This window comes from Pseudomonas californiensis, assembly GCF_021147775.1.
Classification (GTDB): Bacteria; Pseudomonadota; Gammaproteobacteria; order Pseudomonadales; family Pseudomonadaceae; genus Aquipseudomonas; species Aquipseudomonas californiensis.
This window is the reverse complement of record NZ_JAGTPK010000009.1, coordinates 1-115,343: the sequence shown is the minus strand read 5'-3', so window position 1 is coordinate 115,343 and position 115,343 is coordinate 1. Positions and strand designations below refer to the sequence as shown.

Annotated in this window: 104 protein-coding genes, 1 tRNA gene and 2 pseudogenes (1 of these 107 running past the window's edge); 75 read left to right on the top strand and 32 right to left on the bottom strand. The window is 58.1% G+C overall.

The annotated features are described in order from the left end of the window. The 18 genes from KDX37_RS11065 to KDX37_RS10980 form a co-directional block, all read left to right on the top strand. Positions 1–1,007, top strand: the 3' portion of a protein-coding gene (locus tag KDX37_RS11065) for a hypothetical protein (protein WP_231652740.1). Its footprint begins 829 nt before the window's first position; 1,007 of the gene's 1,836 nt are visible here — the last part of the coding sequence; its start codon lies beyond the left edge, outside the window; its stop codon occupies positions 1,005–1,007. Between the two features lie 75 nt (positions 1,008–1,082). Beyond that, complete coding sequence (locus KDX37_RS11060) at positions 1,083–2,126, top strand: hypothetical protein (protein WP_231652739.1); 1,044 nt, start codon at positions 1,083–1,085, stop codon at positions 2,124–2,126. Further along, a complete protein-coding gene (locus tag KDX37_RS11055) occupies positions 2,126–4,144 on the top strand; it encodes a hypothetical protein (protein ID WP_231652738.1) in 2,019 nt (672 codons plus the stop codon). The genes KDX37_RS11060 and KDX37_RS11055 overlap by 1 nt, the downstream gene beginning before the upstream one ends. Beyond that, on the top strand, positions 4,141–5,079 hold the full coding sequence (locus KDX37_RS11050) for a hypothetical protein (RefSeq protein WP_231652737.1): 939 nt from the start codon (positions 4,141–4,143) through the stop codon (positions 5,077–5,079). The genes KDX37_RS11055 and KDX37_RS11050 overlap by 4 nt, the downstream gene beginning before the upstream one ends. A gap of 64 nt (positions 5,080–5,143) precedes the next feature. Continuing rightward, a complete protein-coding gene (locus KDX37_RS11045; RefSeq protein WP_231652736.1) occupies positions 5,144–6,841 on the top strand; it encodes a hypothetical protein in 1,698 nt (565 codons plus the stop codon). A 398-nt stretch (positions 6,842–7,239) separates the two neighbouring features. Further along, a complete protein-coding gene (locus KDX37_RS11040) occupies positions 7,240–9,240 on the top strand; it encodes a hypothetical protein (protein ID WP_231652735.1) in 2,001 nt (666 codons plus the stop codon). A gap of 259 nt (positions 9,241–9,499) precedes the next feature. Beyond that, positions 9,500–9,922 (top strand): hypothetical protein, encoded by a 423-nt coding sequence (locus tag KDX37_RS11035; RefSeq protein ID WP_231652734.1) that lies wholly within the window; start codon positions 9,500–9,502, stop codon positions 9,920–9,922. A 68-nt stretch (positions 9,923–9,990) separates the two neighbouring features. Beyond that, positions 9,991–10,602, top strand: coding sequence for a hypothetical protein (locus KDX37_RS11030; protein ID WP_231652733.1), 612 nt, complete (start codon positions 9,991–9,993; stop codon positions 10,600–10,602). Positions 10,603–10,673: 71 nt separating this feature from the next. Then, positions 10,674–11,069, top strand: coding sequence for a hypothetical protein (locus KDX37_RS11025; protein WP_231652732.1), 396 nt, complete (start codon positions 10,674–10,676; stop codon positions 11,067–11,069). Positions 11,070–11,078: 9 nt separating this feature from the next. Further along, on the top strand, positions 11,079–11,594 hold the full coding sequence (locus KDX37_RS11020) for a hypothetical protein (RefSeq protein ID WP_231652731.1): 516 nt from the start codon (positions 11,079–11,081) through the stop codon (positions 11,592–11,594). Then, entirely contained in the window at positions 11,594–12,241 is a 648-nt protein-coding gene (locus tag KDX37_RS11015) for a hypothetical protein (protein WP_231652730.1), read from the top strand. The genes KDX37_RS11020 and KDX37_RS11015 overlap by 1 nt, the downstream gene beginning before the upstream one ends. A 10-nt stretch (positions 12,242–12,251) precedes the next feature. Then, positions 12,252–12,974 (top strand): head decoration protein, encoded by a 723-nt coding sequence (locus tag KDX37_RS11010; protein ID WP_231652729.1) that lies wholly within the window; start codon positions 12,252–12,254, stop codon positions 12,972–12,974. Next, positions 12,974–13,429 (top strand): hypothetical protein, encoded by a 456-nt coding sequence (locus tag KDX37_RS11005; RefSeq protein WP_231652728.1) that lies wholly within the window; start codon positions 12,974–12,976, stop codon positions 13,427–13,429. Before KDX37_RS11010 ends, KDX37_RS11005 begins: the two co-directional genes overlap by 1 nt. Further along, positions 13,429–14,139, top strand: a complete 711-nt coding sequence (locus KDX37_RS11000) for a hypothetical protein (protein WP_231652727.1) — start codon at positions 13,429–13,431, stop codon at positions 14,137–14,139. Before KDX37_RS11005 ends, KDX37_RS11000 begins: the two co-directional genes overlap by 1 nt. A 1,416-nt stretch (positions 14,140–15,555) precedes the next feature. After that, entirely contained in the window at positions 15,556–16,131 is a 576-nt protein-coding gene (locus KDX37_RS10995) for a tail fiber assembly protein (protein WP_231652726.1), read from the top strand. 62 nt (positions 16,132–16,193) lie between these two features. After that, a complete protein-coding gene (locus tag KDX37_RS10990; RefSeq protein WP_231652725.1) occupies positions 16,194–16,799 on the top strand; it encodes a glycoside hydrolase family 19 protein in 606 nt (201 codons plus the stop codon). Then, complete coding sequence (locus KDX37_RS10985) at positions 16,796–17,212, top strand: DUF6527 family protein (protein ID WP_231652724.1); 417 nt, start codon at positions 16,796–16,798, stop codon at positions 17,210–17,212. The genes KDX37_RS10990 and KDX37_RS10985 overlap by 4 nt, the downstream gene beginning before the upstream one ends. After that, positions 17,197–17,739, top strand: coding sequence for a DUF2514 domain-containing protein (locus tag KDX37_RS10980; protein ID WP_231652723.1), 543 nt, complete (start codon positions 17,197–17,199; stop codon positions 17,737–17,739). Before KDX37_RS10985 ends, KDX37_RS10980 begins: the two co-directional genes overlap by 16 nt. Before the next feature lie 293 nt (positions 17,740–18,032). Here KDX37_RS10980 and KDX37_RS10975 read toward each other — a convergent pair. After that, positions 18,033–18,118: transfer RNA gene (locus KDX37_RS10975), tRNA-Leu, on the bottom strand. 209 nt (positions 18,119–18,327) lie between these two features. Then, the gene (locus tag KDX37_RS10970) at positions 18,328–18,600 is read right to left on the bottom strand and encodes a hypothetical protein (RefSeq protein WP_231652722.1); all 273 of its coding nucleotides are present in this window, start codon (positions 18,598–18,600) and stop codon (positions 18,328–18,330) included. A gap of 47 nt (positions 18,601–18,647) precedes the next feature. Between KDX37_RS10970 and KDX37_RS10965 the strand changes: the two genes are divergently transcribed. Further along, positions 18,648–19,049 (top strand): helix-turn-helix domain-containing protein, encoded by a 402-nt coding sequence (locus tag KDX37_RS10965; protein WP_231652721.1) that lies wholly within the window; start codon positions 18,648–18,650, stop codon positions 19,047–19,049. 16 nt (positions 19,050–19,065) lie between these two features. On the opposite strand, the gene KDX37_RS10960 is transcribed toward KDX37_RS10965, so the two are convergent. From KDX37_RS10960 to KDX37_RS10940, 5 genes are all read right to left on the bottom strand, one after another. After that, positions 19,066–20,160: a DNA topoisomerase IB gene (locus tag KDX37_RS10960; protein WP_231652720.1), complete on the bottom strand. Its 1,095-nt coding sequence runs from the start codon at positions 20,158–20,160 to the stop codon at positions 19,066–19,068. 73 nt (positions 20,161–20,233) lie between these two features. Further along, complete coding sequence (gene modC, locus KDX37_RS10955; protein ID WP_231652719.1) at positions 20,234–21,322, bottom strand: molybdenum ABC transporter ATP-binding protein; 1,089 nt, start codon at positions 21,320–21,322, stop codon at positions 20,234–20,236. 3 nt (positions 21,323–21,325) lie between these two features. After that, entirely contained in the window at positions 21,326–22,006 is a 681-nt protein-coding gene (gene modB / locus KDX37_RS10950; RefSeq protein ID WP_231652718.1) for a molybdate ABC transporter permease subunit, read from the bottom strand. Next, the gene (gene modA / locus KDX37_RS10945) at positions 22,007–22,774 is read right to left on the bottom strand and encodes a molybdate ABC transporter substrate-binding protein (RefSeq protein ID WP_231652717.1); all 768 of its coding nucleotides are present in this window, start codon (positions 22,772–22,774) and stop codon (positions 22,007–22,009) included. Positions 22,775–22,877: 103 nt separating this feature from the next. Then, positions 22,878–23,954: an NAD(P)H-dependent flavin oxidoreductase gene (locus KDX37_RS10940; protein WP_231652716.1), complete on the bottom strand. Its 1,077-nt coding sequence runs from the start codon at positions 23,952–23,954 to the stop codon at positions 22,878–22,880. A 154-nt stretch (positions 23,955–24,108) separates the two neighbouring features. On the opposite strand from KDX37_RS10940, the gene acuR reads away from it, so the two are divergent. Next, the gene (gene acuR, locus KDX37_RS10935) at positions 24,109–24,744 is read left to right on the top strand and encodes an acrylate utilization transcriptional regulator AcuR (RefSeq protein WP_231652715.1); all 636 of its coding nucleotides are present in this window, start codon (positions 24,109–24,111) and stop codon (positions 24,742–24,744) included. 60 nt (positions 24,745–24,804) lie between these two features. Then, positions 24,805–25,788 (top strand): acrylyl-CoA reductase (NADPH), encoded by a 984-nt coding sequence (gene acuI / locus KDX37_RS10930; protein WP_231652714.1) that lies wholly within the window; start codon positions 24,805–24,807, stop codon positions 25,786–25,788. A 3-nt stretch (positions 25,789–25,791) separates the two neighbouring features. On the opposite strand, the gene KDX37_RS10925 is transcribed toward acuI, so the two are convergent. Beyond that, positions 25,792–26,265 (bottom strand): RES family NAD+ phosphorylase, encoded by a 474-nt coding sequence (locus tag KDX37_RS10925; protein WP_231652713.1) that lies wholly within the window; start codon positions 26,263–26,265, stop codon positions 25,792–25,794. 10 nt (positions 26,266–26,275) lie between these two features. Beyond that, positions 26,276–26,749 (bottom strand): antitoxin Xre/MbcA/ParS toxin-binding domain-containing protein, encoded by a 474-nt coding sequence (locus KDX37_RS10920; protein ID WP_231652859.1) that lies wholly within the window; start codon positions 26,747–26,749, stop codon positions 26,276–26,278. A gap of 184 nt (positions 26,750–26,933) precedes the next feature. On the opposite strand from KDX37_RS10920, the pseudogene KDX37_RS10915 reads away from it, so the two are divergent. Then, positions 26,934–27,899, top strand: a pseudogene (locus tag KDX37_RS10915) (site-specific integrase). 301 nt (positions 27,900–28,200) lie between these two features. Here the strand turns inward: KDX37_RS10915 and KDX37_RS10910 are convergent. Beyond that, a complete protein-coding gene (locus KDX37_RS10910; protein ID WP_231652712.1) occupies positions 28,201–28,464 on the bottom strand; it encodes a DUF2790 domain-containing protein in 264 nt (87 codons plus the stop codon). A gap of 283 nt (positions 28,465–28,747) precedes the next feature. Between KDX37_RS10910 and KDX37_RS10905 the strand changes: the two genes are divergently transcribed. The 10 genes from KDX37_RS10905 to KDX37_RS10860 are packed head-to-tail and all read left to right on the top strand — an operon-like array spanning position 28,748 to position 40,995. Then, complete coding sequence (locus tag KDX37_RS10905; RefSeq protein WP_231652711.1) at positions 28,748–29,140, top strand: cupin domain-containing protein; 393 nt, start codon at positions 28,748–28,750, stop codon at positions 29,138–29,140. Then, complete coding sequence (locus KDX37_RS10900; RefSeq protein ID WP_231652710.1) at positions 29,133–30,632, top strand: methionine--tRNA ligase; 1,500 nt, start codon at positions 29,133–29,135, stop codon at positions 30,630–30,632. The genes KDX37_RS10905 and KDX37_RS10900 overlap by 8 nt, the downstream gene beginning before the upstream one ends. 14 nt (positions 30,633–30,646) lie before the next feature. Continuing rightward, positions 30,647–31,792, top strand: coding sequence for an NAD(P)/FAD-dependent oxidoreductase (locus KDX37_RS10895; RefSeq protein WP_231652709.1), 1,146 nt, complete (start codon positions 30,647–30,649; stop codon positions 31,790–31,792). After that, on the top strand, positions 31,789–32,766 hold the full coding sequence (locus KDX37_RS10890; protein ID WP_231652708.1) for an ABC transporter substrate-binding protein: 978 nt from the start codon (positions 31,789–31,791) through the stop codon (positions 32,764–32,766). Before KDX37_RS10895 ends, KDX37_RS10890 begins: the two co-directional genes overlap by 4 nt. 53 nt (positions 32,767–32,819) lie before the next feature. Next, positions 32,820–34,136 (top strand): lysine N(6)-hydroxylase/L-ornithine N(5)-oxygenase family protein, encoded by a 1,317-nt coding sequence (locus KDX37_RS10885; protein WP_231652707.1) that lies wholly within the window; start codon positions 32,820–32,822, stop codon positions 34,134–34,136. 10 nt (positions 34,137–34,146) lie between these two features. Continuing rightward, a complete protein-coding gene (sbnB, locus tag KDX37_RS10880) occupies positions 34,147–36,156 on the top strand; it encodes a 2,3-diaminopropionate biosynthesis protein SbnB (protein ID WP_231652858.1) in 2,010 nt (669 codons plus the stop codon). A 5-nt stretch (positions 36,157–36,161) separates the two neighbouring features. Next, complete coding sequence (locus KDX37_RS10875) at positions 36,162–37,964, top strand: FAD/NAD(P)-binding protein (RefSeq protein ID WP_406642036.1); 1,803 nt, start codon at positions 36,162–36,164, stop codon at positions 37,962–37,964. Positions 37,965–38,005: 41 nt separating this feature from the next. Continuing rightward, entirely contained in the window at positions 38,006–38,650 is a 645-nt protein-coding gene (locus tag KDX37_RS10870; RefSeq protein WP_231652706.1) for a LysE family transporter, read from the top strand. A gap of 35 nt (positions 38,651–38,685) precedes the next feature. After that, a complete protein-coding gene (locus KDX37_RS10865) occupies positions 38,686–39,840 on the top strand; it encodes an iron-containing alcohol dehydrogenase (RefSeq protein ID WP_231652705.1) in 1,155 nt (384 codons plus the stop codon). Between the two features lie 3 nt (positions 39,841–39,843). Next, a complete protein-coding gene (locus KDX37_RS10860; protein ID WP_231652704.1) occupies positions 39,844–40,995 on the top strand; it encodes a serine hydrolase domain-containing protein in 1,152 nt (383 codons plus the stop codon). Here KDX37_RS10860 and ftrA read toward each other — a convergent pair. Further along, the gene (gene ftrA / locus KDX37_RS10855) at positions 40,982–41,935 is read right to left on the bottom strand and encodes a transcriptional regulator FtrA (protein WP_231652703.1); all 954 of its coding nucleotides are present in this window, start codon (positions 41,933–41,935) and stop codon (positions 40,982–40,984) included. The genes KDX37_RS10860 and ftrA overlap by 14 nt on opposite strands. Before the next feature lie 132 nt (positions 41,936–42,067). On the opposite strand from ftrA, the gene KDX37_RS10850 reads away from it, so the two are divergent. The 4 genes from KDX37_RS10850 to treS all read left to right on the top strand — a co-directional run bounded on the left by KDX37_RS10850 (position 42,068) and on the right by treS (position 46,067). Further along, positions 42,068–42,673, top strand: coding sequence for a DJ-1/PfpI family protein (locus tag KDX37_RS10850; protein WP_231652702.1), 606 nt, complete (start codon positions 42,068–42,070; stop codon positions 42,671–42,673). 295 nt (positions 42,674–42,968) lie between these two features. Beyond that, positions 42,969–43,229, top strand: coding sequence for a helix-turn-helix domain-containing protein (locus KDX37_RS10845; protein ID WP_231652701.1), 261 nt, complete (start codon positions 42,969–42,971; stop codon positions 43,227–43,229). A 35-nt stretch (positions 43,230–43,264) separates the two neighbouring features. Further along, positions 43,265–43,834, top strand: coding sequence for a LysR family transcriptional regulator substrate-binding protein (locus KDX37_RS10840; protein ID WP_231652856.1), 570 nt, complete (start codon positions 43,265–43,267; stop codon positions 43,832–43,834). Positions 43,835–44,000: 166 nt separating this feature from the next. After that, on the top strand, positions 44,001–46,067 hold the full coding sequence (treS, locus tag KDX37_RS10835) for a maltose alpha-D-glucosyltransferase (protein ID WP_231652700.1): 2,067 nt from the start codon (positions 44,001–44,003) through the stop codon (positions 46,065–46,067). Positions 46,068–46,148: 81 nt separating this feature from the next. On the opposite strand, the gene KDX37_RS10830 is transcribed toward treS, so the two are convergent. Then, positions 46,149–47,936, bottom strand: a complete 1,788-nt coding sequence (locus KDX37_RS10830; protein WP_231652699.1) for a sigma-54-dependent Fis family transcriptional regulator — start codon at positions 47,934–47,936, stop codon at positions 46,149–46,151. Positions 47,937–48,213: 277 nt separating this feature from the next. Here KDX37_RS10830 and KDX37_RS10825 point away from each other — a divergent pair. From KDX37_RS10825 to KDX37_RS10815, 3 genes and pseudogenes are all read left to right on the top strand, one after another. Further along, a pseudogene (locus tag KDX37_RS10825) lies at positions 48,214–49,695 on the top strand (benzaldehyde dehydrogenase). 56 nt (positions 49,696–49,751) lie between these two features. After that, positions 49,752–50,519, top strand: coding sequence for a coniferyl-alcohol dehydrogenase (locus KDX37_RS10820; RefSeq protein WP_231652698.1), 768 nt, complete (start codon positions 49,752–49,754; stop codon positions 50,517–50,519). An 82-nt stretch (positions 50,520–50,601) separates the two neighbouring features. Then, entirely contained in the window at positions 50,602–51,549 is a 948-nt protein-coding gene (locus KDX37_RS10815; protein ID WP_231652697.1) for a SphA family protein, read from the top strand. Between the two features lie 103 nt (positions 51,550–51,652). Here KDX37_RS10815 and mhpT read toward each other — a convergent pair whose 3' ends face one another. Then, on the bottom strand, positions 51,653–52,867 hold the full coding sequence (mhpT, locus tag KDX37_RS10810; RefSeq protein ID WP_231652696.1) for a 3-(3-hydroxy-phenyl)propionate transporter MhpT: 1,215 nt from the start codon (positions 52,865–52,867) through the stop codon (positions 51,653–51,655). A 324-nt stretch (positions 52,868–53,191) separates the two neighbouring features. Here mhpT and KDX37_RS10805 point away from each other — a divergent pair, with 324 nt between their 5' ends. Beyond that, entirely contained in the window at positions 53,192–54,514 is a 1,323-nt protein-coding gene (locus KDX37_RS10805; protein ID WP_231652695.1) for an OprD family porin, read from the top strand. Between the two features lie 45 nt (positions 54,515–54,559). Here the strand turns inward: KDX37_RS10805 and KDX37_RS10800 are convergent, their stop codons facing one another. Beyond that, entirely contained in the window at positions 54,560–55,048 is a 489-nt protein-coding gene (locus tag KDX37_RS10800; RefSeq protein ID WP_231652694.1) for a MarR family winged helix-turn-helix transcriptional regulator, read from the bottom strand. Between the two features lie 214 nt (positions 55,049–55,262). On the opposite strand from KDX37_RS10800, the gene KDX37_RS10795 reads away from it, so the two are divergent. The 6 genes from KDX37_RS10795 (at position 55,263) to KDX37_RS10770 (ending at position 63,170) form a co-directional block, all read left to right on the top strand. Beyond that, a complete protein-coding gene (locus KDX37_RS10795) occupies positions 55,263–56,093 on the top strand; it encodes a p-hydroxycinnamoyl CoA hydratase/lyase (protein WP_231652693.1) in 831 nt (276 codons plus the stop codon). A 108-nt stretch (positions 56,094–56,201) separates the two neighbouring features. Next, entirely contained in the window at positions 56,202–57,650 is a 1,449-nt protein-coding gene (locus KDX37_RS10790) for an aldehyde dehydrogenase (RefSeq protein ID WP_231652692.1), read from the top strand. A 153-nt stretch (positions 57,651–57,803) separates the two neighbouring features. Then, a complete protein-coding gene (locus KDX37_RS10785; protein WP_231652691.1) occupies positions 57,804–59,690 on the top strand; it encodes a feruloyl-CoA synthase in 1,887 nt (628 codons plus the stop codon). An 8-nt stretch (positions 59,691–59,698) separates the two neighbouring features. Next, on the top strand, positions 59,699–60,940 hold the full coding sequence (locus KDX37_RS10780; protein ID WP_231652855.1) for a thiolase family protein: 1,242 nt from the start codon (positions 59,699–59,701) through the stop codon (positions 60,938–60,940). Positions 60,941–60,987: 47 nt separating this feature from the next. Continuing rightward, positions 60,988–62,745, top strand: a complete 1,758-nt coding sequence (locus KDX37_RS10775; RefSeq protein WP_231652690.1) for an acyl-CoA dehydrogenase family protein — start codon at positions 60,988–60,990, stop codon at positions 62,743–62,745. Positions 62,746–62,825: 80 nt separating this feature from the next. Continuing rightward, positions 62,826–63,170 carry a hypothetical protein gene (locus KDX37_RS10770; protein ID WP_231652689.1) on the top strand — a complete coding sequence of 115 codons (345 nt, stop codon included), beginning with the start codon at positions 62,826–62,828 and terminating at the stop codon, positions 63,168–63,170. A 49-nt stretch (positions 63,171–63,219) separates the two neighbouring features. Here KDX37_RS10770 and KDX37_RS10765 read toward each other — a convergent pair whose 3' ends face one another. Further along, complete coding sequence (locus KDX37_RS10765) at positions 63,220–63,609, bottom strand: RidA family protein (RefSeq protein WP_231652688.1); 390 nt, start codon at positions 63,607–63,609, stop codon at positions 63,220–63,222. Between the two features lie 142 nt (positions 63,610–63,751). Here KDX37_RS10765 and KDX37_RS10760 point away from each other — a divergent pair, with 142 nt between their 5' ends. Continuing rightward, positions 63,752–64,687, top strand: a complete 936-nt coding sequence (locus KDX37_RS10760) for a LysR family transcriptional regulator (protein WP_231652687.1) — start codon at positions 63,752–63,754, stop codon at positions 64,685–64,687. Positions 64,688–64,751: 64 nt separating this feature from the next. Here the strand turns inward: KDX37_RS10760 and KDX37_RS10755 are convergent, their stop codons facing one another. Both KDX37_RS10755 and KDX37_RS10750 read right to left on the bottom strand, forming a co-directional pair. After that, positions 64,752–65,807 (bottom strand): aldo/keto reductase, encoded by a 1,056-nt coding sequence (locus tag KDX37_RS10755; protein ID WP_231652686.1) that lies wholly within the window; start codon positions 65,805–65,807, stop codon positions 64,752–64,754. 241 nt (positions 65,808–66,048) lie between these two features. Beyond that, entirely contained in the window at positions 66,049–66,729 is a 681-nt protein-coding gene (locus KDX37_RS10750; protein WP_231652685.1) for an SDR family NAD(P)-dependent oxidoreductase, read from the bottom strand. Positions 66,730–67,033: 304 nt separating this feature from the next. Between KDX37_RS10750 and KDX37_RS10745 the strand changes: the two genes are divergently transcribed. The 7 genes from KDX37_RS10745 (at position 67,034) to KDX37_RS10715 (ending at position 74,581) form a co-directional block, all read left to right on the top strand. Beyond that, a complete protein-coding gene (locus KDX37_RS10745) occupies positions 67,034–68,128 on the top strand; it encodes an NADH:flavin oxidoreductase/NADH oxidase (protein ID WP_231652684.1) in 1,095 nt (364 codons plus the stop codon). Between the two features lie 98 nt (positions 68,129–68,226). Further along, positions 68,227–68,562, top strand: a complete 336-nt coding sequence (locus tag KDX37_RS10740; RefSeq protein WP_231652683.1) for a hypothetical protein — start codon at positions 68,227–68,229, stop codon at positions 68,560–68,562. Positions 68,563–68,808: 246 nt separating this feature from the next. Further along, complete coding sequence (locus tag KDX37_RS10735) at positions 68,809–69,297, top strand: (2Fe-2S)-binding protein (RefSeq protein ID WP_231652682.1); 489 nt, start codon at positions 68,809–68,811, stop codon at positions 69,295–69,297. Then, positions 69,294–70,286: an FAD binding domain-containing protein gene (locus KDX37_RS10730; protein WP_231652681.1), complete on the top strand. Its 993-nt coding sequence runs from the start codon at positions 69,294–69,296 to the stop codon at positions 70,284–70,286. Before KDX37_RS10735 ends, KDX37_RS10730 begins: the two co-directional genes overlap by 4 nt. Further along, positions 70,283–72,673: a xanthine dehydrogenase family protein molybdopterin-binding subunit gene (locus KDX37_RS10725; protein ID WP_231652680.1), complete on the top strand. Its 2,391-nt coding sequence runs from the start codon at positions 70,283–70,285 to the stop codon at positions 72,671–72,673. The genes KDX37_RS10730 and KDX37_RS10725 overlap by 4 nt, the downstream gene beginning before the upstream one ends. A 3-nt stretch (positions 72,674–72,676) precedes the next feature. After that, complete coding sequence (locus KDX37_RS10720) at positions 72,677–73,648, top strand: XdhC family protein (RefSeq protein ID WP_231652679.1); 972 nt, start codon at positions 72,677–72,679, stop codon at positions 73,646–73,648. A gap of 21 nt (positions 73,649–73,669) precedes the next feature. Next, positions 73,670–74,581, top strand: coding sequence for an AraC family transcriptional regulator (locus KDX37_RS10715; RefSeq protein WP_231652678.1), 912 nt, complete (start codon positions 73,670–73,672; stop codon positions 74,579–74,581). Between the two features lie 135 nt (positions 74,582–74,716). Here the strand turns inward: KDX37_RS10715 and KDX37_RS10710 are convergent, their stop codons facing one another. After that, positions 74,717–75,646, bottom strand: a complete 930-nt coding sequence (locus tag KDX37_RS10710; protein ID WP_231652677.1) for a LysR family transcriptional regulator — start codon at positions 75,644–75,646, stop codon at positions 74,717–74,719. Between the two features lie 141 nt (positions 75,647–75,787). Here KDX37_RS10710 and KDX37_RS10705 point away from each other — a divergent pair, with 141 nt between their 5' ends. The 3 genes from KDX37_RS10705 (at position 75,788) to KDX37_RS10695 (ending at position 78,513) form a co-directional block, all read left to right on the top strand. After that, positions 75,788–76,546: a 5-oxoprolinase subunit PxpA gene (locus KDX37_RS10705; RefSeq protein ID WP_231652676.1), complete on the top strand. Its 759-nt coding sequence runs from the start codon at positions 75,788–75,790 to the stop codon at positions 76,544–76,546. An 87-nt stretch (positions 76,547–76,633) separates the two neighbouring features. Beyond that, a complete protein-coding gene (locus KDX37_RS10700; protein ID WP_231652675.1) occupies positions 76,634–77,542 on the top strand; it encodes a 5-oxoprolinase subunit B family protein in 909 nt (302 codons plus the stop codon). Next, positions 77,539–78,513: a 5-oxoprolinase subunit C family protein gene (locus KDX37_RS10695; RefSeq protein WP_231652674.1), complete on the top strand. Its 975-nt coding sequence runs from the start codon at positions 77,539–77,541 to the stop codon at positions 78,511–78,513. The genes KDX37_RS10700 and KDX37_RS10695 overlap by 4 nt, the downstream gene beginning before the upstream one ends. Positions 78,514–78,568: 55 nt before the next feature. Here the strand turns inward: KDX37_RS10695 and KDX37_RS10690 are convergent, their stop codons facing one another. After that, positions 78,569–79,162 (bottom strand): TetR/AcrR family transcriptional regulator, encoded by a 594-nt coding sequence (locus KDX37_RS10690; protein WP_231652673.1) that lies wholly within the window; start codon positions 79,160–79,162, stop codon positions 78,569–78,571. Positions 79,163–79,348: 186 nt separating this feature from the next. Here KDX37_RS10690 and KDX37_RS10685 point away from each other — a divergent pair, with 186 nt between their 5' ends. Continuing rightward, on the top strand, positions 79,349–80,137 hold the full coding sequence (locus tag KDX37_RS10685) for an SDR family NAD(P)-dependent oxidoreductase (RefSeq protein ID WP_231652854.1): 789 nt from the start codon (positions 79,349–79,351) through the stop codon (positions 80,135–80,137). A gap of 126 nt (positions 80,138–80,263) precedes the next feature. Further along, entirely contained in the window at positions 80,264–80,689 is a 426-nt protein-coding gene (locus KDX37_RS10680; RefSeq protein WP_231652672.1) for a hypothetical protein, read from the top strand. 104 nt (positions 80,690–80,793) lie between these two features. Here the strand turns inward: KDX37_RS10680 and KDX37_RS10675 are convergent, their stop codons facing one another. Beyond that, positions 80,794–82,068 carry a glucarate dehydratase family protein gene (locus KDX37_RS10675; RefSeq protein ID WP_231652671.1) on the bottom strand — a complete coding sequence of 425 codons (1,275 nt, stop codon included), beginning with the start codon at positions 82,066–82,068 and terminating at the stop codon, positions 80,794–80,796. A gap of 18 nt (positions 82,069–82,086) precedes the next feature. After that, positions 82,087–83,481: an MFS transporter gene (locus KDX37_RS10670; protein ID WP_231652670.1), complete on the bottom strand. Its 1,395-nt coding sequence runs from the start codon at positions 83,479–83,481 to the stop codon at positions 82,087–82,089. A gap of 88 nt (positions 83,482–83,569) precedes the next feature. Between KDX37_RS10670 and KDX37_RS10665 the strand changes: the two genes are divergently transcribed. Together KDX37_RS10665 and KDX37_RS10660 are read left to right on the top strand one after the other, a co-directional pair. Continuing rightward, the gene (locus KDX37_RS10665; RefSeq protein WP_231652669.1) at positions 83,570–84,472 is read left to right on the top strand and encodes a LysR substrate-binding domain-containing protein; all 903 of its coding nucleotides are present in this window, start codon (positions 83,570–83,572) and stop codon (positions 84,470–84,472) included. Between the two features lie 136 nt (positions 84,473–84,608). Beyond that, complete coding sequence (locus KDX37_RS10660) at positions 84,609–85,292, top strand: ATPase (protein ID WP_231652668.1); 684 nt, start codon at positions 84,609–84,611, stop codon at positions 85,290–85,292. A gap of 17 nt (positions 85,293–85,309) precedes the next feature. On the opposite strand, the gene KDX37_RS10655 is transcribed toward KDX37_RS10660, so the two are convergent. Next, entirely contained in the window at positions 85,310–87,079 is a 1,770-nt protein-coding gene (locus KDX37_RS10655) for a S8/S53 family peptidase (RefSeq protein ID WP_231652667.1), read from the bottom strand. 123 nt (positions 87,080–87,202) lie between these two features. Beyond that, positions 87,203–88,207, bottom strand: a complete 1,005-nt coding sequence (locus KDX37_RS10650) for a nucleoside hydrolase (protein WP_231652666.1) — start codon at positions 88,205–88,207, stop codon at positions 87,203–87,205. Positions 88,208–88,466: 259 nt separating this feature from the next. Between KDX37_RS10650 and KDX37_RS10645 the strand changes: the two genes are divergently transcribed. Both KDX37_RS10645 and KDX37_RS10640 read left to right on the top strand, forming a co-directional pair. Then, positions 88,467–90,437, top strand: a complete 1,971-nt coding sequence (locus tag KDX37_RS10645) for a putative bifunctional diguanylate cyclase/phosphodiesterase (RefSeq protein ID WP_231652665.1) — start codon at positions 88,467–88,469, stop codon at positions 90,435–90,437. A gap of 19 nt (positions 90,438–90,456) precedes the next feature. Then, the gene (locus KDX37_RS10640) at positions 90,457–91,167 is read left to right on the top strand and encodes a GntR family transcriptional regulator (protein WP_231652664.1); all 711 of its coding nucleotides are present in this window, start codon (positions 90,457–90,459) and stop codon (positions 91,165–91,167) included. Here KDX37_RS10640 and KDX37_RS10635 read toward each other — a convergent pair whose 3' ends face one another. The 3 genes from KDX37_RS10635 to KDX37_RS10625 all read right to left on the bottom strand — a co-directional run bounded on the left by KDX37_RS10635 (position 91,168) and on the right by KDX37_RS10625 (position 94,374). After that, entirely contained in the window at positions 91,168–92,118 is a 951-nt protein-coding gene (locus tag KDX37_RS10635; RefSeq protein ID WP_231652663.1) for a PDR/VanB family oxidoreductase, read from the bottom strand. A gap of 70 nt (positions 92,119–92,188) precedes the next feature. Then, entirely contained in the window at positions 92,189–93,253 is a 1,065-nt protein-coding gene (locus KDX37_RS10630; RefSeq protein ID WP_231652662.1) for an aromatic ring-hydroxylating oxygenase subunit alpha, read from the bottom strand. Between the two features lie 281 nt (positions 93,254–93,534). Next, complete coding sequence (locus KDX37_RS10625; RefSeq protein ID WP_231652661.1) at positions 93,535–94,374, bottom strand: LysR family transcriptional regulator; 840 nt, start codon at positions 94,372–94,374, stop codon at positions 93,535–93,537. A 138-nt stretch (positions 94,375–94,512) separates the two neighbouring features. On the opposite strand from KDX37_RS10625, the gene KDX37_RS10620 reads away from it, so the two are divergent. Beyond that, positions 94,513–95,268: a gamma-glutamyl-gamma-aminobutyrate hydrolase family protein gene (locus KDX37_RS10620; protein ID WP_231652660.1), complete on the top strand. Its 756-nt coding sequence runs from the start codon at positions 94,513–94,515 to the stop codon at positions 95,266–95,268. Between the two features lie 172 nt (positions 95,269–95,440). Beyond that, positions 95,441–95,989: a cupin domain-containing protein gene (locus KDX37_RS10615; RefSeq protein ID WP_231652659.1), complete on the top strand. Its 549-nt coding sequence runs from the start codon at positions 95,441–95,443 to the stop codon at positions 95,987–95,989. 20 nt (positions 95,990–96,009) lie between these two features. Here KDX37_RS10615 and KDX37_RS10610 read toward each other — a convergent pair whose 3' ends face one another. Beyond that, positions 96,010–98,103, bottom strand: coding sequence for a TonB-dependent receptor family protein (locus tag KDX37_RS10610; protein ID WP_231652853.1), 2,094 nt, complete (start codon positions 98,101–98,103; stop codon positions 96,010–96,012). Positions 98,104–98,393: 290 nt separating this feature from the next. Between KDX37_RS10610 and KDX37_RS10605 the strand changes: the two genes are divergently transcribed. From KDX37_RS10605 to KDX37_RS10595, 3 genes are all read left to right on the top strand, one after another. Continuing rightward, a complete protein-coding gene (locus KDX37_RS10605; RefSeq protein WP_231652852.1) occupies positions 98,394–98,618 on the top strand; it encodes a metallothionein in 225 nt (74 codons plus the stop codon). Between the two features lie 65 nt (positions 98,619–98,683). Next, positions 98,684–99,466 carry an OBAP family protein gene (locus KDX37_RS10600; protein ID WP_231652851.1) on the top strand — a complete coding sequence of 261 codons (783 nt, stop codon included), beginning with the start codon at positions 98,684–98,686 and terminating at the stop codon, positions 99,464–99,466. Positions 99,467–99,539: 73 nt separating this feature from the next. After that, on the top strand, positions 99,540–100,088 hold the full coding sequence (locus tag KDX37_RS10595) for a cupin domain-containing protein (protein ID WP_231652658.1): 549 nt from the start codon (positions 99,540–99,542) through the stop codon (positions 100,086–100,088). Between the two features lie 87 nt (positions 100,089–100,175). Here the strand turns inward: KDX37_RS10595 and KDX37_RS10590 are convergent, their stop codons facing one another. The 4 genes from KDX37_RS10590 to galE all read right to left on the bottom strand — a co-directional run bounded on the left by KDX37_RS10590 (position 100,176) and on the right by galE (position 103,950). Further along, entirely contained in the window at positions 100,176–101,345 is a 1,170-nt protein-coding gene (locus KDX37_RS10590; protein ID WP_231652657.1) for a zinc-dependent alcohol dehydrogenase, read from the bottom strand. Next, the gene (locus KDX37_RS10585; RefSeq protein ID WP_231652656.1) at positions 101,345–102,205 is read right to left on the bottom strand and encodes an SRPBCC family protein; all 861 of its coding nucleotides are present in this window, start codon (positions 102,203–102,205) and stop codon (positions 101,345–101,347) included. The genes KDX37_RS10590 and KDX37_RS10585 overlap by 1 nt, the downstream gene beginning before the upstream one ends. Before the next feature lie 89 nt (positions 102,206–102,294). After that, positions 102,295–102,804 carry a ferritin-like domain-containing protein gene (locus KDX37_RS10580; protein WP_231652655.1) on the bottom strand — a complete coding sequence of 170 codons (510 nt, stop codon included), beginning with the start codon at positions 102,802–102,804 and terminating at the stop codon, positions 102,295–102,297. A 117-nt stretch (positions 102,805–102,921) separates the two neighbouring features. Continuing rightward, complete coding sequence (galE, locus tag KDX37_RS10575; RefSeq protein ID WP_231652654.1) at positions 102,922–103,950, bottom strand: UDP-glucose 4-epimerase GalE; 1,029 nt, start codon at positions 103,948–103,950, stop codon at positions 102,922–102,924. Positions 103,951–104,372: 422 nt separating this feature from the next. Between galE and KDX37_RS10570 the strand changes: the two genes are divergently transcribed. The 6 genes from KDX37_RS10570 to KDX37_RS10545 all read left to right on the top strand — a co-directional run bounded on the left by KDX37_RS10570 (position 104,373) and on the right by KDX37_RS10545 (position 112,894). Beyond that, on the top strand, positions 104,373–105,515 hold the full coding sequence (locus KDX37_RS10570) for a glycosyltransferase family 1 protein (RefSeq protein WP_231652850.1): 1,143 nt from the start codon (positions 104,373–104,375) through the stop codon (positions 105,513–105,515). Further along, a complete protein-coding gene (gene glf, locus KDX37_RS10565; RefSeq protein ID WP_231652653.1) occupies positions 105,503–106,693 on the top strand; it encodes a UDP-galactopyranose mutase in 1,191 nt (396 codons plus the stop codon). The genes KDX37_RS10570 and glf overlap by 13 nt, the downstream gene beginning before the upstream one ends. A 2-nt stretch (positions 106,694–106,695) precedes the next feature. Next, entirely contained in the window at positions 106,696–107,841 is a 1,146-nt protein-coding gene (locus tag KDX37_RS10560) for a glycoside hydrolase family 1 protein (protein WP_231652652.1), read from the top strand. Between the two features lie 3 nt (positions 107,842–107,844). Next, the gene (locus tag KDX37_RS10555) at positions 107,845–109,599 is read left to right on the top strand and encodes an ABC transporter ATP-binding protein (RefSeq protein WP_231652651.1); all 1,755 of its coding nucleotides are present in this window, start codon (positions 107,845–107,847) and stop codon (positions 109,597–109,599) included. A gap of 123 nt (positions 109,600–109,722) precedes the next feature. Beyond that, positions 109,723–111,327: a hybrid sensor histidine kinase/response regulator gene (locus KDX37_RS10550; protein ID WP_231652650.1), complete on the top strand. Its 1,605-nt coding sequence runs from the start codon at positions 109,723–109,725 to the stop codon at positions 111,325–111,327. 547 nt (positions 111,328–111,874) lie between these two features. After that, entirely contained in the window at positions 111,875–112,894 is a 1,020-nt protein-coding gene (locus KDX37_RS10545; RefSeq protein WP_231652649.1) for a hypothetical protein, read from the top strand. A 257-nt stretch (positions 112,895–113,151) separates the two neighbouring features. Here the strand turns inward: KDX37_RS10545 and KDX37_RS10540 are convergent, their stop codons facing one another. Further along, positions 113,152–113,400, bottom strand: a complete 249-nt coding sequence (locus KDX37_RS10540) for a hypothetical protein (RefSeq protein WP_231652648.1) — start codon at positions 113,398–113,400, stop codon at positions 113,152–113,154. 202 nt (positions 113,401–113,602) lie between these two features. On the opposite strand from KDX37_RS10540, the gene KDX37_RS10535 reads away from it, so the two are divergent. Further along, complete coding sequence (locus KDX37_RS10535; RefSeq protein ID WP_231652647.1) at positions 113,603–114,082, top strand: hypothetical protein; 480 nt, start codon at positions 113,603–113,605, stop codon at positions 114,080–114,082. Positions 114,083–115,343: the final 1,261 nt, after the last annotated feature.

Below are 115,343 nucleotides of genomic sequence, written 5' to 3'. Positions count from 1 at the left end.
CAGAAGAAGACCTTTCCAGCGCAATAATGGTGATGAACGAGCCTTCCTTGACCCAGGCCGGCGGGTTTGCAGAAGCAGACCTTGCTATCGGTACCATGGTCATTCCGATGGTTGTGCAAGCGATCGGCCTCAGCATTGAGGTAGGTCGCTCTTCCACTTCCATAGATTTGACCATGCGTTCCGGCGATTACGATTACGGCGAGTCGAGCCTGCTCATTGACGAGATCGAACTGTTTTCGCTTTCGGATGAATTGCCACAGGGGTACGGAGGGGCGGACGAAGTAGCATTTCTCGGAGACTTCTACATCGTCGACCCCGTGGCGTATGCGTCACTGGTTGAAAGCATTTCGCTCAGGTCGAGCGTTGATGCGCTGCTGGCTCTCGATGCCGATTTGGCCGACCACCTCATGCTGATGGAAGAAACATCCATTGGGCTGGTCATCACGGCTCTGCTTGAGAATCGAATCGGTATTGCTGACGCCTCCGTCAGAAGCTCGCGAGATGTGTTCGAGTACGTGAACAGCATTACCGGACTATCAGGCCTCTACGATTTCAGCGGAAACACCTACTCCACGAACATTGCCACGGGCGCGGTGAGCAAATACGCGAACTTTGACTTCGACAGTTTCTGCCGGGTTGGCATGAAGACCTACGGCCAGAGGGCCGATGGTTTGTATCTGATTGGCGGGGAAACAGACGGCGGCAATTTCATCGGTACACGGGCGGATTTTGGCGCCGAGGACTTTGGCACAGCCCAAGGCAAGCGGGTCGGAAACATCTTCATGGGTCTGGCTGCAGACGGACAGGTTTACGTCAGGACGACAGAGGACGGCAATCAGGACATGACCTACCGAGCCTATCAGCGCAGGGGAGAGTTCCGTGCTGACATGCAGCGTGGCAGATCATCGCGCCTCTGGAGGCTTCGACTTGAGGTGGTAGAGAGCAATTTTGCAGAGCTGGACAACATCGAATGGGTCCTCACACAGACCGGTCGCAGATCGAATTAAGGAGGCCAGGTCATGGCATCAGATTACGGCAGCACAACCAGCCAGCTCTTCGCCCAGGGCGCACGCGCGATATCTTTGGCCAGCGGCAGTGCGGGACGTATCACTGCGTCCAGCAAACCGAATATCTCGAACGTCGAGCTGGCGTATACCTCGAACGTCCAGAATTTCAGCTACACCGGCAATACTCCTTCGCTCAACTATTCGCCCGGATCGCTTTCGGCGGGCGAGGCGCCAAAGTTCTCAGACCTTTTTGAAGGTGCGGACAACTCCAATGCTCTGATCGCAGAGCTGAACACCACAGTCGACAGTTGGCTTGCGAAGTATTTCCCGTCGATCAATGGTTCTTTCAAGAATTTGAGCGAGGACTGGTGCGCATCAGTCATCAGCGGAGCCAAGCCATTTGGTACCGACTCGACCGTTTTTGAGCTAGTTTGGCAGAAATCGCGTGATCGGGCCTATCGGACTGCGACCAGTGAGCAGCGGCAGCTCGAAGCATCGCTCTCTTCCAGGGGTTTCAGTATGCCTGCGGGCTGCCTGCCCGACCTCATTACCCAGTCCGAACAGAATGCAACCAACGCCATCCTTGACGTCAGCAGAGATCAGGCGATCAAAGATGCAGACATCAAGGTCGACTTGTTGAAGCAGGCCACGAACATCGCCGCGCAGCTCAAGCTCGGAATCCTGACAGAAAGCGCGAATTACTTCCGTGCGATCTACTCAGTGCATGGCACAGCCATTGAGAAGGCGCGAATTCAGGCCCAACTCTACAACGCGTATTACGGAGCGCTGTCGAGCTATGCCAATGTCGAGGTATCTATCGAAGAGCTTCGACTCAGGGCGGCCAGGGAGCAGGCTGACGTCGCACTGTCTGGAGAGGATTTGAAGCTGCGGGCCGCTCAGGCAGGTGCAGGTGTAAATGTCAGCTCCGAACAACTGCGCTTGCAAGCAGCAGAAGCGAAGGCGAACGTCACGATCTCAAGCGACAGAAACAAGGTCGGTCTTTACGGAAGCGATGGTCAGCCGGCAGCTCACGCGCAAGCAGCGCGCGCATTTGCGGATGCAGCAGGGTCTGCCTACACCGCAGCGGGCACCCTAAGCGCACAAGTCGAGTCATTCTAATGGCGTTGCTTATATCCAGCAGACTAATGACTCGGGTAGGAGCGATATTCATAAGGAATGCTAGAACACTTGCCAACAACGCTTACCGGTCCAAAGCATCGAGTAAGCACCAGATCATTAACGGGTTTCTCCTGCGCGCGATCGGCAAATGGTCCGAGTCAGAAGGAGCCTCGCCATTTCTTGAGCGAGGCTCCTATATCGCCAGCGTCATGGACACGCCGGGCTATATTTTGTTGGCGGGGCCCGTCAGGATCGTTCAAAACGGGGTCAGCCTGCTTGCATTGGCAACATCCGTAGGCATTCGAGACGACTTTGAATCTCCGGGTTCATCCAGTCAGTTCACTTTCCATGACAAGCAAAGCTTTTACGTTTTGAGCGCTCCCACTTTGATCAGAAACACGGGTTACCCATTCGCGATCGACTGGTTTCCAAGAATCCAGCAGCGGGACTGGTTTCTCGGATACTCAAGAATGGACATCCCCCTTAAAAACACTGAATCGAGCACAAACTATTACTCCCTGGACGACGAGAATTATTTCGATTTCTCGTGCCGCGTGGCGCTGGCCGGTTCAATTACGTCGTTTCCTACCGGATCAAGAACCGCCGTATTGAACGGGGATGCCGTCGAGTTTGGCCCGCTAAAGCTGAATTACTTTCTGAGAAATCAGTATTCAATCGATGAAGATGATTTGCCTGATCGGTGGAAGCTCTTGGTTCGCAGGCTGGTACCTCTGGAGCTGAGCGCGCCCTACGGTGACTTTCGACGGCCAATAAAGGACGTGCTATTGAACGGCTTCGCATTCATACCGGCGTCCACTTCCAGCGTTTTGGAGGGCAAAGACATCTACTGCCACGCAGCCAGGACCTATCGGCAATATCAAACGCCATGGGGGATCACCGGCCCGGAAGATTTCGACAGAAACGGAGAGCAGGGGTTGCTCGTGGCAATCGGCGAGCAGGATAGATCTGATTACGATCCTGAGGTGGGCACAAACCTTTTCGCCAGTACAACAAGCTTGAGGGTGTTCAGGCCGCAAGACATTCAGCAATCCTATCTTCATCCTTCGCCGGAAATGGTGCCCGCAGATCCGTTCCTGAACAAACCCTCGTTTCCCAACTTCGGTAGCTTCCTGACGCCGAACCCGGTCGCGCTGGCTGATGGCTTTGTCGTCTTCAGCGTCTACACCACCTACCTGGACAGGGGCGATGCCGATCATCGCGGTGACGCATGGTCGCTGATCACAACGCTACCGGACGGCAGGAACTTATCGCTCAGGGCCGACTGGGACGTTGAGTCAGAGACGATCCCGACCGGAGTGGACGGGGAGTTCATGTATCCGTGGATAGTTGGATCTGCATCGATACCGGACGAAAACGCTGTTACAGCATGCTGCCTTGTTTGGGAGCAGACATATCAACGGGGCGCGATCGGAATTCCTATCAAGGGAGAGTGGGCGCTCTATACGACCACTGGCGGAAATCCGCAGAGAAAAACCATACCCGGTTACGCGCCGCCATTTGCGGTTTTGCAGCACGCAGGGTCTACATCAATCAACAGGTTTGATAGCCCTACTTACGACCTTACTCAGCCGATAGCCTCTGCCTACCATGCGGGCGAACAAAAAATGGTGACTGCCTGCATTGATTACCCGCCTTCTGCATCCGAGCGAACCATTCGATGCGCCGTGTTCGACGTGCCCACCGGGACAATGAGCGTTGGCGGAGTTATAGCGACCTCAACAGACAGTCTCGACAAATGCTTTATTACTGTCGTTCAGCCATTCCAGGCGCCACGAGAGGGCAAGGAGGCTGTGCCGGCTGTTTTGTTGGCGAGCATAACCCGCCACGCTGCTGGGAATAACGGAGGCAATGGAAAGGTGTTTCTGTCGGTTGATGGAGGCGGGGAGTGGCGAGAGTATCTGACCGACGCCGGCGCTCAAGGCGGCGCATTTTACGTTGGCAATAAATTATGGAAGTTCGACCTGAGTGCAGGTCTTGACGGAAGGATTAGACGATGAAAGTAACCTTTGCCGTCGGCTTCAAATCCAGTGGCTCAGTGCTTGAGCTGGACACTGAGACGAATCAGAGCAGAAAGCTATTTTGGTCTGCCCCTATAGGGTCGGACGTGGTGATAAGCCTGTTCTTGAAGGGGCCCAAAGTCTGCGGAGCCTTGGCCCGCTCTGGCCCAACAATTTACAAGGCCTTCGTAGGTGAGGCGCTTCCCGATCCTGCTGCTGTGACGGTGACGGCTATCGGGCCCGCCCTTACAGCCAGTCGAGAAATGCAGGTGTCGCCTGATGGATTATTTTCGGTCGGTGTGCCTGGTTCCGGGTTCGACTGGGCTGTTATCAACTTCAGCGGCGGAACTCCCACTCTGACGAGTCACGCTGCAGGCTCGTTCCCTACAAACGTTGAAATGGGGATGATGTCATTTGACGACGGTTCGTCTCGGCTGGTGTACATCAACGGCGATCAGCAGGCAATGTATCTGTCTACAGAGCTTGGGCGTCCCGGCTCGATCGACATAGCGCTAACGCTGCCTATACCTGAAGTCGTGCCGTTTGGTCAGGATTACAACGTATTTGCTGCGAACGGGGCGGTTTCTCTTGGAAGGCTGGGGGCTGCAGCTAAATCGGCAGGCCTCGGAAGCCCTACCGTTTACGATCAATGGATTATCGCCAGTCTTGGCCCAAACGGCATTTATCCAGGGCGCGTATCTGGCGCATGCACGCACCCCGATGATTCTGGGGCGCAGGTAGTTGGCTATATTGACGGCTTTACCCTGAAAGAGCTGGTGGTTCAAAGTAACTTCAACTTTACCGTCTTGTACTCCCAGGCTCTGCCGGATGATCTGATCTCGGGTCAAGGTATATCCGGGGTCTTTTTCGATGTGGTTCCGGCCCAGAAAAAACTGTTCTGGACAAAGTTTGTGAGGTCATTCGAAGACGCTTAAGCCTCTTGAATCCCTGATGCAGTCACATAGCCTTCGGCTTATGAACTATTCAGGAGTGAGAGAAATGGCAGCTGGCGATCTTAATGGCGATTTGAGAGATGCATATCTGACGCCGGAGCAGCGTGCGGCAAAGGTTGCTGGTCAGCGAGCAGCGGGGCCTGTAGGCAGAGCCACTCAACAGCTTGCCAATCAGCCAATCGCACCGCCACCAACACCTGCGCCGGCAAGCCTTGCAGACGCAGCGCCAAAGCAAACATCGTTTGATATAACAAATACGCCTGTTAAAAGCGGCGAAAAATCATCCCTTGCGTCGTTTGGCGCGCCGCCTGCTATTGCAGCCCAGCAAGTGCAAGCTCCATTAACACTTGCCGCAGCGGCACCGCCCTCTCAGTCAAATACTCAGAACATTTCGGCCGATCAATACCGAACGCTCAGCTCCGGCGCAGGGTCTCCGACCGCGCCGATCGCGGCACGGATAGGTGCAAACGGGGTTCCTGAATTTTCCAATCAGCCGGCCGACCTGCGATCTGCGCTCAACGCCGCGCCCATCGCTAACCCAGCGGTGCGCGCCACACCATCATCCCTGTCGGATATAAACCCTTCAGCTATCTCAGGCTTAGGCCCCGGCCCAAGCAGCTACGCGACGGGATCACTCGCGAACTTGGGTGATGGAATTGGAGTATTCAGCCAAGCAAACGCCGGTGATGGTCGGCTTGCAATGGATCGTTTTGCGCGCGCGGCCAATATCCGTGACGCAGGCCGCGACAAAGACAGGTTGGACCTGGCGAGCGCTAAGCTGGTTAGGGACCAGAACTTCAATGTGGTCAGCGACAGCAGTCGGCGCCCGACCCTTGCTGATATGCGTTTTGATGAGCAGCGCCAAGCTGTCACTCAAGGCCTTAAAGATGCCGTGAAGGGAGGCCAGTTCCAAATAGATGATCGGCGACAGGGTCAGGCCGAAGATCAGCAACTGCGACAAGCATCCCGACTGGATGATCTTCTGCAGGCCGCTACCGATCCCAATGCAACGCCAGCGGCGCGCGCTGCCTACACTGCGGCAACCGATCCAACTGGTGAAAAAGCGCTGGGTAGGCAGCTGACACAAGCCAACATCGAAAAGCTCGGGGCCGAAGGTCGAGCTGCAGATGCCAAGGCAAGAAACTCAAGTACTGGCCTGGATGCCCAGCTCAAGCAGCTTGAGATAGACAAGCGTCAAACCGATGCTTCAACGAACGCCCAAGCTCTTGCATCCCAAAAGGTTGGCGCTCTGGATGTGGCGAAAGACGCTCAAAAGCTGGTTTCTGAAATCAATGGTTCGGGTCAGTTGGCCGATATCACCGGAACTCTCGACTCGAAGTTTCCAACATTCAGTAATGATTCTCAGGACCTCATCAACAAAGCAAATCGGCTTCAAACGCTACTGACTGCGGACAACCTCAAGCTGATGACCGGCGTCCTGACTGACCGGGACATCACGTTTCTCTCGCAGATCGGTGCCGGGCTTGGAATCGGTGAAAAGGGTATCAACGGATCAATCGAAGGTACGAAGCAGCGGCTCGGGGAGATCAGCACAAGGCTGGGCGAGAAGATCTCGACCTATGAGAAAAACCTTCCTGCCGGACAGCAACAAACTGCAGCGCCTGCACCTGCAAGTACCCCTGCCGCAGCGCCGGTCAGAGTGACCAGTCCTGCCGACGTGGCTAAATTGCCGTCTGGCACGGTGTTTGTTGCGCCTGATGGGTCTACCCGGAGGAAGCCGTAATGGCAGACGCAGCCAATTGGTGGGAGCAATACCCGGACGCAGGCCAGGCAGAGCCCAAGCCTGTCGCGGCTGGAGATTCAGGGGGCGCTACCCAGGTTGACGCTCAGCCCGCCGCCGTAGCGGCCCCAGCCCCTGCGCCAGATGCGGCAAAGGACTGGTGGAGCGCTTTCCCTACAATCGATCAACCAGCTGAAAATCCAGTCGAACCAGCGGCGACGGCGAAGCCTGGGCCGAAGATTGGCGCAGGCGAGGCATTCGCGCGCGGCGCAGCGGACGGCGCATCGTTTGGGTTTCAGGATGAGATCCTTGCTGGCCTTGATGCTGCAATTCGGCCGCTGATACCCATTCCTGAGAACGGCTCATCGGCCGAAACGTGGCAGCAGCGGTACGATGAAAACGTGGCCAGCCAGCGCGAGCTTCTGAAAGCCGGATCTGATCAACAACCAGTTGCCGCAATAGCGGGCGGCCTGGTGGGCGGCATTGGTCCGGCATTGGTAACCGGTGGCATCACAGCGGCGCCCACCCTTGCGGCAAATATTGGCAGAGGTGCTGTGGCCGGCGCGGCATATGGCGGACTTTATGGGGCAGGCTCTGCTGAAGGTGACCTCGTTGAACGGTTGCCTGAAACTGCAACCGGTGCGGCTCTCGGCGCCGTAGTCGGCGGAGCGCTCCCAGCAGTGATCGGTGGGGCCGGAAAGATCGTGCGAGGTTCTGCGGATGAAACGCAGGCACGACTGATTGCGCAGCAGGCTGAAACGCAAGCTGCACGCGATGCTCAAGCCGCCGCCAATGCAACTGGTCGAACGGCAGACGTTGTCTCAGATCGAGCGGCGGCAGTTCAATCTGTTGCCGACGCCGCACTCGCCCCGCGCAGCGCCCAGGCAGCCACGGTAAGCGATCTTGCTCAGGAGGTTGCGCCCAATCAGCAGATTCTGGATGCGGCGGGGCGCCTCGGGGTAAAAGACCAGCTTATCCCGTCTCAGTATTCCCGCAGCCAGGCTTATCGAGAGATCGAGCAGGCCCTTGCGTCGATACCTGGCAGCTCCCTCAACGTCCAGCAAAAAGAAGCGTCGAAGGCGCTCGCTCAGAAGGCCGACGACCTTATCACTCAGTACGGCGGGTCCATTGACAAAGCCAGTCTGTCCGACAAGTTCCGCAAGGACAGTCTCAGCGCTATAGACCAGGTAGAGAAGCGCTCAGATGAACTCTACGACAAGGTAAGCGCCGCTATACCTCCTACCACGCCCACCAAGCCTGATACAACGATTGGTTACCTGAATCAGCGCCTTGCTGAGCTCGGGGATCCGAATCTGCTCAGCTCGGTTGAACGCAGGACACTGAAGAGCATCACGCGCCTTGATGACAACGGCGACCCGCTCCCGACCACATATGCCGGGCTTGACCACATCCGCAAGCAAGTAGGCGAGGGGCTTCGAGGTCGAGGGCCGTTCAAGGACTCCGAGAGCGGTCTGCTCAAACGCCTGTACGGAACGCTGAGCGATGATCAAAGCCTGACTGCTGACGCCATGGGCGTTGGCTCGGAGTTCGCAACAGCGAAAGCGATGGTTGCGCAACGAAAGCAAATGGAAGAAAACCTTACGGATCTGATTGGGAAGGACTTTGCCGGAGCGGTGACGTCCACTATTGGCAGGGCGACCAGCCAGCTGGGCAAGGGTGATTTCAAGGCATTCGATCAAGCGTTCGCCAAAATCCCGCCGAGCGACCGCCAGCAATTCATGATCACCGCGCTGAACGATGTTTTCACGTCGGGAAGCCGTGCAGAGCAGCGATTGAGCGCGCCAGGATTTGTTGATTGGTACGACAGTCTGAGCCGGAACGCAGAAGCAAAGCGTCGACTGACCGAAAACCTACCCAAAGGAGCGGTCACGGCGCTGGACGATATCGCTACGGTTGCGAGGGGAATGCGAGAGGCCAGCAAAGAAAGGATCACCACCGGACGCCTGAACTCACTGAAGATACTGGAAGATTACGCGGACGAAGGCGGCCTGTTATCGAAAGTTTGGGATGTGAGCAAGAAGGTCGGAGCAGCGGAGGGCGTGACCAGTAGCCTGGGTCTTCCGGGTGTAGGGACTGCAGGCGTTATGGCCAAGATTCTGTCCAAGGAGAAAGAACCAATCAACCAGGCTGCCGAAAAGCTGATGGGCAGTCAGCGGTTCAAGGATGCGATCTACGCAGCGACAAACACTGATGGCGCCCAGATTGGACGAATGCAGGCCAAGGAGGCGCAGCTCATGAGGACCCTGGCGTATAAAAACTGGTACGCAGCGCTCGGAGAGAATGCCAAGGCCCAGATTGGCGCCGTCGGGCCTGCAACCTATCTGACCAGCAATGTCGCTTCATCGCCAGTTGAGCTGCCGCCTACCGTTGTCAATCCGTAGCCGCTATTATGACGCCTCTACCAGCAGGGAAGGCGTCATGAGGGATATTACCCACAAACGTTCGTACCAAATCGGCTTTCGCAGGCTGTGGCTTGTGGCATCCGTCGTTTGGCTGGTGGTCGTTGCTGGCGTCATCTATGACCGTTCTGATGTGGTAAAGATGATGTTCTTGGCAGGGCTGCTGCCGGTCGTAGGGCTATATGCGCTCGTAATGGGCATATCCTGGGTCGTTGATGGATTTCTGAGGCGCGGAAACTAGATGCTTTTACGCAGTTTAAAAGTACGGAAAGCGCGCAAAAGCCTTGAACAAGCCAATAAGAAGCTGTGCCTGTTCTCCAGTGAAACAAAGGAAAATAGGGAGCTGTGCCGTGAAGAAATATTTCTCGCAAAGGAGCGTTCAGGGAAGGCATGGATTGATTTTCTTAGCGAGAAGCCGCCTCACCCAGACGTCTACCGCCTCTACCTCCATACCCAGCATATTGCATACCTTCTGGAAGATGTTCGCCAAAAACAAGATGAGCTAGCCAGGCTCCAGGGTGGTTCGCCGCCAACGTCTTGGACGCGAGACGAAGAATTCTCATCGAGTTTGGTTTCGCAAAAAAGCGCTGAGATTTTCCAGCTTTTCATTCAAGAAAACATCGCCGCGTTCGCTGCGCTTGAAGAGTCAGTGAGCCCGCCCTAGCCGCGCACGTAGGCTATTGATCGCCGAATCCAGTCACATACGCTCGTTGGAAATCGCAGGAGATTTCCATGGGCGCCCCCGTCATCGACATCAACATCGTAAAGGGCAAGACATTCGAGTTCATGTATCGGTACGCCGATAAAGAGCTTGTCTATCTGCCCATCAGCGCGATGCCGAACACAGCGCCTGTGCGCCTTACCGTCCCAAATCACTCAATACCCGATGGTTGGCCGATTCGGATTGAAGGCGTTCGCCAGCCTATTGAGCTGAACAGTCTAGACGAGTCTTACTACATCGCCACCACCCTGGACGCCAACACAATCGAGCTCAACTCGGTTCGCGCAGATCAATGGCGCACGTTTGCGCCGAGCGGGATTGTGATCATCAACCGCCCGTTTGATCTGACAGCTTGCGGTGCGCGAATGCAGATCCGTGACCGTGTCGACGGGAAGGTACTGCTCAGGTTCAGCTCTGACGAAACTTTAATACCGGCCCCCGACGGCAGTATCACCGTCGACGTTGAGCTGGCCGCCCTCATTATCCGGCTCAGCGCAGCAAAGACCGCCGATATCGATTGGTCCCGCGCCGTGTATGACCTCGAGCTGACGACCCCAGACGGCGGGGTCTATCCCGTGACCGCCATCAGCAAGGTGACCGTTGGCGAAGAGGTTACGAAGTGAACTCTGCATTCGTTGTGCGTGGTGAGTCTTGCTGCCCAGCCCTACGGGGCGATGGCGGGTCGTTCACGATCATGGCTGGACAGCGCGGGGCGCAGGGTAGACCCGGTACCGATACTGGCGGAGGCATTCAGACAATCGTCCGGCCTGCTGGCCAAGTGGTAAGTGCGCTGCGAGTCCTTTACGAAAGCCAGGCGAAGGTATTCACCGTAAACCCGCTGACCGAGTCCGTTCAGCAGGTGATCGGCGTTTCCATTACTGGAGGCTCGCCCGATTCAGAAATCACCATTCAGACCATGGGGTTCATTGATGACCTTGCATGGTCGTGGACTGAAGGCCTCGTTTTCTGCGGGCCGGATGGTTCGCTAACCCAAATACCCCCGACTGCCGGATGGGAGCTTGTTGTTGGCTTTGCCTCAAGCGCAACCCGGTTGAATCTTGATTTTGATGAGCCAGTTTTGCTGGCGTAGGAGAGTGACGTGGTAGACAAGGTCCTTCGCCGTGTAAACGGTCAGACACAACAGTACACACCGGTGGTAGCTTCGGCAGGCGCCGCAGATGCAGGCAAGATCCCGGCGCTGGGCACTGATGGAAAGCTTGATCCATCCACCTATAACGCGGGCAGCGGTGTCAGCACCACGCCTTATCCGGCCACCGAGGCGATCGGCGCTGGCAAATTCGTGAACATCTATCCAAATGCCGGCGTGATCAGCATCCGCCTTGCTGACAACTCGAACAACCGCCCGGCGCACGGCTTTGTCATCGCGGCAGTGGCGAACGCGGCGCAAGGATCGGTATACGACCTTGATGCGACGAATACAGCTCTCAGCGGCCTGACAGTAGGGTCGAACTACTTTCTCGGCACTGCTGGCGGGGTAGTCACACCAGCCCTCGACGCAACAACCGCCACGAGCGGCGCTATCGATCAGAAGCTTGGTTTTGCAAAGTCTGCAACCGAGCTCAAAACCGATGACTTCGACTTCGTGGTGCTGTAATGGCTGATCGTCTCCTGCTGGTCCGCAAGGATGGCCAGTCCGTCCAGATCCCGGCCGGGGACGCTTTGCGGCTGCGCGGCGCACTTAATGAGGCTCCGATTGTTCGGCTCTACAGCATGAACCCTGTTGATCTGGGCGCAACGCTGTCTAATACAGTCAATTTCGTTTACTGGGATGCGACCGTTGCATCATTTGGCTCGGCCCCTATTGGGGTAAGCAGGGTTCTGATCCGAACAGGGTCAGCTCAAGACGACGGCGTCACAGGAGCTGGTGATAACGCTTCCATAACCCTAGTGCACAGCAGCAATCTCAGGCTGCCCGGCGCAGCTAACATCACAATGATCATCGGAGACAGCGCGAAATTCGTCAGCCTCGGCTCAGGCAGATGGTTTTGCGAGTGGTACACGCGCGCCGACGGAACGGCCTTGGTGTCATCAGGCGGAGGCTCTGGCGACAAGGCCTTCACCTACACCCAGTCCACCGCATCTGCCGGATGGACAGTACCCCACAACCTCGGGAAACGCCCCTCGGTCACCGTCGTCGGTACCGACGAGGCCGTTGTTCTCGCGGACGTCTCCTACACAGACGACAACATCGTTCAAATCACGTTCGGAGCCCCGTTTGCGGGCAAAGCGTACCTAAATTGAGGCTTGATAAATGAAATTAGTAGTCGCGCTTGACGCAAACGGCAACGTCGTCAACAACCTGCCTGACGCAATCCTGCCCCAGCAGCCGGTGACACTGGCCCAGCTCAACGCTGCGGTGGCCGGTTATTCGTGGAAATCGCCGGTCCGTGCCGCCACCACAGCCAACATCACACTGTCCGGCGCCCAAACGATCGACGGTGTAAGCATCGTCGCAGGCGACCGTGTTCTGGTGAAGAGCCAGACCGCAGGTTCCGGCAACGGTATCTATCTGGCGTCCGCAGGTGCCTGGACCCGGTCGACTGACTTCGACGCTGGGAATGAGGCGCTGGGCGCAGCGACATTCGTCAGTGAAGGCACCACGCTCGGCAATACCGTCTGGCTGCAGACTACCGACGCCCCGATCACCATTGGCACCACCGCACTGGTCTTTACCCAAATTGCCAGCGGCGCGACCTACACAGCGGGCAACGGCATCCTGATTGTCGGCGGCGCCATCACCGCCGATCCGGCTGTGGTCGCTCGCAAAGCCAGCGCCACAATCGGTGACGGATCAGCAACTACGATTGCAGTCACCCACAACCTGAACACTCAGGATGTGATTGTGAGCGTGCGCGAAGTATCCACGAATGCCGTCGTGCTGGCTGACGTGGTTCCCAACGGCGTCAACACTGTGCAGGTCACCTTCAGTACTGCGCCTACAACTGGCCAGTATCGCGTAACGGTCCTCGCGTAATGAAGCACGTCGGCCTCAGGTCCAATGCCAAGGACGTCGTGAGCCAGGAACAGCTGACGGCGCTCGGACAAGTGTTCCGCGTTGAATCCATTGCAGCGACAAGCGTTGGGCAGACGGCATTCACCGTGCCAAACGGTTATGTCCCCGGCGCAATCGTTGTTTTCCTAAACGGCGTTCTTCAGCAGGCGGCCGACTATACCGCCACTGCAAGCCCGACGATCACGCTGGCTGTAGGCGCAACTTCGACCCAAGACGTACTCCAGGTCGGGGTTCTCAGCGCTATTCGAGCGCAAGACGACGCGCTGCTTCAGAGCACAGTGGCCAACCTGCCGGCCGCGAACGCCAGCGCCGCGAAGATTCGGTACTGCACCAATATGTCAGGGCGGGCAGGGCCTGTTTATAGCGACGGTACCAACTGGCGCCGTTTCGTCGATGACTCAGTGGTGACCACCTAATGGCCTACAATCCAAACGATTCGCGCATAGTCGGCTTGCAGCTCAGTGTTGCGGCGGACCTGAAAACGGTGTCTGTCGGTACCGGTATGTGTTACGCGCCAAACACGGAGCGCATGCTTCTCGACAACCCTCTCAGCGTTACCGTATCCGCCAGCAGTTCGTGGCAGCATTTCTATCTCGGAAATGATTATGGCATTCTCAAGCTCGAGTATTCATCAGTAACTCCTGCTGCGCCGTATCAGGGTACCGCTCGATCCAAATCAAACGACCCAACCAGACGCTATCTGGGATCGCTGTACTTCGGATCGACTGGGACAACGATGCAGTTTGTTCATAGCCAGCCGGGCGACCGGGCCAATCGGATGGACTTTACGCCGCCGGGTGGCGCGGCTATTACTCAATCAACCCTACTCAATGCCGCGACAAGTACGAGCGCGGTCAACGTGAACGCCTCCAACATTGTTCCGGTTACATGCAGGATCATGTATGCGCTGATCGAGAACTCGTCGCCATCGGACGCTTACTTGAGCACGCCTGATTATGGTTCGGTATCAGCAACGAATTATCTTCTCTCAATAAAAGGCGGGCAGTCCGGGCAGTATGACGTTTTCCTAAACGGCAATCAGCAGCTTACGTATATGCTAAACAGCGTCCTAATCACTGTTGGCGGTTTGACTATTCGCGTTCGCGGCTACCTTTTTGACAGGTGATTTATGACACTCGCACGGGACCTTTCACGCGCCTTGAAGTTTATAGATAAGACGACGACCATTTCTGCAGCAACCGGCACTGTCGCCTTAGACGTATCCATAAGCAATATCTTCGACCTTACGCTTTCAGGAAATACGTCGATATCTTTTAATAGCGTTCCAGTACTTTCTGGTGAAACCTTTAGTATTCTTGTTAGAGTCAGGCAGGGCGCAACCGCTTATACGTTCACTCAACCATCAGGCGCTACTCCTATTACAGTAGGAGGCGTGGTTCCAGCTACTCCGGCCGCAAACAAAATTTCGGAGTTTATATACTCTACGGTCAATGGCTCGGCGTGGAATCTATATGCGGGGCCTGCAACATGAGGCTGGCTACGGCTTTACGAAGGATCTCGCCGGTATCGACGATATCCCCAATAATCGGAATCACGTTTATAGCGCCAGGTAGCGGCGGCGCAGGCGTCTGGCAAAGGGTGGATTTGTTCGGAAACGCCGTGTCTCCGAGCGCAAGTTATTTTAATGGCCACCCCATATATAGCGCGATTATTGGGGAGACTATAGACAGCCAGTCGATGATTAAAATCCCCGCATTTTTTGTCAAAGGAGACACTTTGTCATCAGGTCCATACGCAGGAAAGAGGGTGTGGTGGATATCAGACGCAGCAATTTCAGGCTTTGTTAGACATCCCGCCTTCTGGAGCGGAGGATCACCTATAGATCAGATATGGATTGGCAAATATCAAGCCGTAGCAGACGGGTCAAAACTTGGCTCTCTTCCTGGGCTATACCCTATAACCGATCTAGATTTCGCAACGATGCGTAGCAGAGCTGGCGGTCGAAACACCGGGTCCATTACAGGATTTACCATATGGAACTATCATCAGATTTCAGCCATACAGATTCTTCTGCTTATAGAATTGGGCACTCCTGATGCGCAGAATGTATTAGGCCAGGGCAACTCTACAGCCGACCTTGGGCCCCTTCAAGTAAATAACTCTACGGTCGCGCAGGCCACTTGGAGGGGGATTGTTGGGCTTTGGGCAAATGTCTGGCAGATGGCAGATGGATTGAGTTCTAGCGCTAATACGGGGTGCATGATATGGGATAACTCAGGAAATTCTAGCTATGTTGGTACATCGCTTGTGTTTCCGGCAAGCGGGTACCCTACTGCATTTTCGGCGGCGTCCGGCACAGGATACGACCTAAGGACCTCATTTATTCCCTCATCAAGTAGTGCAACTCAAACAGACGGAGCTACCGGCGACCGTTATTCGGCTGGCGGCTCGGCTGTGCTTTATTTCGGCGGCTCGTACGGTGGCGGCGCGCAATGCGGTCCATTCTATTTAAACGTTGCTACGGACGCCTCATATTCCGCTGGGAATGTGTCATCCAGGATAGCTAAAACATAGGTGAAATATGTACGTAAATTTGGCCACCTTAGAAATTATAAATGCTATTCAGTTGCAGGAGTTATTTCCTTTGACTGGATTTCCTCCTGATGTTGGAAATGAAGCTTTGCTTGAGTATGGTTTCGCCGTACTAGAAAACTATCCTCGCCCGACTGTTGCAGCTCCAGATACTTACGCCGCTGGCTCTGTTCTCGTCGTGGATGGTCATGCGTACCAATCCTGGGTCGTTATTCCAGCTACTACCGCTCAATGGCTAGAAATGAGCACCGACAAGCTAAACGCACTGAGTCGCCAAGCAAACACCCAAGTCACAGCCTTGCAAGGCCGAGTCAACACCCTCGACTACCTGATCAACCAACAAGACCCTGACGACGAGGACTACATAGCACCGACAGCGGCTGAAATCGCTGAATTCCCGGTACGCAAGGCCTCGCTCAAGTCGTGGAACAGCTACAGCGTGAAGCTGGGCCGGGTGTCCACCCAAGCCACATGGCCAAGCGCACCGGTCTGGCCGGTTCAGCCAGAGCCATACACCAGCGAAACATCGGCAGCATCCGTAACGTCCGAGCCACAACTCGCCTGAAAAGCTGTACATAATCCCCCAGTCACAGAGCCTGCAATCTCAACCAGATTGCAGGTTTTTTTATGCCTATCACTGAATCGCAAATCATCGCCATCCTTCCGAGATCGGCGGGCGTTGCAAAGTCCTTCGTTCCTGCGCTCAACGTGGCCATGGGCAAGTACCAGATCGTCACCCAGTTCCGCATCGCAGCATTCCTCGCCCAGATCGGTCACGAATCAGCGCAACTGACAGCGCTGGTCGAGAACCTGAACTACAGCGCCACCGCACTGCAAAAGACGTGGCCGAACCGCTTCACGCCGGAGCTTGCTGCCCAGTACGCACGCCAGCCTGAGCGCATAGCGAATGTGGTTTACGGCTCCCGCATGGGCAATACCGGAAACGGCGACGGTTGGAAGTATCGCGGTCGCGGCCTGATCCAGCTCACCGGCAAGACGAATTACCAGCAGTGCGGCGAGGCGCTGGGCGTTGACCTGCTTGGACAGCCTGAGCTGCTGGAAACGCCAGAATACGCGGCGCTGGCCGCTGGCTGGTTCTGGTCGGTCAACGGCCTGAACACGTTGGCCGATAACGGTGATTTCATTGCAATCACCAAGCGGATCAACGGCGGCACCAACGGCCTCGCCGACAGGCAAGCACTTTATGAGAAGGCGCTGAAGGTGCTGGCATGAGCGAAATCAAAACTATAGGCCGCTGCCTTGGCCAGGGCTCCGATGGCTCAGTCTGGTTCTTCTGCGACGGGTGCAATGCCGCGCACAGCATAAAGGTCAATTCGCCCAACACTCCCGGCCCGAACTGGGGATACAACGGCAACCCCGATGCACCTACCTTTACGCCCTCTGTGCTTGCCCGTACCACTGGCGCGCCGGGTGGGTGTAGCGTGATGACCGCCGAAGAAGAGGCCGAGTACGACGCGATTTACGCAAAAGGCGGGAGAGAGGCGGTTTTTTCGAGTCGATTCGGCAAGGTTTGCCATTCTTTTGTAACTGACGGGCGAATCCAGTATTTGGGCGATTGCTCTCATGCGTTGGCGGGGCAAACGGTCGACTTGCCAAACTGGGAAGAATCATGGGCGCGCTGGTGAGTGCTGTCACGTCCCGTTCTGCAGCTTTGCTGCTGATCTTGCTGGCCGTGGTGGGCGCACTGTATGGCGCCTACCGTCATGGTGTCACGGTTACTGATCTGGCTTGGCAAGCGAAGTGGGCCAGTCATGTCAGCGCCCAGTCGCAGGCCGTGGCCAGCACCACGACCGAATACCGAACCGAAGAGCAACGCCGCCAGTCAGCGGCCAACCAGGTGGCAAACAATGCGAGACAAGAACAGGCCTCTGCGATATCTGATGCTGCTGTCGCTGACAGTGCTGGCGACCGGCTGCGCGTCGAAGCAGGAAAGCTGGCAGCCTCAGCCAGTTGCGTGCCCGGTGATACCGGAACTGCCGAGCGAGGCAAGAACGCCACCCGCGCCGCCATGGTGCTCTCCGACTTGCTCGGCCGGGCTGATGCGCGAGCGGGAGAGCTGGCGCGTTACGCTGACCAACTCAGAATAGCGGGGCAGGCGTGCGAGGCGTCCTACCTGTCGCTGACTGCTCGTCCGGTTCCCATTGCCAAATGAGCTGACCCACGCCAAGAATACTGTATCTACATACAGTATTTGGGTTTATGGAAATGAAATACCTCATTGTGTGCAGGCGGCGGCTGGGCGTAGCCATCGACCGCAAGGAGCTTCACAAGGCAGAACCGATCCTGGGCAGCGGTGGAAATGTCTGAAGCTGAAAGGATTGGTTTGTTCGTCGGCAGGACGCCGGGGAAGGGGAGGAAAAGTTGGATTGCGGAGCGATGAATAAAATTGCGGAGCAAAAAAGACAAAGGGCTAGGCAGAAAACTGCATAACCCTTTGATTTTAAATGGTGCCCCGAGCCGGGGTCGAACCGGCACGTCCAAAGGACGAGGGATTTTAAGTCCCTTGCGTCTACCAATTTCGCCATCGGGGCGGTAGCGCCAAGAGCAGGGAATATATACACCCGGTCACCATGAAGCAAGCTCGCAAGTGCTTCAGACGGGACAGGATGTGACTTTGCGCAACTGAATAAATCTCTCGATAAATCAGAAGGCTACGAAAATTCAGGATGAGGCTGACGGAGCCGGGTTGTCGGTCGCACGGAGGCGATCTGATGTCAGATCCGGTTTTTGTCGGGCGACGTCAGCTTGATATCTCCAGATTATCCTGCGAGCGGCAGAGGCGCGCGTTGTCAGCGCGTCTTCCATGGTCATGCCCAGCAGCCGCACTCGTACATAGCGCAAAGCTCGATGCTGTCACATCGCCTTTGGCATTGATCCGATAAACGTAGGTTGAAATAAGCCGGTTGATGGGCGAAAAGTTAATAAGGGAGGAGATGACGTTTCTGAAGTCGTTGGCGATGCGGATGCGCCGAAACAGGTTTTTCCGGACATCCCGAAGCGCTCTATCAGTCATTTTTTCTGCAGGAAATTGATTTCAACGTCAGGACGGAAGGCAAGGACATGAGTGACATAGCCACCAGGTTAAGGGAAGAGCGCAAACGTCTTGGGCTTTCGCAGCGTGAAATGGGGTGCATGGGGGGGGTGGCTGCCAATGCACAGGGGAAGTATGAAAGTGGCGAGCGGGTTCCGAAGGCGGATTACTTGGCTGCGGTGGCCAACGTCGGGGTCGATATCCTTTATGTGTTGACCGATCGCCGTGCGGTGGCTGTCGAAGTGGACATTCAGAATGGCATCGCAGGTCTTCCAGCCGTGGCATCCGAGCTAATGCTCGGAGAAGTTCAGCAGGCCGTCCGTCAGCTGGTAAACACCATCGAAGAACTGTCCAACGCGTTCGAGACGCCACAATCGGCACAGGGCTCGACCGGTCAAACGGTGCCTCTGGTCAGCTCTCCGGGACGTTGAAGCCGGACCGGAAGTCTTATTGGCGCTCGGCTTTTTTTGCTGCTTTCACCGCTTTCACCACCACCTCGACCTCAACTGCCTCTTCAACGTTGTCTGCCAGCATGCGGAGGTAACTGGCCAATGCAACTTCTTCAAGACGCAGGCCTTTGCGTTCTCTGAGTCGCGGAAGTTTGGCCAGATTCCCCAGCAGGAAACCTTCCAGTACGGCCGGGTGGATATAGCATTTGCGGCAAATCGCGGGCGTGTTCCCCAACTGCTTTGACACTGCCTTGACCATGTCGACGATGTGCTTTTTCGCATCCGCCTCGGGCTCCCAGTGCAGTTTTTGCAAGGTTGCCAGCGCCAGTGCGCTGGCAGCCCAGGTGCGGTAGTTCTTGGCGGTGAAGTCCGAGCCCGTCAACTGTTGCAGGTAGGTGTTGATGTCCGACGAGCTGACCGTGTGCCGTACACCATCATCGTCCAGATACTGGAAGAGGTTTTGCCCTGGCAATTCCATACAGCGTTTTATGACGTTGGCCAAACGTCGATCCTTGACAGTGACCCGGTGCTCAATGCCACTTTTGCCACGAAATTCGAACAGGATCTGGCCACCTTTGACTTCCACATGCTTGTTGCGCAGCGTTGTCAGGCCATAAGAGCGGTTTTCCTTGGCGTACTGGCTGTTGCCGATCCGGATCAGTGTGGCGTCCAGCAGCGAAATCACGGTAGCCATGACCTTTTCACGGCCCATGCCCGGTTGCGCGAGCTGATCCTCGATCTGCTTGCGGACTTTGGGCAGCGCGTGACCGAACTCGATCAGACGCGAATATTTGTCCTGATCGCGCAGCTCTCGCCAACGCGGGTGATAGCGGTATTGTTTGCGACCTCGTGCATCACGGCCGGTGGCTTGAAGGTGCCCATCGGGATCGGCGCAGATCCAGACATTGGTGTAGGCGGGCGGCACAGCCAGTGCGTTGATCCGGGCAATCTCTGCCTTGTCCTTGATGCGCGAGCCGGCGGTATCGAAATAGGCAAATTTGCCGCGCAGGATTTTGCGGGTGAATCCGGGTTGAGTATCGTCTACGTAGTGCAAGTCATTGGCAGGCGGGCTGATCGCATTCGAGTCAGGCATGACGAAATTCCAGAGGCAGTTAACAACACTGACCTCGTCTGCCGGTGGTGGTGCCGTGTATTTGCAACTGGCCTCACGCCAGTACTGCAGCTGCCTTGATTTGCGCCCACACTGCCTGCCCGCGATGCAGTTTCAACTGGTCGTAGGAATAACGCGTGAGCCGCGCCAGCAAGGGCGTGCCGCCGGCATCAAGCCTGACCAGCACATGCGCCGAGTTGTCGGCGATGGCTTCGTCCACCACTGTCACCGGCAAGCGGTTGAGAATGCTGGTAGGGTCATCCGCCTGCAGGCTCAGGCTGACGTCCCTGGCCTGAACCTTGACACGTAATCGAGTGCCGGGCTGCATGGCCGCGTGTGCGACGCGCAGGGCAAGGCTGCTGGCAGGCAAGCCTAACGTCAGCAATTGATAAGCTGTGTCATACGCGGTCACCATGCCTTCGATCACGACGCCGGCGTCATCATCCATGGCGAGTGGCAGGTCAAGGCGCGCCAGCGTTTCCTGAATCGGTCCGCTCGCGACGACTTTTCCTGCTTCAAGCAGCACCAGATGGTCAGCCAGCCGAGCGACTTCATCCTGAGCGTGACTGACATACAGCATGGGGATGTCCAGCTCCCGTTGGAGCCGGTCAAGGTAGGGAAGAATTTCGTTTTTGCGCCTGGCATCCAGTGCGGCGAGGGGTTCATCGAGCAGCAGCAGACGCGGGCTGGTCAGCAGCGCCCGCGCGATGCCCACCCGCTGACGCTCACCGCCCGACAGCTTTTCGGGACGACGTTCCAGCAAATGATCGATGCCCAGCAGTTCGGTGGCATGGCGCAATTCAATACTGCGCTGGTTGCGGGGGATGCGCTTCAAGCCAAATTCCAGATTGGCCCTGACCGACAGATGCGCAAACAGGCTGGCCTCCTGGAAAACATAGCCAATTGCACGCTTGTGGGCGGGCACGAAGACTGCCTTGTCGGTGTCTTGCCAGATTTCGCCATGAACCCGCAAAAAGCCATTGGCGGTCTGCTCCAGGCCCGCGATGCAGCGCAGGCAGGTGGTCTTGCCAGAGCCGGAGGGGCCGTACAGCGCGGTAACCCCGGTGCCCGGCAAAACCAGGTCGACGTCAACGCTGAACTCCGGATAAGTCATCTGCAAGCGAACTTCTATGGTCGAAGCCATGGTTCAACTCCAACCCGTTCTGGATCTGCCGCTGGAATAAAGCGCCAGCAGCACCACGAACGAAAACACCAGCATTGCGCCTGCAAGCCAGTGAGCTTGCAGGTACTCCATGGATTCGACGTGATCGAATATCTGCACCGACACCACGCGTGTTTTTTCAGGGATATTGCCACCGATCATCAGTACCACGCCGAACTCACCCACGGTATGGGCAAACCCGAGGATCGCAGCGGTAATGAACCCCGGTTTTGCGAGTGGCAGGATCACACTGAAAAACGTGTCCCACGGTCCAGCTCTCAACGTGGCAGCCACTTCGAGAGGCCGCGTACCGATGGCGGTAAAGGCGTTTTGCAGCGGTTGCACGACAAAAGGCATCGAGTAAATCACCGAACCCACCACCAGGCCTGCGAAGCTGAATGTGAGCGTGCCCAGCCCCAGGCTTTGGGTCAATTGACCGATCGCACCGTTAGGGCCAAGCAGCAGCAACAGGTAAAAGCCGATAACCGTCGGCGGCAGAACCAGAGGCAACGCAACCACAGCGCCAATCGGGCCCTTGAGCCACGAGTCAGTGCGCGTCAGCCACAAGGCGATGGGCGTGCCGATCACCAGCAGGATGACGGTAGTCAGCGACGCCAGCTTCAACGTCAGCCAGATGGCAGCGATATCGGCACTGTCCAGTGGCATTTACAGCTGATACCCGTACGACTTGATGATCGCGGCCGCTTTCGGACCTTTCAGGTAGTCGACCAGCGCCTTGGCGGCAACACTGTCCTTGCCTTTGCTGAGGATGACCGCGTCCTGTTTGATCGGGTCATGCAGATTGGCCGGGACGATCCAGGCCGAACCGCTGGTGAGCTGGCCGTCCTTGTAAATCTGCGAAAGCGCCACAAACCCTAGTTGTGCATTGCCAGTGGACACAAACTGGTAGGCCTGAGTGATGCTTTGACCCTCGACGAGTTTGGCTTTGATCGCATCGCTCAGCCCCAGTTTGCTCAGTACCTGAGTAGCGGCAAGCCCGTAAGGAGCGGTTTTCGGGTTGGCGATGGACAAGTGTTCAAATTGCCCGGTCTTGAGCACGTCACCCTGGTTATCGACATAGCCTGGCTTGGCAGACCACAACGCCAGGGTGCCTGTGGCGTAGGTAAAACGCGAGCCTTTGATCGTGTCACCTTCCTGCTCCAGCCTGGCTGGCGTGGCGTCATCGGCTGACAGGAATACCTCGAACGGCGCGCCGTTCTTGATCTGGGTATAAAACTGGCCCGTGGCACCGAAAGCGGCGACCAGCTTGTGACCGGTATCCTGCTCGAAGACCTTGGCGATGGCCTGGGCCGGTGCAGTGAAGTTGGCCGCCACGGCGACTTGCACCTCGTCAGCGAGCGCAGAAGCTGTGCCCGAGACTGCCAGGGCAATCACCAGAGGTTTGATAAAGAGTCGCAGCGGTAAAGCACGCATGAAACAGCTCCAGAACGGGATAAAAAGCACGTCTTCCGGGTAGAAGGCAGTTCGCTATATAAATAAATATATAGCGATTGAGTGCTGTTCCGGTAGCAATGTTTTATTTGCGAGACAGAATCGTCAGTGCGTCTTGCGCCAGTTGCCGGGTCAGGTGAGCTGCCGACATCGTATGTTTGATGCCCACAGCCTGTCCTGCCCAAAGATTCATGAAGTCACCATTACCCTGTGGTTCAGCTTTGGCACGCAACGGCAGCAAGGCACCACCTGCGAGTGGAAAGGCGGGCGCAAGAGGGCTGATGGGGCCGATCTCACGCATGATCCGGTTGACGATGCCGCGCGCCGGGCGACCGGTAAACAGATTGGTCAGCGCAGTCTGGCTGTCTGTGGCTTGAGCAAGGGCCTGACGGTGAGGGACGCTGACCTTGGCTTCCGGGCAGAACAGGTACGCGGTTCCCACCTGAGCGGCCGAGGCGCCCAGGACCATGGATGCGGCTACCCCCCGACCGTCAGCAATGCCGCCGGCGGCAATGACAGGCACGCTGACGGCGTCGGCAATTTGCGGCACTAGAGCAAACGTGCCGACTTGTGTATGCAACTGATCACTGAGGAACAGACCTCTATGGCCGCCAGCCTCATACCCCATGGCAATCACTGCATCACAGCCATGCTGCTCCAGCCAGACTGCCTCTTGCACGGTGGTGGCCGACGCAATGATCTTCGCGCCAGTCGCTCGAACCCTGTCCAGCAAGGCCTGTTCCGGAAGACCGAAGTGAAAACTGACCACTTCGGGCTTCAGCTCTTCAACCAGTGCACAGCTGTCGACATCGAAAGGAGCACGGTTGGACACTGGGGTCGGAGCATCAAAATCAGCGCCCAGTTCGTCGTAATACGGCTTCAGCGCCTGCTTCCAGCGTTCGGCCCGCTCGGCGTCGAACGCAGGAGGCTGATGGCAAAAGAAATTGAGGTTCAGCGGTGCGCTGCTGTGCTGGCGGAAGAGTGTGACTTCGGCACGTACCTGATCAAGGGTCAGCATCGCGCAGGGCAGTGACGCCAGGCCCCCTGCGTTGGCGACGGAAATCGCCATGGTCGAGCCAGTGGCGCCTGCCATGGGGGCATGGAGGATCGGCAGTTGAATGTTGAACAGCTCCAGAATGCGGGTGTCTGGCCAGTGGCTCATGTCGATCTCCTGATCTGTCGCGCTTGAAGGCTGCCATTTGAGCGCGCAGTGCCTGGTTTTGCAACGGCCGCGTCGCACGCCTGTGTGCAGGCGCTTGCCGTATTTAATAAAGCAGCAGGTTGACATAAAAGACGATCGGTCTAATATTCGACCCATGACTTCCAGCCCTGTAAAACCTCGACGCCCCGGTCGCCCGCCCAAAGTGGACAGGGACGCCCTTGAAACCCGCGACGCATTGCTGCGCCGAGGTCTTGAAGTGTTTACGGAGCAGGGGTTCTGCGCCACTGGCATCGACTACATCCTCAAGGAAGTGGGTGTGCCCAAGGGCTCGTTCTATCATTACTTCCCTAGCAAAGAAGCGTTCGGCCATGCGGTGCTTGACGAATATGCCCGCTATTTTGCACAGCTTCTCAATCGCTGGTTGCTGGACGAGTCTCTTGCGCCACTGGAGCGGTTGGTTGGCTTTGTGCAAAGCGCCAAAGGTGGCATGGCGCGTCATGACTATCGACGCGGCTGCATGGTGGGCAATCTGGGGCAGGAAGTCAGTATGTTGCCGGAAGGGTTCCGCAGCGTTCTGGAACAGATCCTTCAGGAGTGGCAGGCAAAACTTGCTGCCTGCCTGGCGGCTGCTCAGAGCCAAGGCGAATTTGCCGCCGATGCCGATTGCGATGAATTGGCCGCATTTTTCTGGATTGGCTGGGAAGGGGCGGTCCTTCGCGCCCGGTTGGTAAAAGATGACACACCGTTGAATACATTCATTGCCGGGTTTCTTCGCGGGCTTCCGCAGTGAAGTGTTCCGGTTCTGGTTTCAGGTCTATTTCAAGACGATCGGTCTAAATTGGAGGCGCTCATGTTCAAGGGCATTTTGATAGACAAGAATGAAGCGGGTTACCACGTGAAGCTCAGCGATATCGACGAGGCGAACCTGCCTGCGGGCGATGTCACCGTGCGCGTCTCGTACAGCACGCTCAACTACAAGGATGCGCTGGCAATCACAGGCCAGAGCCCGATCGTGCGCAGCTTTCCGATGGTACCTGGCATCGATCTGGTCGGGACGGTGCAATCCAGTGAGTCTGCTGACTTCAAAGTGGGTGACACTGTTCTGCTGAACGGCTGGGGCGTGGGCGAAGGCCACTGGGGCGGTCTGGCTCAACAGGCGCGTCTCAAAAGCGATTGGCTGATCCCGCTCCCTGAAGCATTTACACCCGCGCAGGCAATGGCCATCGGGACCGCCGGCTACACGGCCATGCTCAGCGTCATTGCCTTGCAAAAGCATGGGGTGACCCCGGATTCGGGCGACGTGTTGGTGACGGGGGCGAATGGCGGCGTCGGCAGCTTTGCCGTCGCCATTCTGGCCGGCCTTGGTTATCGGGTGATCGCGTCCACCGGACGTGTCGCAGAAAGCGAATACCTGACGAAACTGGGTGCTGCGCAGATCATTGATCGGCACAGTCTGTCGGAACCGGGCCGCCCGCTCGCGAAAGAACAGTGGGCGGCAGCTGTCGATTCGGTGGGCAGCCATACGCTGGCCAATGTCTGCGCGGGGATTCGCTACCGCGGTATCGTCGCGGCATGTGGACTGGCGCAGGGGATGGAATTTCCGGGTTCGGTTGCACCTTTCATTCTGCGTGGCGTCACCCTGGCCGGCATCGACAGCGTGACCCGTCCGCGTGCCGACCGCCTTGAAGCCTGGTCCAGGCTGGCGACCGATTTTGATCCGTCATTGTTGTCCCTGATCAGCCGGGAAATTGGTTTGAGCGAAGTCATCGACGCCGCACCGCAACTGATCGCCGGTCAAATCCGTGGGCGGGTGGTAGTCGACACCTGGCGCTGAACCTCAGGGACGTTGGCGGGTAAATCGCTCACGCTGCCCGTGTGGGAAATCACTGACCGTCAGGATCTCGATGCGGCCTGCCGCCGGATGTACCGGGTTGAGAACGATCAAGCGCGCCTGCAGCATGACGGGTGAGGGCACGATAAGGCCGAGGTGTTGCCGGTTCTTGAGCCAGCGGGTGCCGAAATCCATGCTGACAATGTCGGCAGGCCGTGCATCCCAGCCCGGTGGCAGTTGTGCTTCGGTCGTCTCGTGGTAAAGCGTCGGGTCGTCCGGCAGCCGGACACAGACCAGTTTGAGTGCGAGCCGTGGTGCTTCACTGCTGTGCATCAGGGTTTCCAGCGCACAGAGTTCCGGCGTGAGTCCAAAATACAGGGCAGGGTGCGTGCGATGATTCCAGCGCGCGCCAGACAGCGCAGCGCATCTGCCTGTCAGGTCAGTTGCAACCGCTGTCCGAGCCAGTCTCCAGACCTCCATCAAGCCTCCTTCAAATCCCTGCGCCGCATTCAAGCGCAGACAGGGCTCGGCGCACCTGACGTGCGCCCAGCCCTGTCTCGCATAACTGCAACGGCACCTGATCGCCCAGCGCGCTATTGAGCGTCAGCATCCATTGAGCAGCACGCTCGGGGTTATCGAACACCTTCAGCGCCTGGATCGCGATGAACGCGACCCGGTCGAGGCGCTCTGATGCCACGGCGTCCAAAGCTTGCTCTGTACGCTGGCGTCGTTCCAGTGTGGAGGCCGAAGCATTGAGCAACCCTTCGAGCTGCGGATAACCGAGCTTGAACGCCTCGCGCACCGCGCGGACCCAACTGGCCGCAAAGCCCGTCTGAATGTTCGCCAGGCGTTCGGCTTCGGTGCGCAGGCTGAGTTGATGAGCGAGCAGCCAGAAACTCGCAGCGGCCTGCCCGGCAACCCTGTCGCCTTGGTGGTTCGATGCCTTGTCGAGGGTTGATCTCAAAATACCTGCCTGATTGATCACGTCGGAAACGATCAAAAAGGCTACTCCAGGCGGCTGGTCATTCAAGCCCGAAGTTGTTACGGAGGTTTGCCTTTGATCAGCGTGCTAAAGTCCAGTCTTTGAAATGACCGAAAAGTACCGGGCTGTTCGCCGCGTACTTGCACTACGAAAGGCTCTGCTTTAAATGCCGCAAGATCCCTACATTGACAAGGCTGCGACCCCCCGCCAGCAAGCGTCGCTGCCGGATGTCTGCAACCCGCTGCAGCTTTACCTCGCCCGACTTGCGCCTTCCAGCCGCCTGACCATGAAATATGTGCTGCAGGATGCTGCGGACCGTCTGGGGCTTGCAGATGTCGACATCCAGGACATCGCCTGGCACACCTTGCAGCCAGGTCATGTCACCGCTCTGGTGTCGACCCTGCGTGAAGACGATTACGCGCCCAACACCACGTCGCTTTACGTGAATGCCATTCGTGGTGTCATGAACGAAGCCTGGCGGCACGACCTGATCAGCCATGATCAACTGCTGAAGATCCGGTCGATCAAGCCGGTCAGCGGGACCCGGCTGGTCAAGGGGCGCAACATTCGCCGCACGCTGATTCGCGAGTTGATGGAGGTGTGCGCCGCCGACCCTCGGCCGTAGGGGCGTCGGGATGCCGCAATCATCGCCATCCTCTATGGCTCAGGGATGCGCAAGTCCGAGTCAGTCAACCTGGACCTTTCACAGGTCGACTTCAACGAACGCAGTTTGCGGGTGCTGGGCAAGGGCAACCGGCAACTGATCAAATACGCCCCGGAATGGGCGTTCAAAGCGCTGAGCGACTGGCTGGAACTGCGCCGCTCCTGCCTGCAACCGGGGCAGGGCGATGACCTTTTCCTGTTCAATCGAATCCGTCGGGGCAGTCACATCACACGCGACAGAATTACCAAGCACGCGATCTACTTCATTGCCAAGCAGCGCGGTTTACAAGTGGGCGTGAATATCATGCCCCATGATTTTCGTCGTTCGTTCATCACCCGTGTCATCGAAGAATACGATCTGTCGATCGCCCAGAAGCTGGCGCACCACACGCACATCTCGACCACTGCAAGTTATGACATGCGCAGCGAGAACGAGCGTCGCAACGTGGTGGATCGTTTCGATCTTTAGGTATACAGCCATCAAAAAAAAGCCACCGCACGTGAGTGAGGTGGCTTAAAGATCTAACCAAAGGAGTGATGAAGCAGAGCAGAAATTTCAGCCTCACGATGCGGATTCGCGAGGCAGCGAAACATGTTCGCTCATCGCCGAACACGGTAACACCGCCCGCGCGTACAGAACTATCAGCATTGTCGATAGTGACTATCAATGCTCACAACTTGTTGCTTGATGTGAGGGTTCAACAGGGGCGACAAATATCGAACTTATGAACAGCGACGCTATATTCCGAACCCCGGCGATTTGCCCTGTATCAACTAGTGGCACAGATGTCACTCAAACGCAGGTATTCCAGATTGTGGCGCACGCCTTGACTGTCCAGGTAGATCATGTGCGCCTTCACAGGCTCGCATTCATTGGAGCTTGCGCTGGTCAGGCTGATGACTTTAGCAATGTCGAGGTTCTGTGAGTAGTTATATTCCACGACCGGTGTTGTGCTGTCTGCGTTTGCAACGCTTGTTGCAGCCGACGCAAACAGACTGAACATCGACAAGGTGGCGAACATTACGTATTTCATGAGTATCTCCTCAATAACTTTATGGGCAACAACTGGATGTCTGTGTTGCCGATAACGCCATTCTAGAAGTCGGGACACGCGTATTTGAAATGGTGGCTGTCGATAAGCTTAATCATTGAAACGGATAAGGCGTCGCACACGCCGCTGTCTGGACGGCGGCACCGGTGCACAGACGACCCATCGATTTGATCGATTTACGTCGCTCGACGTATCAAGTGATCGGATAGCCAACTTGCCGCCTGAATTTCATGCTTCGCCCCACTCAAAGCACACGGGTCTGAGCATGGAAAAGTTCGATATACACCGTAAAACCCAATTCGACGCCCTGGTACATGAGTATGGGCTCGACGGCAGTCGTCTTCTGCCATGGACCGGCTACCCGATGCCGTTCGCCGGCGGCTGGTGCGTGGTACGGCCGGGTACGTCCACTGAGGCACATACGCAGATCGATCAGGAAATCTTCATCGCCATCAAGGGCAGCGCCCGGCTGGTGGTGGGCGAGAAACAGCTGGATTTCGCTGTGGGCGACATTGCCGCAATACCGAAACACACCAATCACTACGTCATCAATGATTCCGATGAGGACTTTCATTTCTACGTGGTGTGGTGGGACATGAACTACGTGAATGCCTTCGTTGCGCAGCACAACGAAACCACGGGGTGCCTCGATGACTAAGTACATCGTCACCATCACGCCGCCGACCCCCAATGGCGACCTGCACATCGGCCATATCGCCGGGCCGTTTCTGGCGGCGGACGTGTTCACCCGGGTTCAGCGCCAGCGTGGTCATGACTGCGTGCTGGTCTCCTATTCGGATGACTACCAGTCGTACATGCTGCGCAAAGGGCTGGAGCTGGACGTTGACCCGGTGGTGCTTGCCAATCGCAACTCCGACCGAATCGAAGCGTCGCTTGCCGCCATCAACATCAAGCCCGACAACTGGATGCGGCCTTACGCCAACCGCTGGTTTGCCGAAGCGGTTGGCGAAGTGTTCGACAGTCTTCGGGAGTCGGGCTTCATCGAATTTCGCGATTCCAGCGAGCCGTATTGCCCTGATTGCGATGTGTGGGGCTACGAAGCCTTTGCACGAGGCAACTGTAATTACTGCGGGGCGGAGTCCGACGCCAGCCAGTGTGAAAATTGTGCTCAGGCGCCGGATGCCGAGCTTATGACCGAGTTGCATTGCAAGCTCTGCAAGCAGCCTTCGGGCTGGAACACGACGCATCGTGCGTTCCTGAAACTGGCTGCTTTCGAACCCGCCTTGCGTGAACGCCTGATGAGCCACTCATGGCGCAAACCGCTCAACGCCTGGCTGAGCGACACACTTGAACACCTGCATGACTGGGGCGTGACCCGGCCCGGCGACGGCGGCCTGGACCTGCGCCCCGATGGCTCGTGCCGGGTTCATACCTGGTTCATGGGGCTGGCCGGTTATATGGCAGCGTTTCGCGAGTATGCCGACCGCGAGGGTCGCCCTGAGCTGTTTCGTCAGTATTGGCAGTCGGGGCAGGGCACGCTGGTGCATTTCCTCGGCTTTGACTGCGTGTTCAGTCACGCCATCGTTTACCCGGCACAGTTGTCGGTAATGACCGGCATCAAGGTGCAGCAGCGCTTCATTCCCAACCAGTTCCTCAAGCTGGATGGCCTGAACCTGTCGACCAGTCGCAACCATGCAATATGGGTCGGGGACCTGGCACGCGAGGCCTGCGCGGACAGCGCTCGCCTGTACCTGGCAAGTATTGCGCCCGAGGAATGTGAAGGCGATTTCCGTCTGCAGCACTTTCTGACATGGCGTGAGGGCGTGTTCAACGAGTTCTTTCCGGCTCTTCTGGAGGCAGGCAAACGCCCCGACGACAGTTGGTGGAGCGGGGTTTGCGGCGCAGATGCCGGGTTGCTGGAGGCCTTGCGCCTGCAATGGACGCGCGCCGCCGAACCGAGTCAGTTTTCGATGAAAGGCATGGCCCGGGTGCTGCTGGATGTCATTGCGATTACGCGCACTCGTCTCGCCGAGGGCCGATCGGTCAGCCATTTGGCGGCATTCATTGCGGTGACCGGCAAGTCGCTGATCCCGGACATGTCGGCGCGCATCTTCAGCGCCTTCGAACTGCCGCAAGCGCGTGTGACGGCCACGGTGCTGTCTGGCTCAGCCGCTGAATACTCCATCTGAACGGACGCACCTTGATGTTCATCGACTATGAAATAGCGGTCATCGGCGCCGGGATCACCGGCGCCAGTATCGCCGCGCGTTTGTGCAGCGGCGGTGTCTCGGTCGCACTGATAGACAGGGGCACTGCGGGCAGTCTGGGTGCCAGCAGCTACTCCGGCGGGCTGGTGCGTCTTTACGACACCGATCCATTGCTGATGGACCTGGCGGCCTATTCGATTGGCCTGATGGATGAAGGCATCTTTGCCACCACCTACGCCAGTGCGTTGCGCCGTACCGGCGTGATCTATCGCGCAGCGCCGGACCAACTGGAAAACCTGTGCCACGCCATCGAGCAGTATGGCAGCGCACGTTATCCGATGCGCATGGTGCCCGCTCAGGCGCTGGACGGTAGTCGCTTTCCGAAGTGTTCGTCGCAGGAGCGGATCAATCTGTTCGAGCCCAGAGCGCGCGTGGGCAATGTGCGCCAGGCGGTTGCGTCACTGAGCCATGTGGTTCGTCAGCAAGGTCTGTTGCTCGAGCATCGCGACATCCAGGCGATTGATTGCCGCGCCCGAGACCTGGTGCACATCGACCTGGGCGACACCACGTTGCGCTGTCGGGCGGTAGTGGTTGCCGCAGGCGCCTGGAGTCAGCGCTTATTGCCACAACTGGAGCTTGAGGCGCGTTCTATTCCCTTGGCGCGGGTGTTTACCGAGGGTGACTGGCCGATGCCGGTGATCGATGCGGTGACGCAGAGTTATGCGATACCGCTGACTCGAAACATCGTTCAGACCGGCTGTGGTCTGCGTGACAGCAGCGTCTGGCCGGAGCATCTGGCCCGGCCGGATGCCCGGCATGTGGACGATGCGCGCAGGCGTATCGGTCAGTTGTCAGCGTCATCAGTTGCCTCGCAGCCGCAGGTGCTGGACGTGCTGCACGGGTTTGACAGCTACAGCGCGGACGGTCGTCCGGTTCTGGGGTTTTGTGATGAGCAGAGCCCGGTGTATCTGGCGACTGGCATGTCGGGCCTGGGTTTCAAGTTTGCGCCGGGCATCGCTCAGATTGCCTTCGAACAGTTGCGCAACCATCTGGCCGGTCAGGAGGATCTGTCGGTCGGCTGGTCTGCGCTGTCGCCACGCCGGGGTATGCGCAACACGTGCCTGCAAGGGGTGCAGCCATGAGCCCGGTTGTGCAGGAACCGCCAGCACTGAGGGTCGGTATCAGCGCGCTGTTCGATCCCGATGAAACACCCCACGCACGGACGTTTTTGCGCGCCCTGGCCGTGGCGCGCAACGTCATGCCGGGATTGGGCAGGGTGCAATGGCATTTCCTTGATGATGGCGCGAATGCCGTTCGTGGGGCCGAAGTGGCACGGCAGATGATCGAATGGAAGGCCGATCTGATCGTCGGACATTTCTCCTCCGATGCGGCAGTGAGTGCCGCCGCGCTGTATCAACACGCGGGAATCGCCCTGTTGAGCCCGGCGGCAACCATTGATCGCCTCACGCTGGAGCATCCCAATGCGTTCCGTTTTTGTCCCTCGGACCGGCAACTGGCGGCGGATCTGGTCGTTTGGCTCAGCGCCCGGCATTGGCGGGCCGTGCACATCGACGCTGACGCCAGTACTCACGGGCAGGCCCTTGCGGGGGCCATTGCTGATGCCGTCGCACACGCCGGGCTGCGCCGGGCAGGTGCGCGTGAACAGGCCGATGTGGAGGTGTTCGCCGGACGCTTGCAACCCAGCCGCGAACACTGGCAGACGAGGCGCCAGGCGGGCAGTGCCCGGCCGCTGGTCTTGACCGATGACGCGGTGTCGCCACATCTGGGATGCGCGTCGGCACACGACAGCATGACTTACGTGATCGGCTTTGGCGGACCAGACGACAGTGAGCATGGCTGTCTGTCCAGCGCCCTGTACAGGACGCTGTTCAGTGCACCGCCGCATACGTATTACCGGGAAAGTCTGCTGGTGTTCTACGTGCTGGCGATTCTGGCCAACAGCGATTGGCGCCACGAGCAGTTGCTGGACGTGCTCAACCACACCTCATTCAACACGCCGCTGGGCGGTGTCAGCTTCGAACACGGGGAGTGTCGAGGCGCACGCACGCGCGTCTGGAACCTGACGCCTGCAGGGTTGATACCCGCAACACATTGATCTGACGGCTTCATGCACAACGCTTTTATGCCAACTCTAAGGATGGGAACTTCATGGGTCATTCAACACAACATTCTTCTCGATCAGACGCCGTCTGTATCGGCTTCGGGCCTGCGGGTATCGCACTGGCCTGTGCGTTCGAAGATGCGCGGGAGGCAGGCGCACCGCTTGCCAGACTTTCTGTTCGCTACCTCGAAGCCGCGCAGGACACCCAGTGGCATCCCGAATTGCTGCTGTCGGGTACTGACATCAACCATCACGTGTTTCGTGATCTGGTCACTCCGCGTAATCCGCGTAGCCGCTTTTCGTTTGCGATGTACCTGAAAAGTCACGGGCGTATGTTCGATTTCGGCCTGCTGGGCCGACCGGCCAGTCGTCACGAGTGGTCGGATTACCTCGCCTGGGTCTCGCGGCAGGTCGACAGCGACACGCACTTCAATGCCAGGGTCAGCGATATCGAACCGGTGATTCGCGACGGTCGTTTGCAGGCGGTGCGGGTCTGTACGCCGGACGCGCGTTTCATCACACGCAACATCGTGCTGTCCAGCGGCAGCGCGCCACGCATACCTACGGCATTTCAGCCGCTGCTGAGCCCGACGCTGTTTCATACCTGCGAATTCGTCACGCGTGTGCAGGCTTTCGGTGCGGTATTGCCGAAACGCTGGCTGGTGATCGGCTCGGGGCAGAGCGCCAGCGAATCGGTGCTGGAACTGGTCGGTCGCGACCCCGGCATCCAGGTGCACTCGGTGCATAGATCCGCCGGCTTCAAACTCACTCAACTGGGCCAGTTTCCCAACCGCGTCTTCGCCCCTGATCACGTGGACTACTTCCACAGCCTGAACCCGGCGGCGCGTCATCGATTTCTCGACTGGAGCCGCTCGACCAACTACGCAGGCATTGATCCTGACGAAAGCCAGAAGCTTTTCTCGCTGACGTACGAAGACGCCATCGCTGGCCGCAAGCGCCTGCAGACCTACGCCTACAGCGTCATTTCCAGCATCGAGGCTGTCGAGGGCGGCTACCGCGTGGTGCTGACCGACACTTTCAGCCAGCGCACTCAGGTGCTGGAAGTCGATGCGGTGGTGCTCGGTACTGGCTATGAGCAGTACCTGATACCACCTCTCTTGAGTGGCTTGCAGCCCTGGTTGAAAGCGGACGTGGACGGCGGTCTGCTGATTGATCGTGACTACAGGGTCGCGACCCGTGACGACTGCGACGTTGGGATCTGGGTCAACGGCTTGTCCGAACGCAGCCACGGCATCAGTGACAGTCAGTCGTTTTCGCTGATGGCTTTGCGCGCCGAGCGCATCGCCAACGCTCTGGAGCAGGCCGTTGACACTCCAGTTCATGCACCGTCTTTGGCACAGTGAAGTGACCACCATGTACGACACACTCAGCGAAATTGTTCACGACCGCACCTTTCTCAAAGTTTCCGGGCTGGGCCAGGATTTTTACCTGAAAATGGAATCCCTGAACCCGGCAGGCTCTATCAAGCTCAAGACCGCGGTGGGTCTGGTGGATGATCTGCAGGCACGCGACCTGATCGGGCCGGACACCATCCTGATCGAGTCTTCGTCAGGCAACCTGGGCGTGGCGCTGGCGATGATCTGCGCCGAGCGGGGGATCCCGTTCACCTGCGTGGTCGATCCCAACAGCTCCAACCACAACATCCGCATGATGCGCACCTACGGCGCCGAGGTGATTCAGGTCGACACCCCGGACGCCAACGGCGGTTTTCTGGGCACTCGTATCGCGTTGATTCGCGCCAAGGTCGCCAGTGATCCGCGCTACGTGTGGCTCAATCAGTATGAAAACGCCGCCAACCCCCGTGCCCACGCCCGGACCACGGCGCGCTCGATCAGCCAGCATTTCGGTCATGTGGATTACCTGTTCGTGGGCGCAGGTACGACCGGTACGCTGATGGGCTGCCTGCAGCATTTTCAGCGTCATCACCCGACCACCCGGATCATCGCAGTCGACAGCGTCGGCTCGGTAACCTTCGACACCCCGGCCAGTCGCCGTTTCATCCCCGGTCTGGGCACCAGTCAGCGTCCGCCTATTTTCAATGCCGAGGGTGTTCATGCGCTGGAAATGGTCCCGGAATCACGCACCGTCGCCATGTGCCGCATTCTGGCGCGCAGCAAAGGCTTGCTGGTCGGCGGCTCGACCGCCACGGTGATCGCTGCGGTGCATGCGTGGCGCGAGCGCATCGAGCCAGGGTCAGTGGTGGTCGCCCTGTCACCGGACTGGGGCGAGCGTTATCTGGATACGCTGTACGACGATGAATGGGTCGAGCAGCGTTTTGGCCGCGATGTGTTGAGCATGACCTTGGCTGACCTGCCGATCATGCCGCAGTGGACCACCTGGCTGGCGGCCGAGCGTCATCATCAGGCGCCGTTCCATGTGGTGGATGGCGAAGTCGTGGCGCGCTTGCTGGCGGCTGATCCCCAGGCCTGCATCAACGATGTGCAAGCGGCCTATCTGGCGCATGAGGCTGGCGATACCATCAACCCGGACAGTTACTTTCTGCGTTTTCCCGAGGCCCCGGCCAATCGCATCATTGCGCTACCGGCCAGCCTGTGCGGCGAGCAGCCGGTCAGTGGCATCAAATGGATCTCCAGCTTCCCCGGCAATACCGAGTCAGGTCTGCAGCGGGCGTCGGCGGTGCTGATTCTCAACGACCCATTGACCGGTTATGCGTTTGCCTGCCTGGAAGCCTCGCGGATCAGCGCCATGCGCACGGCAGCATCTGCGGTACTGGGCGCACGCTGGATGAACCGTCAGCAACGCCATGTCCCACGCCTGTCGATCATCGGCGCGGGGTTCATTGCCCGCACGATTCTCGACATGTTTGTCTGTGATGGCTGGACTTTCGACGCGGTGAGTGTCTTTGACCAGCACCAAGCGTCCGCACGGGCGCTGGTTAGCCATGCCGCCAGTATTCATGGTCTGGCCAGCGATGTTGCCGAGCTGCACAGCTGTCTGGGCGCCGATATCGTGGTGTTCGCCACCACGGCGCCCAGGCCCTATGTGCTGGAGCCTGTGTTCCGTCCGGGGCAACTGCTGCTGAATATTTCCCTGCGCGATCTTGGGCCAGAAGTCATTGCCCAGGCCAATAACATTCTTGACGATGTCGAGCACTGCTTGAAGGCGCAGACGTCTCCGGACCTCGCGGTCCAGCAGTACCAGGATCGAACTTTCATCACGGGCACGCTGGCGCAACTGATGACGGGCCAGGTCGAACTGTGTCCGGATCGGGCGTCAATCTTCTCGCCCTTTGGCCTGGGCGTGCTGGACCTGGCTGTCGGGCAGCGGATTTATTGCCAGGCGGTGGCCGAGGGCAGTGCGATGCCAGTGCCGCGATTCTTCTTCGAATCGAATCGGTGGTGACCGCCATGCAGACACGCGCGATTCAAACCATCGAACAGCTGTTACCGCAGGTCGAGCCTCCCGCTCATCGCGTCGCCATCGTTGGCATGGGTTCCCGAGGCTTGAGCATTCTGGAGCAACTGATCGGCATGAGCCGTCAGGCCAATGCACAAGCGCTGCGCATCGACGTGTTCGATCCACAGCCTCCGGGCGGCGGGCTGCATCACAGTGAGCAGCCGGATTACCTGATGCTCAACACCATGGCGGGTCAGTTATCAGCATTTTCATCGGCTTTCCCCGCGAGTGACCCCACAGGCTGGACCTTTCTGCAATGGTGCGATGCGCATTCTGTACGCCTTGATGAGCGCGGACATGTGAGCGCAAACGGGCAGGGCAGGCCCGTCGACTTTGGTGATTTTGTGCCGCGCAAGTTGCTGGGTCGGTATTTGCAGGACAGTTATCGCTGGCTGCTGCGCCAGTGTCCGGCGCAGGTAAAGGTCTTTCATCACGCTGAACGGGTGGTCGGTTGCCAGCCCAGGAATGACGCGCCGGGTTTTCGGCTGTGCACCGCCGGCTTCAGGTTGGACGTGGATGCGCTATTTCTCACCACCGGGCATGCGCCAGCGACGCTCGACGTGCAAAGCGTTGACGGTGCGGTAGCGATCGAAGGGCTGGGGCTGACCGCCATGGACACGCTGGCCAGTCTCACTCAGGGCCGGGGTGGACGCTACGTGCGCGACCCCGGTTTTGCGGGTTGGCGCTACGTGCCGTCCGGTCGTGAGCCCAAGTTGTTTCTGTATTCGCGTTCCGGGCTCCCATTTCACGCCCGGCCGCAATGGCAGCCGGGCGGGAACCCGCCATTGCCCCGGCAGTACTTCACCGCCGCAGCCATCAACGAACTACGTCAACACAGCACGACCGGCCAACTGGATTTTCAGCGCGACGTGCTGCCGCTGATCATCGATGAAATGCGCGCGGTGTTTTATCAGGCCAGTGTTCGGCTGCAAGCGCCACGAAGCCTTGACGCGGTTCAGCAGGCGCTTCGCGGGGCAGTCGATCAGCTAGGACGTCGGGCGCTGTTCGCAGCTCTCGCGGAACACTGGGGTGAGTTCGAGCCCGAGCAGTGGCTGATCACCGAGTGTTGGTCAGGGGCAGACGACGCCTACGGCTCATGGTTTACGCAGTGGATCGAGCGGGAGTTGGCGTTGAGTCGACTTGGCACGACACGCAGCCCGATCCGGCAGGCGTTGGAGGTCTGGCGGGACTGTCGCGACCTGTTGAGGTTGGCAGCGGATCGCAACGGGCTGACCGAGGACTCCACGCGGGAGTTTTATGGCACCTGGGCCGGGCTTTCGAACCGGCTGGTCGGCGGGCCACAGAAAGAACGCTACGAAGATCTGCTGGCGTTGATCAAGGCGGGGGTGGTGACGGTGCTGCCGCCTGCGGGCAATGCGCTTCACGGCCATTCAGCTCAAAAAGACAGGCGCTTTGACCATGTGCTCCCTGGCCGTGTAGCCCACAGCGGCCTGTCCTGCGTGGGGTCCGGTGCTATCGATGACTTGCGCCACGCAGGGGTGATTCGACCCGCGCATGCCTGGCCCGCCGACGGCATCGAGACTGACGCGGTTTGCCGTGCCGTGGACAGCCGCGGCGCAGTTCAGCAACGCCTTTGGGTGCTCGGGCCTGTCGCCGAAGGCTGCACGTTCTACAACCACTACGTGCCTACGCCAGACCCAGGCTGCCGCGCGCTGATCGAGGCGCGTCAGGCGGTTGAATCGTGCCTGAACACACTGGCAGCCAGCTCTTTATCGACTTCATGTATCGCTTGAATAAAAACTTATAAGCCGCTAATTAAAAAGGAATTGAACCTATGTACGAGATCACGCTACTGACGGCACTTGCAGGCGCATTCATTGTGCTGATCATCAGCCCCGGTCCTAACTTTCTGGTCATCACTCAGCTGTCTTTCAGTCAGTCCCGGCAACAGGGCATTTGCGCAGGTCTGGGGGTCGCATCGGGCAGCATCATCTGGGCCTTGCTGGCCGCGACCGGCCTGGGCCTGATGTTTCAGCAACTGCCGTGGCTGCAGCCCGCACTGCAATTGCTGGGCGGCGCTTACCTGACCTGGCTGGGCACCAAAAGCCTGCGCAATGCGGGCAGCCAGCCCAAGCCGCGTGACATCGGTGCGTTGGGCATCGGCAGCCTGAGCAGGGCCTACCGTTTCGGTCTGCTTACCAACCTGACCAACCCCAAGGCGCTGGCGTTTTACACCAGCGTATTTACCACTGTCACCACGCCCGGCATGCCGATATGGGTCCGTACGGCCGGGGTTTCGATCATCGCAGTGCTGGCGACCTCCTGGTTTGTGCTGCTGGCGACGCTGTTTTCCATTCCTGCCGTGCAGGTGCGTTATCAACGGATGAAAAAGGCCATCGACATCGTTACCGGGCTTTTCATGATTGCTTTTGGTCTGCGCTTGCTGATCGGTCTGCTGCCCGCTGGCTTCATCGGCTGAACCAACTTTCCAGCCATTTTTTAAAGGAATGAATCATGCAAAGTAACGACTGGCACTATCCCACTTCGATCCGTGCAGGCGTTGGCCGCGTCAATGAGTTGGCCGATGCCTGCCGAGTGACGGGCATCAAACGCCCACTGCTGATCACCGACAGTTTTCTGGGCGGTACCGACATGATCCGCAGCGCGGTCGAAGACTGTCGCCAGCAGTTGGGGCATTGCGGCCTGTTCGATCAGGTGAAGGGCAACCCGACGGGTCGCAATGTCGCCGACGGATTGCACGCCTACAAAACAGGTGACTATGACGGCGTGATCGCCTTCGGTGGCGGCTCTGCGCTGGATGCAGCCAAGGCCGTGGCGCTGATGTCCGGACAGACGCGTCCGCTGTGGGATTTCGAAGACATCGGCCAGAATCACCTGCGTGCCAATGCCTCGGGCATCGCGCCAGTCATTGCGCTGCCAACCACTGCCGGAACCGGCTCTGAAGTCGGCAGGGCGTCGGTAATCACCGATGAACAGGCGCGGGTGAAACGAACCATTCTGCACCTGCGCATGATGCCGCGTATCGCGATCCTCGACGCCAACCTGACGCGGGACTTGCCGAAGCATCTGACCGCCGCGACCGGTGCCGACGCGTTGACCCACTGTATGGAGTCGTACTGTTCGCCCGCCTGGCATCCGATGGCCGAGGCGGTCTCGGTCAAGGGCATGCAGATGATCAAGGCGTATCTGCCCCGCGTTACCGAGGATGGGGAGGATATCGACGCTCGTCAGCAAATGCTGGTGGCGTCCAGTCTGGGGGCTGCGGCCTTCCAGCGTGGCCTGGGCGGCGTGCATGCCATCGCACAGAGCCTGGGTGCGCTATACGACCAGCATCACGGGTTGTTGAACGCCATTTTGCTGCCGTACGTGCTGGAGGCGAACCGCAGCGCGCTGACCTCGCAAATGGACGACCTGGCGGCGTACCTGCGCTTGCCGTCGCCGGGTTTCAGCGGGGTAATGCAGTGGTTGCTGCAATTGCGCGAGCAGATCGGCATTCCGCACACGCTGGGCGCTATCGGTATCGATGATCGCGAAGCCGAGCGGGTCGGACAAATGGCCTTTGCAGACGGCTGTTCGCACACCAATCCAATCCGTCATTCGGCCGAGATCTACGCGCAGATCTTCAGTCGTGCTGTGGCCGGGCACTGAATCATGATCGTGGTGGATGACCGGGCTGTTCTGCGGTTGAAAGCGGTCTGGCAGCGCTATGTGGATCAGGGACGCATAGTCGGTGGCGTGCTGTTGGTTGCCCAGCATGGCGAACTGCGATTCGCCAGTGCCCGAGGCTGGGCCGATCGGGAAGCGCAGTGCCCGGTCACCCGCGACACGCGTTTTCGCCTGGCGTCGCTGAGCAAGTTGTTGACCTCGATAGCGGTTCTGCAACTGTGCGAAGAGGGCGTATTGAGGCTCGATGGGCCGGTGACCGACTGGCTGCCGGCTTTCAGACCCCGATTGGCCTGCGGCCGTGAGCCGGTGATCAACCTGCGTCATTTGCTGTCCCATACGTCGGGCCTGAGCTACGGCTTCGAACAGGCCACCGGCACTGCTTATCAGCGGGCCGGCGTATCGGACGGGCTGGACCTCGTGCCGTTTGGTCTTGAGGAAAATCTGGCCCGGCTCGCGAACGTTGCACTGCTGTTCGAACCGGGCAGTGCATGGGGATATTCGCTGGCCACCGATGTGCTGGGCGCGGTGATCGAGCGCGCCACGGGGCTGACCTTGTCTCAGGTCATTGATCAGCAGGTGACGGCCCCGCTGGGCATGAGCGCAACCGCGTTCCGTCACACTTCAAACCAGGCGCTGGCGTGTGCATACAAGGACAGTGACAGAAAACCAGAGCGGATCGGACCTCATGACGTACTGGTACTCGACAGTGGCGTGGCACGGCTGTCGCCGGACCGCTGGGTGTGGCAACAGGGTTATGAGTCTGGAGGGGCGGGTCTGCTCGGCACCGCCGATGATTATCTGCGATTGCTGGAGTGCCTGCGTCTGGGCGGGGCACCGCTACTCAGTCGTGGCAGCAGCGAGGCGATGCTGGGCAATGCGATAGGGCAAACGGTCATCAAGGGGCGAGGGACGGGCTGGAAGTTCGGTCTGGGCCCCATGGTCCTGACCGACCCATTGGCTGCCGGGCAGCGGCAGGGCACAGGCACCTGGTCATGGTGTGGCCTGTACGGCAACCATTACTGGGTGGATCCGGTGTCGGCCATCAGTCTGGTGACGGTGACCAACACGGCTGTTGCAGGCGCCTGGGGGGAGTTCGCCGATACGCTGGTCGAGGCGCTCTACGTCAGGCCCTGGTGAACTGCTTGCGGTAGCTGCTCGGGCTGATCCCCACCAGGTTACGGAAGTGCCGGCGAAACGACTCTTCGGAACCAAACCCGGTTCTGTCCACCACTTCATTGAGGCGCAACTTCGAGGATTCGAGCAACTCCTTGGCGTACGCCACGCGCTCGCCCAACAACCAGTCATACGGTGTCAGCCCGGTGCTTTCCATGAAGCTGCGGTGCAGGGTACGCGTACTGACTGCGGCCCGTGAGGCCATTTCCTTGATGGTATGGGGACGCTGCAGGTCGCCGCGAATCCAGTCCATCAGATTGGAAATAGGTCCGTCGCTGGCCGACACCAGTTGGCGTGACGCGTATTGCGACTGTCCGCCTTCGCGGTGCGGCGGGATCACCATGCGCTGCGCGACCATGTTGGCGACCCGTGAGCCATGATCATTGCGCACCAGGTGCAACATCATGTCCAGGCCAGCCGCGGAGCCGGCAGCGGTAACGATATTGCCCTGATCCACATACAGTTCGTTGGGCTGAATAGTCAGCTCCGGGTACATGGTCGCCAGCAGGTCGGTATAGCGCCAGTGCGTGGTGACTTTGTGCCCATCCAGCAGGCCTGCTGCCGCCAGCACAAACGCGCCGGTGCAGATCGAGCAGATCCTTGTACCCCGAGCGTGCGCGGCCTGAAGCTGTTCGATCAGGCGTTGCGGCACTTTGGATTCCACGCCGCGCCAGCCTGGCACGATGATGGTGTCGGCGTTTTCCAGCAGCACTTCGCCGGGCGTCGGGACAATGGTGATGCCGCCTGCTGCGGTGATCGGGCCATCGTCGACCGGGAACGTCGCGAACTCATACCAGCTCACGCCAAGCTCAGGCCTTTTCAAGGCAAAAACCTCGACGGTACAGCCGAATTCGAAGGTGCAGAGCTGGTTATAGATCAAAGCCACAACAAGATGATTTTTCATGGCGCGATGTTACCGGATATTGGCATTTCGGACAGTGGTTCGTGCTGATCCTACTGGGTAATCTGCAGGCTGTCATTCAGCTTGAAACGCAACCTTGCAAGAGGTCCGTCAAACGGACCCAGGAGCCAATTCGTGTCGCTCAATATCGGTATCTATGTGTATGACGACGTCGAAGTTCTCGACTTCGCTGGCCCCTACGAAGTATTCACCACCGCAACGCGCATGCATGCCCGTAACAGCCGTGATGACAAGCCCTTGTTCAATGTCTTCACCATTGGACGCAGCACGGCACCGATACGGGCCCGCGCTGGCTTGAAGGTCGATCCGGACTTCTCCATCAATGACCATCCGGCCGTTGATTGCCTGATCGTTCCAGGTGGCGTGGTCAACGCCGAACTGGAAAAACCGGACGTCATTCGCTGGATCAGTGATCAGTCAGAACCTGGCCGGGTGGTTGCAGCCGTCTGCACGGGTGCGTTCATGCTCGCCAAGACCGGTAAGCTTGCAGGCAAGCAGGTCACCACGCATTGGGAGGACATCGCCGATCTGAAGGAAATGTTCCCTTCCATCGACGTACTCAGCACCTTGCGCTGGGTTGACGAAGGATCGTTCGTCACTTCGGCGGGTATCTCTGCCGGGATCGACATGAGCCTGCATCTGGTGGAGCGTCTGCACAGCCGTGAACTGGCCGAACGCACGGCACTGCAACTGGATTTCGACTGGACCGAGAACGACTGAGTCATCCCGCCTGCCTGCTGCATTTCTTTTCGATGGAAATATCGGGGCTGATGTCTGTTCCGGCCGAGGCCCCTCGGCCGGAATCAGGGCGTCCCTGATCATCATGGACCTGTGACGTCGTCCATTCAGCCCTTTCCGGGAAGCTGCAGTCGTGTTACCCCCGCCCGACAGATCTTCGAGCGCTGCCGACAAGCCGGGCAGGCGGTTGCGGTTGCGGGGGCTCTTGTACTCCCGACCCTCAGCCTGTTCGCTGGCAGGCCGCGCCCACTACCGCAATTTTCAGAGTGCAAGACCCATGAAAACCCATTTTTTCAAAATCGTTCAAACCGTTGCCCAGCATGGCTCATTCTCGGAAGCAGCTGCCATTCTGGGCTGCAGTCAGTCCAACATCAGTTATGCCATCAAGGAAGTCGAAGATTTCTTCGAGAAGCGCCTGTTCATCCGCAGCCGTTCGGGCTGCACCCTGACGCCTGAAGGCACGGTGATTACCCAGACACTGGGCAATATCATGGCCACGCTTGAACAACTAAAAAAAATGGGGTCAGTGGTAGTGTAACGATTCACTATTTCACCCATATTCAGGAAACCACCCTGACCGCATCGCTGGATTTCCTGGCCCGTCATTACCCCGACATTCACCTGAATATCCTGCACAGCAGCGACCAGCACCCCTCACTGGAGCCTCTGAAACGAGACATCGCCGACATTCTGATTCTGCCAACTACCATGCTGGGCGAGCATTATCTTGATCATCATCAGTGGTCAGATCATTACGTGCTGGTCTCAGCCCGCAGCAAACAGTCGGCTACTCGCAGCTTTACCGAGCTGTCGCAGGCCTCGCGCTACGTCGCCTGGCGGCACCCAGGCATGGATCGGCTGAACCAGCAGCTGGCGTCCGCGCAATTGCGCTTGAATCATCGTGGCGAGCTGACGTGCGTCGAAACCCTGTTGGACCTGATCGGCCGTCAACACTGTATTTCAATACTCCCGACCGTTTTTCTGTCGGGGCGTCTCAGGGAGCTGGAAGCCGTGCCGCTGCCTGTGACGATCATGCGTCAGCTCAGTGTAGTGGCACGTCCCACCTCACTGTTGTCCAACGCCGCCAATGCTGTGATCCAGGCGCTCAAACGGCCTGTTTCGCTGAGCATTCAGCGTTATTGAGTTGCGAAGTCGCGGGTGCATGCCTCACTTCAGGCAGCGTATTGATCCGGGCACGGCCTATGAATGCAACGTTTTGCCTTCGCAAGGCTCATAACCCTGAGTAATACATTCAGGACGGCCCTTCGGGGCGTCCGTCGCTGCGGATTCGAGAGGAAGACTGGACGCTATGACGATACCGGACAAGCAGTACGTGGACTGGCTGGTCGAGCAATCGATGCTGAACGCTGCAAGGCAGCGCGCCAAGACCTACTCGGGGCAGGGCCGTCTCTGGCAGCGTCCCTTCGCTCAGGCCCGGCCGCGGGACGCTTCTGCCATTGCATCGGTCTGGTTCACGGCCTACCCGGCGTCGATCGTGACGCGCGAGGGTGGTTCGGTGCTCGAGGCACTGGGCGATGAGACCTTGTGGCATGCCTTGTCGGAAATCGGCATTCAGGGCATCCACAACGGCCCGCTGAAGCTGTCCGGTGGCCTGCAAGGCCGCAACCGGACGCCGAGCATCGATGGCAACTTTGACCGGATCAGTTTCAGCATCGACCCGGAACTCGGCACCGAAGCCCAGTTGCTCAGCATGACCCGCATCGCAGCAGCGCATAACGCGGTCGTCATTGATGATGTGATCCCGTCACACACCGGCAAAGGTGCCGACTTCAGGCTGGCAGAGCTGGCGTACGAGGATTACCCCGGCCTTTACCACATGGTCGAGATTCGCGAGGAAGACTGGAGCCTGCTGCCGGATGTAGCCACGGGCCGGGATGCAGTCAACCTGACGCCGGACGTGGTCGATCAGTTGCGCGACAAGCATTATATTGTCGGCCAGTTGCAGCGGGTGATCTTCTTCGAGCCTGGCGTCAAGGAAACCGACTGGAGCGCGACGGATGTCGTGCAAGGTGTCGACGGCAAGGCTCGCCGCTGGGTCTACCTGCATTACTTCAAGGAAGGCCAGCCTTCGCTGAACTGGCTGGACCCAAGCTTTGCTGCTCAACAAATGATCATTGGGGACGCGCTGCATTCCATTGATGTTTCGGGCGCGCGGGTACTGCGTCTGGACGCCAACGGCTTCCTGGGGGTCGAGCGCCGCGCGGAAGGCACGGCATGGTCCGAAGGCCATCCGCTGTCGGTGACCGGCAACCAGTTGTTGGGCGGTGCGATTCGCAAGGCCGGTGGTTTCAGCTTTCAGGAGTTGAACCTGACCATCGACGACATCGCCTCCATGAGCCATGGCGGGGCGGATCTGTCTTACGACTTCATCACCCGTCCTGCGTATCAGCATGCGCTGTTGACCGGCACCACCGAGTTCCTGCGTCTGATGCTGCGTCAGGTGCACGCGTTTGGTATTGACCCGGCTTCACTGATTCATGCGCTGCAGAATCACGATGAGCTGACTCTGGAACTGGTGCATTTCTGGACGCTGCATGCCCATGACACTTACCTGTACCAAGGGCAGACATTCCCCGGCAACATCCTGCGCGAACACATTCGCGAAGAGATGTACGAGCGCCTTTCCGGTGAGCACGCGCCTTACAACCTCAAGTTCGTCACCAACGGCGTGTCCTGCACCACGGCCAGTATCATCACGGCTGCGCTGGGTATTCGTGATCTGAGCACCATCACCGATGCCGATATTCAGCAGATTCAGCACATCCACTTGCTGCTGGTGATGTACAACGCCATGCAACCAGGCGTGTTCGCCCTGTCTGGCTGGGATTTGGTAGGCGCCCTGACATTGCCGGCCGAGCAGGTTCAGCACTTGATGCAGGATGGCGACACGCGCTGGATTCATCGCGGTGCCTATGACCTGGCCGATCTGGACCCGGAGGCCGAGTTCTCGGCAGGTGACATGCCGCGTGCCCAGACTTTGTACGGCAGCCTGGTGAGTCAGCTCAAACGGCCTGATTCCTTCGCGTCGCAACTGAAGAAGATACTGGCGGTGCGTCGTGCCTACGACATTGCTGCCAGCCGTCAGATTCTGATTCCTGACGTGCAGCATCCAGGCCTGTTGGTGATGGTGCACGAGCTGCCCGCCGGCAAAGGCACGCAGATCACCGCGCTCAATTTCAGCGCCGACACCATCGTCGAGACGCTGCATCTGCCTGACATCGCACCCGGCCCGGTGGTCGACATCATCAACGAACGCGTGGAAGGCGATCTGACCGAGCAGGGTGAATTCACCATTACGCTGGATGCTTATGAAGGGTTGGCGTTGCGCGTGGTCAGTACCTCTCCGATGGTCTGACTACGCTGTTGCACCGGTGACATGAAAACGCAGCCCTCCGGCTGCGTTTTTGTAAGCGCTTTTTCTGACGGCTTCAGGCGTCTAGGTTGTTTTGAGGCTGTGTTTTTTCAGGCGGTAAGCAAACTGCGCACGGCTGAGCCCCAACAGGCGTGAGGCCGCTGCCAGATTGCCCTCACTTTTCTCCAGCGCCTGGCGTATCAGGCGTTCTTCCAGGCCGTCTATGGAAAACCCTTCGGATCGGCTTAGCGTATCCAGCAGGTCAGCACCTTCCTCTGGTTGGTGTTCGGACTCCGCGTGCGCGGCCGCGCCCGATGGCAACGAAAGACCACCGTGCAGATTCAGTGAGTAGCTGTCCATTGGAAGCGACTCGTTGCGAAAGATGTGCATCAGGTCGATCGGCTGACCGTCATCGCTGGCGATCAGTCCCCGCTCAACGAGGTTCTGCAGCTCTCGTACATTGCCAGCGAAGTCGTAACGTAACAGCGTTTTCAGTGCTCGCATGGTCAGGCCCGCAGGCGTGCGTCCGTACTCCAGGCAGAAGCGTTTGAGAAAAGCGTTGATCAGCAGCGGGATGTCATCGCGGCGTTCGCGTAGCGGGGGCAGGGCGATGGGATAGACGTTCAGGCGATAAAACAGGTCTTCACGGAAATTGCCCTCGGCTACGGCTCTGCGCAGATCAATGTTGGTGGCGGCGACCACTCGCACGTTGACCTTGATGCTGTGCCCGCCACCCACGCGTTCAATCTCGCGCTCCTGCAAGGCGCGCAGTAACTTGCTTTGCCCGGCCAAGCTAAGGCAGGTGATCTCATCGAGAAACAGCGTGCCGTTGTTGGCGCGTTCAAAACGGCCGGGACGCGAGTGGGTAGCACCGGTGTATGCGCCGCGCTCCACACCAAACAGCTCGGCCTCGATCAGGTTGTCCGGGATTGCTGCACAGTTGAGTGCCACGAACGGCCCTTCACGGTTTCGGCTCAACTGGTGCAACTGTCGGGCAAACATCTCCTTGCCGACACCGGATTCGCCGCTTATCAGCACCGTAGCGGGCGTCATGGCAACGCGCTGCAGGGCCTGAGTTGCCACGTTGAACGCTGCGCTGGCGCCAATCAACGGCTGCTCTGCACCGGTGGGTGGGTCCACGCTGTACGCGGCAGCGCTTGTCGGTGCTGCAGCCATTGCGCTGGTGGAGGGTACGACGCGCAGGTAGCTCAGGTCATGTTCGGCATCGCCCCATTGCTCGGCGGTCTTGCCAATGACCCTGCAATGGCTGTGCCCCATGCCCCGGCATTCCACTTCCCGGAATATCACCATCTGCCCGAACAACCCGCTCACAAAGCCTATGGCGTAGCCGACTTCGGTCCAGCACACCGGGTCCTGCCCGATGCCGTAGGCCGCGACGTGTTCATCCGCTTCGCAGGAGTTGTGCCAAAGGAACTCGCCTTCATAGAAGCCCGAGTCTGCATCGAACTTGAAATGCAGCGGCTCGACTTTGGTCATGCCCTCAAGCGTATGCAAGTGAGTACCGGCGCGAAACGCCGACGTGGCGTCCGCCATGGGCCAGCGTTCGCGGATCAATCGGGCGTCTCTGGCACCGGACAGATAACCGGCCCGGGTGAACATCCCGCGGGCCTGCTCAAGGCCCTGACGTTCAATGATCTCGCGGCGCAAGGTGCCAAACGACGAACTGTGCAGCAACAGCATTCGTTGATCATTGAGCCAGATACGCCCGTCGTCAGGTGAAAAGAACAGGCAGCTGGTCAATTCCTCGGGGGTCGGTGACTGGCTGCCGCTTGTCTGGCTACTGTCGCCTCTCGGGTCGAAATGTTCGGTAGCGACGCTGTGGTCAGGGAGATGGCAGTGAGGATTATTCATTGTTGTGCCTCGGACCCGGACTGAATGAAATGATCATGTGTCAGAAAGTTATTAAACATAACTTTATCAAATGAACAAGTGGTCAGAGGTCCGCCGTCGCCAGACAACGCCGTGCCTCGTTGTCATGAACGGCTGAAACGATCGAGACAGATCGGTTGCTGATGGATGTCAACGGATGATGGCAAAACCGGCACAGCGCTTGCTGAGTCTGAACTACGGCGCTTGCGACCCACCCTTGTGGCGCAGCGATTACAACCATAAAAGCCGGAGTATCAAGATGTCTGTAACTGACGCGGTTCCTTTGCTGCAACGTGCCCTTGAAGCGGAATGCATTTTCAACGGCGACTGGATACCCTCATCCGCCTAGTTGTTGCAGGTGATCGAGCCTGCTACCGGTGACCTGCTGATGAACACCGCCATGGCAGGTCCGGCGGATATCGCCGTCGCCTGCCGTGAGGCCGCACTGGCTCAGCCTGCCTGGGCAGCACTCGGGCCACGCGAGAAAGCCGAGATATTCCTGCTCGCCGCCGATCTTGCGGTGTGCTCGTACGACGAGCTGTCGCTGTACGTTGCCCGTGAGACGGGGGGCAGTCTGCATAAGGGCCAGCACGAAGTGAACGAAGCCATCGTGTTGCTGCGTCAGGCCGCAGGCATGCTGTCGCAAGCCCACGGCCATGGGTTGATGCTGCCGAGTGCGGCGGGCCGTTTGTCCTACGCACGCCGCGTCCCACATGGAGTGATCGGGATGATTTCTCCGTTCAACTTCCCGCTGGTGCTGTCGCTGCGCACCGTGGCGCCTGCATTGGCAGCCGGTAATGCGGTGGTGCTCAAGCCTGACCCGCGAACCCCGGTCAGTGGCGGTTTTCTGATCGCTCGCCTGTTCGAAGAGGCGGGGTTGCCGAAAGGCTTGCTACACGTATTGCCGGGTGCTGCAGATGCGGGCGAAGCGCTGTGCCGCGACACAAATGTGCAAATGATCACGTTCACCGGGTCCACCGGTGCCGGGCGCAAGGTGGGTGAAGTGGCGGGGCGCAACCTCAAGAAGGTCTCGCTGGAGCTGGGTGGCAAGAATCCGTTGATCATTCTGGAGGATGCTGACCTGGACGTCGCGGCCAGCAATGCAGCTTTTGGTGCCTGGCTGCACCAGGGGCAGATCTGCATGGCTACGGGCCTGATCCTTGTGCACGAATCCATCGCCGCTGAACTGACCCGCAAGCTGGCGGACAAGGCGCGAGCCTTGACGGTGGGTAACGCGGCGCGTGGCGAAGCGGCGTTGGGCCCGTTGATCGACGCTCGGCAAGTTCAGCATGTCCACGCGCTGGTCAGCGACAGTCTGGAGAACGGCGCGCGACTGGAAACCGGCGGCGAGTACGAAGGCCTGTTCTATCGGCCCACGGTGCTCAGCGGCGTGAAACCTGGCATGCGAGCGTTTGAAGAGGAGGTGTTCGGGCCAGTGGCAATCGTGGTCAGCTTCAGTACCGACGAGGAGGCCATCGAACTGGCCAACCGTTCGGAATATGGCCTCGCGGCGGCAGTGATTTCGCCGTCGATTGGCCGGGCGATGGCCATCGGTGATCGCCTCAGATGTGGCCTGCTGCATATCAATGATCAGACCGTAGCGGATGAATGCATCAACTCGTTCGGAGGCCGTGGCGCTTCCGGTAACGGCGGCAGCGCGGGCAGCCCGTCCGACTGGGACGAATACTGCCAATGGCAATGGGTCACCGTAAAGCAACAGGCCCCGGTGTATCCGTTCTGAATGCCGCACACAGCAGTGACTGAAACGTGATCCAACAATAACAAGAGAGCACGACCATGAACCTGAACAACAAAACACTGATCGTGACAGGCGTGTCATCCGGTATCGGCGCAGAACTGGCCCGCCTGGCGCGCTTTCAAGGCGCCAGGGTCATTGGCATCGACCGGCATGAACCGCAACTCACCGTGGACGCCTTTTTCAAGGCGGATCTGGGTGATCCTGACAGCATCAATACGCTGGTCAAACAGCTGCCCAGACAGATTCACGGGTTGTGCAACATCGCCGGTGTGCCGGGTACTGCGCCCGCGCAAGTCGTGGCGCAGGTCAATTACCTGGGGCTGCGCCACCTGACCGAGCGACTGCTGCCAAACATTGTCGAGGGTGGCAGCATCGTCAATGTTTCATCCGTACTCGGCGCGCAATGGCCTGAACGTCTGGAATTGCACAAAGCGCTGGCCGCCACTGAAAACTATGCGCATGGCCAGCAATGGCTCGCGGCCAATCCCGTGCCACAGGACACCTGCTACCAATACTTCAAGGAAGCCTTGATTGTCTGGAGTTTCCAACAATCTGAAGCCTGGTTTCGCGACCATTCGGTGCGGGTCAACTGTGTGGCGCCTGGCCCGGTGTTCACCCCCATTCTGGGCGATTTCGTGGCGATGGTTGGCGAGGAGCGGGTGGCCCGTGACGGCTTGCGCATGAAGCGCCCCGCGCTTGCGGATGAAGTGGCCGAGGTGATCGCCTTTCTGTGCTCCGATGCGTCGCGTTGGGTGAACGGGGTGAACCTGCCCGTCGATGGAGGGCTGGCGGCAACCTACGTCTGACGGCATCAGCGGATATAAACCGACGACATGTTCGTGTCGTCGGCGCTTTGAAAATAACAACAAAAACCAAAGGAATCACAAGATGCAGAAGTCTATCTTGCGGACAGTTGCGACCGTTTCAATCATCACCCTGACATCGACCGCTTATGCCTACGACTTGCCCGGTCTGAATCTGGGCAACACCAGTTTCTACGACGGCTCTCCCGCACCGGACGGTCCAGGGTGGTATCTGGAAGAGTACGTCAACTTCGCAAAAGCCGATCGCTTCAACGATGTCAACGGTGACAAGCTGGCTCAACCCAAGCAGGAAGTCGATGTCATGGCTGTTACCACACAGCTCATCTACCTCGCGCCGCCGATGGCCAATGGCGCAATGCCGGGCATAACAGCGATCAACACCTCGCTGGCGCATGCTGATGTGGATGATGGTCTGAACAACAGCGTGCTCAGCTCCCGAGCCGGTTTCGGCGATCTGATTCTCGGCCCGTTTCTGCAACTGCCGACCTTGAGCCGTGCCGACGGCAGCCCGATGCTGACCCAACGGGTTGAAGCGGATATCGTGATTCCGGTCGGCGCCTACAACCGTAATCGCTCGATCAACCCCGGCAGCAACTTCTGGTCGTTCAACCCGTACTACGCAGCCACGTACTGGTTTTCGCCAAAATGGTCGGCCAGCGGGCGCTTCATGTACCTGTGGAACGGCAAGAACGATGACCCGCAGGCCGGCTTCGGCAACGTTTCCGACACCCAGGCCGGGCAGGCGTTGCACGCCAACCTGACCCTGCAATACGCGGTGAGTGAGCAACTGTCTGTGGGTTTGAATGGCTATTGGCTCAAACAGATAACCGATACCCAGGTGGACGGGCGCGACGTGAGTGGCCGCAAGGAGAAGGTCTGGGCCATTGGGCCAGGGGCCATGTACGCGTTCAACAAACAGAACATTCTGACGGTCAATACCTACTTTGAGCAGGGCGCAGAGAACCGCACGGAGGGCAACAAGCTGGTGCTGAATTTCCTCCACAAGCTTTGAGACTGGCCGGGGTTCACAAGGGCAAAAAAGACCTTGTGAACCCCTATGGCCAAACCAGCTTAAAAGATCGAAACAGAGCCCACCACCCGTTTATGACGCATAATCAATTGGCCGTTTTGAGCGTTTGCCGCGCAGGAGCAGGCGCACGCGACAGCACGGTGATTGCCGCCAGTGCGGCGATTACCAGCCCTGGAGAGGTTGCCAGCAGAACACCGGCCGTTCCTGCACCGGCTCCGAGCAATTGCCCGGCGGCCAGTGGACCCGCCACCGACCCCAGACGTCCGATGGCCACCGCTGCACCAACGCCCGTTGCCCGGACCGACGTCGGGTAGGATGGCGGAGCGAGCGCATACAGCACCAGTTGCGCGGCCATGACAAACACGCCGGCTGCAAACCCGGCGGCTGCCATGGGCACGATGCCCACTGACAGACCCACGCCGGCCAGCGCCGCGAGCAGACCGGTATAAACGAACAGCACCACTTTGATACCGTTGCAGCGGTCGAGCAGCACCCCACCCAGCAATGAACCGAGCGCACCGCCGATATTGAACAGCATCTGCACCATACCTGCCTGCGGCTTGCTGAAACCTTTGCCTATCAGCAGAGAAGGCAGCCAGTTGAGCAGCATGTACATGACCGTCAGGGTAAAGAAGTAGCCCAGCCACAGAGCAAACGTCGTCCGCGCCCGGCCTTCGCCAAACAGTGCGCCCGCCGTGGAGTGGCGTTCCTGCGAGGCGGCCGTCTGTTGGCGAAACGCGCTGGATTCAGGCAGCAACAGGATCATCAGCGGTACCACCAACAGGGGGGCCAGGCCACCAATGATGAAGGTGCTTTGCCAGTGGTCGCTGGTGAACATGGCGACTACCGCAGCCAGCGCGCCGCCCAGGGGAACGCCGGAATACATCACGCTGATCGCCGCTGCGCGGTGGCGCTCACCGACGGCTTCGGCGCAGAGTGCGATCAGGTTGGGCAGGGCGGCGCCCAGCCCCAGCCCGGTCATGAACCTGACGAGCAGCAGGCCAGAAAAGGTGCTGACGTACGCGGTGCTCAAGGAAAACACCCCGAACAGCAGGACCGCGCCCACGAGAATTTTCTTGCGTCCGATCCGGTCGGCAATCCAGCCGCCAAAAAACGCACCCGGGAGCAGGCCGATAATGCCGGCGCTGAATACCCAGCCCATCATTTTCGGGTCCAGGGCGAATGTCTGACGCAGACCGGCAGCAGCGGTGCCTGCGGCCTGCAGGTCAAACCCTTCGATAAGCGCAACGATAAAACACAAAACGATGGTCAGCGTCGAACGACGCAACGGACTGTTCATGGCGAGCCTCACTGTTGTTTTTGTTGTGGTGCGGGCTTGATGACAGCCGCACTCCTGCTGGCGACACAGGTGGTCATTAAGGTAACAAAAATAACTAAAAAATGAAGGTGCGCTTTTTTTCATCAAAATCAGGCTTTAAACCCTTTTGAAACAGCAGCTTAATGTGAAGTATTCGGGGGTTTTTATATTTGATTAATAATATTAATGTTCGATTATCGGACATGGCTGATTGACGCCACTGAAAATTCTTTCAATTCTCTGTGCACGGTTCGGCAATCAGATGCTGGGTCGACCCTAAAACAACAACAATAAATGGACACCGACATGCCAAAACTCACAGAGGGTGTTTTAAAGGCTGTATCTGCATCATTTCCCGGCGGCAAAGGCCGTAGCGTGGCTTTGGGGCTGCTGGGTATAAGTGCGTTTCCGGCGTCGTCGATGGCGGAGGGCTTGTTGGACGACAGTCACGGTACGCTGACATTACGCAACTATTACATGGACCGTGACTACAAGGATGACGGCGCCAAGACCGCAGCCCGCGAGTGGGCGCAGGGTTTCATCATGAACGTGGAATCCGGGTACACGCCCGGCAAGCTGGGGTTTGGGCTCGACGCGCGAGGTCTGGTGGGCGTCAAGCTGGACTCATCGCCGGATCGCAGCGGCACCGAGTTGCTGCCGGTCTCTGCGAGTGACGGGCGCGCTGCTGACGAGTACTCCCGTCTGGGGCTTACGGGCAAGATGCGATTCAGTCAGACCACCATCAAGACCGGCGACGTGTCGATATTCCTGCCTTTTGCGTTCGCCAGCCCCTCAAGGCTGCTACCGCAGACGTTTCGCGGCACCACGCTGACGTCAAAAGAGGTGGACGGGCTGGTCCTGAATACGGGTTACATCGACAGGGTCAACAAGCGCGATTCCACCAACTACCAGGCCATCAGCATTGCGTCACCGAACCGACGCTTCAATGGCGCGGCGACCTCGTCGCACATGGCGTATGCCGGTGGCGATTATCAAATCACCAAAGAACTGAGCATGCGTGCCTACCATGCCGAGGTGGACGATCTGTACACCCAGAACACGCTGGCGTTGCTGCACAAGTTGCCGGTTGGCAACGGCGTGATCACGACTGACCTGCGCAGTTTTTTCAGCCAGGACAGTGGCAGCGCCAAGGCAGGCGAGGTCGACAATCAGAACCTCTCGGCCTTGCTCGGGTACAAGCTCGGCGGGCACAGCGTGAGCCTGGGTTATATGCATGCCAGCGGTGATACAGCGACACCCTATGTGTCCGGCACCGAGCTGATGGGCCTCAGTGAATTGACCATGAGCTCGGACTTTCTCAACGCCAAGGAGCATACCTGGCAAGCTGTTTACGACTACGATTTCACAGCCGTGGGCGTCGTGGGTCTGCGAAGCAGGTTACGTTATGTGCGCGGCGACAATATCGAGCTGACCGCTTTCAACGCCGATGATCGCAAGGAGCGCGAGTTTCAGATGGAGCTGGGTTATGTGATCCAGAGCGGTCCGCTGAAAAACGTCAGCCTGCTGGCGCGCAAATCCATCTATCGCAACGACTTCCCGGCCGGGGCGGCGTTTCGCGATGAAAATCAGACGCGCTTTGTGGTGCAGTACACGGTGTCGCTCTGGTAGACACGTCGCGCCGGCAGCCCCACCTGGGGCATCGGCGCAACCCTGTCAGGCCTGGTAAACCTTCTTCAGCAGCCGGAGCAGTGCTTCACGCTCTTGCGTGTCGAGTGCGGAAGTCGAATCCAGATCGCTCTCTGTGGCGATCTGTTTGAGCTCCTTGAGCAGTGTTTCACCGGGTTTGCTGAGGAAAATGCCGTAAGAGCGCTTGTCCGGTTTGCAGCGCACCCGCACGGCCAGCGCGCGGCTTTCCAGTTTGTTCAGCAAAGGCACGACTTGCGGAGGCTCAATCGCGAGGGCCTTGGCCAGATCAGCCTGCATCAACCCCGGATTCTGGTCGATGATAGCCAGCGCAGAGAACTGGGCGGGGCGCAGGTCGTGGGCAGAAAGGCGACCGATCAGGTTCTGGAACAGCTTGAGCTGCGCGCGGCGCATGGCGTATCCGATCAGATCATCCAGTGCAGAGTCCATGGGCAACGGCGCCTCGGAGGTCTGTTCCTGCACAGGGCAGACGTCGGCGATGTCGGATGGCTTGGCCATTGAAAATGCAGTCCTTTATGGTTGGGGCTTCACTGAAGATCAGCAGTTTGCCGGTGTTGGGCGGCCGTGGCTATGGGGCATTCACGACTCAGACCAGCATAACGGGAAGGAGTGCTCAAAAAACATGGTTAATCAGGATAATGGTTAATTGACATAACTATATTTGCAGTTTAGTTTTGAACCATCTTCAAGCCAAGAACAAGAGAGCATCGCCATGAGCAATTACGAAGGTCGCTGGACAACCGTCAAGGTCGAGATCGAACAAGGCATTGCATGGGTCACCCTCAACCGCCCGGAAAAACGCAATGCCATGAGCCCGACCCTCAACCGCGAGATGATCGATGTGTTGGAGACCGTGGAACAGGACCCTGAAGCGGGCGTTCTGGTACTGACCGGTGCTGGCGAAGCGTGGACGGCAGGGATGGACCTCAAGGAGTATTTCCGCGAGATTGATGCAGGTCCTGAAATCCTGCAGGAAAAGATCCGTCGCGAAGCCTCTCAATGGCAGTGGAAACTGCTGCGCATGTACACCAAGCCGACCATCGCCATGGTCAATGGCTGGTGTTTCGGCGGCGGTTTCAGCCCGCTGGTGGCCTGTGATCTGGCGATCTGCGCAGACGAAGCGACTTTTGGTCTGTCCGAAATCAACTGGGGCATCCCGCCGGGTAACCTGGTGAGCAAGGCCATGGCTGATACGGTTGGCCATCGCCAGTCGCTGTACTACATCATGACCGGCAAGACCTTTGGTGGTCAGAAGGCTGCAGAAATGGGCCTGGTCAATGAAAGCGTGCCACTGGCGCAATTGCGTCAGGTGACCACGGATCTGGCACTCAATCTGCTGGAAAAAAACCCGGTCGTGTTGCGTGCTGCCAAGCACGGCTTCAAGCGTTGCCGCGAACTGACCTGGGAGCAGAACGAGGATTACCTGTACGCCAAGCTCGATCAGTCCCGCCTGCTGGACAAGGAAGGCGGTCGCGAGCAGGGCATGAAACAGTTCCTCGACGAAAAAAGCATCAAGCCAGGCCTGCAGGCCTATAAGCGCTAAGCGCTGGGCATAGGGGCGTGACCGCCTGCTATGCCTGTACGCTTCACGGCGCTAATGTGAGCAATCGCTGTACTGCATTCCCGATAAAGACAATAAAGAGGAATCACCATGCTGGACGTGCCCCTGCTGATTGGCGGCCAGTCGTGCCCCGCCCGAGACGGACGTACCTTTGAACGCCGCAACCCGGTTACCGGCGAAGTGGTATCGCGCGTTGCCGCCGCCACACTCGAAGACGCCGACGCTGCGGTCGCTGCGGCCCAGGCGGCTTTTCCTGCCTGGGCGGCAATGGCGCCGGGCGAACGTCGTGCACGTCTGCTCAAGGCTGCCGAGCAACTGCAGGCTCGCAGCGCCGAGTTCATTGCTGCTGCTGGCGAAACCGGCGCAATGGCCAACTGGTATGGCTTCAACGTGCAGTTGGCGGCCAACATGCTGCGCGAAGCAGCGTCGATGACCACTCAGATCAACGGTGAAATCATTCCCTCCAATGTGCCCGGCAGTTTTGCCATGGCGCTGCGCCAGCCCTGTGGGGTGGTGTTGGGGATTGCGCCCTGGAATGCGCCGGTGATCCTCGCTACTCGTGCCATCGCCATGCCGCTGGCCTGTGGCAATACCGTAGTACTCAAGGCCTCGGAACTGAGCCCGGCCGTGCATCGCCTGATCGGTCAGGTATTGCAGGATGCCGGACTGGGTGATGGCGTGGTCAATGTCATCAGCAACGCTCCGGCCGACGCGCCAGCGATTGTCGAGCGCCTGATCGCTAACCCGGCCGTGCGCCGTGTCAACTTCACCGGTTCTACTCATGTCGGGCGCATCGTTGGCGAGCTTTCTGCCCGTCATCTCAAACCCGCGCTGCTGGAGCTGGGCGGCAAGGCGCCATTTCTGGTGCTCGACGATGCTGATCTGGATGCCGCCGTGGAGGCCGCAGCGTTCGGCGCCTATTTCAATCAGGGCCAGATTTGCATGTCCACCGAACGGTTGATCGTCGACAAGAAGGTGGCCGATGTATTCGTCGCCAAACTCGCCGCCAAGATCGAAACGCTGCGTGCGGGCAATCCAGACGACAGTACATCGGTGCTCGGTTCGCTGGTGGACGTCAGCGCCGGTACGCGCATCAAGGCGCTGATTGACGATGCTGTCAGCCAGGGCGCGACGCTGGTTGCAGGAGGGCAGTTGCAGGGCAGCATTCTTCAGCCAACACTGCTCGACGGCGTGACCGACAGCATGCGTCTGTATCGCGAGGAGTCCTTCGGGCCTGTTGCGGTATTGATCCGTGGGGAAGGGGACGAGGCGCTGCTGCAACTGGCCAATGATTCCGAGTTTGGCCTGTCAGCCGCAATCTTCAGCCGCGATACCACTCGCGCGTTGGCATTGGCGCAACGGATCGAGTCCGGTATCTGCCACATCAACGGGCCTACCGTGCACGACGAGGCGCAAATGCCCTTCGGCGGCGTGAAGTCCAGCGGCTACGGCAGTTTTGGCGGCAAGGCTTCGATCGAGCATTTCACCCAGTTACGTTGGGTGACCCTGCAGAACGGTCCGCGGCACTATCCGATCTGAACCCACGTGTGCGGCGCGCCGACAGGCCTTCAGGCCGCTGTCGCCGCTCGCACGCCAGGCCTAACAATAACAAGGCACAGCCACGCGCTGTAACGCTCACAACGAACGGCTGTGCGTCGTCCGGTGTCTGTGCGCCTTGATGGAGAGACGCTCGTGAGTTCCGAAATCAGTTCTTCAGCGCTGCAAATCCAAGAAGATTCGCCACGTTACCGACAGGTGTCCATCGGGCATCCGGCGGTCGACGTCCGTGAAGAAAAAGGCATTCTGCACATGCGCTCGCTTGAGCCGTTGGCCGAGTTGCCCCGGCGACTGCTGGACCGACTGGTGCACTGGGCAAAGGTCCGTCCGCAACAGACCTTCATTGCGGCACGCGACAGCCGGGGCGGCTGGCGCAAGGTCAGTTATGCCGACATGCTGGATGACGTGCGCGCCATTGCACAGGGTTTGCTCGGCTATGGACTGTCCGCCGAAAAGCCTCTGGCGTTGCTGTCTGGCAATGACATCGAACATCTGCAGATTGCACTGGGAGCCATGTACGCCGGGATTCCTTATTGCCCGGTGTCACCGGCGTATTCAGTGCTGTCGCAGGACTTTGCGAAACTGCGGCATGTCTGTGAGGTGCTGCAACCGGGCCTGGTCTTCATCAGCGATGCCGCGTCGTATCAGCGGGCTATCGATGCGGTCATTTCAGCTGAAACACCGATCATCACCGTGCGCGGGCAACTCAACGGCAGGCGGCAGTTGAGCTTTGCCAGCCTGTTCGAACAACCGGGCGGGGCCGAAGCCGAGGCGGCCTTCAGTGCCACGGGCCCCGACAGCATCGCCAAGTTTCTGTTTACCTCCGGGTCGACCAAGCTGCCCAAAGCAGTGGTGACCACCCAGCGCATGCTCTGCGCCAACCAGCAGATGCTGCTGCAGACGTTCCCGGTGTTTGGTGAGGAACCGCCGGTACTGGTGGACTGGTTGCCCTGGAACCATACCTTTGGCGGCAGCCATAACGTGGGGATCGTGTTGTACAACGGTGGCACGTTCTATCTGGATAACGGCAAGCCCACCGCTCAGGGCTTTGCCGAAACCCTGCGCAACCTCAAGGAGATTTCGCCCACCGCATACCTCACTGTTCCCAAGGGTTGGGAAGAACTGGTCAACGCGCTGGAGAAAGACGCTGACCTGCGTGAACGTTTCTTCTTCCGGATGAAATTGTTCTTCTTCGCCGCTGCGGGTCTGTCGCAAAGTATCTGGGATCGTCTGGACCGGGTCGCCGAGCAGCATTGCGGTGAACGCATTCGCATGATGGCCGGGCTGGGCATGACCGAGGCTGCACCTTCCTGCACCTTTACCACCGGGCCTTTATCGATGGCTGGCTATATAGGCTTGCCTGCGCCGGGCTGCGAAGTGCGACTGGTGCCGGTGGATGGCAAACTCGAAGGGCGGTTTCGCGGCCCGCACATCATGCCGGGCTACTGGCGGTCGCCGCAGCAGACAGCGGAGGTGTTCGACGAGGACGGCTTTTACTGTTCCGGCGATGCACTGAAACTGGCCGACCCCTCGGCACCGGAACTGGGCCTGATGTTTGATGGGCGTCTGGCCGAAGACTTCAAACTGTCGTCTGGCGTTTTCGTCAGCGTCGGCCCGATGCGCAATCGCGCTGTACTTGAAGGTTCGCCATATGTGCAGGACGTGGTCATCGCCGCGCCGGACCGGGAATGCCTGGGAGCGCTGGTATTTCCGCGGCTGCATGAATGCCGTCAGTTGGCGGGGCTTGGCGCCGATGCGAAAGACGCCGAGGTGCTGGCCAGTGAGCCGGTTCGTAGCTGGTTCGCCGATTGGCTGGCGCGCCTGAATCGTGACGCGAACGGCAATGCCAGTCGCCTGGAGTGGATCGCACTGCTCGATGAGCCTGCCTCCATCGACCGGGGTGAAATCACCGACAAGGGTTCGATCAACCAGCGCGCAGTGTTGCAGTGGCGCGCTGCCAAGGTCGAGGCCTTGTATCGCAACGAAGACCCTGAGGTATTGCGCGCAGGGTCTATTGAATGAGCGGTCGCATGAGTGGCGGCGGACAATACTCGGTATTCAGCGACGTTGCGATTCTGGAGTCGGTGCGCACGCCATGGATTGATCTGGGCGGCGCGCTGGCGCAGATTTCACCGATTGATCTGGGTATCAAGGTGGGCCGTGAAGTGCTGGCTCGAGCTGGCGTGGAGCCGGCTCAGGTGGATAACGTTCTGGCAGGGTCCATGGCGCAGGCCAGTTTCGATGCTTACCTGTTGCCGCGCCACATCGGGTTGTACAGCGGCGTGCCGCAACAGGTGCCGGCGCTGGGAGTGCAACGCATCTGCGCGACCGGCTTCGAGCTGTTGCGCCAGGCCGCCGTGCATATACGTGATGGCGGGCAAATGACGCTGTGTGTCGGCGCCGAGTCGATGTCGCGTAATCCGATTGCCGCCTACACCCACCGCGATGGCTTTCGTCTGGGCGCTGGGGTGCAGTTCAAGGACTTTCTCTGGGAGGCGCTCTATGACCCGGCCCCGGCCATGGACATGATCGCAACCGCAGACAACCTTGCCCGACGCTATGGGTTGAGCCGCGAGATGACGGACGGCTATGCGCTGCTCAGTCATCAGCGGGCACTGGGCACCCACCAATCGGGTGGGTTTGCGGCAGAGATCGTCCCGGTGGTCACCGAGCGTTTCAAGCTGGACGGCCACCAGCCGCGCGGCATAGAGCTGCCGCGACGTGTGGAAAGTGTCACCCGCGACAGTCATCCGCGCGCCACTGATCTGGCAGCTTTGTCGCGATTGCGCGCTATTCATGATGACGGTGTGCAAACCGCAGGCAACAGCTGCGCGGTGGTCGATGGCGCAGCGGCGGCGCTGGTCGGCAGGGCCTCTCAGGCCAACGGCCCGGTATTGGCGCATTTGCTCGCGAGCGCCGTGGTCGGTGTTGACCCGGCGTTCATGGGTATTGGCCCGGGGCCCGCGATTGAGCTGTTGCTGCAACGCAGTGGGCTGGCACTGAGCGATATCGGCAGGGTCGAGGTCAACGAAGCGCAGGCGGCGCAAGTCCTGGCCGTCGCTCAGGTGCTGGAGCTGGAAACTGACCGACTCAACGTCCAGGGTGGTTCTCTGGGGTTGGGCCACCCATTGGCTGCAACCGGATTACGGCTGGTCATGACCCTGGCTCGACAACTGCGCGAAGACAATCTGCGTTACGGCATCGCCGCGGCCTGTGTAGGTGGCGGTCAAGGCATGGCATTGCTGATCGAGAACCCGACTTACCGGGGCTGATCCACCCACGCTGCTCTGTATTTCTGAGCCATGACCATGGAGGCGCTATGTGGCACTACCAACCGCCGTTGCAAGACATCCAGTTTGTGTTGGAGCACTGGCTGCAGGCGCCAGCGGCGTGGGGCCGTACAGCCGAATTTTCTGGTCTGGATCTACCGCTGGCCATGCAAGTGCTGACGCAAGCCGGGCGCTTCAGTACCGATGTGCTGGCGCCGCTCAATGCCAGCGGTGACCGTCAAGGCTGTTCGTATTCAAACGGGCAGGTGACGACACCCACAGGCTTTGCACAAGCCTATGAATCGTTCGTCGAGGGAGGCTGGCCAGCCTTGGCCTGTGCCGAGCGCCTGGGCGGACAAGGGCTGCCGAACCTGCTCGACGCCGCGTTGCAGGAAATGCTCTACGCCTGCAATCACAGTTGGGCGATGTACACCGGTATCGCGCAGGGTGCCTACCTGTGCCTGAAGACCCATGCCAGCGAGTGGCTGCAAGACACTTACCTGACGTCGATCATCACTGGTAAAGCGCTGCCGACCATGTGCCTGACCGAGCCGCAGGCGGGCAGCGATGTCGGCTTGCTGCGCTGTCGCGCCGAGCCTTTCGAAGACGGCAGTTATCGGCTCAGCGGCAACAAGATCTTTATTTCCGGCGGCGAACACGATCTGACCGACAATATCCTGCATCTGGTGCTGGCCAGGTTGCCGGATTCTCCGCTTGGCAGTCGCGGTATCTCGCTGTTTCTGGTACCCAAACGTTTGGAGGACGGCAAGATCAATGCCGTTCGCTGCGAAGGGATCGAGCACAAAATGGGCATCAAGGGCAGTGCGACCTGCTCACTGGCGTTCGAAGGTGCTACAGGCTGGCTGATCGGCGAGGCGCATCGAGGCCTGTCGGCGATGTTCGTGATGATGAGTTCGGCACGCTTGCACGTAGGTCTGCAGGGTCTTGGTCATGCCGAGGCAGCCAGCCAGAATGCGTCGGCTTATGCAAGGCAACGCATACAGATGCGCGCGCCGGGCAGGCCCGAGGGCGCAGCTACCCAAGCGGCCGACCCCATTCACTTCCATCCGTCAATGCGTCGAACATTGTTCGAACTCAAAGCCTGTACAGAAGGCATGCGTGCGATTGGTTACTGGACAGCGCACCTGCTTGATCAGGCCGAGCATCACGTGGACCCGGTCGTTCGCCAGCAGGCCGGTCAATGTGTGGATCTGCTCACGCCGATCATCAAGGCGTTTTTCACCGAAAAGGGCTTCAATCTGTCGAGCAAGGCGCTTCAGGTGTTTGGCGGTTATGGCTACATCACCGAGTTCGTCATTGAGCAGACGCTACGCGACAGCCGTATTGCCATGATTTACGAAGGCAGCAATGAGATTCAGGCCAATGACCTGCTGCTGCGCAAGGTATTGGCCGACCAGGGGCACGCAGTCGCCGAACTGATACGGGTCATGAAGCAGGAGGCGCAACTGGCCGAAAGCCTGACGGTCTGCAGCCTGTTTGCTGAACAACTGAACACCGCCTGCCAGCAACTGGAGCAGGTCGTCAGCGACATCAGCGCACATGCGTTTCAGGACAGCGAATACCCGTACCGCGTCGCCCCTGATTTTCTGACATTGTGCGGTCTGACGCTGCTGGCGTTTGCCTGGACGCGAGCTGCCCGGGTGTCACAGGCGCTGCCGTCTGAAGATCCGCAGCGGCTCACCAAGCCCGAAACCGCGCGGTTCTTCTTCGCCTACCTGATGCCCGAGCACGCCCGGGCGGTATTGAGCATCGAACACGCCAGGGCGCCGTTGCCGTTCACGGTTTGAAGCCTGACTGCCAGTTAGCCCTTGACCGCACTGCGCCGAACGGTGAATCTTCGTGGATTGTGACCCACGGACTCTGTTCTATGCGTGCCCTCGCCGAACTTTCATTCGATTTCATCTGGCATCTGATGTTCACGGATGACGACCATCTCGACCCGGATCTGGCGGTTCGGTCGCTGGAAGGGCTGGCTGACTGCTTGACAGTCATGAGTGATGAGGAGAGAAGGGCGTTCATCTGCGTGGCACGTGAACGTAAAGCACGTCTGCTGGCTGATCCGGATGAGCATGGCTATACGCCAAGACGCCTGGTTACTGAAGAACAGGCGCAATTTCTGGATCACATACTGTCAGGGCAGTTCTTTGCCCAGTTTGAAACCACCGCCAGCCATGACCTGCCTGACGGTGTTGTGCCTATTCGTACCTATTGATTGGGCGGCCACCGGTATGGCCTGCTGCTCCTCGTCAAGTTCGAGCCGGTCAAGGCAATTTGGCGATGACCTTGATCTCGAACTGGAAGCCGTAAAGCCATGTAACGCCCACGGCAGTCACGGTCGGATGCGGCGCGCTGCCCCAGAACTCCGGTACCACTTCCCAGATCTTTTCAAATTTCGTTTCTGGATCAACGATGAACACGGTCACGTCGACCACATCGTCAAACGTGCAACCGGCTGCCTTCAAAACTGCATTCAGGTTATTGAAGGCCAGACGAACCTGCGCCTGAAGTTCCGGTTCGGGTGAGCCGTCCTCACGGCTGCCTACCTGGCCGGAAACGAACAGGAAGCCATCCGAGCGGATGGCAGGCGAATAACGGTTGCGCTCATAGAGCGCTTGGCGGCCAGCAGGAAAAACAACATCGCGTTGTGACATGGGTGCGTCTCCATCGATAGGTCAGAACGACCTGTGATCAGTGATGGGATGACTTTAGGAGCTTGCGCGGGTGTGATAAACGAGCAACGCTAGCCAACACTGTTTGGGAAACTCAAACAATCCAGTTGTTGGCGGAGCGCAGATGGACAGATTCGATGCAATGCAGGCATTTGCCCGAGTGGTGGAAACCGGCAGCTTTACCAAGGCTGCAGGCACCTTGCACATGAGCAAGACCAGTGTCACCCAGTTGATTCAGCAACTGGAAGCGCGCCTGCGGGTCAAGCTGCTCAACCGCACCACACGGCGCGTCAACCTGACGGCTGACGGTGCGGTCTTCTATGAGCGCGTCGTCAGGCTTCTCGCGGACATGGATGACGCGGAAACCAGCTTGTCCAGCGCCGCAACGCTACCCAGAGGTCGTCTGCGTGTGGATGTGCCGAGCCCGTTCGCCAACCTGTTGTTGATGCCAGCGCTACCAGCCTTTCACGCGAAATACCCAGACATTCAGATCGACATGGGCGTCAGTGACCGCATCGTCGACATGGTGGGTGAGCACGTGGACTGTGTGGTGCGCGGAGGGGAGATCGCTGACCAGTCGCTGATGGCCCGGCGGGTGGGTGATCTGAAATTGGGCGTATATGCCGCGCCTTGCTACCTGCAGCGAATGGGTACGCCGATCAGCCCGCAAGCTCTTGAAGACTCGCACCATCGAGTGATTGGCTTCCTGTGGGCGCGCACCGGCAAAGCGCTGCCATATGCCATGCACCGTGACGGTGAACGCGTTCAGGTTCACGGGCACTACGTGCTGGCTGTGGACGACGGCAATGCCTATCTTGCGGCAGGTCTTGCGGGGATGGGCGTTCTGTGGCTGCCGGACTACATGGCCAAGGCACAGGTGGCGTCCGGTGCCCTTGTACCGCTGTTCAGCGACTGGCGGCTGGACTCGATGCCGATGTATGTCGCGTTTCCACCCAATCGGCACATCAGCATCAAGGTCCGGGTATTCATCGATTGGGTGGCTGAGCTGCTGGCCGAGCACGCGCCGGTGATCGGCCCGGTTTCTGGCTCACCGCGATGACTTCAGGGTTCAGATGATCCGTGTAAGTTAACGCTCGCAGTCGCCAGCGTGCGCTCGGCAATGTCTATTCAGCCAATTCTCTCAGTGCCTGCTCGCTGGAGTCTGTGTAACGGTGGCGTTGCAAAACACCAAAGCGGCCGTAGGGATAGTCGTCGGGGGCTGGTGCACTGACGCTATTGAGCGCCGAAAGTGTTTGCGAATCCAATGTCAGCTCGGCAGCACCGAGGTTATCGGTAAGTTGATCCAGCGTCCGGGCGCCGATGATGACTGAGGTGACTGACGGGCTACTGCCTGCCCAGGCCAGCGCAACCTGACTTGGTGTGATGCCCAATTGAGCTGCAGTCTCTTGAACGACTTTCAGGATGGCCCAGTTACGGCTATGTCTGAAGAGCTCTTTCCCCATGTGTCGGGTCATGACGTCATCGTTGTTCAGACGGGCTTGCGAAGTCTGAGGACCATCTTTAGCGTACTTGCCACTCAGAAAGCCTCCCGCCAGGGGGGACCACGGTAACAGCCCAACTCCATTGTGCAGAGCAGCGGGTATCACTTCGTAGTCACTTTCGCGATACACCAGATTGTATTGCTGTTGAAGGGTGATGGGCGCCGGAATGCCCATGGCTTTGGCAGTGCTGATGAAAAGCTGAAGCTGCCAACCGGTCATGTTGGACAAGCCAATGTAATGGACCTTGCCTGCTCGCATTGCCGCATCCAGGAAGGACAATGTCTCTTCCACCGGCGTCAACGGGTCCCAGCCGTGCATCTGGTAGAGGTCAATTGTCTCGGTACCCAGACGACGAAGCGAGGTTTCCAGTGCGCGTTTGAGGTGTGAGCGGGAGGTTCCGCAATCGTTGATATCCCGACCCGTCCCGAAGCGTGCTTTGGTAGCAATGACGACATGGCCCGTATTTTCCTTGCGTCGTGCAAGCCAACGTCCCAGCAATTGTTCGGAAGCACCACCGCCGTAGACATCGGCGGTATCAATCATGTTGCCGCCGGCGTCAAAAAACGCATCCAGAATCGCAAATGCTTCTTTCTCGGGCGTTTCAGAGCCGAGCCCCATTGTTCCCAGAATCTGGTTCGAGACGATAAGGCCTGACTTTCCAAGTGAGCGATATTTCATTCAGATTCACCATAGGCGTCTTGAGTTTTAGAACTCGCGGGTGTGTGTTTGCCCGGTCCGCAAGGGTTGCGGGATGGCGCGAGACCAAAGGTCAGCCGTGAGCGAGCGAAGTTGAGAGTTCATACCAGGCCGCGAGCTCGTCGTGGCGCTTGTCGAGTTCCCGTTCGAAATATCCGACGGCGTCACTGCCAGCCGTGAAGCGCAGCGGAGGCTTTTCGGCGTTCGCCAGGATCACGAGTGCCTAGGCGAGTTTCTTTGGATCATTGGCCTGCTTGCCATGTACGGCGAGAACAGCCTCACGTGATCCGGCTGGATTTTGTGCGTAATCATCAATAACCTTTTCCGCAAATCTGACTGAATGACTGCTCAGAAAGTCGGTCCTGAAATACCCGGGCTCAACCACGGTCACGTCGAGACCAAAAGGCGCGACTTCGAGCGCCAGGCACTCAGTGATGCCCTCGACTGCATATTTCGTAGCGCAGTAGGCAGACGCTCCCACACCACCGTGATAGCCGGCGACCGAGGAAATATTGATGACATGGCCTCGTCCTTGTGTGCGCAAAACTGGTAATGCCGCCCGAGTGACGTTCAAAAGCCCGAACACGTTAGTTTCGAACTGCTCACGAACCTCAGCGTCCGTGAGCTCCTCCAGTGCGCCCAGCACGGCGTAACCCGCGTTGTTGACCACCACGTCGACTTTACCGAACTTCTCGACAGCGGCGCTGATCGCATTAACCGCCTGTGTTTCATCGGTAACATCGAGGGCGACGGGAAGCAATTTATCGTGCTCTCCCAGCGCCTTAATGACAGCCGTTACATCCCTGCCTGTCGCAACAACCTTGTCGCCCGTAGCGAGTGCTGCTTTGGCAATCTCAGTGCCCAGGCCGCGGGTCGTGCCTGTGATAAACCATACTTTGCTCATAGACGGGGCCTCGTAACAAGAGCGTTGACGAGCGATCTTTTGAAGGCTCGGGCAAGCTCGTGTTCATGGGTTAATGGCATTCCATTGTCACGCTGAGCCCCTTGAAGGGTTTGCCGACTTCGTTCGATAACTTGCCTAAAGCAACGAATCTCAGCTTCATGAACCTTCCGCAAACCCGCCAAGGTTCCTGGCTTGTTTACCAAGTCTTCGTCGTTTTGTGCAGTCTTCCGCTTTTATCAGGCAACTCTCGAAACGCGCGCTCACTTCATAATTTGCCCATCGCAACTATCAAGTGGATGAGCCGATGACCTCCCTGTTTTCACCCTACTCACTGAAGGACGTAACGCTGCGCAACCGGATTGTTGCGTCGCCGATGTGTCAGTACCAGGCCGTCGACGGCGAGTTGAATGACTGGCACAAAACGCACTATGAAACGCTTGCCAAGGGCGGTGCCGGACTGGTCGTGGTTGAGGCGACTTCGGTGAGTCCCGAAGGGCGCATTACTCCAGGCGACGCCGGTTTATGGAGCGACGCTCATGTGGCGAGCTTCACGGGGATTGCCTCGGTCATAAAAAAAGCCGGCGCAGTGCCTGGCATCCAGCTGAGTCATGCCGGACGCAAGGCAGGTTGCACGCCGCCCTGGGAGGGCGGTCACCCGCTCCAGGAAGGCGATGCGAGGCGCTGGACGCCTGTTTCGTCGAGCGCCCTCCCGTATGTGCCAGACTCATCCTATGTTCCCGACGCGCTCACAGTGGAAGGTATCTGGCGGATACAGGCTGATTTTGCAGATGCTGCAGCTCGAGCGCTTCGCGCTGGCTTTGAGTGGCTGGAGTTGCATTTTGCGCACGGCTTTCTGGCCCAGAGCTTCATATCTCCCAAGGCCAACCTGCGAAGCGATCAGTACGGCGGCTCGCTGCCAAACCGGGCGCGCTTCCTGTTGGAAACGGTTGCGGCGGTCAAAAAGGTCTGGCCGCGCAATCTGCCGTTGACGATACGTTTCGGCACCGTCGATTTTGATGAAGACCTCAAAGTGTCCATGGCTGAGTCTGTTCAGGTTCTTCAGTGGCTAAAGGACGGAGGCGTTGATTTTGTCGATTGCTCGCTCTCCCTTGCAGTGCCAGGTGAGCCGGTGCCGTGGGCACCCAATCTCATGGTCCCATTCGCCGAGCGCGTGCGAGCCCAGACCGGCTTGCCCGTGGGTACCAGCTGGATGATCACGGACCCGCATGAAGCGGACTATTTCATACGTTCCGGCTCCGTTGACCTTGTCTGCCTCGCCAGAACGCTCCTGGCCAATCCTCACTGGCCGTTCCAGGCGGCGCGTGCATTGGGTGTTGCCGAGCCGGCTTCAGTGTTACCGACCCCCTACGCTTACTGGCTGCAAAACTGGGCTGGCTGATGATGAGCGGCGTGCCTGCCACTTCATGAATGCAACGGCACGTCGCGTCTTCGGAACGGGAGCCCCTCTGTTGCTGGACGGCATGCCGGAGGTATTCCATGAGTGAGTCACTTGAAAGAACAGGTTTCAGCCAGTCTGTGGAAATCCTTGTCAGTCCCGGCATGGTTCAAGCTCTGGTACAGGCGCTGACACTACGAGTTGGCCAACTTGATCGCCACCACAATGGCTTCATCGGCGCGAGTCTGCGAGTGAGTGAGCATCAAGGCACGGTTCATCTCGATGTGCACTGGGCATCCAGAAAGGCGAGTGAAGAGGCGTCGGCCCATGCCAGACCTGATGACCCCGACTGGCTGCAAGTGGGGTATGACTATCAGGCGCGGTCGATCATATTCCGCACCTTTGTCGTCTACGCAGATGTCCGGGCGCTGGACTGACTTACGACACCGATCTTGGGTTTTCCGCTCGTGACTGGCGCACGCTGGCGGTCCGCTCGTCATTTCAGGCACTTCATACCTTTGTAACGCCTTGTTACAGCGACTGAAAAATCCAAGCGCTCATTGGACTAGGCAATAAATACGGCCGATCAGGCAATCCCATCTCTGTCGGGCTGAGCATACTTGCAGGCAGCGTATCGATCGACCTGTTCGCTTGAAACTGGCGCATATCCCTGGAGAGCCATCATGGCAGACCATCTTACAATTCAGCTCACTGTCAACGGCGTTTCGCGAGCCTTTGAGCTCGACCCGCGCACGACATTACTGGACACCCTTCGCGAGTACGCGCTCCTTCCCGGGACCAAGAAAGGTTGCGACCAAGGCCAATGTGGCGCCTGTACCGTGCATCTGGACGGGGAGCGGGTATTGAGTTGCCTGACCCTGGCTGCTCAGGCACAAGACCGCAATGTGACCACGATCGAGGGGCTTGCCGACGAAGATGGCACGCTGCATGCGGTGCAGGCCGCGTTCGTCGAATGTGATGCCTTTCAATGTGGGTACTGTACGCCCGGGCAGATCATGTCAGCCGTTGCCTGCATTCGTGAGGGTCATACCGGATCTGATGAAACCATTCGCGAATACATGAGCGGCAACCTCTGCCGCTGCGGCGCCTACCCGCACATCGTCACGGCGGTACGCACCGCGGCCGAACGTTTGCAGGGGCGCAACGCATGAGAGCATTCGATTACGTCCGCGCTCATGATATCCCCACCGCTCGCCAGCAAGGAGGCATGCCGGAAACGCGTTTTCTGGCCGGGGGCACAACTCTGCTCGATTTGATGAAATGCAACGTAGAGCGTCCTGCCCGATTGGTAGATATCGGTCACCTGCAGGGCCTGAACACAATCGAGGTAAGCAGTGAGAAAATCCAGATAGGTGCGTTGGCGAAGATGAGCCATGTCGCCGCTGACCCAAGGATCATCACCCAGGCTCCCGTTATCAGCGAGGCGCTGTGGCGAGCTGCTTCCCCGCAGTTGCGCAACATGGCCTCCATCGGTGGGAATCTGATGCAGCGCACGCGATGCACGTATTTTCGCGACCCAAGTGCCTATCCTGAATGCAATAAACGCAACCCGGGCTCAGGGTGTGCAGCGCTCAATGGCATCAATCGCAACCATGCGGTGCTTGGCACGAGCGAAAGCTGCATCGCGGTCTACCCAGGGGATCTGGCCGTTGCATTGGTAGCCTTCGACGCCAGGGTCTTGATTCGCGGCGCCATTGATCGTCAAGTGCAGGTCGAGGACTTCTACAGACTGCCGGGTGCACGGCCGGACATTGAGCACGACCTTGCTGCAGGCGAGATGATCATCGGCGTCGAGGTGCCAGTGGTGGCGGCCCTCAAACGCTCCCACTACCTCAAGGTGCGAGATCGCGCTTCGTATGAGTTTGCGGCTGCAAGTGCCGCCATCGGGATCGAATTCGAAGAGGACGGCCGTACCGTGAAGGATGTGCGCATCGCATTGGGTGGGGTGGGTACTCGGCCGTGGCGCGTACGCGCAGTCGAGAAAGCTTTGATAGGCAAACCATTTACCGAGCGCGTGATCCGTGAGGCTGCCCGGCATTCAGTGACCGGGGCTCGGGCTCGAGAGCACAACGGCTTCAAGATTGTCCTGGCACCGCGCGTCGTTGCGCGGGCATTGATGACCGCTGGAGGTCTGGTATGAGTGATGTTCTGAACCCTGATTTCTCTCGCCGGACTTTGCTGAAAACCGCTGTTGCAGGATCTGCTGTTGCCTATACCGGGCTCGTGCTGAACCCGTTGACCGGTGAAGCTGCGCCGCTCCCGCAGCGTGAGCAAAATGGCTCCCTGGGCGAGCGAGCAACTCGCCAGGACGGTGGGCTCAAGGTGACGGGACACGCTCGTTATGCCATCGAGCACGCCATCGACGGCATGCTTTACGGCGTGGCCGTCCAATCGACCATTCCCGCAGGCCGGATCGTCGGGATTGACATCAGCAGCGCCGAGAAGGCGGCCGGCGTGGTCGCCATTTACACTCATCAAAATCCGCTGGATATCAAACCGGCGACTCCTTTTATCAGAGGCGGCGCGGCAACTGAAAACTTCACGCCACTGCAGGATGATCAGGTTCGCTGGAATGGTCAGCACATCGGGCTGGTGGTCGCGCGAACTTTCGAACAGGCAACCGAAGCGGCCAGTCTGCTGAAGGTCACCTATCAGCCAACCGTGGCGATCATCAACCCGGATGATCCGCGTGCAAAACCCCAACCTATCGATGACCTGCAAGCCAAGTGGGGGGACGCGCCAGCCGCCCTCGCGTCCGCTGCGGTCAGGATTGAAGGCGTCTATACGACGCCCCGTGAGTACAATGTCCCGATGGAGCCCCATGCCTGCATCGCGCATTGGGAGGCAGACAAACTGACGGTCTACGAGTCAAGCCAGTGGGTCGGCGGAGCGCGCAACGTGATTTCCCAATGGATGGGCGTTGATATGGCCAACGTACGGGTGGTCTCGCCTTTCATTGGCGGCGGGTTTGGTTGCAAGGTGGCACCGCATCCTCATGTTGCGATGGCCTGTGCTGCTGCGAAAGCACTGGGAAGGCCGTTGAAAGTATCGCTGACACGTCCGCAGACGTTCACCAGCTATGGCGGGCGGCCTCGCACCGGCCAACGCCTGGCGTTGGGCGCTACGAAGGAAGGCCGGCTGGTGTCAGTGGTCCATGAAGGTTGGAACGAAACGGCAATTGACGACACCCACCTGGAACCCAGCACCGGTGTGACAGCGTTGATGTATGCCACGCCGAACATGCTCGCCCGTCACAGCATCATCCCCGTGAACACAGTGAACCCCGGCTGGATGCGCGCACCCGGTGAGAACATCAGCACTTATGCGCTTGAAACAGCCATGGATGAGCTGGCTTTTGAACTGGGTCTTGACCCTGTCGAACTGAGGCTTCGCAACTGGGCATCTCATGACCAGAAGGCAAACATTCCGTGGACGACGCGTCGGCTACGAGAGGGGTATATCGCGGGCGCCAATGCCTTCGGTTGGGCAAACCGCAACCCAAAGCCCCGCTCGATGCGTAAAGGCAGAGAACTGATCGGCTGGGGAATGGCAGCGGGTACCTATCCGGTCTGGCGCACTCCGGGTGAGGCCAAAATCGTTATTCATCAGGATGGACGCATAGAGGTGTTGAGCGCAGGCACTGATCTGGGAACCGGCACTTACACGATCCTTGCACAGACCGCAGCTGAAGTACTCGATGTTCCGACACGTTCGGTCAAGGTAAGCCTTGGCGACACCGATCTTCCGCGTGCGCCGATTGCCGGCGGCTCCCAGCTTGCAAATAACCTGACGGGTGCGGTTTACAAGGCGGCCAAGTTGGCGCGAAGCGAGCTGTTGAGGGTGGCGACGACGGAGTCGAAATCGCCTCTGCACGGCATGGATGTCGCAAATCTGGTGTTCAGGAACGGCAGGATCAAACCGTCCCAGCGCCCGGGCGATGGCGTGACGCTGGGCGATTTGCTGAAAGCTATCGGCAAGGAGCGCTTCGAGGTTTCAACCGACACGTTCACGGCGGGGGCGACCGAGGCCGACCGCAATGCCGCAGCGCATGGATTCAGCCAAATGCTCCCCGCGACCCATGGCGGCGCTTCCGCTCACAGTTGGGGTGTGCATTTCGTAGAAGTGCGGGTGGACGAGGACTTCGGCACGGTCAAGGTAGAGCGCATGGTCGCAGCCTTCGACAGCGGCAGGGTGTACAACCCCAAACTCGCAGAGAGCCAGTGGATGGGTGGAATGATCATGGGCATCGGACAAGCGCTATTCGAAGAAGGCCACGTTGATCGGCGAGACGGCCGTATCGTCAATGCAAACCTGGCTGACTATGTCGTGCCGGTGAATGCCGACGTGCCTGAGATCATCACCATCGACGTTGGCATACCTGACATGCAGGCCAGCGCCCTGGGTGGAAAAGCTGTGGGTGAGTTGGGGATTGTGGGCGTGGCGGCGGCCATTAACAATGCGGTATATCACGCCACCGGCAAGCGCATTCGCGACCTTCCGATCACCCTGGACAAGCTGCTTGCGTAAGCCATGAACAGTCTCGACGTTCAGGTTATTCAACACGCCCTGAAATGGCTGGAACAGGGGCACGGCATCTGGCTGTGTACGGTTCTATCCACGTTTGGGTCTGCACCGCGTGGCCCCGGCGCCATGCTGGTGGTGCTGGAACAAGGAAGCTTCTGCGGATCGCTCTCTGGAGGTTGCGTGGAAGAGGATTTCCTGGAGCGGCTGGGTCGCCGCGAGTTCGAGCCCCGTAACCAGATCATTCGTTATGGCGAGGGCGGTTTTGCGCCGAACCTGAAGCTGCCCTGTGGCGGAGTGCTGGATGTGCTTGTTGAGTACTTCGAACCCTGCGCTCCGAGCAAAGAGCATTTTGCAGCCGTTCAACGTGCGATTCAGGGCCGTGAAGTCATCGTGAGGGAGGTGACGCGGGGATCGGACCAGGTGCGCATCGAAAAAAACATGGGAATGGATTGTCCAGTGGTAACGGTCCATGCGGATCGCGTGCGCTTGCGGGTAGGCGCCGCGCGACGGCTGGTGATAGCAGGTTTATCGCCGGTCGCAGAATACTGTGCCAGCTTCGCAGTGGCGCTGGGCTACGAAGTGATCGTCTGTGATCCACGAACTGAGCTGACGGCGCACTTCCATATGCCAGGTGTTACGCTCATTGAAACGCTACCGGCGAACTACATCGCTGAAGGAGGGTGTCACGCTGCAACTGCCGTTGTCGCACTGACCCATGATCCTCGCCTGGACGACCTGACGTTAATGGAGGCTGTAAGGACGCCCGCTTTTTACATCGGTGCAATGGGCTTGCAACGAACCAGTGCGAAACGTCTGGATCGAGTCAAACGCATCGGTGCGTTAGATGACGAGCTTGTAAACCGGATCCACGCACCCATAGGGCTGAATCTGGGCAGCAAGACGCCAGCAGAAATCGCGCTTGCGGTGATGTCCGACATCATTCGTGTGGGCAACGGCATCATCAAAAGCGCGCTTTAGCGCCCGAATCGGGAGATGACAATGATTTCAGTTTCCAAAACCGCTGACAGCGCAACCGATTTGGGTCGTCTGGCTGAGCGCGTCGGGCACATCATCCGAAGCGAGGGCGATCATTTCACACAGATACCCGGACTGAGTTTCCATCGCCGAAATACGACTACCACGCCGTTGCACTGTATCTACTCGTTGGGACTCGGGCTGACGCTGCAAGGGGGCAAGCAGGTCATGGTGGGTGAAGAGGTTCTCACTTACGACCCGGGCCAATCGATGGTCACCAGCGTGGATATTCCAGTCATCGCGAACGTAACGAAAGCCAACTTTGCACAACCATTCCTGGGCATGATCCTGAAACTGGACGGGGCACTGGTGGTGCAAGCAGCCGAGCGCTTGAAGCTGCCTCAGCGAATGAAAGATGAAGGCTTCAAGCCAGTCACTGTACATGCGCTGGAATCCAGCATTCTGGGCGCACTGGATCGCTTGGTCCAACTGCTGGACGAGCCGTGTCTGATCAGCTCTCTGGCGCCTCTCATAATTGAAGAAATCGTCATACGGCTTCTGAACGGTCCGCATGGACCGCAGCTTTTACATATTGTGAATACGGGTACACCGAGCCACCATATCGCCAAAGCGGTGGAGTGGCTGAAGCTCAACTTCAGTAAACCGCTTAAGGTCGATGATTTGGCAAAGGCTGCGTGCATGAGTCCGTCCACGTTTCGTCAGCATTTCCGCGCCGTCACCGGAATCAGCCCTTTGCAATATCAGAAGCAACTCAGGTTGCAGGCCGCTCGACAAATGATGCTCAGCCAAAATGTGGATGCCAGCAGCGCAGGTGGCCTGGTCGGATATGAAAGTTCGTCGCAGTTCAGCAGGGAATACAGCCGGTTGTTCGGTGAACCGCCACAACGGGATATCAAGCGCATGCGTGTGCAATAACAGGGAGGCTCAAAAAGCGCGCCATCCGATGCAGCCAAATGATGTCCCCAGCTTTCCATATACTGATGCATGCGCCTACCTGTAACCCGATGCAAAGACAGGTACCTCATCTGCGGAGGGCAAAGACGGTTTTAATTATCTTGACTCACCCCGCCGCGCCGAAAGTTGCTGGGGGGCGAGAAACGCGGCGTGAAAGTAGTTGCGCAGCGCCTGCATCGCCGGGCTGAATTCACGCGCACGGTGCCAGGCCAGGCCGACACTCATGGGCGTGACCTTGTCCGTGACGGTCAGGGTCTCGATGCGCTTGCCCTCCAGCGACCACGGGCGATGCACCAGGTCCGAGAGAATGGCCACGCCGCTGCCGTTGGCGACCATGCTGCGCACCGCTTCGACCGAACTGGTGCGCACGCGAACGTTGGGCTGCTGCCCGGCCAGTTCCCAATAACGCATGGCACTTTGTTCGGCTTCATCGACGGTCAGCAGGATGTAAGGCTCGCGCGCGACATCGGCGAGGCTCACCGAAGCGTGCTGACACAGCGGATGATGGCTGGACAGCCACAGGCGCCGTTCGGAATTGAACAGCGTCTCCGAGACAATATCCGGATGGGTGAGGTTAGCTGTAAGCACCACCGCCATGTCGAATCGACCGTCCAGCAGCCCTTGTTCGATGGACTGGCGCTCCTGCTCGTGGACCTCGATGGCTACATCCGGGTGCCAGTGCTCAAGGCGTTGCAGGTGGTGCGGCAGGAAATAGCCGATCACGGTGTAGCTGGCCGCCAGACGCAGCCGGCCACTGGCCCGGACATCAGGCAACGGGCTGTTGAGTGCGTCATCGACGCTGCGCAGGATGACGTAAGCCCGGTTCAGAAAGTGCCGACCCGACTCGGTCAGGCTCATGCCCTGCGCAGAGCGCTGGAACAGCAATGTACCGAGCATGCCCTCCAGTTCCTTGATCGCAGTGGTCACAGCGGACTGCGATATGTTCAAGTGGATGGCCGCTTGCGAGATCTGACCGATCTCCGCCGTGGCGACGAAATAGCGAATCTGGCGCAGTGTCAGCGACATGGATGCTCCGGCGAATGCAAATCTTTTTTCAGAAGGTATCTGTTTTTCAGAAGATACCCTATCTGTTAATAGATCTTCCCAAGGGTGTAAACGGGGATCTAACGTTGTTGTCATCTCGTCGCACGCTTCAGGAGAAACGTCATGCAGGCAGTGGACTTCAACTCGGACATGGGTGAAAGCTTTGGGGCCTGGACGATTGGCGACGGTGTCGACTTCGAGTTGATGACGTTCATCAGCTCGGCCAATGTCGCCACCGGATTTCATGCTGGAGACCCCGGCACGATGCGCCGTACCATCGAGCAGGCCAAGCGCCTGGGCGTGGCAGTTGGTGCGCATCCTGGCTTTCGTGATCTGGTTGGCTTCGGTCGGCGGCACATCAGTGCGACCCCTCAGGAACTGGTCGACGACATGCTCTATCAACTGGGTGCGTTGCGTGAGCTGGCCCGTTTGCAAGGCGTGGCTCTGCAACATTTCAAGCCCCATGGCGCGCTGTACATGCACCTGGCCCGTGATGAAGCTGCGGCCCGTCTGTTGGTGGAAAACCTGCAACGGCTGGAACCTGACCTGCTGTTGTATTGCATGCCCGGTTCGGTGATCTGCACAGTGGCTCAGGAACTGGGCCAGCCGGTGGTTCGCGAGTTTTACGCCGACCGCGATTACGACCTGACCGGCTCGATCGTTTTTACCCGTAACGTCAAAAACCACGATCCGGCGCAAGTCGCTGATCGAGTGCTACGGGCGTGTCGCGAGGGGGTGGTGCGCACAGTCGAAGGCGAAGATCTTGTGATTACCTTTGACTCGATCTGCCTGCACAGCGACACGCCAGGCGCTCTGGACCTGGCTGAAGCCACGCGGTATGCGCTGGATGCGGCGGGCATTGAGGTACGACCGCCACGCTGAACCGACCATGGGCATCAGGTACGTCGATGCCCGAGTCCTCCAATGATTTTTGCCTGCCTTTCTAGAACGATTCCAAGAGGAACAGACATGGCCGAACATCTCGCCCAGGTGGCACCTGAAGCGTCAAACACCGGGATTCGTTACAGTTTCGGGGCCGATGAACATCTGTTCGCCGAAGTCAGCGAAAGCATGTCGCTGGACGCCTTTTTCAAAGGCCTGGCCGTCACCCGCGCGGTCGAACGCCTGGCACTCGACGGTGTACTTGACGTGTGTCTGGCCAACGCCTCGTTCCAGATCCGCTTCGACCCGGATCGCATCGCACCTCATGATTTGCTCGAAGCGGTGAGGCTCGCAGAAACCGGCGCCGTGGCAGAGCGCACGCTACAGACCCGTATCATCGAAATTCCGGTGCTCTACAACGACCCCTGGACCCATGAAACCCTGATGCGCTTTCGAGACCGGCATCAGGACCCGAGTGCGACGGATCTGGAGTACGCCGCCCGAATCAACAACCTGGCCGATGTCGATGCGTTCATTGCCGCGCACAGCGGAGCGCCCTGGTTTGTGTCGATGGTCGGCTTTGTCGCAGGCCTGCCGTTCATGTTCCAGATGGTGGAGCGCGAGCGTCAGCTGCAAGTGCCCAAGTACCTGCGGCCACGCACCGACACGCCTAAGCTGACCCTTGGTCATGGCGGCTGTTTTGGCTGTATCTATTCAGTCCGTGGCGCTGGCGGTTACCAGATGTTCGGCGTCACCCCGGCGCCTATCTACGACCCGCAACAACGCCTCGCGTACCTGAAAGAGCACATGGTGTTCTTCCGGCCGGGCGACATCGTCCAGTTCAAGCCGGTTGACCGTGAAGCTTATGATCTTGCAGTGGCTGAGGTTGAGGCAGGGCGTTTTGATTTGCGTATCCGCCCTGTGGAATTCTCGCTTGACCAGTTCACCGCAGACCCGGTCGGGTATCCCAGGCGTCTGCAGGAGGTGCTGGCATGATCAAGGTACTCAAACCAGGACTGGCTACCTCGGTGCAGGACCTTGGCCGTGAAGGGTATTACCATCTGGGCATACCGCCTTCGGGCGCTCTGGATCAGTACGCACTCAGCGCAGCGAATCAACTGGTGGGCAACCCGCCGAACGCTGCTGGGCTTGAGTGCACCTTGACCGGGCCAGAACTCGAATTCCAGTGCGACACGCTGGTGGCCGTATGCGGCGCGCACATGACGCCGCGACTCGATGGCGTCTCCCTGCATCACGACACTGCGTTTGCAGTCAAAGCTGGACAAGTGCTGAGTTTCGACTTTCCCAAGGACGGCGCGAGGGCCTATCTGGCTGTCGCGGGAGGTATCGACGTGCCGGTCGTGCTGGGCAGTCGCTCGACCTACACGCTGGGTGCGCTCGGCGGTTTTGAAGGACGGCGTCTGGCGGCCGGTGATGAGCTGCCCATCGGTCTGCCCAGCGGCAAGGGCCGTGAAGGCGCCAGCCTGCCGATGGCCTTGCGTCAGTCATTAAGTGGCGAGGTGTACCTGCGTGTGGTACCAGGCCTGTATTACGATCGCCTGACCGACGCGGCCGCGACCAGTTTTTTTGCCGAGACCTGGAGTGTGGGGTCAGAGGCGGACCGGATCGGCTACCGCTTCAAAGGCGGCAAACCGTTGAGCTTCAAGCCTCGGGAGCAGCCGTTTGGCGCTGGCTCCGATCCGTCGAACATCGTCGACAGCTGCTACCCGATCGGCTCCATTCAGGTGCCCGCGGGGCTCGAACCGATCGCGCTGCATCGTGATGCCGTATCGGGTGGCGGTTACGCCATGATCGGTACGGTGATCAGCGCGGACCTTGATCTGATCGGTCAGATGCAACCCAATCAGAAGGCACGTTTTGTTGCGGTCACGCTGGAAGAGGCGCTACAGGCCAGACGCTCCTACAAGAAAAAGCTCGCTTGCCTGAGCCGGCTGTTTCCATCCTGACACGGGCGAACCGAACAGGGTTGAAATGGCGCGGCAGGTCGCACAGCGCAACCTGCTAGTCGCTCTCTGTGGCAGGGGGTGACGTTGCGAGCTGTGCGAGCATTTGCGTACGGCAAACATCCAGCACTTCGTCGGCCAGCGCCGAGTCATCAGGGCAGGCACGGGACAACACCAGCGCGCCTATCGCATGAGCAAACAGGCTGATCGTTCTTGCTCTGACGTGCTGCGCATCGCCGTCGTCGGCTTCTGCGCTGGCTGCGGCAAGTGCCGCCAGCATGCTTTCGGTACCTTTTTCAAAGGTCTGTTTCAGGTCGTCCGACTGACGCGAGGCGTCGGCACCCAGCGCGGCCATTGTGCAGCCTTTCCCAGGGGCATCACGGTGCCTGCGCGAGACGTAAATTTCGACGAACTGCACCGGGTCCATGGAGGCTGCCTGGGCAACCATCCTGGTCATCCCGCATGCCGCCGCTTCGGTCATCAGATCTGCTTTGGAGCCGAAGTGCTTGTAGAAACCGCCATGGGTAAAGCCCGCTGCGGCCATCAGGTCGGCAACGCCAATACCGTCATAGCCGTGCTCACGAAACATCGACGACGCTGTCTCGACGATATGCGCCCGGTTGGCCTCTGCCTGCGCTTTGGTAACCCTCATATTTTCCTGCCTCGTGAAGTGTCTTGTGGCGGATGTCCACTCAGGGGTGTGAATATAGCATTGATGTCGACCATCATTAAAGTTGTTGACCATTTAGATGTTGGTGATCATCATAAAGCCTCTTCCCATTGCTCAACGGCAGTAACGCCGTTGGCCTGTCAATCCTCCGAGCTAGAGAGCCTTTTCATGACCACGCTTCCCTCTGTCCTTGTAACCGGCGCATCAAGCGGTATTGGTGCCATCTACGCAGACCGCTTTGCATCTCGCGGTCACGATCTGGTGCTGGTCGCCCGCGACGAAACGCGCCTGGAGGCACTTGCTGCGAAGTTGCATGACCAATACAGCGTCAAGGTGGATGTGCTTCAGGCGGACCTGACGCAACACACGGACCTGACGAAAGTGGAAGCGCGTCTGCGAGATGACGCCAATATCGGCATCCTTATCAATAATGCTGGCGTGGCGCAGTCTGGCAGTTTCCTCGATCAGACCCCTGAGAGCATCGAAAAGCTGATCACGCTCAATACGACGGCGCTGACCCGCCTTGCCAGTGCAGTCGCGCCGCGATTGGTTCAAGCAGGTGAGGGCGCTATCGTCAATATCGGCTCGGTGGTTGGTTTTGCGCCCGAATTTGGCATGTCGGTATACGGTGCGAGCAAAGCGTTCGTGCTGTTCCTTTCTCAGGGGCTGCATCTGGAGCTGGGGGCCAAGGGCGTCTACATACAGGCGGTGTTGCCAGCCGCTACCCGTACCGAAATCTGGGATCGCGCAGGGATTGATATCAATACCATGACCGATATCATGGAAGTCGCGGATCTGGTCGATGCTGCGCTGGTGGGCTACGACCAGCGCGAACTGGTGACAATTCCGCCGCTGCAGGATGGTGCTCGCTGGGATGCGCTGCAAGGCGCGCGTCAGGGCTTGCTGTCGGAGATTCGTCAGTCCGCGGTCGCTGCGCGCTACAAGGCTGCTTCCTGAAGTGTCATATGTGCGCAGAGCCCGGGTTGGGTCTATCATTCGGCTCTCGCAAGGTGTCATGCGCCTGAAAGGCGAATGCGCAATGTGTACGGACTGCATGAGTTAAACGCCAGGGATTGCCAGGATATGAGCACAACGCTGTTGAAGTTTCGTCACCTCGCCACAGGGACAGCCTTACTGTTCTGGGCGCTTGACGTGGTCTGGATGTTCGCGCCAGTCGATATGTTGACCAACTGGGGTGTCGGTTCTTCCGAGGATACCGAGCTGGTCAGTCGTCGCGCTGCAGCGCTGTACCTTGGCATTGGGGTGATGTTCTTCCTGGCACGCAATTGCAGACCCTCGCCGGCGCGTTCGGCTCTGGTGACCGGCCTGATAGTCACCTGCCTGACACTCGCTACACTAGGGCTCTACGAATGGCTTGCTGGCCATGCACGTGTGACGATCCTCGCCGCGGTATTTATCGAAGCGCTGCTGTCGCTGGTGCTTTTGTACGTGCAGCGCGCCGAGGGGCAAGGGCAGGACAGCATCCATGCGCCCTTGGCGAGCCGTTAACAGATAGGCGCGGACTGCCCTTGCGGACTGGCACAGACCTGCGTGCAGGTCTGTGCCAGTCCAGAGCAGTCGCTGATGGATAATGATGTTTTCAAACCCATGCTTCAAAACCGGGGCTTGACGGCTTTCCAGTCCGGTTTGTATTTCTGCATCTGCTTGACGTCGTCGCGCTGGCGAATACCGCAGCTGTGATACTGGTCGTTGAGCTTGCCGAGCTGGTCGTAATCCAGCTCCAGGCCCAGTCCGGGGGCGCGGGTTATCCGGACGCAACCATCGACAATCGGCAGCTTGCCGCCTTTGATGACTTCTTCATCCGGTTCCTGCCACGGGTAATGCGTGTCGCAGGCGTAGTCGAGGTTGGGTACCGAGGCTGCAACGTGGGCCATGGCCATGAGGCTGATGCCCAGATGCGAGTTGGAGTGCATCGAGACGCCCAGACCAAAGGTGTCGCACATCTTCGCCAGCGCCTGGGTGTCGCGCAGGCCGCCCCAGTAATGATGGTCAGCCAGCACAATCTGTAGGCTGTTCAGCCCCACACTTCGGCGAAACTCGTCAAAGTCGGTCACCACCATATTGGTCGCCAATGGAAGGCCGGTGCGCTTGTGCAGTTCTGACATGCCGTCGAGGCCAGGGGTCGGGTCCTCGTAGTACTGCAAGTCGTCGCCCAGCAGTTCGGCCATGCGGATAGAGGTTTCCAATGACCAGTTGCCATTGGGGTCGATACGCAACGGGTAGCCCGGGAAGGCTTTCTTGAGTGCCTTGATACATGCCACTTCGTGTTCCGGTGCCAGAGCCCCGGCTTTCAGCTTGATGCTTTTGAAGCCATTGGCGTCGATCATCCGGCGGGCCTGAGCGACGATCTGCTCTTCGCTCAGTGCCTCGCCCCAACTGTCGGGTGCGTAAGGCGAATCGGCATGCTGGGCGTATTTGAAGAACAGGTAGGCGCTGAACGGGATCTGCTCCCGGAACGCGCCGCCAAGCAGGTCCACCAGTGGCAGATTCATCGAGCGCGCCTGCAGGTCCAGAAACGCCACTTCGAACGCCGAGTAGGCATTGCTGACAGCCTTGCTGGCATGCGAGCCGGGCGCCAGCTCTGCACCCGCCAGGCTTGCCGGCTTGTGGGCCGCAACCGTAGCCTGAACAATGCTGCGCAACTGGGCCAGGTTGAACGGGTCCATGCCGATCAATTGCTGCTGCACCTGTTGCTGAATGGCCAGGGCCGGTGCGTCGCCGTAGCTTTCGCCCAGACCGATGTAGCCGTTGTCGCTTTCTACCTCAATGATCGAGCGCAGCGCGAAGGGTTCATGAATGCCACTGGCATTGAGCAGCGGCGGATCGCGAAAGGCGATAGGGGTGACGGTCACACGTATGATTTTCAAAAGCTGTCTCCCGATCAGTCAGGGTTTGAGGCTGGAAGGTGTGCCGAGCGGTGCGACGGTGTCCCGTGGTGCAGGCTCAGCTTGAAGCGGGTGGTGCGCATTGCCTTTCGGCGTGGTGCGCGCGAAGAAGATAACGATGGCGGCCAGCAGTGAAGTGGCTGCGAGCCCATACAGACCGCCTTGAATGGAGCCCGTGGTTTGCTCGAGAAAACCGAAGGTGGTCGGCGCGACAAAGCCGCCCAGGTTACCCACTGAGTTAATCAAGGCAATCACCGCTGCGGCGATGCGCGCATCCAGATAGCCCTGCGGGATCGGCCAGAACAATGCCGAAGCAGCCTTGAAACCAATGGCAGCGAAACAGATGGCAACGAACGCGAAGATTGGCCCGCCAATGGTGGACATGAACATCCCGGCAGCCGCGATGACCAGTGTTACAGCGACCCAGGCCTGCTGGTGTTTGAACCGGGCGGCCAGAGCCGCAAAGCCATACATCGCGACGATGGAAATGATCCATGGCACTGAGTTGAACAGCCCGACCTCGAAGTCTGTGAGGCTGCCCATCTTGCGGATCATGCTGGGCAACCAGAACGTCGCACCGTAAATGGTCAGGGCCACCGAAAAGTAGATGAAGCAGAACAACAGGATCTGCCGATCAGCCAACAGCTTGAACACCGACGGCTTGACCGTGTGGGTGGCATCGCGCAAGCGCTGTTCTTCAGCAATGGTGCTGACCAGAACGGTTTTTTCTTCGTCGCTGAGCCAGGTCGCTTCGTGTGGGTGTGATTGCAGCCAGAACCAGACGAACCCGCACAGTGCAATCGAGGCGAAGCCTTCGATCAAAAACATCCACTGCCAGCCGTGCAGGTTCATGCCTTCAATGCCGAGCAGTGCGCCTGACAGGGGGCCTGAGATGACCGAGGCGATGGCTGAGCCACTGAGGAAAAGCGCCATCGCCTTGCCGCGATCGCTGGCTGGCAGCCACTGCGTAAAGTAATAAATGATGCCAGGGAAGAAACCAGCCTCGGCAGCACCTAGCACAAAGCGCAGCACATAAAAGCTGGTTTCGCCCTGAACGAACGCCATGGCCATTGCCGCTGCGCCCCAGGTGAACATGATGCGGGTCAGCCAGGCACGAGCACCGTAGCGTTGCAGCAACATATTGGACGGCACTTCGAACAGCGCGTAGCCCACGAAAAACAGCCCGGCGCCCAGGCCATAGGCTGCTGCTCCGATGCCCAGATCCGTTTCCAGATGGCTGCGCACGAAGCCGATGTTGACCCGGTCGATGTAATTGACGATGAACATCACCACGAACAGCGGCAGCACGTGGCGTTTCACCTTGGAGGCCGCACGGGCAAGTACCGTGGGGTCGGCGACATAAGGGACGGTATTCAAAAGGCAACTCCCGGTCATTGTTTTTTTGGGGATGTGCCGATCATGGACGCTGGGATTATTCCCGTCTAATCTAGATAGTGACTTGATTGATACCTGGAATATATCAATGTTTGAGCTGGCGCAATTACGCTGCTTTACCACCGTGGCCACCGAACTGAATTTTCGTCGGGCGGCGGAACGCCTGAACATGACCCAGCCGCCGCTGAGCCGACAGATCCAGTTGCTCGAGCACAACCTGGGTGTCGAGCTGTTTACCCGCAGCACCCGCAGTGTGGCGTTGACTGCAGCAGGGCGGGCGTTTTTCATTGAGGCCCAGACGTTGCTTGAACGCGCTCAGCAGGCGGCAATTTCGGCCCGGCGTTTTGCCGAAGGGGACATCGGCTCGGTCACCATCAGCTTTGTCGGTAGTGCAGTGTATGAGTTCTTGCCCCGAGTGATCGCCGAAGCGCGGCTCAATCAGCCGCACGTGAAGATCTCCCTGACTGAAATGAATACCTATCAGCAGCACGAGGCGCTGAGGGCGCGGCGTATTGATCTGGGTATCGTCAGAGCACCCTTGTTCCAGCCCGGCTACGAAACCGAATGCCTGGTGCGCGAACCCTTTGTGCTGGCAATTCCGGGCAGCCACCCGCTGGCCCGCGCCGAATCAGTGACAGTCAAGGACCTGGATGGCGCGCCTTTTCTGATGTATTCACATTCGGCTTATCCGCCATTCAACGAGCTGCTGACCGGTATGTTCCGGTCCGCACGTGTGGCGCCGGAATATGTGCAGTGGCTGGGCTCTTCGTTGACCATTCTGGCGCTGGTCAACGCGGGGATGGGGCTGGCACTTGTGCCGCGTTGTGCGACCAATGTGGTGTTCAAAAACGTGAAATTTCGCGATATCGATCTGGGCGAGGGCGTACAGAGTGAGCTGCATCTGGTGTGGCGCACGGATAACGATAACCCGGCGTGCATTATGTTGCTTGAAGCGATCCGCGCGGCAGTCAGGGCCGATACGGAAAACTGAACCGAAAGAACCTGCAGGGCTCTACCGTACTATCATTGGTTAAATCGATAGTCACCATCATGAAAGGCAAGTTCTGTTTTTTCGGCAAAGGAGGAGGATGGCGTCATACCCACCTGCTTCCAAGGGAGATGACGCGATGAGAACATTCAACCTGCTGGCTCTTGTCGCCGTACTGAGTGCCGGCGTCGCAGTTACGCCACCGGCCTCGGCCACCGAATCCCTTGCCGCTGCGCAGTCCTGTCACTTTGCGCCGGTAGCCGATAGCACCGCCGCGCTTCAACACACCCAGTCGGTCGGAGTGCTGTACAGCGAAAACACGCTGAGTAACCTTGAGTACCTCACCAACTATCATTCGGTTGCGCTCCGCAGCGGTAAAAATGGCGCGCTCGACTCACGGATTCGCGACGCTTTCATCAGCAGTTCCGACCCGAAACTGGCGACCGATTGGCTCCTTGGCTCGCTGCAGAAAGAGTTCGCTTCCGTGACGGTATACGACAATCTGGATGCACTGATGCAGGCGCGTCCTGACGTGGTGGTCATGCTCGATACGTATAACCAGCTAGTGAGCAAGCGCAACAGTCAGGTCGAGGCGCGTTTCATGGCGCGGTTCTATGACAACAATCTGCAATACATCGGCAAGGCCGAGGGGGCGGTGGTCAAGGAAATGACCTCAGTCTGGGTCAAGGGCAAGGCGGCTCCGGAAATCGCTGCGCAGATTGACCAGCAGCGGGATCTGCAGGTCAATGCGTTGAAGCAGTTCGACGCCTCGCTGAAAACCCTGGTGATGCAGGCCGACAGGGCTCAGGTCGCGGCCAACTGATTTTTGCATCAGCATTTTCAACGCGCTCGATCAAGGCTCTGCACCGTAAGGTCCAGAGCCTTTTGCATGTCCAGGCGTGCCGAACGCCCAACGTCCTTGTCATGCAGAATGTATTCGCGTTCTGAAGGCAGTATGGGCGCAGTCAGGTCATCGGCGCCCACTGCTTCAAAGTCGTAATTGCTGCCGATGGTCATGGCGCTTCTGCGCAACAGCATGCGTATCTGTTCAGGGGTCAGTTTCGGGTTTATCGACCACATGGCCGCAACAATGCCGGTGACCATAGGTGTTGCGTACGACGTACCGCAATGCACGCTGCCTTGTTCACCAGCTTTCGCCGTGGATGCACGGGTACAGGCAGAGGCCATGATGTCAACACGCCGATCAATATTCGATGAGGCACGCTTCTCTACATAAGCCGGGTCATCGACGGCTACGCCATCGCGTTCGGTCCGTTGATGGCCACCGACCACCAGCAACTGATCGGTGATGAAAGAGGAGGGCAGACGGTATTCGTCAGTGCCGGAGAACGAAGATCCATTTCCCGCCGAGTTCACTACCAGGACATCAGGGTGTTTTTCCCGCAACCACAGGAAAAACTCTTCAAGCAATTCCTCATAGCCGGACATCGCAAGGCCGGAGCGCACCAGCGAGTCCACGTCATCGCCCTGAATATTCTTGGCACCAATGCGGTGTATGCCCCAACTCCAGTTCAACACTCGCACGCCGTCTTCGACAAGATTGACCGAGGCCGCGACGTTGGCGGTGATCCCTGCATCGGAATTACGCTCGACGATCACGTCAAAGCCCTGACTTGCACCGTCGAGTGACTTGAGAAACCCGGTATTGCCGCCTTCAGCTGTGTCGGCAGCGAGTATACCGGTCACCGTCGTGCCATGACCTTCAGGCTTTCGGGCGTCCGTTGCATAAACGCAGGTGCGCGGCGCTGCGCTTTTGCAATCGCCGAGATATGCCGCGAAATCCGGGCTGTCGAAATCCACGTTGCGTTCAATGATGCCGATTCTGATTGGCACCGGCGTGATCGGGTGCTGTTTGCCGGGAATACGTCGCTGGTAGTAATTGACCGCGTCCATGAACCGGTTTGCGGTCCATTGCTCAGCGCTGGGCCTGGCCTGCTTTTCATCAGATGGTGGCGCGTCCTGTTCGCCTTCAGCCGCCTCAGCCTGCGACTCTTCGATCACCACTGCGTCGACGCTGACTTCGCTGCCCATGCGCAGCACCATGGCATCACGTTCCACCAGGTTTTTGACCGGCAGGCGAAGTTGCCAGGTGTTGAGCGGGGCAATGGAACCCACCACGGTTGCGCCGAATTTCCGTGCGATGCGCTGGGCCTCTTCATTGCCGTCAAAACGCTCTTCGATGATCAGGCTGATCAGGTCGACATAGGTGGTCAGCCCGTCCATGTTTCTGGCGACCTGTTCTTTGGTCGCCGCGATGACATGGCTGCCTGCCATGCTGAGCCAGACCGGATTACTGCGGTTGTCAGCCTGTTGCACCTGAAGCGGGCCGCTTTGCCAGTCTTTGGTCGCGAGAGTCAGCCGCAAGCGGCTACCTTCGCGCTGTATCACCGATTCTGGCAACGGTTTCCCGTTAAGCCGGACATCGATTTTTCCGCTCTCGAGCCCTTGAGCGTTCAGGCAAAACGTCTGCTGTTGGCGATCCAGCAAGTCATCGCAGCGCTGCAATCGCTCGATGCGCAAGGGGGCCTGGGCGAATGCGAACGACGAGCACGCGAGGGTGGCGACAGCAAACAGGTGACGGCTGAGCATTAGAGAATCCCGGGTACGGCATGAAGTACGAGTCTGACTGTTCTGCCGGTCACATGGTTCAGGAGGCGGGAATATCAAAGGCCTTGCCCGGCTGGCGACAACCGGGCATGACGGTGTGACGGATCAGCTCAGTGGTTGATTGATGACATCGGCGTACTGAGCGCTGAAGGCAGTCTGAGAAGCGCCGGTGACGAACGCCACTGGGCGAGAGCCGGACGATTGCAGAAGAATCTTGCCGCAATGGTTGTCTTCGTCATTGCTCTGGGTATCGACTGACAGGTAGCGGGATTCGGTGTTGGTGGCAGGGATACCCCCCGCCATCAGCAGAGTCGCCAGCGGATCGAAGACAGGCACGGGGCTACTGCTCTCCGAGTGGGTGCCGGACTTGATCTGAAGCACGCCTTGAACCAGGGTTGCTACTGCGTCGGTGGCCGTGATCTGTTTCCAGTACAGCGGGTCGAGTGTGATCTGGTTGCACACGTCCAGCGGAACCAGTGTCAGCGGCAGGTTTGAGCCGAATACCGTATCGGCAGCTGACGCGTCAACAAATACGTTCCACTCGGCGTAAGTGTTAGTGCTGTAAGCAGGGCCCTGATTCCACTCGGGTTTCGCATTATTCAAACCGGCAACATTGCCATCTACATACACTGCGCCCGCCATGGCGTAAATATTGTCGATCATCGAAAGATCGCCTGGCTGGCTGCTTAAAGACAGCATATTGGCAATATTGGTAAAACCGCCGAGTGAAAGAATGGTAATCGGTTGCGCACTGCTCTTTACGGTTTCATACATGAACTCCCAGGCAGGCAGGGGCGACAACTCGGGTAATTGCGCAGGGTTCAGCGAACCCAGCAGGCCCATGATGTCATTCATGTCGTTTTTGAAATCCTGTGGGAAGCGGTAATCGCCTGCCAGCGGTGTGCTAGTGCCGCGTGCAACCACAGTGCCCAGTCGATTGCCAATGCCCAACAAATGCTGTGCGATGATCACGCCCCAGCCCAGATCCGTTTCGCCACACCCCGTGACGGTGATGCCGACAATGTCGATGTCCGGTCTTTTCATCAGGTAGGCAATGGACAAGACATCGTCCCAGCCCATGTCCGTGTCAATAATGACTTTCCTGCTCATGCGGTGTCTCCGTGACGATGGGAAATAACAGCGGGGCCGGTCGGCGCCGCTGATATATACCTGAGACGGCACATAGGGTCGAGGGACCGTGGAACGATATGTCTGCGCTGTTATCAATTAAACCGATGCCCGGTCGATGTTTAACTATAAAGATATAGCCGTACGTGCCGAGAGCATGACAAGGGAGCCGCACGTAATAGGCTCGCGAGCAATACAGCAAGCCATGTGCGCTTTGACTGTGGTAACAGAGAAGCCTGCGATGCTGATAAAACTGTTGAGTGCGTTACGCACCCTGATGTCTGTACCCGCTGACAACCCCCGGCTTTTGAAAGCCCAATATATTGCGCTGTCCCGTCAACTGCCCTTGATGTATTTCGTGTTGCTCGTCAACACGTGGGTCTTGGCGTTCACCCACATGGCGACCGCGCCTCTGTGGCTGACCGTTGCAGTGCCTGCGTCGCTGACCCTGGTATGTGGTTGGCGTGCGCGGATGTGGCTGCGTGCAGTCAACCGATTACCTGGTGAAGCAGCGATTCTCGCAACCTTGCGGGGCACCAATGGGTTGGCGGTTTTCATTGCTGCAGGGTTTGCGGCCTGGTCTTTGGCCCTTTATCCGTATGGCGACGCCTATGCTCAGGGGCATGTGGCGTTCTTTATGGGCATCACAGTGATTGTCTGCATCTTTTGCATGATGCATTTGCGGCCTGCCGCACTGACCACAACGGTGGTGGTGAACGCGGCTTTCGTGATTTTCTTTGGCTCTTCGCACAACATGACATTCATCGCCACGGCGGTGAACATTGTGTTGGTGTCGATCGGCATGCTGATCATTCTGCAATATCACTACCGCGACTTCACGCGACTGGTGAACGCACAGACCCAGACCGAGTTGCTGAGTAACGAGAACCTGCTGCTGGCCAATCAGGACAGCCTGACCGGGCTGCCTAACCGTCGTCAGTTCTTTCAGACGCTGGACGCCGCAATGAGCGAAGCGCTGGAGCAGCAGACGGGGCTTGCCGTAGGCGTACTTGATCTCGATGGTTTCAAACCGGTCAACGACCTGTACGGTCATCGTACCGGCGATCGACTCCTGGAAATGGTTGCAAACCGCTTGAAAGCGTCGTCGAGCGAGACGGTCCACGTATCACGGCTGGGTGGTGACGAATTTGCGTTGGTGATCAAAGGCAACGTCAGCAACGATGCGTTACTGGCCTTCGGTAAACAGCTGTGCGATCAGATGCACGACAGTTTCGAGCTTTCAGACATGCCAATCCAGATTGGCGCCACAATGGGTATCGCCACTTATCCGGCGACTGCGGACAACGCTACGCAGTTGTTTGAATACGCCGACTACGCGCTCTATCAGGGCAAGAACCACAGCCCTGGCACAACTTGCCTGTTTTCGGCGATCCACCGGGAGCAACTGCATGTTGACGGGGTGACGGAACAGGCCTTGCGCAGAGCCAATCTGGACACTGAGTTTTACATGCTGTTTCAACCCATCATGGAAAGCTGCAGTCGCGAAACCGTAGCCTTTGAAGCCTTGGCGCGCTGGAACAGTCCGGAACTGGGTGCGGTTTCACCGGCCCGCTTCATACCGATTGCCGAACGCATCGGCATGATCAACCGCTTGACCGCACCTTTACTGACTCAGGCGTTGCGCCAGGCGGTGTCCTGGCCATCGCACATCAGACTGGCGTTCAACCTGTCGGCGCATGACTTTGCGACGTGCGAAAGCGTCAGCCTGATTGTGCATATCATCGAAACCAGTGGCTTCGACGCGTCGCGGCTGGACCTGGAAATCACCGAAACCGCCGTCATGCAGGACCTTGCACAGGTTCAGCAGGCAATTACCCAGTTTCGCCAACTGGGCTGCGGCATCTCGCTGGACGACTTCGGCACCGGCTACTCCAGCCTCAGCCAATTGCACGCCCTGGCGCTGACCAAGCTCAAGATCGACCGCAGTTTTGTGACTGGCGTGCATCAGAACCCTGCCAGCTACAAGATCGTCAAATCGCTGGTCGCCTTGAGTCAGGACATGTCGCTTGGGTGTGTTGTGGAAGGGGTCGAGACGCTGGATGAGCTCAACGCGCTTGAAAGTCTGGGGTGTACGTTGGTGCAGGGCTATTTCTACAGCCCGCCGATCAGCTTTGAGCAAACGCTTGTCTGGCTGGCCAGGCCCGACAGCGAACGCAGTTTGGGGCTGAATGGGTTAAGATACGCGCCCTGAAACCCACGGAATCGTGCCCATGAGCAAACCCGGCCACACCATTCTTGTCGCACTGCGAAAGATGATCGCCTCAGGCGAACTGGCGGCTGGTGAACGCTTGATGGAGGTGCCGACTGCCGAGCTGTTCGGCGTCTCACGCATGCCTGTGCGCATGGCCTTCCGCACGCTGGAACAGGAAGGCCTGCTGGTTCCGTTTGGTGGTCGTGGTTTCAAGATCAGGTCGATCAGTGCAACCGAGATCGCCGGTGCCGTCGAGGTTCGCGGTGTGCTTGAAGGGCTGGCAGCCAGGCAGATGGCCGAGCGCGGCGTGACCGAGCAGGCACGGGCCGATCTCGAACATTGCCTGGTACGCGGCGATGCGTTGTTCGGCAAAGGGTTTGTGACTGAAGATGACCTTGACGCCTATCATGACCTGAACATGCGCCTGCACCAGATCATCGTCGAAGGCAGCGGCAACCCGGCCATCGCCGATGCGCTGGCCCGCAATGATCATCTGCCGTTCGCTTCAGTCACTGCATTGGCTGTGGATCGCAACGATCTGATCCGCGAATTCCGGCGTTTCAATTTTGCGCACATGCAGCATCACGCCGTGGTGGATGCACTGGTACACGGCCAGGGCGCGCGGGCCGAGGCGATCATGCGTGAGCACGCCAACGCGACCCTGCGTTACGCCGAGATATTCGGCGCAGGTGTTCATCAGCGCATGCGGGTGATTCAGCGCCCCGACTGATCAGATGTCCAGCACCAGCAACGGTGTTTTCGAGCGCGAGCAGCAGGGCGTGAATTGATCGTTGAGTGCCTGTTCGTCCTCGGTCAGGAAAAGATCGCGGTGATCCGGGACGCCTTTCAGCACGCGTGTCAGGCAGGTGCCACACACCCCTTGTTCGCATGACAGGGGTATGTCGATGCCGTGGCTCTCAAGTACCTGCGCAACGGTCTTGTCGGCCGGAATCGCGAAGACCTGGCCGGTGCTGCCGATTTCCACCGAAAAACTGCCGTCGTTGTGGGTGTCCACGGGAGCCGCCGAGAAATACTCCCCATGCAGCCTGTCTTCCTGCCAGCCAGATTCTCGTGCGCTCTCGAGTATGTGCTGCATGAAGCCTGACGGCCCGCAGACATACAGATGAGTGTCCGGCTGCGGCCCCGCCAGAATACCGAGTGCATCCAGACGTGTTTCCGGTTGTTCGTCAAAGTGCAGCCTGACGCGGTCGGCGAAGGATGCCTGCTTCAGTCGCTCGATAAAGGCTGCGCGCTCGGCCGAACGCGCACAGTAATGCAGTTCAAAGTCGGCGCCATTCTGCGCCAGTTGCTCGGCCATACAGAGAATGGGGGTGATACCGATGCCACCAGCAAACAACAATGTGCGGCGAGCATGATCTGCCAGCGCAAACAGGTTGCGCGGTTCGCTGATACGCAACTGCGCGCCTTGTTGAATCTGTTGATGCAGGCTGCGTGATCCTCCGCGGGAGGCCGGGTCGTTCAGGACGCCGATCAAGTAGCGATGGCGCTCATTTGGCGGATTGCACAAGGAATACTGGCGGATGATTCCATCAGGCAGGTGCACGTCGATGTGTGCGCCGGCGGTGAAGGGCGGTAGCGGTTCGCCGTCGGTCCTCACCAGTTCATAGCTGCAGATATCCAGCGCTTCGTTGGTTCGCGATAACACCGTCACATCAATCATGTCGCATCCTCGGGTGACCGCGGCAAGGGTCACTTCTGATTGTTTTCAAACAGGGCCGGTAGCGTTCAGCCTATTTGACGGCTGCCACGGGGATCTGGTTATCGGTGCTGGTCTGTTCGCTGGCGATCAGCCGTTCGAGGATCTTGCGCGACTGCACGCCGCCCGCGTCGATATTGAGCTTGAGCAGGTTGCGATGCGGATGCTGGAGCAGGTTCTGTTGCTGACGTTCGAGCATTTCCAGGTCCTCGGTGAAGATCTTGCCCTGGCCTTCGCGGATGCTGGCGGTCAGTGCTTCGTCGCCTGGGTTGAAATTGCGTGCCATGCCCCAGAAGTACCAGATCGATGTGTCGGTTTCCGGAGTAATGAAATCGACCACAATGCTCGATGCCTTGAATTGCTGTGGGGCGTGATAGCCGCCTTTGCCAGCGTGCGCCACGCCCACTTCGATCAGGACATGGCTGGGCGGGGTAAAACGGCAGATCTGCCAACGGTCCACCGGCACATCATCGGCCAGATTGTTGCCGCGCAGCGCCATCTGCCAGAACGGCGGCGGCATGATGTTCTCCATGTGACGCGCAGTGATGACTTCTTCGCCTTCTACCGTGGTGACGGGAGGCGCCTCGTCGATTTCCTTTTGCCCGATGCTGGAAGCATGGACGTAGGTTTCGTGGGTGAGGTCCATGAGATTGTCGATCATCAGGCGGTAATCGCACTGGATGTGAAACAGACCGCCGCCGTAGGCCCAGTCATCGCTGACGGCCCATTCAAGGTGGTGGATCAGTGCTGGGTCGGCCTTTTCCTGATCGCCTGGCCACACCCAGACAAACCCGTAGCGCTCGACGGCAGCGAAGGTCTTGTTGCAAGGAAAACCGCGCACCCGCTGACCCGGCATCGAAACGGTCTTGCCGTCGCCGCCCATCACCAGGCCGTGGTAGCCACACACCAGTTGGCCATTTTCGACATAGCCGAGCGACAGCGGGGCGCCGCGGTGCGGGCAGAAGTCTTCTACAGCGACTACTTGTTGGTCCTGATCGCGATAAAAAACCATTTTCTCGTTGCAGATCTGACGCCCTAACGGTTTGTCGGCGACTTCATCTGCCGTGCAGGCGACGTACCAGGTATTTTTCGGATGCATGAGGGTTCTCCACGGTTTGTTTTTATCTTATGGATCCATCAGGTGGGGCATTTCCTTTTGTGTTGATATTAATGCCACAAGGTAGGGGTAATTCCAATGATTAATTTGATTAACTATTATTTAATGGATCCACGGAGCGTATTTTTCGACTACACGACTGAGTTTTTGGCCAGAAGCTACGGGTGCAATGGATCCGCTCGGATCCCGGCAGGGTCTGAGGGCAGGTACAGGCTTCTGGTTCAGTCCGGAGTTTGCAGGGCAGCACGAAGCAGGGGAGTCAACTAATCCAGCAGGGTTTGTACCGAGCGTAGCGCCCGACAGTCCGGACGTGTCAGCAACCACAGGTCGGTGGTGCAACCTTGCAGGGCGTCGCTCAACGTCTCGACGCCCGGTAGGCCGCGAGCCGTGAAGTCGGTCATGGCCGCCACGCCGAGCCCGGCGGCGACCAGTTGTGAAACTGCCGACATGCTGCTGCAGCGATAACGCGGTGTCAGGGCAGGGAAGGTCTGTTTGCGCCAGATCACCGATGCATGTTCGGGCATCGAATCGTCCGGGCTGATCCATGGCAATGCCGCCGGCGTCTGCTCCCACGCCAGGCGAAACTCGGGTCGACCACACACTAAGTAGTCAGCCGTTCCCAGACGCCGTCCAATCAGGTGCTCGGGCGGCGCGTTGGTCAGGCGCAGGGCAATGTCGGCGTCCCGGCGGCTCAGGTTGGCGAACGAGTTTGAGGTCGCCAGCTCCAGCGTCAACGCTGGATAGCGCGGCATGAACTGCGCGAGCGCTGGCAATAAAAGGCTGTGCAATACCGATTCAGTACAGGTCAGTCGTACCGTGCCGCTGACCACTTGATTGCCCTGTTGCAGAGCGATGCGCGCAGCTGTGAGCGCCTGCTCTGCCTGTTCGGCCTGTTCTGCCATGGCGGTAGCGATTTCTGTGGGCAGGTAGCCACGGCGATTTTTTTCAAACAGGGCAACACCAAGCGACGCTTCGAGGCGGCGGATGGAGCGAAATACAGTAGAAATGTCGACGTGCATCAACTCGGCAGCGCGGGCCAGTGTACCTGCGCGGATCAGAGCAAGGACCAGAGAAAGGTCAGCGTGGGTGACTTCGTATTGCATCGCTGCATGACTCCTTTGCCTGAGGGCCCATATTCATTGCGCGGCTGACTATCCTAGACTGCTCCTGACCGGGTTGGATAGCGCCGATGCGTTGCTCGCCGCCCATTGATCCTCCTCAGCCACGAGGGCAAGCAAGCCATGACTGCACTTCCTTTGATTGGCGTGACTGCCTGCCGCCAGCAACTGGGCAAATATTCTTCCCATACTGCAGGGGATAAATATGTCGAAGCGGCAGCGTTCGCCGGCATCCCCTTCGTTCTGCCTGCACTGAATGTGCCGATTGATCCTGCACAGCTGCTGGCACCGCTGGACGGGTTACTGTTCACGGGTTCACCGTCCAACATCGAGCCGCATCATTACAATGGCCCATCCAGCATTGAGGGCACGGTCCACGACGTGTTTCGCGACCGCAATACCTTGCCGCTGCTGAGAGCTGCCATTGCTCTGGGTGTGCCGGTATTGTGCATCTGTCGGGGCTTTCAGGAGCTGAACGTCGCATTGGGTGGCAGCCTGCATCAACGGGTTCAGGATCTGCCGGGTTATCTCGACCATCGCGAGCCAAAAAACGATTCACTGGCAGAACAGTACGCGCCCCGGCATGCCGTGGCGGTACAACCAGGCGGCGTGCTGGACGCCTTGGGGCTGGCACCCGGTTTCGACGTGAACAGCCTGCACAGCCAGGGGATTGAACGGTTGGCGTCCGATCTTCGGGCGGAAGCACTCGCACCCGATGGCCTGGTCGAGGCTGTATCGTTGCCCGGTTCAGCCGGGTTCGTTTTCGGTGTGCAGTGGCACCCTGAATGGGAATTCAAGGACAGCCCGGTTTCGCTGCGTATATTTGAAGCATTTCGTCAGGCCTGCCTGAGCCATGCCCAGCTTCGCGCACAGCGATAACGGGCTATCTGTGAATCAGGTCTGAACGAAGCGCCGTCTGGTGAAGATCAGCAGCTGAGCTGAGTGGCCAAACGTGATTTAATATCCGGCTTTGCGGTCTATGGCAGGTGGGTCAGTACCACCGCGCCGGGGCCTTGCCTCTTCACCGGATATTTTTCGCATAAGGCCGCTAATGGATACGGGAGCACGACTCAAGCTGGTGCGTGAAAGCTACAAGCTGTCTCAACGCGAACTTGCCCGACGCAGTGGTGTGACCAATGCCACAATTTCTCTGATTGAACAGAATCGTGTCAGCCCCTCGATCAGCTCCCTGAAAAAACTGCTGGAAGGCATCCCGATGACGCTGGCGGACTTTTTTACGTTCGATCAGCCGCCCGGGCCGGATCAATATGTGTTCCGCGCAGGTGACCAACCGGATCTGGGGCGCAATGGTGTGCGTTTGCTACTGGTCGGGGCAACATTGCCCAGCCGTCAGATGCGTTTTCTGCGTGAACAGTACGCACCGGGCTCTGATTCTGGCGAAGAACCCATCGTGCACAGCGAAGGGGAGGAGTGCGGGCTGGTGACCCGTGGCACCGTCGAGCTGACCATTGATGGTCAGGTCAATATTCTGGGGCCTGGCGATGGCTACTATTTCCCTACCACCTTGCCTCACCGGTTTCGCAACATCGGCCAGGATGAGGCCGAGATCATCAGCGCCAACACGCCTGCAAACTTTTGACCGCTCGCACGCGTGATCCTTTAGCGCAAACTCCAGGAAACCCCCGCATAGATGCCTCTGCCATCGCCAGGCGTGGAGCGTGCAATGTCCCGCCCGTTGTCGTCGTAACCCGGCGTAACCGTATTGGCGTAGCGCCGATTGGTCAGGTTGCGCAGGTCCAGCCAGGTTTGCCAGTCCTCCTTGGGCGATGCATAGCCCAATGTCGCACCCAGCAGCGTGTACTGATCGGCATAGAACGAGTTGGCGTAGTCGACAGCGATCTTCGAGGCATGCTCTGTATTAAGCCCGACGTAAACACCGCTCAAGTGGCTGTAGCGCAGCTCGGCCTGATAGTAGTGCCGCGGGATGCCAGGCAAGGCGTTGTCGCCAAAGCGGTCGTCGTCCCGGTAGTGGAAGTCGTTGTAGGTGTACGCCTGGCGCAACGCCAGACGGCCATTGGTGCCTTGCCACAGTGGGCTATCGAGGCTCGCCTCGATACCTTTATGGATCGTCGGGCTGGCGTTGGATTCGGCAACCACTTGCGAGTCCGTTGCGCTCGCCGCCTGGGTCTCGACGCTAAGCAGTTCATGCTTGACCTGTGAGTAATACCACCCCAATTGCCAGTTACCGAACCCGGCCTCACCCCGACTACCGAGTTCCAAAGTAGTCGCGGTCTGGTTTTCAAGTTTCACGCCAACACTTTGCAGTCCCGTCGCCGCGCAGCTCCCGGCAGGGAAGAACCTGTTCGACCCCCAGATCATCGACCATGCATGGGGCGGTTCAACCGAGCGGCTGAGGTTGCTGTACACCTGCATTGTCGGGTTGAAGTCATAGCGCAGGCCCAGCCGGGAGGCGTAGTCCCAATCGTGAGTACTGACCGCCTGCTGCGTAGCGGGGTAGGTAACCTCGGTTTCGCGGCGGGTATAGATCGCCGCCAGGCCGGTGGTCAGCCACAGATCCGGGATCAGTTCCAGGTCGTTGCTCAGGTGCAGCACGCTGTCCGAGCCGAGATAACTGTAATCACGGGTACGAGTACCTGGCGCGTAGCCGGCGGTATTACCTGCGGGCACCCGGACATATTCTGAAGCACCGTTGTCAGGCATGCCCCTGGTAGTCCGCAGGCCCAGCGTGGTGTTGCTTTGCAGGCCGAACAGCGTGTCTTGACGGATGTAATTGAGCGTACCGCTGATATCTGTATAGGCGACCTTGAGGCGGTTGGTTCCTTCACGCAGGTCCATGGGGTAGTCGTGGTAAACCAGGCCGGTCTCTACCCGGGAATTATCGTCCAGGTAGAAGGTGGTCTTGTTGCCCAGCCAAGTGCTCCCCGGCTGTAGTCGTTTGGAATCGCGCGCTACGTTCAGGGCATTGGCAGCACGCGAATCATGACGGATCTGATCCCGCGTCAATCTGCCGGGGGATTCGTTACCGGTTTCCCGGTAACGAAAAAAGAATCGGGTTTCGAGATTGGGATTGAAGCGATAACCGACATTGGCGGCCACCCCTTTGCTGCCCCCGGCGCTCTGATCCTGAAAACCGTCGTAGTTGGAGTCGGTCAGGCTGACGTAATAATCCAGATCCTCCAGTACCTGGCCAGAGCTGATCTGACGCTTGGTGTAGCCATGACTGCCCGCTTCGTAACGCACTTGTAGTCTGGGCGCGTCGTGGCCGGTACGTGTGACGTAGTTGATTGAACCACCGAGGGCCAGTGAACCCAGCTCAAAGCCATTGGCGCCGCGGCGCACTTGCACATGGCTCAGCCATAGCGGCTCCTTCAGCTCGTAAGGTGTGCCGCCGGGGCCGGTCAGGGGCAAGCCATCGAGCATTTCGAACAGCCCCGAGGCATGTGCACCCGGTGCCCGGTTCAGGCCAGAGCCCCGGATGGAGATCTTTGCGCCTTCATTGTTGGCCGCTTTGGCGTAGACGCCAGGCTGATAGCGAAACACATCCTCGTTATTGGCCACCCGACCTTGCTCGACGCGATCAAGGTCCACAACATTGGTGCCGCCAGACACCTTGCGCAGTGCGTCCACCGCCATTGCAGCCGGACGTTCTGCAGCGCTGCTTCCATCGACTTCAATGTTGGCCAGGTTGACCGTTTGCGAGCTGGCCCTGGACGCATCGTCCGCGTGGTTCATGCCTGAATAAACCAAGGCAGCGCTGAGGCCCAGCCATTGCAGGGGCAGTGTCAGCGGCGACAACGGAAAGGGGGGAGTGTGTTGCACGTACGTACACCTTTTGACCTGGGCCATCAACCGCATGGGACAGCCTGTGGGGAACAGGTAGTTCGATGCTGGATGTTTTCACCGGGTCACTCGCATCACACCGTTTGTCGGTGATTGAAGCAATTCCCGACAACTATCCGCGCAAGCCTGCTTCAAAAAATCATGAGCTGAACAACCCGACCAGCCTCACCAAGGAGAAGCCCATGACCGATGAAACCTGTGCCTGCGAGCGGTGCGATTGCTCAACCCGACGTGACAGTGCCGTTGAGCGTGATGGCCAGCGCTTCTGCTGCCCGGCGTGTGCCGACCATCACCCGAATGGCGAGCCGTGCGAATCCTCCGGCTGCCACTGCGAAAAAATCGGGGAAGAAAAGCTCGACGATGCGCTCGAAGAAACCTTTCCCGCCAGCGACCCGATTTCGCCATGAGTTATCAGGACAATCCCGGCGCTCATATTCAACGCAACGTGCCACCTGCGATTCAGGCCGCGGCTATGGCTTTGCTGGCGGGCGTACTTTCAGCCTGCGGCGGTGACGACACTCGCCCGCCGGTTGAGTCGCCCGGATCGGACAAACAAGTCTCCACCAAAGTGCTGGAAACGGGGGCTGATGCGTTGCAATCCAGGGCGCCCCTGAATGAGCTGAATACTTACCTCGACGGCTTTCACTTTTACAGCGGCACTCAGGCTTCGCAGATGGAAGCGCATCACTACTGCTCGATCCTCAATGAGGAGGTCATCCAGTGCGTGATCTACGACGGCAACGTCAAGGATGCGCACCTGATGGGCGTGGAGTACATCATCAGCGCGAAGCTGTTCGAAGGACTCCCCGCGGAAGAAAAGGCGTACTGGCACAGCCACTCCCATGAAGTGACGTCCGGACAATTGATCGCGCCGGGTATGCCGCAGGCCGCCGAACACGCGTTGATGAACAAGTTGGTGAATACCTACGGCAAAACCTGGCACACGTGGCATACCGACAAGGACAGACGTCTGCCGCTGGGAGTGCCTCAATTGATGATGGGGTTTACCGCTGATGGTCAGGCCGACCCGCAAATGATCAAGGATCGCGATGCACGCATGGGCGTGGACAGTGAGCAAAAACGTGAGTCACGCAAAGACATCACACCAGAGCCAGTTCTGCCGGGCGCGAATGCCTGGATGCAAGGAAAGGTTATCCAGATTCCCGACCCGACGGGCGCAGCCTTGCATCATCATCCTGCAACACCTGCGCAAAGCGAGGAGGGCGGTACCAACAGCCGTTCTTCGGCGCCTTGAAAGGGTCACGGCTTCAAATATATGCGTCTTTGTACTGTGACGCCTCACTCATTCAGTCAAAGGAGGTTGCAACATGACCAAGCTGGACGGCAGCTTTAATCATCAGGAGTGTTCACTGCTGGTGCCGCACGTCATCTTTTTCGAAGACGACGGCGTGACACCCAACAGCCCGTTCCCGGTGCTGATTTACGAGCTGTCAATCGGTGACGGGGTGGACGCAGCAGCGGCATTCGAAACACTGTTCCAACAGAACAGGTGGTCGCCACTCTGGCGTGACGGGGTGTTCGACTATCATCACTATCATTCGACTGCGCATGAAGTTCTGGGCGTCGCGAGCGGGAGTGCCACGCTTCGGCTCGGGGGCGAGCATGGCAGCGATATGCATGTCAAAGCTGGAGATGTGATTATCCTGCCAGCTGGCACAGGGCATTGCCGCAGTGAGCAAAGCGAGGACTTTCTGGTCGTGGGTGCCTATCCGAAAGGTCAGGAAGACTACGATATCCAGCGAATTGATCCTTCCATCCATGATCAGTCTTTAGAAAGAATCGCCAAGGTGCCAACGCCAGAAGTCGATCCGGTGAGTGGCAAGGATGGTCTGCTGGTCAACACGTGGATCGTCTGAGGCAAACTGTTCGAGCCCTGTTCGAGCCGTCAAACGCGCTGACCCTCATGCTCCAGGCGAGGCTGCTGTCAGCCTCGCCTGATTGCGTCAGGGTCTGAACACCGCTCGCAGGCACTGGTCCGACTTCTCCTTGAACATGTCATAGCCTTTGGGTGCATCCTCCAGGCTCATCAAGTGCGTCAGCAGAAACGAAGGATCAAGCTCACCTTCCTGAATGTGCTTGAACAGAGTTGGCGCATAGCGCTGACCGGGCTGCTGGCCCGAGCGCAGGGTCAGCGCCTTGTTGACGATTGCGCCCATCGGGAATTTGTCCAGCAACCCGCCATACACCCCGACTACCGATACCGTCCCACCCTTGCGGCATGCCCTGATCGCCTGGCGCAATACGGTGCCCCTTTCGGTGTGCAGGCGCAGCAACTGCTTGGCCTTGTCGTAGGCATAATCGACTTCGGTGCCATGCGCTTCCATACCGACGCAATCGATGCAGCGATCAGGCCCGCGCCCGCCAGTCAGCTCCAGCAACGCCTCGTGGACGTTGGTGGTTTCATAGTTGATGACGGTAGCACCGCCTTTCTCTTGCGCCAGACGCAGGCGATCGGGGTAGCGATCAATTGCGATTACCTGTTCAGCGCCCATCAGAAATGCGCTGCGGATCGCCATCTGCCCGACACCACCGCAACCCCACACCGCGACAACATCACCGGGTTGTATGTCGGCATTGTCAGCAGCGAAGTAACCCGTGGGTGCAGCGTCGGAAACGAACAATGCCTGCTCATCCCGAACGCCTTCAGGCACGTTGAAAAGGTTTACATCAGCGAACGGGACCCGCACGTAGGTTGCATGACTGCCCGCGTAGCCGCCGAATGCATGGCTGTAGCCGATGATGCCGCAGCAGGGCTGGCCATACGCGATGTCGGTGGTCGATGGGTTGGGGTTGGAGTTGTCGCAGCAGGAGAAATCACTGCGTTTGCAAGGCTCGCAACTTCCGCAACCAATGATCGAAATGGTGATTACCGTGTCGCCTTTCTTGACAGTTTTCACTGCAGAGCCTGTTTCAACCACTTCGCCAAGGAACTCATGGCCGATGATGTCTCCCGGTTTCATGGCTGGCACGTAACCGCCCAGCAAGTGAAGATCAGAACCGCACACCGATGACAGTTTGACGCGAATGATTGCGTCCTTAGGGTTGAGGATGGCCGGGTCCGCGACGGTGTCGACCTGCAGGCTGTTGGGTGCTTGCCATGTCAGTGCTCGCATCAGATGTTCCCCCGTTCCATTTCAGACTGCGGCCGCGGCTCGGCGTCATCGCGCTGTGAGTGAGACGTTTCGCCGTTCTCATGGGTGTGAGCATGCAGAAAGATGAAGTCACGAACTTCCTGCGCGCGCATCTCATTGGTGCTGACTTCGCCGGTTTCCAGCTGTTGTTTGATTGTGCCCAGAAGGTTGAGCAATGCCTTGTCACTGAATGAGCTCACGGCGCTCGCGAGCGCATAGCCAAGGGGGCCACCTGCCGGCTCACAGACGGCGACTACCTTGAGCTCAGTGCCGCGGCTGGCCGGGGCGGGCTTCAGTTGTGCCGTTATATCGTGCTGCCATTTCCCGGCAGGCACTGTGTGCCAGCGCAAAATGGAATCTTCCTGGAACTCGTCCAGATGCAGGGTCCAGTTGATCGTACGGCCCAACGGCCCACGTACGGTCCATTTGCTGGTGTGCGGATCCAGCGACTCAAGAGTATCGACCCACGGTATAAGCGGGCCGATATTCTGTGGCTGTTTGAGAAACTCGAAGACTTCATCGAGTGGCCGGGCGATGGTCACGCTTCTGGAAATGGCCTCACTGGCTTTCCAGCCGTGCGTGTGCTGAAAATGCTGCTCGAAAGGTGTCTGTATCAGCACGCGTTTCAACGGGCAGCTCCCTGACACACCACGTATCAGGCTGTATGCGCCAGCAGCGGCTTGTAACCAGCCACTCAGGCCTCCACGCCGTAGAGCGTTGATCAATAGCAGACTGCCCGCGATAACCGACAGGGCACGCTCAGGCGTTCGCAAATCAGGTTGTTTCAGTTGTCGCGTCGTAGACTTCACGGCGACCAGAGGGGATAGAGGGGATTGATTCATGAGTCACTCCTCGTTGAATCAGAAAGCATGGAACTGCCGAGCGGCAACTTCAGTGATACGCGCTCGACTTCACTGTTTTTCCATCTTTTTTAGCGTTTGGCTTCCACATTCGGTGATTCCGAGCGGTTGAGGAACGCTTTGGTGAGCTCTGGCAGGTGCTCCCTCAGCCAATCCGCCATGGCAACTTCCTGCGGCAGAATCTGTTCGCATATCGCTTGGGTTTCGGTATCGCCGCACTGTTTGGCGGCTTCGATGAGTACCGTGTACATGGCAATTTCGATGTTTTCGAAAACGTAGCCGCTCATGGCTCCTTTGACGACTTCATCCGAATTAAACATGCCGCCCGCAGCTTGTCCCAATGCCATCAGTTTTCCGGCGATGTCCTTCACTGTTGAAGGGCTGCTGCCCAGGCGAGTGATGCACAGTTCGAGGTTCTGTTTCTGTCCATGGGTCTCTTCAAGATGCTGTTCGATGCGTTTTCTCAGGGCGGGATAATGCTCAAGCCGCTCGGCCTGAGCTTTGAGCATGCTTTCGGCTTGCGTTTCCATCGCATGGGCATCGCGCAGCCAGTCGAGAAGATTATCGTGCTTGGTCGCCATGATGCTGTACCTCTTTCAAGTAGTGGTGTTGGGTAGAAAGGGACTGGTATGGCCCGGTTCCGAATGTTTGGGGATGCAGTGACAAATGGCCCGGCGAGCCATGAACATTGCCGCCGGTCACCCAACCATGGCATCCACTTGGTAGCCTTGCGGGTTAAGGCATTGCCAACGCCAGGCGTCCTGCAACATCGCAGTCAGATCATGTCGGGCGCGCCAGTTCAGGTCACGCCAGGCCTTTTCCGGGTCGGACCAGCAGGCTGCGACATCTCCAGAGCGCCGAGGCTCGAATACCAGCGGAACGGTCACGCCAGAAATACGTTCGAAAGTCCGCACCACCTCCAGCACCGAATAACCGCGTCCGGTGCCGAGGTTCCAGACAGAGACCCCACGCTGATTACGGATGTTGTCGAGCGCGCAGAGGTGCCCTTCAGCAAGGTCCATGACGTGCAGGTAATCGCGTACACCGGTGCCGTCTGGTGTCGGATAGTCCTTGCCGAACACATGCAGTGCTGGTCGCTGCCTGTTCGCGACCTGAAGCAGATAGGGCAGCAGGTTATTGGGTATATTGCGCGGCGATTCTCCCAACATGCCGGAAGGATGTGCGCCGATCGGGTTGAAGTAGCGCAGCAGGCCGATCGCCCAGCGCGGGTCTGAACTCGCAACACTTTTCATGACGTGTTCAGCCATGAGTTTGGAGTGCCCGTACGGGTTGGTCGGGAGACCCAGGGGACAATTTTCGTCCAGCGGCATGCGGTCGCATTCGCCGTACACGGTGGCTGATGAACTGAACAGCAAGTTGAAAACACCTGCTTCAGCCATGGCCTGGCAAAGGTTCACGCTGCCACTGACATTGGTTTCAAAATACCGCAACGGCTCGCGAACACTTTCACCCACAGCCTTGAGCCCCGCGCAATGCACCACGGCGTCAATCGGATACTGAGCGAACAGCCCTTTCAGCGTTGCCTTGTTGCGTATGTCTCCAGCAATGAAGTCCAAATGGCGCCCTGTGATATTGGCGACGCGATCAAGCGTTTCCTGGGAGCTGTTGCACAAGTTGTCGAGTACGACAACCTCGTTGCCGTGTTCAAGCAGCGCCAGCACTGTATGAGCGCCAATGTATCCCGCACCACCGGTCACTAGGATCATGATCGTCCTTCCTTTGGTTTCGCCGCCTCGACACGAGGCATGCCGACAACTCCCTCGCGGCCCTGAATGCAGGAGCGTGGAGCGTGTACGAGCGAAAATCAGGACCTATCGACCGGGTGAAGTGACGCACTGCAGGACCAAACAGCATTCGCTTAAGACTAGGGAAAGTTTGGCGAGCCTGAGTTCAACGATTTTTTCTCAACGGTGCATGCAGTTCATCGGGATAACTGAACGGCAATGCAAGCGGCTTTTCAATAATTCCAAGAGCGCACAAGCCTGCCGCCTGCTCCATGCGCACAGTTGCCTCCCACGAAAGTGAATGCAGTCGAAGCGCTCTTTCCGAAGGCGCCCCTCAGATTCAACCCGACACTTTTCATACGAACTTCTTACGAAAGGGAACCTTCATGAGCCGTCTCGAAACGATGCACCATGAACCGTCGACTGCAGAACACCTCAGCAAAAGTGTGCGCCCGGTATTGCTGTGCCTGTCTCATTTGAGATGGGGATTTGTGTATCAGCGGCCCCAGCACATCATGTCGCGTCTGGCGCAGGACTACGATGTGCTGTTCTTCGAAGAACCTGTCTATTCTGATTCGCCCGACAGTTGGCTTGAACAGTTGCCTCAGGAATCGGGGGTGCTTGTCCTCGTTCCGCACCTGCCGCATCACATGACCGCCGAGCAGAATCATCAGGCCCAGCGACATTTGCTGGATGAGTGGCTGGACGGACACCCGCCCAGCGAGCTTACGGTCTGGTATTTCACCCCGATGAGCCTGGCGTTCACTGATCATCTCTGGCCGCGAGTGACGATTTTTGATTGCATGGATGAGCTGTCGGCTTTCAAAGGCGCACCTCCGGAACTGTTGGACCGGGAGCGTGAGCTCCTATCGCGGGCAGACGTCGTGTTCACCGGCGGCTACAGCCTCTGGGAGGCCAAGCGAACCCAGCACGACAATGTCCATGCGATGCCCAGCAGCGTTGATACCCGCCACTTTGCCGCCGCCCGCAACGCGTTGGCTGAACCCGCTGATCAAGAACACATACCGCATCCACGCGCGGGTTTTTTTGGTGTGATCGATGAGCGCTTTGACATCGAGTTGATCGAAGAACTGGCCAGATCCCGGCCGGACTGGCAACTGGTGTTGATCGGTCCTGTGGTCAAGATAGATCCTTCAATCCTTCCACGGCTGCCCAACATTCATTATCTGGGCGGCAAATCCTATGACGAGTTGCCTGCATATCTCGCTGCCTGGGACGTTGCGTTGATGCCGTTTGCCATCAACGAATCCACTCGTTTCATCAGCCCGACCAAGACCCCCGAATACCTGGCGGGAGGCTGTCCGGTGGTGTCAACAGCGATCACCGATGTGGTGAGAACCTACGGCGATTCTGGCGTGGTGAGCATTGCCAGTACGGCGGCACAGTTTGCTCTGGCCATGGATGAGGCGCTTGCGAAAAAAAGCGCGCCCTCCGATTTCGCCCGTCAGGCAGACGCGGTACTCGCTGACATGTCATGGGACAAGACCTATGCGGCCATGAAGGAGCAGATCCAATGCGTGAAATAACCTTCGAGGCCGCCACACAGGCGCCACAGAGCTATGATTATCTGATAGTGGGGGCAGGGTTTGCGGGGAGCGTCCTCGCCGAAAGACTGGCTGGTGAATCAGGCAAGAAAGTGCTGCTGATCGACCGACGCCCTCATATCGCGGGCAATGCTTACGATCACCTGGACAGCGCAGGCGTGCTGGTTCATCGCTACGGGCCGCACATCTTTCATACCAATGCCGAGCGTATCGTCGAGTACCTGTCACGATTCACCGAGTGGCGAGACTATGAGCATCGCGTGCTGGCCAAAGTGGACGGGCAATTGGTGCCAATCCCGATCAATCTGGACACCCTGAACAGCCTGTACGGGCTGAATATGAACGAGGAAGAGGCGCAAGCCTTTCTGGCCTCACGCGCCGAACCCGTCGAGATGATCCGAACCTCTGAAGATGTGGTCATCAATCAGGTAGGCCGCGAACTGTATGAAAAATTCTTCCGCGGCTACACGCGCAAGCAATGGGGGCTGGACCCCTCGCAATTGGACAAGTCCGTGACGTCGCGTGTGCCAACCCGAACCACCCGAGACAGTCGTTATTTCACCGACTCGTTCCAGAAAATGCCCCTGCACGGTTACACCAGGATGTTCGAACGCATGCTCGACCATGAACTGATCGACGTGCTGCTGGATGTCGACTTCGCGCACGTGCGTGACGCCGTTCAATTCCAGCACTTGATCTACTGCGGGCCTATCGACGAGTACTTCGGTTACTGCTACGGCAAATTGCCTTATCGCTCATTGCGGTTTGAGCACCAGACGCTGGACATGCCGCAGTTTCAACCGGTAGCGGTCGTCAATTATCCGGACGAAAGTGTGCCGTATACCCGCATTACCGAATACAAACATCTGACCGGCCAGACGCACAGCCAAACCAGCCTGACGTATGAGTACCCCCGCGCGGAGGGCGACCCGTATTACCCGATACCTCGCCAGGAAAACGCTGATCTGTACAAGCGTTACAAAGCGCTCGCCGACGAGTCCGACGACGTGACCTTCGTCGGGCGGCTGGGCACCTACAAGTACTACAACATGGATCAGGTGGTTGGTCAGGCTCTGGCGTTGTATCAGCGACTGATACCTGTGCCGCTCGCTGCCGGGCAGACGCCTTGCGTAGTAACTGAGCAACCTGCAAGGAGTTGACCATGCAGCGTCTGTTCAACAGCTTTTTCGTCGGTGGGTTCGAGTGCTCGACCCATCGACGCAGCGACGGTGTAAGGCTCGACTTGCTGGAGGCCACCGGGCATGCCCGGTGGTCAGCGCAGGACTTCGCCGCGATGGCTGCTTCTGGCATCCATACGGTTCGCGATGGCTTGCGTTGGCACTTGATAGAAACACGCCCTGGCGTTTATGACTGGAGCAGTTTCCTGCCCATGCTGCGTGCTGCTCGGCGGCAGGGCACGCAGGTCATCTGGGACCTGTGTCATTACGGCTACCCGGACGACATTGACATCTGGCGCCCCGAGTTTGTCGAGCGATTCGCGCGGTTTGCAGCGGCGGCTGCCAGGGTCGTGCAAGCAGAAGGTGAAACGCTGCCGTTCTACTCGCCCATCAACGAAATCTCGTTCTGGAGCTGGGCGGGTGGAGATGTCGGTTATTTCAACCCATTGAGCGAACATCGCGGGATGGAGCTCAAGCATCAGTTGATCAGAGCAAGTATTGCGGCGATAGATGCGATACGCGAAATCGAGCCCCGAGCCCGCTTTGTCCAGGCCGATCCGCTGATCAATGTCGTGCCGGCCGGCTCGCGAGGCGATGAGATCGATGCTGCGGAGGGGTATCGTCTGGCCCAGTTCGAGGCTTGGGATCTTCTCAGCGGTCGTCAGTGGCCGGGGCTTGGAGGTCGGCCTGATTACCTCGACATACTTGGCGTGAATTTCTACCCGCACAACCAGTGGGTATTCAATGGCCCTCGGGTACACAGGGGCGAGCGGGAGTACCGGCCATTTCACAGCATGCTCAAAGAGCTGCATGCCCGTTACGGCAGACCGATCCTCATATCCGAAACCGGCGCAGAGGACGAAGAGCGTTTGCCCTGGTTCAGGTATGTAACCGATCAGGTCAGCCAGGCGATGCGTGCGGGTGTACCGGTGCAGGGGATCTGCTGGTACCCGATTCTGGACTATCCCGGCTGGGATGATGGGCGTTACTGCCCGACCGGTCTGTTCGGCTATGCAGACGGCGAGGGCCAGCGAGCGCCTTTTCACCCCCTCCAGACGGCGATCAGAGAATCATGTGACGCGTTCATTCATCAGGGGCTGGAAGCACAGATCGGACACAGGAGTGTTTGACGCATGCGAACTCGTCACAAGGCATCGTTGCCTGGACAGGCATTACCTTTTCTCACCCGTTATGTTTTTTTGAGGCCTTGGCATTTCGGCGTCATGCTCCTGTTGATCATCGGTGCTGCCAGTTGTGCAGTGGCAGTGCAGTACGGCATGAAAATGCTGGTTGATGTGATGACAGTCGGCGACCGCCTGAGCGAACACATCTGGTTCCCGTTCTGGCTGTTTCTGGGGTTGATTGTCGTCGAAAACGTGTTCTGGCGGCTGGGCGGCTGGCTGGGATGTCGGACCATGGTCGCCAGCTGTGCGGATATGAGGGTGGATCTGTTCAATCATCTGACCGGACACCCGATGCGCTATTTCACGCAGCATTTCTCGGGCTCGCTCGCCAATCGGATCTCGTCCGCAGGTGCTGCGGCAGGTTCAATTTATGGAGGGTTGGCCTGGAAGATTATTCCGCCCTGCGTCGATTTTCTCGGCGCGATCATTGTGCTTTACACGGTCAAGGTCAGCATGTCGGTTGCGCTGATTGTGTGCGTCTTGCTGGTAGCTGCCTTGATCATTCTGGTCGGTGTGCGGGGACGAGCCAAGCATGTCGACTTTGCGGCCCACTCCGCGAGAGTGGGCGGCGAGATCGTCGACCTTGTGTCCAACATCTGGACCATCAAGGCGTTTTCCGCCCGTGATCGCGAACGCCAGCGGCTGGAGCAGTCTATTGGGGTTGAAGCGCGCGCGCAGCGACGCAGCTGGATCTACCTTGAGAAAGCTCGGGTTCTGCACGATATCTGCCTGTCGGTCATGGCTGGCGGCATGCTGGGGTGGGCAGTCACGCTCTGGCGCGACGGCACGATTACTGCGGGCGATGTAGTCATGGTCAGCGCGCTTACGTTTCGTATTCTGCATGGCTCGCGGGATCTTGCCCTTGCGTTAGTAGATACAACACAGCAGGTCGGCGTGATTGCCGAAACGCTGCGCATCATTCTTCAGCCTTACGCGCTGAAGGACGCCGAGGTCGAGTTTGAGCCCGGCCGCGGTGCCATTCGCATGATTGACGTGTCCTACCGTTACAGCGAGGGGCGACAAGTGTTTACCCACCTGAACCTGGAAATACCAGCCGGGCAACGAGTCGGTATCGTCGGATCATCTGGCGCAGGCAAGTCGACACTGTTGAGCCTTTTGCAACGACTGGACGACGTCAGTGGCGGTGTCATCCTGATTGACGACCATGATATTCGGGCCGTCAGTCAAGACAGCCTGAGAAAGCAGATCGCCGTCGTGCCACAAGAGCCCATGCTTTTCAATCGCAGTATTTACGAAAACATTGCTTACGGGCTGCCTGATGCCAATCGTGAAGACGTTATTCAGGCTGCACGAGAAGCATACTGCGACGAGTTCATACGGGCCTTGCCTGAAGGCTACGACACCCGGGTGGGCGAGCGGGGCGTGATGCTGTCAGGGGGGCAACGTCAGCGATTGGGTCTTGCGAGGGTATTCTTGAAGAACGCGCCTGTTTTGATCCTTGATGAAGCGACGTCCGCACTGGACTCTCATTCAGAAGCACTGATTCAAGCCGCATTGGCTAAATTGATGCGAGGTAGAACGGTATTGGTCGTCGCACACAGGCTGTCTACAGTTGCTCAGTTTGATCGAGTGGTTGTCCTGGAAAACGGCCACATCATAGAAGATGGCCCACCAGCGCAATTGCGGCGCCAAGGCGGTGTCTATGAGTCGCTTTGGATGGCCCAGACTCTTTCAGGAGGGTGATGACAGCCAACGCTTCAGAAGCCGCAGTCATTATTTTCGCGAGACGAGAACCATTTTAAGGGTAAAGAAGTCGTAAGCGTGTGAGTGCCTGTTCACGAAGTCGCTTTTCTTGAGGGTTGTAGAGTGTCGGAAAATAAAACACGTGTCGATAACGAGGCCAGTGGAACTATCTCCCATCGGGGCAAGGATATTTTCTTCGCGGCGGTTGAAACGACACGCATGCCCATGATCGTCACCGACCCCAATAGCCCGGACAATCCTATTATTTTCGCCAATCGTGCGTTTCTGGAAATGACCGGCTATAGCGCGGACGACATCATTGGCTCCAATTGTCGATTCCTTCAGGGGCCTGATACAGACAGATCCGTCGTGCAAAGCATTCGCACCGCGATAAAAGACCGTACGGATATTTCCACGGAAATCCTCAACTACCGCAAGGATGGTTCCTCTTTCTGGAACGCGCTTTTCATCTCTCCCGTCTTCAATGACGACGGCAAGCTGATTTACTTTTTTGCTTCGCAGTTGGACATCAGCCGGCGACGGGACGCTGAAGAGGCGCTGCGTCAAGCGCAGAAAATGGAAGCGCTGGGGCAACTCACGGGCGGTATTGCCCACGACTTCAATAATCTACTGCAGGTCATGGGCGGTTATATCGACCTCATTGGCAGTGCTGCTGAAAAGCCCACTATTGATGTGGCTCGCGTACAACGCAGTGTTCATCACGCCAAGTCAGCTGTTGATCGGGCCAGTACGCTGACCAAACAATTGCTGGCGTTCGCACGTAAACAGAAGTTGCACGGGCGTGTTCTCAATCTCAACGGGTTGATTTCAACGACCGAGCCACTTATCGAGCGAACGTTCGGCTCTGAAGTGGCCATTGAAACCGACCTCGAACCCGATTTGAAGAACTGTCGAATCGATCCGACTCAGGCGGAAGTCGCGTTACTGAACATTTTTATCAATGCGCGGGATGCGTTGATTGGGCGGCCCGATCCGAAAGTTTGTATCGAGACCCGGAATCTGATCGTCGATGATCTTGCGAATATGTCTTATGACGGGCTGCTGCCTGGCCGTTATGTCAGCATCGCAGTCACTGACAACGGCATTGGCATGCCCGCCAGCATCAGAGACCGCGTAATGGACCCATTCTTTACCACCAAGGAGGAGGGCAAGGGTTCCGGCCTGGGCCTCTCTATGGTGTACGGGTTTGCCAAACAGTCAGGCGGTGCGGCACGTATCTATACGGAGGAGGGCGTTGGCACGACGCTGCGTCTTTACTTCCCGGTTGACGAAGCTGGGCTGGCCAAAGCCGAATCCCCACAGACACCAGACAAGCGTTCAGGTAGCAGCGAGCGGATTCTGATCGTTGAAGACAGACCTGATGTGGCCGAGCTGGCTAAAATGGTTCTGGATGACTACGGCTATGTTTCGGATATTGTCCTGAATGCGCGTGAAGCGCTGAAGAAGTTTGAGTCGGGCTGCAGCTACGACTTGCTGTTCACTGATCTCATCATGCCTGGCGGCATGAACGGTGTGATGCTGGCTCGCGAGGTAAAACGTCGCTATCCCAAAATCAAGGTATTGTTGACCACGGGATATGCCGAAAGCTCGATCGAGCGCACGGATATTGGCGGTTCAGAGTTTGACGTCGTCTCCAAACCCTGTATGCCAAATGACCTGGCCAGAAAGGTCAGACAGGTATTGGACGGGCCTAACGGTATCGCGTGACGGCCAGTTTGTTTCGCATGCAACGCCAGTGTTCACTCTGTGGGTCACTGGCGTTCTGGTAAATAACCTTCTGATTGTGTTTTCAATCATATCTGTCGGTGCGCAATGCCGACTGATTCAATAAATCGCAGAACTGTGGATACTTATCGTCTCAATTCTTGACACGCAGGAAGCCAAACGGAACTCGGAACTTGCCGTCTGCTCTCCGGCGTTCACGCGCCCCATTAACTGGACTTGCATAATGGCCGATTTCGCTTTTTAACTGTATCTGTTTTGAGAATCAATCGCGTGTTGCCACAACAGACATCAGACAACTGAGTGTCCCTGTTCGGCTGTTGAACAATATAAAAACAGTCTGCTGCACAGGCGGGAACAGTTGGAGCCTACGAGGTTGATTACGTCCCGTTGGCGAAGAAAGTTTTAAATATTTTCGGCCAAATAAAGAAAATCAATAAATAAATTAAACTTCCTGAGTGTGTGCCGGGTCATTGGTTTGTACGCCAAAACTGTTTAGCGTTCTCTGCCACTGACTCGAAGGATTACCACTATGATTCGCGATGACCGTATCGCCCCGGGCGCCCCTGTGTATCAAGATACCCATGCCGTGGCACCGCTGCTTAAACGTATTTCCTGGAGTGCGATCTTAGCGGGTGTTGTACTGGCGATGGTTGTTTCATTGCTGTTGAGTGTTTTGGGCACTGCTATCGGTACGGCCAGTATTGATCCGATGCAGGAAGCCAATCCGATGTCGGGTATTGGCACCGGAGCCGGTATCTGGGTGGTTGTCAGCTCTGTAGTTTCTCTGTTTGTGGGTGGTTGGGCTGCAGGCCGTCTGGCTCAGCGCGAAGGCGCCTTCCATGGTTTGCTGGTTTGGGCTACCGTATCGTTGATCACCGTATACCTGGTATCCAGCGCAGTGACAGGTGTTGTTCGTGGCGGCCTTAATCTGGCTGGCAGCGGCATGTCTGCATTGGGCAGCGGTATTGCTCAGGTTGCACCGGCATTGGGCAACAAGATTCAGGACCAACTGCGCGAACAAGGCATTGATTTCAACCTGAACGATATTCAGGGCGAAATCGAAACAGCCATGCGCCAGACCGGCAAGGCTGAACTGAACCCTGACACCGTCAAGCAAGAAGCTCAGGCAACCGGGCAGGATGCACAGAATACCGCCAAGCAAAGCGCTTCCAATCCTCAGCAGGCCGATGAGCAACTGGGCGGCCTGATGGATCGCATCAAAGAGAAGGGCGACAAGGCATGGGACGCAGCTGATCGTCAGGCGCTGGTCAACCTGATCAAGGCTCGCGGTAACAAGACCGACGCTGAAGCCAACCAGATCGTTGATCAGGCGCAGGCCAGCTATCGTCAGGCTTACGCCAAGTACCAGGAGTTGAAAGCTCAGGCAGAGCAAAAAGCACGTGAAGCCGCTGAAGTTACAGCCAAGCGTGTTTCCCAGGGCGCGTGGATTCTGTTGATCACCCTGGTGATCTCGGGCCTGGTTGCTGCGGGAGCAGGTGTACTGGGTCGTCGCACTCAGCCACCAGCTAAAGTAGTGGCTGCTGTTTAAAAAACATTGATCTGGCGATAAAAAGCAGTAAATGGGGAGCGCTCGGCGCTCTCCATTTTTTTGTCTCGAACAAGATAGATATTTGGTCAATAAGGCAGCCGCTTATCGAGATATAAGTTGCAATCAACCTGCTCTGATGACGGAGCTCAAGGGAGTGGGGCGAGCGCGAGAGCTCGCCTGACTGTTAACTCGACTAAATAGTCATTTAGTATAGTTATTACTTGTGGTTATTAAGATCACAATAGGTGAGAGGGTGCTCAAAATCCACCTTCATCCTTCTTGATCTTCAAATGCTCCAGCAGCTCAGCCACTTTTTCTGTGCTCATAAAACTAACCTGGTTGTGCAAATCATCTGCACTTGCCTGAGCTTTTAGCCAAGTGTCAATTTTTTCCTGGTCGGGAATTTCCCGTTTTCTCTCTGCACTGATCAGCTCTGCAAATCGAGCTATTTGCATTTCAAGCAGCCATTCAACCTGCGTCAACTCTGTCCAGTTTCTGTCTTTCACAAAACCTCCTCAGTGTGTGATGAACAACTCCCAAGCATCACCTGGTGATGAACAACTCCCAGGCATCGCCTGGTGATGAAGAACTCCCAGCGCCGGCCGTGATGAAGAACTCTCATCAGGTAGCTTTTTCCGACCAGCATTGCTGCAGATTCGGTAAAATCTCAGCTCTCTAATGGATCATCAAAACCCTAGGAATCTCATAATGCAAATCAACCAGCACTACCCAAAACATCCTCCAACCGTTGGTTCAGTTCTGCTGACGTCCTATGAGTCCTTCGCACACCAAAATGAAATTCCAAAGGCTCGTGCAGCTGAAGCTCTAAAAATCGGAGAACAAATTGCAGGCGGTTTTGATGATGATAGTCAGCATTTGGCTGCACTAATGTTGCTTTTGTCAGACGTGCCTGAGGATCCTTTGCTCAAAGCATCTGCCGCTCAAAAGGGTTCTGTTTTAGGCTTGGCATCCCTCAGTTACGTAATCTTTCGCCATTCTGCAGGCGCAAAAGCGCGTCAGATTTTGAACGAAGGTGGTGGCGTTTTTTTGGTCAAGCTGACAGGAGTTCAAGATGCTCCAGGGGCTGAGATTCAAATTTTCAGTACGTGGCAGGAGTATCAGATTTTTCTTGAGCCTATTCTTAGAGGCGGGGATTTTGGTTCGGAGAATGTATCGTCATTCTCATAGCAGCAGTTTGCGGGGCACTGGCTTCAAATGTGACCGCCAGAGCCCCTCAGCTCTGTATAGGACGGTTCGCATAATGTATATTATGTTAAATTAAGTATCTGGAAGGCCGCACTGGAATGTCCAATGTCACTAGCAGTACCTAGATGTGACGGTCGCGATTTGATGAGACTTTCCCATCCGAAGAGCTCTTCACCCCCGTAAACACTGGGTCTTGGAAGCTGATCCTATTCGGCCATGGGCCGATTTTCGACGAAATGAAGAGCCTGGAATTTTAAGATAGTTCGCCTATCTATCTGATTTAATTTGGTTTTTGTTCAGGTGGCGTCGTCGGGAGTGCTAACGAAACTTTGAGACTTCGCGGTTCCGCTTCCTGGCCCGCATTCTGGTCAAGAGCACTCACAGCGGGGGCTGTAGAGGCATTTGCAGCATTTGTGGGACTTGGTAAGCATCTCGGATTTTGCGCAATTGGAGAGACTTGGTGCTGATCATTCACGGTTCTCCTACGAAAAAATCACGAAAATCGTCTAAATAATTTCCAGAAATTGTCTGGATTTGCAAAAAATGTGAGATGTCGGAAATCGCTGGTGTGTCCATCCCCCCGGATTTCGGGGAGGTCGTGCGTTTATAAAAATTCAGAGACTTTGTCACACCAAGTATACTTTTCAATTAAAACGAGACTGCGTCACAAAGGCTGATCGCTCCGCCAATATCAAGGTATTAATGCAGTATTAGAAAGGGTTGGCACTTTACCAATTACCATTAAATTAAAATTTGGCAATATTTGGTTAATGACTGGCAATATTATCTTATTTATTTTTATTGGTGTTGCTTATAACTCTGCGAAGTATAAGTCAATTTTTTTCGCATTATAATTCGTGCTTGCTTGGGTGTTGCCACAGCTGCTTTCCAGCTATACCATCGTTGACCTCCCTATCACTTTATCTTTGAGCAGGGCTCAAACTTCCAGTAACTATCAGAACTGGAAGTCTCAATTCCTGGCGTCGGTGATCGAAAATGGCTTTTGACCCAAATCCACTATTTGAAACGTTTGAAGCTTTTTTAGATCAGGATTTTTCGAGAGACAGTTCATCTATCAATTGTAACCGCTCCATTAACCCCACATTCAAAGCACTAAGCTAATGCCAGATGCTGGGCTCCCGATTCTCTCAGGAGCCCATCGATCATGATGCGACCCGACGCCAAAGTCGAAAAAGTGTACCTCTACCCCAAACCTGTGGACTTTCGAAAATCCATCGACGGA

Coding starts and splice junctions, on each gene's coding strand:
- KDX37_RS11030 (WP_231652733.1), top strand. CDS start 9,991: ATGGGCGCCCCCGTCATCGACATCAACATCGTAAAGGGCAAGACATTC.
- KDX37_RS10990 (WP_231652725.1), top strand. CDS start 16,194: ATGCCTATCACTGAATCGCAAATCATCGCCATCCTTCCGAGATCGGCG.
- KDX37_RS10900 (WP_231652710.1), top strand. CDS start 29,133: ATGACTAAGTACATCGTCACCATCACGCCGCCGACCCCCAATGGCGAC.
- mhpT (WP_231652696.1), bottom strand. CDS start 52,867: ATGAACAGTCCGTTGCGTCGTTCGACGCTGACCATCGTTTTGTGTTTT.
- KDX37_RS10630 (WP_231652662.1), bottom strand. CDS start 93,253: ATGCATCCGAAAAATACCTGGTACGTCGCCTGCACGGCAGATGAAGTC.
- acuI (WP_231652714.1), top strand. CDS start 24,805: ATGTTCAAGGGCATTTTGATAGACAAGAATGAAGCGGGTTACCACGTG.
- KDX37_RS10645 (WP_231652665.1), top strand. CDS start 88,467: ATGCTGATAAAACTGTTGAGTGCGTTACGCACCCTGATGTCTGTACCC.
- modA (WP_231652717.1), bottom strand. CDS start 22,774: ATGCGTGCTTTACCGCTGCGACTCTTTATCAAACCTCTGGTGATTGCC.
- KDX37_RS10610 (WP_231652853.1), bottom strand. CDS start 98,103: ATGAACCACGCGGACGATGCGTCCAGGGCCAGCTCGCAAACGGTCAAC.
- KDX37_RS10805 (WP_231652695.1), top strand. CDS start 53,192: ATGCCAAAACTCACAGAGGGTGTTTTAAAGGCTGTATCTGCATCATTT.
- KDX37_RS10600 (WP_231652851.1), top strand. CDS start 98,684: ATGGCTTTGCTGGCGGGCGTACTTTCAGCCTGCGGCGGTGACGACACT.
- ftrA (WP_231652703.1), bottom strand. CDS start 41,935: ATGAAAAATCATCTTGTTGTGGCTTTGATCTATAACCAGCTCTGCACC.
- KDX37_RS10605 (WP_231652852.1), top strand. CDS start 98,394: ATGACCGATGAAACCTGTGCCTGCGAGCGGTGCGATTGCTCAACCCGA.
- KDX37_RS10730 (WP_231652681.1), top strand. CDS start 69,294: ATGAGAGCATTCGATTACGTCCGCGCTCATGATATCCCCACCGCTCGC.
- KDX37_RS10860 (WP_231652704.1), top strand. CDS start 39,844: ATGATCGTGGTGGATGACCGGGCTGTTCTGCGGTTGAAAGCGGTCTGG.
- KDX37_RS10750 (WP_231652685.1), bottom strand. CDS start 66,729: ATGAGCAAAGTATGGTTTATCACAGGCACGACCCGCGGCCTGGGCACT.
- KDX37_RS10995 (WP_231652726.1), top strand. CDS start 15,556: ATGTACGTAAATTTGGCCACCTTAGAAATTATAAATGCTATTCAGTTG.
- KDX37_RS11045 (WP_231652736.1), top strand. CDS start 5,144: ATGGCAGCTGGCGATCTTAATGGCGATTTGAGAGATGCATATCTGACG.
- KDX37_RS10580 (WP_231652655.1), bottom strand. CDS start 102,804: ATGGCGACCAAGCACGATAATCTTCTCGACTGGCTGCGCGATGCCCAT.
- KDX37_RS10815 (WP_231652697.1), top strand. CDS start 50,602: ATGCAGAAGTCTATCTTGCGGACAGTTGCGACCGTTTCAATCATCACC.
- KDX37_RS10690 (WP_231652673.1), bottom strand. CDS start 79,162: ATGAGGGTTACCAAAGCGCAGGCAGAGGCCAACCGGGCGCATATCGTC.
- KDX37_RS10870 (WP_231652706.1), top strand. CDS start 38,006: ATGTACGAGATCACGCTACTGACGGCACTTGCAGGCGCATTCATTGTG.
- KDX37_RS10740 (WP_231652683.1), top strand. CDS start 68,227: ATGAGTGAGTCACTTGAAAGAACAGGTTTCAGCCAGTCTGTGGAAATC.
- KDX37_RS10745 (WP_231652684.1), top strand. CDS start 67,034: ATGACCTCCCTGTTTTCACCCTACTCACTGAAGGACGTAACGCTGCGC.
- KDX37_RS10885 (WP_231652707.1), top strand. CDS start 32,820: ATGGGTCATTCAACACAACATTCTTCTCGATCAGACGCCGTCTGTATC.
- KDX37_RS10780 (WP_231652855.1), top strand. CDS start 59,699: ATGAGTGGCGGCGGACAATACTCGGTATTCAGCGACGTTGCGATTCTG.
- KDX37_RS11025 (WP_231652732.1), top strand. CDS start 10,674: ATGGCTGGACAGCGCGGGGCGCAGGGTAGACCCGGTACCGATACTGGC.
- KDX37_RS10910 (WP_231652712.1), bottom strand. CDS start 28,464: ATGAAATACGTAATGTTCGCCACCTTGTCGATGTTCAGTCTGTTTGCG.
- KDX37_RS10700 (WP_231652675.1), top strand. CDS start 76,634: ATGGCCGAACATCTCGCCCAGGTGGCACCTGAAGCGTCAAACACCGGG.
- KDX37_RS10890 (WP_231652708.1), top strand. CDS start 31,789: ATGAGCCCGGTTGTGCAGGAACCGCCAGCACTGAGGGTCGGTATCAGC.
- KDX37_RS11035 (WP_231652734.1), top strand. CDS start 9,500: ATGCTTTTACGCAGTTTAAAAGTACGGAAAGCGCGCAAAAGCCTTGAA.
- KDX37_RS10655 (WP_231652667.1), bottom strand. CDS start 87,079: ATGCTCAGCCGTCACCTGTTTGCTGTCGCCACCCTCGCGTGCTCGTCG.
- KDX37_RS10625 (WP_231652661.1), bottom strand. CDS start 94,374: ATGCAATACGAAGTCACCCACGCTGACCTTTCTCTGGTCCTTGCTCTG.
- KDX37_RS10790 (WP_231652692.1), top strand. CDS start 56,202: ATGCTGGACGTGCCCCTGCTGATTGGCGGCCAGTCGTGCCCCGCCCGA.
- KDX37_RS10620 (WP_231652660.1), top strand. CDS start 94,513: ATGACTGCACTTCCTTTGATTGGCGTGACTGCCTGCCGCCAGCAACTG.
- KDX37_RS10735 (WP_231652682.1), top strand. CDS start 68,809: ATGGCAGACCATCTTACAATTCAGCTCACTGTCAACGGCGTTTCGCGA.
- KDX37_RS10775 (WP_231652690.1), top strand. CDS start 60,988: ATGTGGCACTACCAACCGCCGTTGCAAGACATCCAGTTTGTGTTGGAG.
- KDX37_RS10560 (WP_231652652.1), top strand. CDS start 106,696: ATGCAGCGTCTGTTCAACAGCTTTTTCGTCGGTGGGTTCGAGTGCTCG.
- KDX37_RS10800 (WP_231652694.1), bottom strand. CDS start 55,048: ATGGCCAAGCCATCCGACATCGCCGACGTCTGCCCTGTGCAGGAACAG.
- KDX37_RS10820 (WP_231652698.1), top strand. CDS start 49,752: ATGAACCTGAACAACAAAACACTGATCGTGACAGGCGTGTCATCCGGT.
- KDX37_RS10660 (WP_231652668.1), top strand. CDS start 84,609: ATGAGAACATTCAACCTGCTGGCTCTTGTCGCCGTACTGAGTGCCGGC.
- KDX37_RS10755 (WP_231652686.1), bottom strand. CDS start 65,807: ATGAAATATCGCTCACTTGGAAAGTCAGGCCTTATCGTCTCGAACCAG.
- KDX37_RS10705 (WP_231652676.1), top strand. CDS start 75,788: ATGCAGGCAGTGGACTTCAACTCGGACATGGGTGAAAGCTTTGGGGCC.
- KDX37_RS11015 (WP_231652730.1), top strand. CDS start 11,594: ATGGCTGATCGTCTCCTGCTGGTCCGCAAGGATGGCCAGTCCGTCCAG.
- KDX37_RS10925 (WP_231652713.1), bottom strand. CDS start 26,265: ATGGAGGTCTGGAGACTGGCTCGGACAGCGGTTGCAACTGACCTGACA.
- KDX37_RS10965 (WP_231652721.1), top strand. CDS start 18,648: ATGAGTGACATAGCCACCAGGTTAAGGGAAGAGCGCAAACGTCTTGGG.
- KDX37_RS10535 (WP_231652647.1), top strand. CDS start 113,603: ATGCAAATCAACCAGCACTACCCAAAACATCCTCCAACCGTTGGTTCA.
- KDX37_RS11000 (WP_231652727.1), top strand. CDS start 13,429: ATGGCCTACAATCCAAACGATTCGCGCATAGTCGGCTTGCAGCTCAGT.
- KDX37_RS10650 (WP_231652666.1), bottom strand. CDS start 88,207: ATGAGCAGGAAAGTCATTATTGACACGGACATGGGCTGGGACGATGTC.
- glf (WP_231652653.1), top strand. CDS start 105,503: ATGCGTGAAATAACCTTCGAGGCCGCCACACAGGCGCCACAGAGCTAT.
- KDX37_RS10715 (WP_231652678.1), top strand. CDS start 73,670: ATGATTTCAGTTTCCAAAACCGCTGACAGCGCAACCGATTTGGGTCGT.
- KDX37_RS10765 (WP_231652688.1), bottom strand. CDS start 63,609: ATGTCACAACGCGATGTTGTTTTTCCTGCTGGCCGCCAAGCGCTCTAT.
- KDX37_RS10725 (WP_231652680.1), top strand. CDS start 70,283: ATGAGTGATGTTCTGAACCCTGATTTCTCTCGCCGGACTTTGCTGAAA.
- KDX37_RS10940 (WP_231652716.1), bottom strand. CDS start 23,954: ATGAGCCACTGGCCAGACACCCGCATTCTGGAGCTGTTCAACATTCAA.
- KDX37_RS11055 (WP_231652738.1), top strand. CDS start 2,126: ATGGCGTTGCTTATATCCAGCAGACTAATGACTCGGGTAGGAGCGATA.
- KDX37_RS10710 (WP_231652677.1), bottom strand. CDS start 75,646: ATGTCGCTGACACTGCGCCAGATTCGCTATTTCGTCGCCACGGCGGAG.
- KDX37_RS10640 (WP_231652664.1), top strand. CDS start 90,457: ATGAGCAAACCCGGCCACACCATTCTTGTCGCACTGCGAAAGATGATC.
- KDX37_RS10960 (WP_231652720.1), bottom strand. CDS start 20,160: ATGCCTGACTCGAATGCGATCAGCCCGCCTGCCAATGACTTGCACTAC.
- KDX37_RS10895 (WP_231652709.1), top strand. CDS start 30,647: ATGTTCATCGACTATGAAATAGCGGTCATCGGCGCCGGGATCACCGGC.
- KDX37_RS10695 (WP_231652674.1), top strand. CDS start 77,539: ATGATCAAGGTACTCAAACCAGGACTGGCTACCTCGGTGCAGGACCTT.
- KDX37_RS10685 (WP_231652854.1), top strand. CDS start 79,349: ATGACCACGCTTCCCTCTGTCCTTGTAACCGGCGCATCAAGCGGTATT.
- KDX37_RS10670 (WP_231652670.1), bottom strand. CDS start 83,481: ATGACCGGGAGTTGCCTTTTGAATACCGTCCCTTATGTCGCCGACCCC.
- KDX37_RS10830 (WP_231652699.1), bottom strand. CDS start 47,936: ATGAATAATCCTCACTGCCATCTCCCTGACCACAGCGTCGCTACCGAA.
- sbnB (WP_231652858.1), top strand. CDS start 34,147: ATGTACGACACACTCAGCGAAATTGTTCACGACCGCACCTTTCTCAAA.
- modB (WP_231652718.1), bottom strand. CDS start 22,006: ATGCCACTGGACAGTGCCGATATCGCTGCCATCTGGCTGACGTTGAAG.
- KDX37_RS11005 (WP_231652728.1), top strand. CDS start 12,974: ATGAAGCACGTCGGCCTCAGGTCCAATGCCAAGGACGTCGTGAGCCAG.
- KDX37_RS10680 (WP_231652672.1), top strand. CDS start 80,264: ATGAGCACAACGCTGTTGAAGTTTCGTCACCTCGCCACAGGGACAGCC.
- KDX37_RS11050 (WP_231652737.1), top strand. CDS start 4,141: ATGAAAGTAACCTTTGCCGTCGGCTTCAAATCCAGTGGCTCAGTGCTT.
- galE (WP_231652654.1), bottom strand. CDS start 103,950: ATGATCCTAGTGACCGGTGGTGCGGGATACATTGGCGCTCATACAGTG.
- KDX37_RS10545 (WP_231652649.1), top strand. CDS start 111,875: ATGATTCGCGATGACCGTATCGCCCCGGGCGCCCCTGTGTATCAAGAT.
- KDX37_RS11010 (WP_231652729.1), top strand. CDS start 12,252: ATGAAATTAGTAGTCGCGCTTGACGCAAACGGCAACGTCGTCAACAAC.
- acuR (WP_231652715.1), top strand. CDS start 24,109: ATGACTTCCAGCCCTGTAAAACCTCGACGCCCCGGTCGCCCGCCCAAA.
- KDX37_RS10635 (WP_231652663.1), bottom strand. CDS start 92,118: ATGATTGATGTGACGGTGTTATCGCGAACCAACGAAGCGCTGGATATC.
- KDX37_RS10585 (WP_231652656.1), bottom strand. CDS start 102,205: ATGAATCAATCCCCTCTATCCCCTCTGGTCGCCGTGAAGTCTACGACG.
- KDX37_RS10770 (WP_231652689.1), top strand. CDS start 62,826: ATGCGTGCCCTCGCCGAACTTTCATTCGATTTCATCTGGCATCTGATG.
- KDX37_RS10590 (WP_231652657.1), bottom strand. CDS start 101,345: ATGCGAGCACTGACATGGCAAGCACCCAACAGCCTGCAGGTCGACACC.
- KDX37_RS10570 (WP_231652850.1), top strand. CDS start 104,373: ATGCACCATGAACCGTCGACTGCAGAACACCTCAGCAAAAGTGTGCGC.
- KDX37_RS10720 (WP_231652679.1), top strand. CDS start 72,677: ATGAACAGTCTCGACGTTCAGGTTATTCAACACGCCCTGAAATGGCTG.
- KDX37_RS10615 (WP_231652659.1), top strand. CDS start 95,441: ATGGATACGGGAGCACGACTCAAGCTGGTGCGTGAAAGCTACAAGCTG.
- treS (WP_231652700.1), top strand. CDS start 44,001: ATGACGATACCGGACAAGCAGTACGTGGACTGGCTGGTCGAGCAATCG.
- KDX37_RS10985 (WP_231652724.1), top strand. CDS start 16,796: ATGAGCGAAATCAAAACTATAGGCCGCTGCCTTGGCCAGGGCTCCGAT.
- KDX37_RS10905 (WP_231652711.1), top strand. CDS start 28,748: ATGGAAAAGTTCGATATACACCGTAAAACCCAATTCGACGCCCTGGTA.
- modC (WP_231652719.1), bottom strand. CDS start 21,322: ATGGCTTCGACCATAGAAGTTCGCTTGCAGATGACTTATCCGGAGTTC.
- KDX37_RS10865 (WP_231652705.1), top strand. CDS start 38,686: ATGCAAAGTAACGACTGGCACTATCCCACTTCGATCCGTGCAGGCGTT.
- KDX37_RS10970 (WP_231652722.1), bottom strand. CDS start 18,600: ATGACTGATAGAGCGCTTCGGGATGTCCGGAAAAACCTGTTTCGGCGC.
- KDX37_RS10845 (WP_231652701.1), top strand. CDS start 42,969: ATGAAAACCCATTTTTTCAAAATCGTTCAAACCGTTGCCCAGCATGGC.
- KDX37_RS10795 (WP_231652693.1), top strand. CDS start 55,263: ATGAGCAATTACGAAGGTCGCTGGACAACCGTCAAGGTCGAGATCGAA.
- KDX37_RS10555 (WP_231652651.1), top strand. CDS start 107,845: ATGCGAACTCGTCACAAGGCATCGTTGCCTGGACAGGCATTACCTTTT.
- KDX37_RS10875 (WP_406642036.1), top strand. CDS start 36,162: ATGCAGACACGCGCGATTCAAACCATCGAACAGCTGTTACCGCAGGTC.
- KDX37_RS10665 (WP_231652669.1), top strand. CDS start 83,570: ATGTTTGAGCTGGCGCAATTACGCTGCTTTACCACCGTGGCCACCGAA.
- KDX37_RS10980 (WP_231652723.1), top strand. CDS start 17,197: ATGGGCGCGCTGGTGAGTGCTGTCACGTCCCGTTCTGCAGCTTTGCTG.
- KDX37_RS10760 (WP_231652687.1), top strand. CDS start 63,752: ATGGACAGATTCGATGCAATGCAGGCATTTGCCCGAGTGGTGGAAACC.
- KDX37_RS10595 (WP_231652658.1), top strand. CDS start 99,540: ATGACCAAGCTGGACGGCAGCTTTAATCATCAGGAGTGTTCACTGCTG.